The sequence below is a fragment of the Sphingomonas sp. IC4-52 genome, from assembly GCF_020707225.1.
In the GTDB taxonomy this organism is placed as follows: domain Bacteria; phylum Pseudomonadota; class Alphaproteobacteria; order Sphingomonadales; family Sphingomonadaceae; genus Sphingomonas.
Map to the genome: position 1 here is coordinate 227,819 of NZ_JAJFEU010000004.1, position 114,432 is coordinate 342,250.

Genomic DNA, 114,432 nt, shown 5'->3' on the forward strand with positions numbered 1-114,432 from the left:
TGGTGGCTGCGCGGCGCGGGCACCCAAGCATCGACGGCGCGATCGACCTTGCCACCTATCTTGCCGCCGATCACGTTCAGGCGTCGCCGCGCCGCTCGGGCCCCGGGCTGGAGGACGAGGGGCTGGCGGCGCTGGGCGAGACGCGGCGAGTGGCGATCCGCTGCCAGAACATCTGGTCGGCCTGGCAGGTGGTCGCGCAGTCGGACCTGATCCTGACCCTGCTCGGCACCCATGCGGCTACGTTGCTGCCGGTGGCGGACAACCAGGTCCTGCCGCTCCCGTTCGCGATCACGCCCCGGCCGCTGCAATTGCTGTGGCACCCGGCGGCAGAGCGCGATCCCGGCAATGTCTGGCTGCGGCGACTGGTGCAGGAGCATGTCGCGGGCGCCTGAAGGCATGAACGACGCTCATGGCAGTGATCGCGGATGATCATTACCGCCGATGATCGGGGCAGCAGTAGGATCGTGGCTTTCCAGCACCAGAGTGGGGCCCCATGTCCAATATCTTCACCATTCCCGAACTAGACGACCTGCGCATGTCCGAGGGCGCCCGCCCGCTTTTCGACGCCGTGAAGGCGTTCATCCGCGACCATGTCGATCCGATCTATCCCGAGTTCGAGCGGCTCGGCGAAGAGCGCGAGGATCGCTGGAGCTTCGCACCGGGGCAGCTGGAGCTGCTGCAGGGCGCCAAGGACAAGGCCAAGGCCGCCGGCCTGTGGAATTTCTTCCTTCCCAACGCCGAGACGGGCGAGGGACTGTCGAACCTCGATTATGCCTATATCGCGGCCGAGCTCGGCAAGTCGCCGCTTGCGTCCGAAGCGCTGAACTGCTCGGCGCCCGATACGGGCAACATGGAAGTCCTTGAGCGTGTCGGCACGCCCGAGCAGAAGAAGCAATGGCTCGAGCCGCTGCTCGCCGGCGAGATCCGCTCCGCCTATGCGATGACCGAGCCCGACGTCGCTTCCTCCGACGCGAAGAACGTGCGCTGCGCCGCGCGGCTCGAGGGCGACGAATGGGTCATCAATGGTGAGAAGCACTATATCTCGGGCGCCGGCGATCCGCGCTGCAAGGTGATGATCACGATGGTGCGCACCAACCCCGATGCCCCTTCGTCACAGCAGCAGTCGCAGATCCTGGTGCCGATGGATGCGCCGGGCGTCGAGATCATCGGCGCAATGGAAGTGTTCGGCAAGGATCACGCGCCGCGCGGCCACATGCACCTCAAGTTCAACAACGTGCGCGTGCCGCGCGAGAACATCCTGCTGGGTGAGGGCCGCGGCTTCGAGATCTCGCAGGTTCGCCTCGGCCCGGGCCGTATCCACCATTGCATGCGCACGATCGGCAAGGCGGAAGTCGCGCTGGACCTGATGGTGAAGCGCGGCAATTCGCGCGAGGCGTTCGGCCGCTCGCTGATCATGCTGGGCAAGAACCTGGAGCTCGTCAGCCGCGCGCGGATCGAGATCGAGGCGATGCGCCTCATGGTGCTGAAGGCGGCGAAGGCGATGGACGTGCTGGGCAACCGCGAGGCGCGCGTCTGGGTCAGCATGGTGAAGGCGATGGTGCCGGAGAAGACCTGCCAGATCATCGACCAGGCGATCCAGATCCACGGCGCCTACGGCATGAGCCAGTTCACCCCGCTCGCAGAGCTGTATGCCGACGTCCGCCACCTGCGCTTCGCCGATGGGCCGGACGAGGTGCACCACATGGTGGTGGGTCGCAACGAGCTGGCGCTGCACTGATCGCGCGAACGCCCGATGTAGCAGGGCATCACCAGCGGAGCGCCGGGGAACAGGGCTGTTCCCCGGCGCTCCGCGTGCTGAGAGGATCACAACACGCGCCGGCTCCACAGCCGTGACGCGCGGCCGACACCCCTTTTAAGTCCTTCGGCTAGGCGGGAGCTAACGCCCGCCGTCCCGCCGCAGTGGGCCACACTAGATCCGGCGTAGTTCCGGCGCCACTTGCCGGAATGCGCCGGATGGACAATTTGTCCAATCCTGCCAGCAAATTCGCGCGCTATCTCGTCCAGCGTGGAACACAATCATCCTGTGCCTGCCGAGCACGACACCGACGGCGCCAAGTTTCGCTGGATCATGCGTTGCGGGTGGAAGGGGCTTTGTCCCCGCTGCGGGCAGGGGCGCATGTTTCGGTCGTGGCTGAAGATCGTGGATCGTTGTGGGACGTGCGGTCTCGACTATCGTTTTGCTGCGCCCGATGACGGGCCGGCGTTCTTCTCGCTGTGCGTTTGCGCGCTGCCGCTGATCGCCTTTGTCGTTTGGGTGCAAGTGGCGTTTGATCCGCCGGCATGGGTTCACCTGTTAACCTCCGTGCCGTTCATGGCGATCGGTACCTTGCTCCCATTGCGGCCGATCAAGGGATGGCTGGTCGCGTCGCAATATGTGAACCGGGCGCAGGAGGCGGGGACCCGCAAGCTCTGGGCGCAACTGCACGGCACCGATCCCGAGCGAAGCGACTTCGATCAATAGCGTCTCCTCAGCGGCGCCGTACAATCAACGTCATCAAGCCTCCTCGATGCGTCGCTCCTCCTCGGTGCGCAGGCTTACCTCGGCAAAGTCGAGCTCTTCCTGCAGCACCAGGAAGGCATCCGCGCCAACCCGCTGAGCGTCGCGCAGCGCTTCGAGCCGCTCGCGCTGGTGACGGATGGCGGCGAGGCCAAGCGAGCGCTTCTGTGCGGTCGTCGCCGCGTCGTTGGTCAACTTCAGGCGATAGCCCCAGCGCCAGTGATCGGCTGCGGGCCCCCCGCTGTCCCGTAGCGCGGTGAGCGCCGCCTCGGCCATCTCGCGCCGCGCCCTGGCCAGTTCCTCGCCGAGCCCGTCGTCGCCGTCCAGCCGCAGACGACGGACCAGCGGAGCAAGCGTGAGCCCTTGAACTACCAATGTCGCGAGCACGACCGCAAAGGCCGTGAGGACGATAAGATCGCGCTGCGGAAACTGTGCGGGCAGGGCAAAGGCCGTGGCCAATGTTACCAGGCCGCGCATGCCGCACCATCCGACCAGCACCCCTTCGCCGAAGCGCGCGGGGGAAACGTCGCCGCGCAATCGGGGGAAATGGTGCGCGACCCGGTTGTAGAACAGCACCCACGCCAGACGCACGACGATCAGCGATGCGACCACTGCGCCCGCGAACCAGGCGGCATCCGCCAGCCGCGCCGCGCTCATGGCGCCGATGATGGTACGCGCTTGGAATCCCATCAGTAAAAAAGCGAAGACGTTCAGCAGGAACACCGCGCTGTCCCAGACGGCGAAGTCGTGAATGCGGGCGCGCGGCGGCGTTGCGAGGCCCGCCGAGCGCGCGATCGTCATCGCGAAGGTGACGAGGCAAAGCACCGCCGAAAGGTGCAGCCGTTCGGCAAGCAGCCAGGCGCCGAAGCCAGTGACGAACTGCAGAATGTTTCCGCTGAGCGTGCCCCAAACCAGCGGTTGGACCCGCCGCATGATCCATGCCAGCGCGAAGCCTAGTGCGATGCCGCCGGGGGCGGCCAGGCTGACGGTGAGCACCAGGCTGGCATCCACCCCGCCATGGCTTTGAATCAGGATGGCGGTGCTGAACAGCAGGAGGGCAGCGGCATCGTTGAGCAGGCTTTCGCCTTTCAGCACCGCCACCGTGCGGCGAGGCATGCGGACGCTGCCCGAGATGGCGGTCGCGGCGGCGGCATCGGGCGGGGCGACGATCGCGCCCAGCGCCAGGGCTGCGTAGAACGGCAGGCCCGCCCAGGTCATGCCCAGCCACGCTACCACGCCGGCGCTCAGCAGCACGGCGATCACGGCCAGCGCGAACAACGGCCGCCACAGGCGCTGCGCGGTACCGACCGGGAAGTCATAGGCAGCGTCGATCAATACGGGGGCGATGAACAGCGCCAGCGCGGTATGCGGATCGAGCGCAATCACCGGCGCACCAGGAATCCAGGCGAGCGCCACACCAGCGCCGGCGAGCAGGGCCGGGTAGGGGATCCCGCTTCTTCTCGCGACCTGGAGCAGCACGATCGCGATGCCAAGCAGCGCAAGCAGGCTTTCGAAGAAAGTCATTGCGGCATTGCCTGATGGACGTGCCGAGCGGCGACAATCCCGCTCTGCCACGCGCCATGCGCGGTGGAAAAATCGTGCGGGGAACAGGCCTCGCCGGCCAGGCAAAGCCAATCGTTGATCGGTCGCGCGAGCGTTGCGCGCGCACCTGCGTGGCCCGGCAAGGCATGGCTGTACGAGCCCAGGATCGTCGGCTCCTTCGCCCAGCGTGTTGCCAGCAGTGGCCGCAGTCCCTTCGCGAAATCAGCGCCGAGCAGCGCGCGCAATTCGCCAATCGCGAAATCGACTGCCGCACCCTGCTCCAGCGCGCGGGCATGAGCGCCGCCCAGGAAGCATTCGATTATCGGTCGTCCGAACGGCCGGAGATAATAGCTTCCGGTAGCTTCATCATCGAACCGGCCGAGCAGGTGCGATTCCGCGGGAACGGCTTCGGGATCGGCAAGCGAAAGGAATAGCTTATCGCCCAGCCCCAGGGGTAGCTGCGTGGCTGCGTGAAGATGATCCGCGGCGGCCGAAGGAAAACGGATGGCGCCATGCGTCAGGACCTCGGTGGACACGGTCACGATCACGGAGTGAGATCGGATGGCGCCTCGCCCGGTCTCGACGACGCCCGCTCGAATGGCGCTGACGGGAGTGTCTAGCATTATCGGCACGTCGCGGCCAAGCGCGGCGATGAACGCGCCGTAACCGTCGGGCAAGCGCCAATTATTGTCGCTGGCCGCATCGTCGTAGGCGGTGAAATCGCGAGCGGAGAGGCGGTCGGTTTCGACGCCATTGATGAAGCTGCTAAGCCCGTTGATGAACGGCTGCCACTCGGTCAGTGCGTCGCTCGCGCGGTCGCTTGCGGGCGGTGTCTTAGCGAGCCGATCAGTGAACGCCTCATAAGCCTGCCAGGCTTCCTGCTGCGCCTGTTTCGGGAAGTTGATCGCGCCCAGCTGATCACCCCAGGCCGCCTTGCTGCGATCGACGGCCACGCCGTGCGACTTTGCCAGCGCGCTCAACGGGTTGCGTTCTGCGGAATGTAGCCAGCCGCAGCCGAGATCGACGGGATAACCGCCCAGCATCACGGTGTGCGCCCGCCCGCCCAGCCGCGGCAGCGCCTCGATGATCAGAACCGATCGCCCCGCGTCGGTAAGCCACCGACCGGCCGCGATCCCGGCTGCGCCGCCGCCGACGATCACGACGTCGACTTCATCCTTCATTGCCGATCACCTGCCACGTCGAGCAGCGCAACGTGCGGGAGCAGGGGTGCGATCCGTAGCGCGAGCGGAGCGTATCGGCCGGTCATAGGGCCGCGGCGGCGGCTTTCGGCCGGGTTCCGGCCTGTTAGCGGGTCAGATTGGCCTGTTGCCCCGGCCGGCATCGACCGGGGCAATTTTGGGCGATTGCCGGGATCAGCGCGCCGGCTGCTGCTCGAACAGGCGACGCAGGAACACCGTCTCCACCTCGCGGCGAAGATCGTTGTTGGGCTTCTTCAGGAAGCCATGGCCCTCGTCGGCGAACAGGACATACCACGCCTCGTTGCCGTTCTGGCGCAGCTTCTCAACCACCTGGTCGGATTCGAGCTGCGGCACGCGCGGGTCATTGGCGCCCTGCATCACCAGCATCGGCTTCTTGATGCGATCGACGTTGGTGATCGGCGACACGCGCTCCAGCACCGCGCGCATCTTGGGATCACGCTCGTCGCCATATTCGGCGCGGCGGTTGTCGCGGCGATAGGCCTCGGTATTCTCGAGGAAGGTGATCCAGTTGCTGATGCCGTAGCGCTCGACGCCGCCGACCAGCCGGTCGGAATAATGCGTCATCACGGCAAGGCTCATGTAGCCGCCATAGGATTGGCCATAGACCGCGACGCGATTGGCATCGAGGTTCGGCTGCTCAGCGATCCAGTCGAGCAGCGCGCCGATGTCCTTCACCGAATCCTCGCGCTTCTCGGCATTGTCGAGGTTGAGGTAGCGCTTGCCATAGCCGTCGCTGCCGCGGACGTTGGGCAGGATCACCGTCGCCTTCAGCACGTCGGCGAAATATTGCGCACCGTAATTCCAGATCGGCCGCGTCTGCGCCTCCGGCCCGCCATGGATGTCGATGATCACCGGCGTCCGCGTCCCCGCGGGCACGCCTTTCGGCCGATAGACGAACGCCGGCACCGACAGGCCGTCGAACGACTTGAAGCGAATGAGCTCCGGCTCCGCGAGCTGCGCCGGATCAAGGTCGCCGAGTTCGGACGTGGTCCAGCGCGTCAGCTCCCCGCCATCGACGTCCCAGCTCCATACGTCGCCGGCGGAGGTGGCAGAGGTCAGGCCGATCGCCAGCTGCTTGCCGTCCGGCGAGAATTTCAGCGCGGTGAGCACGCCCTTGGGCAGCGTCGGCTGCGGCAGCGCGCGGCGGGTGATGCGATCCTGCACGACGACGCGCGAGAAGCCGTCCTCGTTCACGGCATAAGCGAGCACCCGGCCGTCATCGGTCAGGTCATAGCTTTCGACGTCCCACTTCAGGCCCGGGATCAGCACCATCTGCGCGCCGGTGGCGAGGTCGATCTCGACCAGCTGGCGGGTGTCGTTGCCGCGATCCGAAATCGCGATCAGCTTCTTGCCGCCGGGGAGGTAGCGCGGCGACTGATAGACGGCGACTTCGGCCTTGGGCGCGATGCGCCGTGCCTTGCCGGTGGCGAGATCGAGTTCGAATAGCTGGTCCTCGCGGTTCGACAGGCTGCGCACGAAGATCAGCCGCGACTTGTCAGGCGCAATGTCCGCCGGGGCCACGGCGCCGTCCGCCTGATACAAGGTGCGCGGCGTGCCGCCGGCCTTCGGATCGACGCCGAGGATCGTGTACGCCGCGCTGCCCTTGGTGGCGCGCGCCCAGGCGAGGAGGCTGCCGTCCTTGCTGAACACGGGCGAGCCGTTGCGCGTCCCCGCCTGCGTCAGCTGCTGCGCGGTGCCGGTCAGGCCCCGGGTGTAGAGCTGGAACCACTCGTCGCCGCCGGTGTCGCGCGTCATCACGAAACGGTCGGTGCCGGGGATCACGGTGGCGCTGGCGATCGGCTCCGCGCCGAAGGTGACCTGCGTGCGCGTCGCGCCGGGCTTTGCCACATGATGCAGCTGCTGCGTCGCGCCGAAGCGCGTGGCGATCAGCATCGACCCATCGGGCAGCCAATCCTCGAACTGCGCCGCGCGACTGTTCTGGTACCGCTGCACCGCCTCGCGCACATCGGCCGGGATTTCCGGCACGCCCGACAGGGTGGCGCTGCCGACCTGGCGCTGGCTGACCGCTGGAGCGCCGGCAGTCTGCGGGCTGGCGGTCTGCTGAGCGATGGTCTGAGCGGAGGCGCCGGCCGCAAGCGCGACGAGGGTGAGCGAGGCTGCGAAGTGTTTGAACATGCCACCCTGATCGGATGACGATGGTTATGCCGTCAAGCAGGAAGCGCGGTCGGCGACGTGCCCAGGCGCGCGGCGGCCGTGATGGCCCGCCGGCTCTGCACGGCGAGATCGCTCAGCGCTGTGCCAGAGAACCATCCCCCTCTTCGTCGTGCTTGCCCAGGACGTGGCGGACTTTGCGCGCCAATGCCTCGCGCGTGTACGGCTTGGACAGCAGCTCCACGCCCGGATCGAGGCGGCCATGATGGACGATGGCGTTTTCGGTATAGCCGGAGGTGAACAGCACGGAGAGCTGCGGCAGCCGCTCCTTTGCCTTGCGCGCCAGCTCCGGGCTGCGGAGCGGCCCCGGCATCACCACGTCGGTGAACAGCAGATCAATGGCAATGCCGCTTTCGATCACGTTCAGCGCGCTCAGCGCATCGCGGGATTTCAGCACGTGATAGCCCAGTTCCGACAGCAGGGCGACGGCGGTTTCGCGCACCTCGTCATCATCCTCGACGACCAGGACTGTTTCCGATCCGCCCCGCACCGGCGCGGCGCTGGTATCGGTAATCAGGTCTTCGTCCTCCACGGCGCGCGGCAGGTACAATTTGATGGTCGTACCTTCGTTCACCTCGCTGTAGATCTTCACATGCCCGCCGCTTTGCTTGACGAGCCCGTGCACCATCGACAGCCCTAGCCCAGTGCCCTTGCCCTCCGGCTTGGTGCTGAAGAACGGTTCGAACACTTGGTCGATGATGTCGCGCGGAATGCCCGATCCGGTGTCGGTCACCGCGATCATCACATATTGGCCGGGCGTTACGTCATCATGCTGGCGGCAATATTCGTCATCGAGGAAGGCGTTGTTCGCCTCAATCGTGAGCCGGCCGCCTTGCTCCATCGCATCGCGCGCGTTGATCGCGAGGTTGAGGATGGCATTCTCGATCTGGCCCGGATCGATCAGCGTGTTCCACAGCCCGCCTGCGATGATCGTCTCGATCTCCACATCCTCACCAATCGAGCGGCGAAGCAGGTCGTCCATGCTGCCGATCAGACGGCCGAGGTTGAGCACCTTGGGCTCGAGCGGCTGACGGCGGCCGAAGGCGAGCAGCTGTGAAGCGAGCTTGGCGCCGCGCGTGACGCCGGCCATGGCATTTTCCACCCGCTTTTCGGCGCGCGGATTGCCCGCCACGTCCCGAGTCAGCAGCTGGAGATTGCCGCTGATCACCTGCAGCAGGTTGTTGAAATCGTGGGCGACCCCGCCGGTCAGCTTGCCCAGGGCCTCCAGCTTCTGCGACTGGCGCAGTGCCTGTTCGACGGCCTCGCGCTCCTTCGCTTCATGGTGAAGCTGCTCCAGCGCCATGCGAAGCTCGTCGGTCCGCTCGGCGACCCGCTGTTCCAGCGTGTCGTTGAGCTGGTGGAGCTGGTCCTCCGCGCGCTTCTGATCGGTGACGTCATAGCCGTCCACGAAGATGCCGGAGACCGCGCCTTCGGAATCGAAGATCGGCTGATAGACCAGATGCACGAAGCGTTCCTCGGGCGTTGACCCGGGGGTGCGCTGAATCGCGACCGGCATGTTGCGGCCGACATACGGTTCCCCGCTGGCGAACACGCTGTCGAGTAGTTCGAAAAAGCCCTGTCCCTTGATTTCCGGAAGTGCTTCGCGGACGGGCAGGCCGATGAGGTCGCGATGGCCGACGAGCCTGAGATAAGCGTCGTTGACCAGTTCGAAGCGATGCTCTCGCCCGGCGAGAATGCACATGAAGCTGGGCGCCTGCCGGAACAATTCGCGGACCCGGTCACGCTCACGCGTGCGGCGCTCCATGAGCTCGGCACTGGCCAGCCGGGAGGCGATCTGGCCGGCGAGAAGCTCCAGAAAGCTCAGATATTCGTCGCTGACCTGGCGATAGGGATTGAGGCCGACGACGATCGCGCCGCGTGGGCGGCCACTGCGCTGACCGGCGAGGGGAACAATGGCCACCTGGCGTGGCGGCTTGTTCCAGGCGCCGCGCGGCAGATCGCCTTCGGGTGCGTCCTCGACGATTACGCCCTTGTCGCGCGAGATCCGCGCCAGATTCCAGTGATCGGGTGCTGCCAGCGCGTGATCCGGTGCCATGCCCGCTGCAGCGACAAGCGAAGGCGCCGCATCCTCGCGGAAGAGATATACCAGGCTGAACGGCAGGTCGTGGCTGTTGTGGGCGAGGCCGGCGCGGATCGCCTCGAACACCTCCTGCTGCTCCTGCGCCGCGGCAAGCCCGGATGCGAGCTCCCGCAGGGACGCAAGCCGCCGTTCGCTGATGACCCTGTCGGTTTCCTCCGACACAGCGCAGAACACGCCTTCGACCTTGCCGGTGTCACCGATCAGCGGGCTGTAGGAGAAGGTGTGGTAGGTTTCCTCGGGATAGCCATTGCGTTCGAGCACCAGCAGGAGCGCGCGATCCCAGGTCGACTCTCCCGTTTGGTAAACGGTTGCCAGCCGGTCCTTGATATCGTCCCAGATCTCGGCCCAGAGGACCTGTGTTGGCACACCCAGCGAGCGGGGATGCTTGATCCCCAAAGTGGGCCGATAGGCATCGTTGTAGAAGAAGTTGATGTCCGGGCCCCAGCCAAGCCACATCTCGAACCGTGAGGTTAGCAGCAGGCGAAGGGCAACCTTCAGGGCATTGGGCCAGCTTTCCGGCGTTCCGAGCGAGGTCGCGGACCAATCGTGCGCCCGCATGAGCCGCGCCATTTCGCCGTCTCCGACGAAGACATCGGCAAGAGTGCCGTGACCGGGAACTTGGATCGTCAATACCTTGGCTCCGGATTCATCGACCTGCGACTAGCGCCGGGCTGTTGATAATTCCAGCCACACGCCCGTCTTGATCGGCCTGCAGATCATGTTCCTTGGCGAGGCCGGCGCGGTGGCCGCGCCGGACGCAGGTCGAGCGATGACGATCAGAGATGGACGCCCGCGATCCCTGCCTGAAAGCCTGGTAATCAGTACAGCGACGGGATCGTTGAACTTGATGAAGACAGAATTTGCCCGTGCATTGCACGACTTCTTCCAACTCCAGTACAGGTATGTCATTCCCCCCGCCGTTCAGGGGTGGGGGCGTCTCGATCGTGTGCGAAGAGGTGTATGATTCACATTTTCAGGTGAAATACCGGACGGCAGCATCAATCCTGGCGCACCCTGAATATTCAAAAGCGCGGGTTGCCTATTTGAATGGTGTTCTCGCGCTTTATGGCGATGACGTGTTTCTCAACCGGTTGTTGCTGGAAGGGGCGCGGACCGTGATTTTCGCGGTGGCCATCTGCCTGGATGCCGGTTTTCGCGAAGAAGATCGCGATACCTGGCCGACGATCAGCAATCTGAAAAAGGCGCTTGCCCCTTTCGGGCTGGCGAGCCCGCGGCGGATCGAGCAGGTCGTCTCCCGTCTGATCCAGACCGGTTATCTGGAAAGCCGCGTGTCGCCGCACGACGCACGGGTGCGGCTGCTGGCGCCGACGCCGAAGATGCTTGCGCACGATCAGGAATGGCTGATCAGTCATTACCGGCCCCTCGCGATCCTGTTCGGGGAGGACCGTTACGCGCGCGCGCTGGGACGCGATCCGGCGTTCCAGCGGGTGCAGCGCGGCGTCGCCTGCGACTTCTTCGTTCAATCCGCGATGGTGTTGCTCCGCAACCCGGACATCATGCTGTTCCTGGCGCGCGATGCCGGCATCCTGGTGCTGCTCCGACTGGTAAGCGCGACGCTGGTGTCGGGGTCAGCTACCGTATCGCTTTCGCTGGCCGACCTCGCCAGAAGCTGCTCGATCTCACGGACCCATGTTCGTCAGTTGCTCAATGATGCGCAGGCTCAGGGTCTCGTTCAGATCAGCCAGGCCGCGCGCCAGATCACCATTCTCCCGCGCGCGCTGCAGAGCCTGGACCAATTCATCGCGGACGGCATGTCCAATCATGACCTGACCGGCGCTGCGGCCATGCGTGTGCTGGAAGCCGCGGCGTAGCGCCGCTCCGACGCCCGCGAGCGGCGGCGCGCCCGACAGGGAGGCGCCGCCGCGGCCCGATCGTGTCAGGCAGCCATGGTCGCGTTGTCGATGACGAAGCGGTACTTCACATCGCTGCGCAGCATCCGTTCATAGGCAGCGTCGATCTCCTGCGCGGAAATCATCTCGATGTCAGCGACGATGCCGTGCTCGGCGCAGAAATCGAGCATTTCCTGCGTCTCCGCGATGCCGCCGATCAGCGAACCGGCAATGGCACGTCGGCGGAAGATCAGCGCCGACACATCCGGCGAGGGGTGTGCATGTTCGGGCACGCCGACCAGCGTCAACGTCCCGTCGCGCTTCAGCAGGGCCGTGAACGCGTCCAGATTATGGCTCGCCGCCACGGTATCGAGGATGAAATCGAAGCTGTCAGCGTGCGCCGCCATCTCCTCGTCGTTGCGCGACACCACGACTTCGTCTGCCCCCAGCGCCTTTGCATCCTCCCGCTTGCTCTCGGAGGTGGTGAAGGCAACCACATGCGCGCCCATCGCGTGCGCTAGCTTCACGCCCATATGGCCCAAACCGCCGATGCCGACGATGCCCACCTTCTTGCCGGGGCCGACGTTCCAGTGACGCAGCGGCGAATAGGTGGTGATGCCGGCGCACAGCAGCGGTGCCACAGCGGCAAGCTGCTCCTCGGCATGGCGTACCTTCAGCACGAACTTGTCGTCGACCACGATCTGCTGCGAATAGCCGCCCAGCGTGTGCCCGGGCGCGTCGGGGGTCGGTGAATTATAGGTGCCGGTGAAGCCGTTCTCGCAATATTGTTCCAGCCCTTCGCCGCAGGAGGCGCAATGCTGGCAGCTGTCGACCATGCAGCCGACGCCGACGATGTCGCCGACCTGAAACCTGGTAACGTCCGCGCCTACCGCGCTGACCCGGCCGACAATCTCATGACCGGGCACGCAGGGGTAGATCGTGCCGCTCCATTCGGCCCGGATCTGGTGGAGATCCGAATGGCAGACGCCGCAATATGCGATGTCGATCTGCACGTCGTGGGCGCTGGGTGCCCGACGTTCGATGCTCATGCGCTCGACCGGCTTGTCCGCGCCATGTGCGCCATAGGCAATGGTAGCCATTGGTGATGCTCCTTCCTTGCTGTGATTTGGGGATGAGCGCTGACCCGGCGGCCAGAGCGGCCGGGATGCGGCCCGTCTTCCCATGTGCCCCCAACATAGCGTCGACGCGTTCCGGCGATTAGAAGCGATGATCTGCATGCAGTTGTGAATGGAGTTCAAGAATGAACCGGCAGCACCTCGCCGAGCTGACGGCATTCTTGGCGGTTGCGCGGGAGCGGAGCTTTACCCGCGCGGCGGCGCAGATGGGGGTCACGCCCTCCGCACTCAGCCACAGCATGCGCGCGCTGGAGGAGCGGCTGGGCATTCGCCTGCTCAACCGCACCACGCGCAGCGTCACTCCGACCGGGGCGGGAGAACGGCTGCTGGGCGCGCTGGCGCCGCGTTTCGAAGAGATCGAAGCGGAAGTCGCGGCGCTGAGCGCCCTGCGTGAACGTCCGGCCGGCACGGTGCGGATCAGCGCGGACGAACATTCGCTGACCACGGTGCTGTGGCCCGCCCTGGAACCGGTGCTTCGCGATTACCCCGACATCCAGGTCGAGATCGACACGGATTACCGACTGACCGACATCGTCGCCGAACGGTTCGATGCCGGCGTTCGCTTCGGCGACATCATCGCCAAGGATATGATCGCGGTGCCGATCGGGCCCGAAGCCCGCATGATTGCGGCCGGCTCTCCGGGATATTTCGCCGCTCACGGCCGGCCAGAGACGCTGGAGGATCTGACCACGCATGTCTGCATCAACCTGCGCCTGCCCACCTACGGCGGCCTTTATGCCTGGGAGTTCGAGCAGGACGGGAACGAGCGACGGGTATGGGTGCAGGGGCAGCTGACCTTTTCATCGGTATTCCCGATCCTTGCTGCGGCGCGGGCGGGGTTCGGCATCTGCTACCTGCCGCAGTCACTGTTACAGCCACATATCGACAGCGGGGCGTTGGAAGCCGTGCTCACCCGATGGTCACCGCCGTTTCCGGGATATCACCTTTACTATCCCAGTCGTCGCCAGCCGACCCCGGCCTTTGCCGTCATCGTGGAAGCGCTGCGCTACCGCGCTGCGTGAACCCGGCGGGCGATCATTGCCCAACCATTCGGGATTACGTCCATATAAGCACCGGATCATGGCGGCACTTGCCCTAGATTGACGCCGTTCACCGCCGCCGATCGTCTTCGGCCCGCCGCGGCGTCGAGGGAGGGAGGAGCAGCCTGTCCGAACAAGTGGCAGTTGCAGCGGTACGCGGCGCGGATCAGTCATCGCCCCGGGCGCCGTCGCCATCCACGCGTGAGCCGCATTGGGATGCGTTGCGCGCGCTGCTGATGCTGCTGGGTATTCCGTTTCACGCAACGCATCCGTTCCGCGTGGGCGGCGGCTGGATGATCAGCAGCCCCGATCAATCCGTCCCGCTGACCTATGTCATGCACTTCCTGCATCTGTTCAGGATGCACGGTTTCTTCGTCATCGCTGGCTATTTCGCGGCCATGCTGCTGGCGCGTCGCGATCCGGCCGAATGGCTGCGCGGCCGCATGACGAGGCTAGGTATTCCGCTGGTCTTCGGGCTGATCGTCCTGGTGCCGATCATGCACCTGGGCGTTGCGTTGCAAAGCGCGCCGCCCGGCGGCGTTCTTGCCAGCTGGGCTGACCAGACGCTGCCGCCCAGCCGATCGACAACTGAGCATCTCTGGTTCCTGATCGTGCTGATCTACTACAGCGCGCTTGCGGCCGGGCTGGTCATGCTGATGCCGGGGCGCCGGCTGGTGGCGATTGCCCCGTCGCTGGATCGCCGGATTGCCGGGCACGCGGGCCTGCTGCTCTTCCTTTACGCGGTGGCGACCGGCTGCTTCACCTTCCTTGTCGGCAAGATGGAGGGGCGGGTGATGGCCGAGGATTCCTTCGCCGCCGACGTGCTGACCCTGCATTTTGCCTGGATGTATGCGCCGTATTTCGCCCTTGGCATGATCATCCAGCGCACAGCAGGGCTGCGGAGCGCCGTTACCCGCTGGATGTGGCCGCTCACCGTGATCGGCGCGGGTGCGGCTTTCGTCCTGCTGACGCGGGCGTCGGCGCTGCCCTGGGCGCTCGTTTGTATCCTGCGCGCGGTGGCGGCGATCGGTCTCAGCCAGTTCCTGATCGCTGGCGTGTTTGCCTTGTTCAATCGCGGACATCCCTGGGTGAAGGAGGTGGTGGACGCGTCCTTCGCCATCTACCTGCTCCACTTGCCGGCGCTGGTGTTCCTGTTCTGGGCGGTCGACGGCCTCCCGCTTCCGGTGACCGCGCGCTTCCTGTTGCTCACGATCGGGACGCTCGCGCTGTGCTGGGCCGCGTGGCTGGTTATCAGGCGCCATGCCGTGCTGCAGCTTCTGTTCAGCGGATTGTCGCCCGGCGCGCGCACCGGATCGGCGCCCCGCCCAATACCGGCGCGATGACGGCGGCTCCCGGCGATCGCCGCGTCACCATCGGCGCGTTTGCCAGAAATGCCGGAATCCGGCTAACATGAAGCAATGTCCCCGCACGCCATGATCGAAGGCAGTTCCGTCGCTGCGGTGATCAGCGACCCCCATCTGCCGGACACACCGATCATCGCCTGCAACGAAGCCTTCGTGGCCCTGACCGGCTATGCGCAAGACGAAGTGGTGGGCCGCAACTGCCGCTTCCTGCGCGGGCCTGACACCGAGGCGGATCTGACCGACGAGCTGAGGCGCGCGGTGCAGGAGCGGCGAACCACGCTGGTAGAGATCCTCAATTACCGCAAGGACGGCACGCCCTTTCGCAATGCCGTGATGCTGGCGCCGATATTCGATGCGGACGGCGCCTTGCGGTACATTCTCGGATCGCAATATCCGGTTTCCGCAGACAATCCGGCCTCGCCGTCGCGTGACGCCATTGCGCGACTCTCCACCCGGCAACGCGACGTGCTGGTCAGGATGGCCGCCGGCCGCATGAACAAGCAGATCGCCTATGAACTGCAGATCAGCGAGCGAACGGTGAAGATGCACCGCGCGGCGTTGCTGAAGGCGCTGGGCTGTCGCACCGCGGCCGAGGCGATCCGGGCGGCCGTGGAAGCGGGGCTTTGAGCGAGGGGTGATGGGGAGGCGTTGGGAGGCGCCTCCCCATCCGCTGTCCCTGAGCAGGGGGAGCATCCAGGGACAGGCCCGGGGCAGGGCAGATGAAGCGTCAGGCGCTGGGCAGCAGCACCTTGTTGATGACGTGCACTACGCCGTTTGATTGCGGCACGTCCGCGGTGGTGACCGTCGCGCTGCCGCCCGCAGCGTCGGTGATCATCACATTGCTGCCGGACATGCTGGCCTTCAGCTTCGCGCCCTGAACCGTGGTAAGAGTGGCGATGCCGCCGCCGGCGCGGATCTGGCGGGCAAGATCAGCCGCCGTCACCTTCCCGGCCACGACGTGATAGGTGAGGACAGAGCTCAGTTGCGCCTTGTTGGCAGGCTTCAGCAGCGTGTCCACCGTGCCTGGTGGCAAGGCATCGAAGGCGGCGTTGGTGGGGGCGAATACGGTGAACGGGCCGGGGCCGCTCAACGTGTCCACCAGTCCGGCGGCCTTCACTGCCGCGACCAATTTGCTGAGATCGGGAAGGGCGGCGGCATTCTCAACGATGGTCCGCGATGCCTGCGGTGTGGCGGCGGACTGGGCATTGGCGTGGACGGGGGCGGCGAGAGCCATACCGCTGGCGGCGAGGATCATGAGGTGGCGAAACGCTGGCATATCCGTTCCTTTGAGATCTGATGCTTGTTCTGATCCCGCTGAATGCACGCTCCGCTAAGTTGTTTCGTCCCGCGAGAGCGGCCGCGCGCGGCGAAAAATCTGCTATCCTGCTGCCAAATCTAGGAAATATCGGATTGCGCGCCGGTGACCTGCCCATAGGTACAGGTGCGGCGGACGGGCTGTTGGCCGCGGCTGCGAACGGGCCGCGCGGCTAACGCTTCAAACGTACAAGCGCCTCATCCAGCGCGGAAAGGAAGCGCGAGCGGTCTTCCTTGCTGAACGGGGGCGGGCCGCCCACGCGGTCCCCGCCGGCGCGAAGATCGCTCATGATCGCGCGCACTGCTACGGCATTCCCGATCGAACTGGTCGTGAACGGGCGGCCATTCGCGCCAAGCACCGCACCTGCCCCGCCTTTGAGGCAGCGATCGGCGAGCAGGATGTCGGATGTGATGACCACGGCGGCGCCATCAACATGATCGGCAATCCAGTCATCAGCGGCGTCAAAGCCGCCATCCACTACGATCCGGTTGATCAGCGGATGTTGGGGTACGCGCAGATAAGCGTTGCTGACTAATGTTACCGGTACTTCGCGGCGATACGCGACGCGGTAGATTTCCTCCTTCACGGGGCAGGCATCGGCATCGACGAGAATTCTGGGCAGGTTCATCGCTCTCTCTTGCCACAGAAGGTGTCGTGCTGCGCCCCCGCGGCGTTGCGCTCGACTATGCGCGACCGGTGGCGCGACGCACGATGCCGTCCACGGGCGCGTCGTGCAGCCGTCGATAGCGGGCCTCGACCAAGCCGAAAATGCCAAAGCCGAGCAGCCCCACGGCAATCACAAGGTCCCACGGGTTGGTGAGCCACGCCAGCGCCTTGTCCATGCCGCCGGCTGCGTTGCCCTGTTCCTCCGATCCCGCGCGCAGCAGGAAATAGCCGCTGATCATGAACACGAAGCCGCGTGCGGCATAGCCTATGCGGCCGCTCCATTGCGCCCACGGCTGGCGAGCCACGGCGGGGTCGAGATATTCCAGGAAGGTTGCCTTCACCGCCTTGACCAGTTGCAGGATCCCGACGCCGACGAGCACCACGCCCCCCAGCATCACGATCACGCTCCCCCCCGGCAGTGATAGCGCGGTTTCGGCGCCCTCACGGGTGGAATCGCCCGAGGACGCCGCGCCCTGCATCAGCCGCACCGCCTGCCATGCAAGGAACAGATGGACGATCCCGCTGGCGGCCGCGCCCACGCGCTCGAGCGCACCGTCGCGATCACTGCCGTGGCGTTCGATGTCGAAGGCAGCGTCGGACAGTCTCCAGATTCCATAGCCCAGCAGCCCCGCGGCCATTACGCCCAGCAGCAACTGGCCGCCGCTTTCGCCCAGATATTGAAGGGCACCGGCGGGGTCTTCCGCCCGCCCGGTGCGCAGGATCAACACCGCAATCACGATATAGAGCGCCCCGCGGGTGGCGAACCCCAGCCGGGTTAGTGTCGTCAACCGTGCGCTGGCATTCATCGGCGATGTCCTCTCGATCCCGCAAACCGCTGGGACGCGGAGTTCGTTCCGGGCGCGCAAGATTGGCTGCGTGGCGCCGGACGCCGAGAGACGCATGAGGGGGCGGACGGTGCCTCTCTGGTGTCAGAGGCAAGACGTGCTTGCCATCGCGCACGCGGTGGGGCGATGCAGGTGCGGGCAGAAAATCCCGCATGCCGGCACGATCGAGAGCGGCGGAACAGGAGAGAGGCGAATGGACCTGCAGCTTACCGGAAAGACGATCTTCGTGGCGGGGGGCAGCCGCGGCATCGGCCTTGGCATTGTCGAAGCGTGCCTTGGGGAAGGCGCGCGGGTGGCCATGACGGCGCGGGGTGCCGAGGCTCTGGCCGCGACCCATGCGGCGGTCGCCGACCGCTATGGCGCCGACGCGATCTGGAGCGCGGCCGGCGACATGACCGATCCCAAGCAGGTGGAGCAGGTGATCACCGATGCCGAAGCGGCGATGGGGCCCTTGTGGGGCGCTGTCGCCAATGTCGGCCTGCATCCATGCCCGCCAGGGTTCGAGGTGGATGATGAAACATGGCGCGGCGGCATGGCGCAGAATCTCGATTCCGCCTTTTACCTGGCGCGAGCGGCGCTGCGCCGGATGGCGCCACGCGGCGAAGGTTCGCTGCTGATGATCGGCTCCATCGCTGGGCTCGCCGCACTCGGCACACCGCTGACCTATGGCACCGCCAAGGCTGCGATGGGGCACCTCGCCAAGGAACTGGCGGTGATCGCCGGGCCAAAAGGGGTTCGGGTAAACACCATCGCGCCCGGCAACATCATCTTTCCCGGGGGCGATTGGGAGGAACGCTCCACGGGGCCGCGGGCCGAAAGCTGGTGGCGTTGGATCCGGCGCGAGGTGCCGCTGCAGCGCTTTGGCCGGCCAGAGGAGATCGGCAGCGTAGCGGCGTTTCTGCTCAGCCCGCTCGCGAGCTTCGTCACCGGCGCGATCGTGCCCGTCGATGGCGGGCAGGATCGCTGACCTGCCGGTGAGCCGGTGCCGGCACCGGCGCTGGACAGTGACGGCGGATGTGCGAAGACGCGCCCTGACGCTGGTGAGGTGGCACTGGCGGGTTCAGGGGGGATGGACAGGCAATGGCGAAGCTGGGGCGGCTTGGGCGGCTGATCGGATGTGCGATGCTGGGTAGCGGGTTGCTGGCGATGAGCACGGGCTTGCGGGCCGATCCGGCGCAGCCGGCGCCAACCCGAGCGCGGGAGGCTGGCATTCGCTTCGGCATTCTGACCCCTGGGCCACTCAACGCGATCACGGACGTCACGGGCGTTCGGGTCGGCCACGCGACGCTGGTGGACGGGGAGCGCGTGCATACCGGCGTGACCGCCATCCTTCCGCACGGCGACAACCTGTTCCAGAACAAGGTGCCGGCGGGGTTCAGCGTCGGCAACGGCTTTGGCAAGTTCGCCGGCAGCACTCAGGTAGAGGAACTGGGCGAGCTCGAGACGCCGATCCTGCTCACCAACACGCTCTCCGTGCCCGAAGCCGCGGCCGCCACGATCGAATGGACGCTGGCGCAACCCGGCAACGATCAGGTGCAATCGGTGAATGCGGTGGTCGGCGAGACCAACGACTCTTTCCTCAACGACATTCGCGCACGCACGGTTACGATCGCCACCGCGCGTGAGGCGATCACCGCGGCAAAGCCCGGCTCGGTCGCCGAAGGCGCCGTGGGCGCCGGCGCCGGCACGGTGGCCTTCGGCTACAAGGGCGGGATCGGAACCAGCTCGCGCGTGCTGCCCAAGTCGCTGGGTGGCCATACCGTTGGCGTGCTGGTGCAGAGCAATTACGGCGGGGTGCTCACGATCGCCGGCATGCCAGTGGGTGAGCGGCTGGGCGGTTATCTGTTCGAGGATGCCGTGGACCGCCAGCAGGGCGACGGCTCGGTCATCGTAGTGATCGCCACCGATGCTCCGCTGTCCGATCGCAATCTGAAGCGGCTTGCCGCGCGCGCCTTTCTTGGTATCGCCCGCACCGGATCGCCGATGACCAACGGCTCCGGCGATTATGCCATCGCCTTTTCCACCCATGCGGACGTGCGTCGTACGCAGCAGCGGCGTGGCATCGTCAGCAGCTATCCCGATGTCGGCAACGATCAGATGACGCCGCTTTTCCAGGCAGTGAGCGAAGCGACCGAGGAAGCGGTCATCAACTCGTTGTTCGCTGGCCAAACGGTGAAGGGATATCGCGGCACCGTTGATCGCTTGCCGGTCGAAAAGGTTGTAGCGATGTGGCGCCAGATGCACCGGAGCGACGATCCCGCCGGGCGGGGCGAGGGCAAGCGCCGGCGGTAAGGCGTCGGCGGGGCACCCTCTGGCGCAGCGGCGCGGTGTCCTCGCACAGTCTTGTTGCCGCGGCGCTCCCCCAACCGGCCGTGACGCCGCGCGGATGATGCAGCCAGCACGAGGCTTCGGTCCGGGCTACAGGGTGCGGAACATCACCAGTGCGTCGACAAAGCCGTGGTCCGGGTGATCGAACGCGCCGGGCAGGCGGCCGACGATGTCAAAGCCGAGCCGCTGCCAGAGGCGAACGGCTGCCGCATTGCTGCTGATGACGAAGTTGAATTGCATCGCGCGATAGCCGCGCGCCCGGGCAATCATCATGGATTGTTCGCACATGAACTGGCCGGCACCGCGCCCGCCGGCATCCTGCCGGGTCATGTAGCCGCAGTTGCAGACGTGCCGCCCGCCGCCGGCCTGATTGGCCCGAAGATAAAAGGTGCCGATGATGTCACCGCCATCCTCGAGAACAAACGTCTCCTTGTCCGCGGCCATCCAGTAGGAGATTGCATCGGCTACGCTCATGTCCCGATCGAGCGCATAGGTCGCGCCTTCCGCAATGGTGGGCATGATGATCGCTGCAATGGCAGAGCAGTCCGCTTCTCGTGCTTCCCGGATCAGCATTGCAGCCCCTTTCGTCGTTCGTTTCGTGCGATCCGCACGCCCAGCCCCCTTATGGTTCACGCCGGCAATGGGGGCGGCGAATGCTCATGCCGCGACGAACCTGTTCGGGCGACAGTTTTTCGGCGTGCGGCGTTCGGAAAGAACATCCTTTTGCGGCTGCCGCATGTCGGACGCAATAATTCTCCTGAACGGCCGTAAAAACGCAGCACTTTCGGTCGCACAAAGCTTACGCTGCGCAGCATCATTGCCGATCCCGCGCGGCGGGAGGACGCAAGGTCACAAAGGGGGGTGAAATGGTAGCACTGAACAGTGCTGGCCGGCGTATGCCGGGCATGCGGGCGTTTCTGCTGGGTGGGGCAATGGCATTTGCGCCAAGCCTTGCGGCGGCTCAGGAAGTCCCCAATCAGCCAGCGCCTGTAGAAGCATCGGCGGGCGCGCAGGATGCAGCAGCTGATGGCGAGATCGTCGTCACGGCTCTTCGCCGCAACACGCGCATCCAGGATACACCTATTGCCATCTCGGCAACTTCCGGCGAGGCGCTCGCCGCGTCCGGCACCACCAGCTTCACCGAACTGACCCGCACCGCGCCGTCGCTGCGCATTGTTGACAGCGGACCGGGCAGCCGCCGGGTGCTGATCCGCGGCATCACCTCCGCCGGTGAGCCCACCGTGGGCGTCTATTATGACGAAACGCCGGTGTCCGGCTCGGTCGGCACCACGTCGGATTCGGGCGGCAGCACCCCGGATTTCCGCCTGTTCGACGTGGAGCGCGCCGAAGTGCTGCGCGGGCCGCAGGGAACGCTGTTCGGATCCGGGTCCATGGGCGGCACGCTGCGCATCATCTTTGAAAAGCCGAAGGCCGATCGTCTGGAGGCGGCATTCAGCGGCAACATGACCACCGTGGAAGGCGGCGGGCCCGGGTTCTCGCTGGACGGGATGATCAACCTGCCGATCGTCGAAGACAAGATCGCGCTCAGGATCGTGGGCAATTACAACAAGTTCGCCGGCTACGTCGACAATATCATTCTTACCAACGATCCGAATGCCGGTAACGTCGTCGATACCAGCCCTGATCCGCGCTATCTGCGCAACGTCAAGAACATCAATGACGGCGAAAGCTATGGCGGCCGTGCGCTGCTGCGCATCACGCCGACCGAAGACCTGACCATCGACCTGTCTGCGACCTATGAGCATGTCGATGCGCCGATCCCCTTGTGGCGGCCTGATTTCTCGCGTGCCAACGGATTCGATTTCGCCAGCAACATGCACGCGGACAACATCAACGAAGATGACAACCGCATCTTCAACGGCACGATCCGCTATGATTTCGGCGGGTTCAGCGTGACCGGATCCACCAGCTATTTCGACCGCGACTTCACGCGCACCTATGACGTCAGCGACACGTTCAACGGCCGCGTCGGCACGGTGCAGAATGCTGAAGGGCGCTTCGTTAACGTGCTGAATTCCGCCGGCACGCGTGAGGGGTGCCGCCGCTACCAGCTGGGTATCACCTCCGCCGCGAACACGACGCAATGTACCGCGGATCAGCTGACCGGCTATTTCAACGCCACCGTGCCACTGCAAACGTCGGCGCTGTACCAGCCCCAGAAGCTGAACAACTGGGTGCACGAGCTTCGCCTCAGCTCCAACAACGAAAGCCCGTTCCAGTGGACGGTCGGCGGCTTCTTGGAGAGCCGCGATACGGAAGTGCGATCGCTGCTGCTGGTGGCCAGCCCGGAGACTGGCGCGGTGTACAGCCCGTCAACGCCGGGCGCGATCGCCTATGACCGCACGATCAACGACGAACTGCGCCAGAAGGCGGCTTATGCGGAACTCAGCTACAAGCTGGCCGATCAGCTGACGCTGACCGCGGGCGCGCGCTATTTCAACTTCGAGCGTACGGTGGGCGGGCGGATCGACGTCGGCCAGATCCACTACAGCTCGCGCGTGACGCCCTATACCGAGGCGAGCTACGAAGAAGACGGCCTGATCTACAAGTTCAACGTGTCGTGGCAGCCAACCACGCGGCTGCTGTTCTACGCCCAGGCGGCACAGGGCTTCCGCCCCGGCGGCGTGAACCAGGTGATCGGCCTGCCTGCCGAGCGCGCGGCTTATACGTCCGACAGCCTGTGGAACTACGAGGTGGGCGCCAAGACCACGCTGGCGCGCGGCGTGTACCTGAACCTCGCCGGCTATCGCATCGACTGGGACAATCTGCAGGTCTCGGCACGCACGGCCGGCACCGGTTCGGTATTCGGCCTGATCTCGAACGCGGGTGCGGCGCGTGTCTGGGGTGCGGAGGCCGAGCTGTCGGCCAACCTTTTCCAGGGCCTCTCCTTCAGCGGTGCGTTCGGTTACACCGATGCCAAGCTGTCGGAGGACCAAGTCAGCGACTTCGTGGTGGCGACCGGCCGGCGGGGCGACCGTATCCCCAATGTGCCGCGGATCACCGCCTCCGCCTCGCTCGATTACAAGCGTCCGCTGTCCGCCACGCTGACCGGCACTGCCCGCATCGACGCGAGCCATGTCGGATCATTCTACAGCACGCTTAGCCCGACAGACATATACCGTCGGAAAATCGATGCGTATGACGTGGTCAACTTGCGCTTCGGCATCGAGGGCGTGGACAGTGACTGGGGGGTGTATCTGTTCGCCAACAACCTGTTCGACGACACCGCCATCAATCAGATGAGCGCCAGTGCGAACTCCGGCGGCATCACCAACGCCGTCAGCATCGCGCCGCGCACCTATGGGCTCAACCTGATGCGGCGGTTCTGATCCGCCGCGTCACGCCCCATCCATTCTTTCAAGGATCGACCATGGCATTGTTCCGCCGATTCAACGCTCGCCTGCTGATCACGTCGGCTGTTGCAGGTATTGCCTCGCTCTCCACCCCGTCGCTGGCGCATGAGGAAAAGGCACCACGCGCGGCCGCGGCCGCCGCCCCTGCGGGAAACCAGCCGGGGGCCGCGCCGGCACGTGCCGCCGGCGAGGGCGCGGGGCCGTTCCGTCGCCTCGTCATTCGCGGCGCCACGCTGATCGACGGCACCGGATCGGTGCCGCGCGGCCCGGTCGATATCATCGTCGAAGGCAATCGCATCGCCGACATCCGCCAGGCCGGCTGGCCGGGCATGGCGCTGGCGCAGAACCGCGCGCCGCAGGATTTCGACCAGGAAATTGACGCGACCGGCATGTACGTGCTGCCCGGCTTCGTCGACCTGCACACCCACCTGCCCGCCAAGGACAAGGCGCCCGACGCATCCTATGCCTACAAGCTGTGGCTGGCGCATGGCGTGACGACCGTGCGCGGCGTGTCGCTCGCCTCCCCGTCCTTCACCAGCAATGAAAAGGCGCGGTCGGCACGCAACGAGATCGCGGCGCCGCGCATCTTCAACTATCAGACGCTGGGCGCAGGCTGGTCCGGCGGCCGCATCTCCAGCCCTGAGAAGGCGCGCGAATGGGTGCGCTGGGCAGCCAAGAACGACATCGACGGGATCAAGTTCTTCGGGCGGGAGGATGAAACCCCGGCCGTCATGACCGCAGCGATCGACGAAGCGCACAAGAACAAGATGGGCACCGTCGCCCACCTCAGCCAGACGGGCGTGTCCGATTTCAACGGGATCATCGCCGGTCGCGCCGGGCTGGATACGATCACCCACTTCTATGGGCACATGGAATCGCTGCTGAAGAATCACACGATCCAGAAGTTCACGCCCGACTATAATTTCTACAACGAGCTGCATCGCTTCGCGCAGGTCGCCGACATCAAGGACGAGATCTATGACGTCGGGTCCGAACAATGGTGGGATTATCTAAAGGAGCAGAAGGCAAACGGCGTCACGTTCGACCCGACGTTCAACATCTATGCCGCATCGCGCGACCTGATGCGCGCGCGAAATGCCGACTGGCAGGGTAAATATACGACGCCGCAGCTATGGAACTACTTCCAGTCCACCCGCGACAATCACGGTTCGTATTTCTTCGACTGGACCAGCCAGATCGAGACGAACTGGAAGGGATTCTACAAGAACTTCTTCCAGCTGATCCATGATTATAACCAGATCGGCGGCCGGGTGACGGTGGGGACCGATTCCGGCTTCATCTACAAGGTCTATGGCTTCGCCTATGTCGAGGAACTGGAGCTGTACCAGGAGGCCGGGCTGACGCCGCTGGAGATCTTCCGCGCGGCCACGGTCAATGGCGCCAAGACGCTGATGGAGCCCAAGGGGCAGGAGCCGGAGTTCGGCGCGGTGCGGCGCGGCATGCTGGCCGACCTGGTGATCGTGCCGGAAAACCCGCTCGCCAACCTCAAGACGCTGTACGGCACCGGCTATGTCCGGTTAAATCCGGAGACGAACAAGCAGGAGCGGATTGGCGGCGTTCGCTACACGATCAAAGACGGTATCGTGTATGACGCGCCCCGGCTGCTCGCCGACGTCGCGGCCATGGTGGAACGCGAGAAGCAGGGGGTGCCGACGCCAGTGTCGCCGCCGGTCATCCCGCAGGAGCCGCCTTTCGCCACAACCCCGCAGCCCACCCCTGTGTCCTGAACCATGCGGGTGCCCTCGTCAGCGAGGGCACCCGAAAGACCCGCTTAGATCGGGAGCGCCGTGGTGTACTTCACTTCTTCCAGCACGGCGAAAGTTCGCGTCTCGCGAATGCCGGTCATGTGGAACAGCGAATTGCCGAGAAACGTGCGGTAAGCGGCCATATCTTCCACCCGGGCCTTCAGCAGATAGTCGAAGCCGCCAGCGACCATGTGGCATTCCAGGATCTCGGGCATGTCCTGAACCGCCACCGCGAAATCCTCCAGCACGTTGCTGGTGGTGCGATCCAGCATCACTTCGATGAAGACCAGCAGCGCGCGATCGAGCTTCTGAGGATCGAGCAATGCGACGATGTCGCTGACATATCCTTGTTCACGAAGCTTGCGCAGACGATCGAAGCACGCGGATGGGGAAATCCCGGCCTGGGCCGCGAGGTCCTGATTGGTGATGCGGCCGTTGCGCTGAAGCACCCGAAGAATGTTCCGGTCAATCTGGTCAAGCATAGCAGACCTTCGGCTCCCCCCGTTGTTTGGCCGAAGGTATCGCGCTCGCCGGACCACGCAAGGATCGATCTTCCCCCTACGCCATGGCGGAGGGGAATGGAGGGACGAGGTGCTTGTTGCCGCTATCTTTGCCCATGCTGGCGGCCAGAGCGGGGCGGTGCCGGCGACTTGCTCATCTGCGGGCATGTCGTCGGCACCCACTTTCCTACGCCTCAGCCGCTGATCCCGGCAGCGGCGAGCGCGTCGGGGTCTACGGCGCTGATCCGATAAGGATCGGCCTCCCGCTTTGCCGTGATGGCCGCATCCCGGATGGGATCATCAAGGGCCGCAACGTCTGGTGCCAGCGGCTCGCCGACGTCAGAGCTGCTGCCATCAGCCGCTCCGGCGAAGGCGGTCGGGTCACCCGCCGCGAGACGGGCTTGCCCTGCGGTCAAGGACCCGAAATCGCCACCGCCCTTGACGACGACGATTCCGTGCGGCTCGGCCGGTTCACTGCGGCTGCCGCAGCCGCCCAGTAGTGCCGCAACAGCGGCGGCGCCGAGCAGAAGCGCCGGACGGGCCCGGCCTCCGCCCGAACCAATGGCTCGCGAAGTAACCGCCACCTTACTTGCCCACGAGGATCTTCAGATATTCGCTATCGGGCGCGGAGGCGAAGGTGCCCTTCTTGGGCTCTACCTTATAGTGATAGTCTTCCTTCCACCCGGCGCCGCCGCCCCACCAGCTGACGCCAACATAGGTCTTCGGCAGCGAGCGCATGTAGCGGACCAGATCGGCGCCGATCGCCTTGCACGTCGCATTCACGCCCAGCGCATTCCCGAAGGCGAACTCGCCGATCCACACCTTCATGGTGCGGGCCTGTGCAGCCGCCGTGGTGTTTCCGACCAGCTTCGACGCCGTTGTATTGCTCACGCACGTGGCACTGGTGCCGGAGCCGTCCGAGTCGGGATAGCGGTGACCGGAGATCATCGTCCGGCCGAGCGGATCCTTGAGGCCGCCAGCGCGGTCGAAGGAGCATGCAGGGCTGCTGCAGGGCTTGTCCGCGGTCTCGTTCTTGTTAAAGTTCTGCATGCCGGCCCAGTTGCGCCACTCGATCAGCAGCACATGCTTGAAGCCTGCTTTGCGGAAGGCCGCGATACCCTCGTTCACGTCAGTGGCGTATGACTTCCCGCTCGCGTCCTTTTCATAGGAGCGGCCCTTCTTGGGCTCGTTCATCGTATCAACCAGAACATGGCGATCGTCGGGGAAGTTCTTCATCAGGGCGGCCCACCAGGCGGCGCCCGCGGCATCGAATGTGTTGCCATAATCATGGCGGTCCAGGATCACATAAGCGCCGCGAGCCGCAGCGGCATTGGCAGCAGCCTTGATCTTCGCGATCACGACCGGATTGCTGGCCTGTGCGCCGCGAAAGGGAATGCGGAAGGCGTTGAAACCCTTGTCGATATAGGTGTTGATGGCCGACGGGGTCGGACAAAGTGCGCCGTTGTCCACGAACTCACAGCCGGAAAGATTGACGCCCATCAGCGGGCTGCTGCTGAGGTTGATGTTCTTCGACGCTGTGGATTTGACGGGGCCAGCAATAGCGGGAGTGGCGAGAAGCAAAAGAGCCGTAACGGCCAAGGCGCGCATAATGATTCCTGTGAAAAACGTGTCGGCGCGCAAGGGAAAGGAAATTGAGTCGCTTCAATATCTTAGCGACGAGTCGATTGTTTCTTGAGTCATACGGTTTTCACCGTACGTAGAAATACGTAGTTGCTTGGGTACTTTCGGCCGTCACCCGGCCCTACCGGCAAATTGGATCAAAAGCGTCGGCTGAGCCGCAAGATCAGCTCCCGAGGCGCGACGGGATATCCGATCGAGCCGACGCTTCCGCTATTGTAGCGGCGATCTGCCAGGTTGGTCGCGGCGATCAGAAGTCCCCAGTCGCGCCAATCCGCGCCGGCCTGCATGTTCAGCTGCGCGGCATTCGTCACGCGATGCTGCGGTTCGTTGCACAGCGCAATCGAATAAGGGGAAGATGCGCTGTAATCGCCGCCCAGCCGCACACGCGCGGACCCTAGCTCCTGTGTGAAGCTCGCCCGTACCTGATAGCGCAAGGCAGGCGTGAACCGCAGGTCCAGTTCGCGTTCATCGGGAACAAAGGCGGTGCAGCCGGGGCTGGAGGCAAGCCGGGTGAACCGGTCCGCCAGCGTGGCCACCCAGCCGCCTATCTCCACGCCCGCCAGCGGCTGTGCAGTCCATTCCAGTTCCAGACCCTGGATGCGCGCGTCGCCGACATTCTGGCGAAAGATGTCGGGTGGCCCGGCGGTGGCCCGGGACGCAGAGAAGGCGATATTCCGGTAGTCGTTGATGAAATAGGTCGCGTTGAGGCGCAGCTTGCGGTGCAGCCAGTCGGATTTCACGCCAAGCTCATAGTTCCACACGGTTTCAGGCGCGATCGCAGCCTGTCGGTTCATCACGAAATCGACGTTACGTGCGCGTCCGTCGAAGCTGCCGCTGCGGAAGCCCTTGGCAGCCAAGGCGTAAATCATGGTCTCGCCGGTGCCGGTATCCATTCGATAGTCCAGGCCGAGACGGGGCGACACATCTCTCCAGCGCTCCGCGATGCGGCGGCGGGCGACACGGCCATCCGGCAGTAGCAGGATGGTGTCGGGCCCGGAGAGAAACGAAACGTCGTACCGCTTACGCTCATCGGTGTAGCGAAGGCCCGCAGTGATCCGCGCATGATTGCCAAGCAGAACAGTGCTGGATCCGAACAGCGAGTAGCTGCGCGTATCCAGCTGTGGCTGATAGGGTGACCAATTGCCCGTGAGCCCGACCCCACGCGATGGCGCGTTGAAGAAGTCCCGGTTGCGGAACCGCGCACCTGTGCCAGCGGGCGTCGCGAAGCTTATCGCGGTAAGCTGATCGTTACGCTCGTGGAAGTAATAGGCCCCGGCGAGCCATTCCAGGCGCTGTGCAAACGCTTCCCCCGCAAGCTGCACTTCCTGGGTGAAATTATGCTGATCCTGATCCTGAAGAAGGATCACATTTGCCCCGGCACCCGGCGGATTGGCCGTCTGGTCGAACCCGATCCGTGAGCGGAGTGCGCGATAGCCGGTGATGGTCGTCAGTGTTGCGCCGCTGAAGCGATATTCTGCTCGCACCGACGCTCCGCCGGTGTCGGTCCGGTTGAGCGGATCGGTGTCAGCCGAGGCGAAGGCGTCGATATCGCCGTCAGGGGCAATGAACATGCTGGTATAGCGCCCGGCGTGCTGCGGATCGGGCTTGAACCGCTGCGGAAATCGCGGGCTGGAACGGTCGCGTGTCAGATCGAGGGTCGCGTAAATGGTTGCAGCTGGGGATGGCTTCCACAGGATCGACGCGCGCGCGCCCAGCAGATCCTGGGTGTTCACGCGTTCTCGGTTGGTCAGGTTGTGCCCCCAGCCTTCCTGGTTGCGCGAGATAGCGGAGAAGCGCGTCGCGAGATTGCTGGTCAGCGGCAGATTGGCCGTCGTCCTCGCATCAATCCGCCCATAGCTTCCGACGGTTACATCCGCTTGGGCGCTCACTTTGTCGAAGGAGGGCTGCTTCATTACCAGCTTGATGGCCCCGCCGCTGGTGTTTCGGCCGTAAAGCGTGCCTTGTGGCCCGCGCAGCACCTCCACTCGCTCCACGTCAATAAGGTCGAGCAGGGCGCCGGTGGACCGTGGCATTATCACGTCGTCGACATAGATTCCGACCGGCGGATCATTGGTGAAGATCGAGTCTCCCTCGCCCACGCCGCGCAAGAACACGAGAGCGCCAGAGCTCGTCCCGAAGTTTCGCGCCAGATAAAGGTTGGGCACGGCCGCGCCGATCCGGTCCAGGTTCGCGATTGCCTCCTCCTCAAGTCGGGAGGAGGGCAGGACGGAAAGCGCGAGAGGCACGGTCTGCGCGCGCTCCTCGCGGCGCTCCGCCGTGACCAGAATATCGGCCACGGCTTCCTTCTGTTCGGACAATGGCTGGGCCGCGGCGGGCGCACCAGCAACGCAAGCCACGATCATCAAGGCTCGCACGTCATTCATTCCCGACAAGGCCCATGTGCAAAGCGGCAGCCCGCTATGGAGATCTTGATCTGCGGTCAAGCAGCCCCGCAGCACTCTGGGTCCCCCGCCCGGCTAAGAGATCATGATACTGATCCAGATTAGTTAATAGTTGTTGGACAATTTATTGGAGGAGATAAAGAATATGCAGGGGGCGGTAAGAGCCGCAAGAAAACGGGGGAGATTTTCATGTCGCTTAGTAAGGTAAGCATTGTCTTATGCGTTGATACTGCCGCCAGACAGGTTTGTGCATCGTGAAAAAGGGGATGGAGATCCTCATCGTTGGACCAAACTACGCCCCCGAGCCGGTCGGTGTCGGACCTTGTACAACAGGCATGGCAGAAATGCTTGCCAACGCAGGTCATAAAGTCCGCGTCGTATGCGGAACACCTTCCTACCCGCACTGGAAAATCATCCCCGCTTATCGACGACTTAGGATCTGGCGGGCTGTCGAAAACGGCGTCAGTATAATCCGCCTCCCCCACTATGTGCCGTCGGTGCCGAATGGCCTGCGTCGATTGTTGCACTTGGGCAGCTTTGCTGTGCTCGCCTTTCTCGTCGTGAGTGCACTGATGTTGCGACGACGTCCTAACGCCGTCGTTGCGATCATCCCGTCAACCATGGCGGCAATCGCCGCCCGTTTCTGCGCCAAGCTGTTCCGATTGCCGTTCTGGGTGCATGTGCAGGACCTCGAGGCGGAGATGGCGATTGCCACCGGGCAGATCGGCGGATCATCCTGGGTCACCCGGCTCGCCCGCGCAGTCCAGCGGCTCGCCCTCCGTGGCGACAGGGTAAGCAGCATTTCGCCGGCCATGTGTCGCCATCTGGCGAACAAGCGCGTGTCCCGCCACGAGATCGTTGAGTTTCCGAACTGGGCGCGCCCGGACGTCGCGCCAATTGACCGGCCATCGCCGTACCGGGCCGAGTGGAAGGTCGATCGTCCGTTTGTCGCGCTGTACTCCGGCAACATCGCCGCGAAACAGGGCGTCGAGATCATCGCCCAGACCGCAAGCTTGCTGGCGCACCGCCGTGACTTGTTGTTCATCGTTTGCGGTGACGGGCCGCGGAAGCGGGAGTTGGCCGAGAGCGTCGCCGAATGCGACAACATCCGGTTCTATGACCTGCAGCCGGCCGATCGCCTTGCGGACCTGCTGGGCCTCGCGACGATCCACTTGCTGCCGCAGATCGCCGGGGCAGCCGATCTGGTTCTGCCTTCGAAGCTGCCGAACATGCTGGCGTCGGGTCGCCCCGTCGTGGCCACGGTCTCGCCGCAGACGGACCTTGGGCGTGAGTTGAGCGGATGCGGACTGATCGTGCCGCCGGACGATGCGCATGCTTTTGCCGAGGCGATCAGTCGCCTCCTGGATGATGAACCGCTACGCGCCACGCTGGGGCGGGCTGCTCACGGCAAGGCTGTCGAGCGTTGGAGCAAGCAAGCTATTCTGGAGGGGTTCGAGCGCGAGTTGTGCGCGGTTGTGGCCCAACGGAGTTGGTCAACGGTGCTGCCGCAGGGCTAATGAACGCGGCATAGGAAGCAGGACGGCAGCGCGTAGAGTGGCAAAGCCGATCACCGGGCCGCTCCGACCTGCCGGGTGCGACCGGGTAATCCGCTGCTACTCCACATGGGAAAAGTCAGCTGCGGCGCCGCCCGTTGCCACGCCCGCCCAGGCGTGAGCGCGGCGGAGGCCGTGTTCACGCCTGGACTGATGGCCTACTTCTTGGCGGCCGCTTTCTTGGCGGGCTTCTTGTCCGCGGATTTGGCCGCAGGCTTTTTGGCGGCCGGCTTCTTCTTGGCCGTCTTGCCCTTGCTAGGCATGGCAGCCCGGGCATCGATCAATTCCGCTGCCTCTTCCAACGTCAGCTGGTCGGGGGCGATCGTCTTGGGCAGCGTGGCGTTGGTTTCGCCATCGGTGACGTACGGGCCATAGCGGCCCTCCATCAACTTGATCTCGGCCTCCGAGCGCGGATGCTTTCCAAGCACCTTTAGCGGCTCGCGCGTTCCGCGTTGCGGACGCCCCGCCCCACTCGCTGCCTCCGCTAGCTTCACCACCGCGGCGTTCATGCCGGTTTCAAACACGTCCATCGTGCCGGCGAGCCGGGCATATTTGCCGTCATGCTGCAGATAGGGGCCATAGCGGCCGATCGACGCCACGATGTCCTTGCCCGTTTCAGGATGCTGGCCGATGGTGCGCGGCAGGCTCAGGAGCTTGAGCGCCATTTCCAGATCGAGTTCGCCGATGTCCTTCGGAATGGAAGCTCGCTTGGCGTCCTTGCCTTCGCCAAGCTGAATATACGGACCAAAGCGTCCGGACTTCCGCTCGACCGGCAGCCCTGTCTCAGGATCCTGGCCGAGCTGCTCTGGTCCCGTGCTCTCTGCGGCGTCTCCACCTGCTTGCGCGAAGCGGCGGGTATATTTGCATTCCGGGTAGTTCGAGCAGGCGATGAAGGCGCCAAAGCGACCGCCCCGCAGAGCAAGCTTGCCCGTCGCGCAGCTCGGGCACAGCCGCGGGTCAGTGCCATCCGCCTTGTCGGGGAAAAGGTAGGGCGCGAGGAACGCGTCGAGCTGTTCCGTCACCTCGCTCGGCTTGAAGTCCATGACCTCAGCGGTGCGCGGCTTGAAGTCGCGCCAGAATGCCTCAAGCACGGCCTGCCATTGCGCGCGTCCGCCCGACACGTCGTCAAGCTCCTCCTCGAGCTCGGCGGTGTAGTCATAGGCGACATAGCGTTCGAAAAAGCGTTCCAGGAACGCCGTCACCAACCGCCCGCTCTCCTCGGCGAAGAAGCGGTTCTTTTCCACCCGCACATAGGCGCGGTCCTTCAGCGTCTTGATGATCGAGGCATAGGTGGAGGGACGGCCGATCCCGAGTTCCTCCATCCGCTTGACCAGCGAGGCCTCTGAGAAGCGTGGCGGCGGCTGAGTGAAATGCTGCTCGGCCTCGACCGACTGTTTTGCCGGAGCGTCGCCTTCCCGAAGCTTGGGCAAACGCCGCGCGTCCTCGTCGGCGGTGTCGTCCTGACCCTCCTCGTAAAGCGCAAGATAGCCGGGGAAGAGCACCACCTGTCCAGTCGCGCGCAGCAGGTTGCGGCCCGTGCCGTCCGCCAGATCAACGGTCGTTCGCTCCATGCGGGCGGAGGCCATCTGGCTCGCCAACGCGCGCTTCCAGACCAGTTCGTACAGCCTGGCGTGATCGCCGGACCCCACACGATCGCGCGAGAAGTCGGTCGGCCGGATGGCCTCGTGCGCCTCCTGGGCGTTCTTGGCCTTGGTTTGATATTGCCGCGGCTTGTCGGGCACATAGCTCGCGTCATAGCGATTAGCGATCGCGCCCCGCGCGGCGTCGATGGCGCTGCCGTCCATCTGCACGCCGTCGGTACGCATATAGGTGATCGCGCCGTCTTCGTAGAGCTGCTGGGCAATCCGCATCGTGTGGTCGGCCGAGAAACCAAGCTTGCGTGCCGCTTCCTGCTGCAGCGTGGAGGTAGTGAAGGGCGGCGGGGGATTGCGCGTGGCGGGCTTGGTCTCCACGCGTTCAACCGAGAAACGCCCGGCTTCGACCGCCGCCTTGGCCTTGAGCGCATCGCCCTCGTTGCCGATCGACAACCGGTCGAGCTTCTTGCCCTCCCATTGCACCAGCCGGGCGGTGAAGGACGTGCCGTCCTGTTCCAGACCAGCCGTGACGGACCAATATTCCTGCGCGCGGAACGCTTCGATCTCGCGCTCTCGGTCAACAATCAGCCGAAGCGCCACGGATTGCACGCGGCCAGCCGACTTCGCGCCCGGCAGCTTGCGCCACAGCACCGGCGAGAGCGTGAAGCCGACGAGATAATCGAGCGCGCGGCGCGCGCGATAAGCGTCGATCAGATCGGTATCGAGCTCGCGGGGGTTGGCCATCGCCTGGGTCACCGCCGGCTTCGTGATGGCGTTGAACGTTACGCGATCAACCTTCTTCGGCAACGCCTTGCGCTTCGCCAACACTTCCTGGACGTGCCAGCTGATCGCTTCGCCTTCCCGATCAGGGTCGGTTGCCAGGATCAGGCGGTCAGCCCCCTTTGCCGCGTCGGCGATCGCCTTCAGTTGCTTGGCCTTGTCGGCGTAATTTTCCCATTCCATCGTGAAGCCGGCATCGGGATCCACCGACCCGTCCTTGGCCGGCAGATCGCGAACGTGGCCGTAGCTTGCAAGGACGCGAAAATCCGAGCCCAGGTACTTTTCGATGGTCTTCGCCTTGGCGGGCGATTCGACGATGACGAGTTGCATTGGCGCCTAACTAGGAAGTCTCACACGTACGCGCGAGGGTGGGGATCATCGCGAGGCGCCGTCAAGCCACGGCGCATCGTCGATTGAGCGAACAGTGTCGTTCAGTGGTGGCGTAAGGACAAGAGCGTCGTGCGCGTCCAGCAAAGCCGATACGGCTGTATCGATTGTCGCACCCGCAGCGGGCGTTCACCTGTGATCGCAGCCGCGTTATCTCGCGGCGGCTGCTTTCCCGCTGGCGAGCGTTCGGGAGCAGATTGAGCTGTGGTCCTGTCGTATGTCTCGGCCGCTGCGCTCCTCCGCCGCGGAACGACGCTAAACCGTCGCCATCGTCGATGCTGGCGACGTTGCACGCCATGCGAGCAGGAAGCCCAAACCAAGGATCAGATCGATACATCCGAACAGCAGAACCGGCGGGGGCACCTTGCCGGCCAGGAACAGGGCCACCGCGGGAACACCAAAGGCCAGCTTTTCCGCCACGGAGGGCAGCATCAGGGTGCGATAACGGGACGGATCCGCACCGATGACCCAGAAGACGAGCTGAAACGCCGCCGCCGTGCCGATGAATCCGTAACCGACCAACTCTGCGCCGGTCGGTTGCGGAAGCAGATACTGCGGCAGCAGCGCGATGAGGCCGAACACGGCCGCGCCACGGAACCACCACGACACCCAGCGCGGCGCGGCCATGCCGGTGGCCCTCATGCTGCCTTGGCCGCCCGTTCCGGCGTGAACTCCACCTCGAGCCGGCGGACGGCATGCACGAAATTGTTCGGGGCAATGTCCATGTCGCCCGTCCAGCGAATGTCCGGGAAGCGCGCGAAGATCTGACGATAGGCTTCCTCAAGCTGCAACTGCGCTGTCATGCGACCGATGCAGATATGCGGACCATGGCCAAAGGCGATGTTTCGTTCCGCATTGGCCCGAGCGATGTCGAACCGGTCGGGATCGGCGAACATGCGGGGATCGCGGTTGGCGGCTCCATAATACATGATCACCTTCTCGCCTTCCGCAATGCGCTGCCCCTCCAGCTCGGTATCGACCGTAGCGGTGCGGCGCATGTAGATGACGGGAGAAACCATGCGCGTGATTTCATGCACCGCGTTGGTGAGCAAGCTGCCGTCGGCTTGCAGCTTCTGCTTCTCCCCGGGGTTCTCGGTGAAAAGCTTCATTGCGCCCGAGATCGAATTGCGGGTGGTGTCGTTCCCCGCGAACACGATCAGCAGCCATGCGCCGTCGAGATAGGGATCGGGCAGTGGATCGCCCTCCACCACGGCATTGGCAATGGCGCTCATCAGGTCCGGCTGCGGTTCAGCGCGGCGCTTCGCCAGCATGTACCGGCCATATTCGAACATCTCTCCGACGTTCTTGTTGAACAGCTCGATAAAGGCCGAAATCTGCGGATTAAGTTGACCGCCGCCGGCCATCTGTTCGGCCTGCTCGGTGGCGATTTGCTGGGCCATTTCAAGGAAGTGGATCCAGCCGATGAACTTCTCGCGATCGGCCTCCGGCACACCCAGCATTTCACACAGCGTGAAGATCGGCAGCCGCTGCGAAAACTTTTCAACAAGGTCGCATTTGCCGAGCGGCGCCATGGTGTCGAGCAGCCGCGTCACCTCCGCTGACACACGATCGCGCAGCCCCTTGATATAGGTGGCGGTGAAATAGGGCATGTGTTCGCGCCTGAGCTCACGATGCGGGCGAGCGTCGAGGTTGATCATCGAATTGGTGGAGGCCGAGAACAGGATCGGATGCCGCGTTTCCTGCGGCCCAAGCGCCATCAGGATGCCGCCCTTTTCGCTGCTGAAGGTCTGCGGGTCACCGTTAACGCGCTTTACGCCTTCGAAGCTGGTCACGGCCCAAAAGCCGACGCCATCGCGAGGCATCGGGTGCCACATCACCGGCGCTTCGGAACGCATCCGCGCGTAATCGGCCCACGGCTGCCCGGAAGTGAAGCGACGAATGTCGGTCAGGTCCACGCCCGCAAGGGTGGGATACGCCTGTTCGAACGTCGGCCCCGGACGGCCTTCAATGATGTGATCGCTGACGAGATGCATGTGCTGCTCCGATTTCAGGCAAGATCTGGCGTGAAGCGGATGTTGCCGCGCGCCATGCCCTGCGAGACGACTTCCAATCCGCCGGACTTCACCATCCATTCCAGGCGGTGATCGCGGTATTCCCGCTTGAAAAGCCCTTGTTCCAAAAGCTTGGCGACATCGCCCATCCCGCCGGAAGAGGCAGTCGTGGCAGCTTCGGCAACGGTTTCGCGCACCGAAGGGCGTTCATTCGCACGTGCCAGCCACGCAGCGAGGCGGGAACCGGGCTCAGGTGCGATGCCATGGCCCACAGATCCATTCACATAGGGCACCACCGACAAGTCCCCCCAGCCGAACGTATCGCCGTTAAACCACTCCCGGTCGCCGAGTTCGCGTTCCAGCCAGCCGAAATATCCCCGCACTTGCTGGCTCGCACGAGTGGTCAACGTGTCGGCCAGCGGGCCTTCGGCGCGGCGGAACCAGCGCAATTCAGACAGGCCCCAGTTCACCGCTTCGAGATGGGTGTCCACCACTTCCTCGATCATCCGCACGCGGGCGCGATTAGCAGGGGCGGTGGGCAGCAGCGCCGGCTGCGGCCACGCATCCTCGATATATTCGAGGATGATGGTGGAATCGAAGATGCCGACGCCGTCGTGGATCAGCGCGGGGACTTCAGCGCGGGGGTTGGCGGCCACGAAATCGCCGGCCGCGCCGCCGACACCGATCCCGCCGGGCACGGCCGTGTCGAACCCGACGCCCTTTTCACGCAGCGCGATCTTCACCTTCTGCGCATAAGGCGACAGCGGGTGATCCCATAACGTGACGGCCATGCGGCTGCCCTCTCCATAACTTTTGTTCTGGGTGTGACGCTATGCGTAGGCGCGGGCAAATTCCAGTGCGAATTGGTGGTGTGTCGGCCTTCCAATCTGCAAGCTCGGCCCATCGTGGGACTGACATGGCGAAAGTCGGCCTGATACCCGCCGCCGCGTCCGCATTAACCGTCGCTAAGCGGATGGCGCCCCGTCCAGGTAAGGACGGGCTGGGAAGTTGCGGAACTGGGCTGCGTGGGGACGGATCGCTACCGAGGCGGCAAAGCACGTCGAGGCGGATGGACTCCAAACGCTCGAGCTACCGTCGCTTTTGTCAGGCTATTCGCGGGCAATCCGCGCTCGGGGCAGTGCTGCGCGAGCCGCGGTTTGTTGAGAAGGCCCAGCCGATGCGGCCATGCCTCGTGCTTGGGCGGGCGTGCCCCGCGGTCGAGATGCGGCTGAAGCGGCCAGCAGGGAGATTTATGCGGCGAGGCTATGAGCGGGGCGGCCGGCGGCGGCGGAAGCTGGCGCTGGCGATCCAGATGCCAAGCCCCAGGAGCGCCAGCGGGGTGAGCCAGAGCGGGATGGTGACGGCGCTCATCGGTGGATCATAAGTGACGTAATCGCCGTAGCGCGCGATCAGCCAGTCGCGAACCTCGTCCGCACTTTCGCCAGCGGCGATCCGCTGCCGCACCAAACTGCGCATGTCGCCGGCCATGTCAGCATCGCTGTCGACGATCGCCTGCCCCTGACACACCAGACAGCGCAGCGTCGCCATCAATGCGGTGGCCTTCGCTTCCTTGGCGGGATCGGGGAGTTGGACATTGGCATAGGGCGCGGGCGCACGGCTCTGCGCAACAGCCGGTGTGGCCAGGGCCAGCACGAGCACGGCTGCGACGAATGCTCCGACGATCCGTCGTAGGAGCAGCGCGGCGCGGCCACGGGAACGGAGAAGGATGCCGCGCGCCGTCTTCACCGCGCGTTCCGCCATGCTTCTGCCAGCGCCGCGACATCCTCGTCACGGATATCGCCGACATGTTGCTTCACGATGATCCCGCGGCCATCGATCACGAAGGTCTCAGGCACGCCGGATGAGCCTAGCGAGAGCTGAACGCGGCTGTCGCGATCGTCACCGATGCGCGCGTACGGATCGCCATAGCGCTTCAGAAATTGAGCGATCGCCGGCTCGCTGTCGCGGATTGCGACCGCGTCGATCGGGATGCCCATCGCCTTCAGCTTCATCAGCTGCGGCGCCTCTGCGATACAGGGGACGCACCAGCTGGCGAATATGTTGAGCAGGCGGGGCTGGCCAACCTGCAGATCGGCCGCGGAAAGGCCTGGTCGGCCAGACAGGATCGGCGGCAGTGTGAAGTCCGGAACGGCTTTCCCGACCATCGCGGAATATACCGTCCGATCGCTCGGCTTTCGCAACTCGCGCACGGCAAACACCACCACCAGCGCGAACAGGACGAGGGGAAGCCAAAGCAGCCAGCGCCTCATGCGCCCAACGCCTCCCGATAAGCCGCTGCTTCCGCCGCATCGTGCGCCCGGCGTTTCTGCCGACGATCCCGCAACCAGTGGCCGAGGATCGAAAGCGCGCCGCCCACGGCGATCAGCAGCCCGCCAAACCAGATGAGGGTCACCCAAGGCTTCCACCACAAGCGGATCTGCCAGCGGCCTTGGCCATCAGGCTGGCCCAGCACGGTATAAAGCTGTCCATCCAGTGCGGTGAGGATGGCGCTTTCACTGGTCGTGGTCGGCGGGTTGGAAAAGAACCGCGACTGCGGCGTCAGCAGCGCGCTCGCTGCCTCGCCGCGCTGCACCTCGAGGCGGGCCTCAAGAGCCGACCAATTATCCCCGATGACCGGACGGATGCCGCGGAGCGTGACGCGGTACGGGCCAACGCTGGCTGCCTCGCCAATGCCCTTCGCTACCAGCGTTTCCTTGGTGAAGGCGGTCGAGGCAGCCATGCCGGCAAGGCTGATGGCGATGCCCAGATGCGCAAGCACCATGCCGTAAACAAACATCGGCGTGCGCAGGAGATTGCGCCCGAACAGCGGCACGATGCTGGCGACGGCCAAGCCCGCAGCGAGCGCCAGCCCGAACATCGGCAGCAGCCCGAACCAGCCGGCGAGCACGACGAGGGAAACGGCGCTGACACCGGTGACCGCGATCGGCCAGGTCATCCGCTTCACCAGCGCCGCGGCACTATCGCGTCGCCAGCGGAGCAAGGGCCCGGCGGCCATGATGACGACGAGAACCAGCGCGATCGGGCCCGCGGCCTTTTCGAAAAAGGGCGGTCCAACCGACAATTGCGTACCCATGGCGGCGGCGACGATCGGGTAGAAGGTACCGATCAGGACGATGCCCAGGATCACGGAGAGCAGCAGATTGTTGGCGACCAGGCTGCCCTCGCGGCTGACCAGTTCGAACGTATTTCCTGCCCGCACCAGGCCGATCCGCGTGGCGAAGAGCGTCAGCGCGCCGCCGATGTAAATGGCCAGCAGGATCAGGATGAAGGTGCCCCGCTCCGGATCGACGGCGAAGGCGTGAACGCTCGTCAGGATGCCCGAGCGAACCAGGAAAGTCCCCAGCATCGACATGGAGAATGCGACCACCGCCAGCATCACCGTCCAGGCCCGCAGGCCGTCGCGGGTCGCGAGCACGCTGACTGAGTGGAGCAGGGCGGTTGCCGCGAGCCACGGCATGAGCGACGCATTCTCGACCGGATCCCAGAACCACCAGCCGCCCCAGCCAAGCTCATAATAGGCCCAGTAGCTGCCGGCGGTGATGCCGATCGTCAGGAACACCCAAGCGGCGAGCACCCAAGGGCGCATGGCACGCGCGAAGGCTGGCCCGACGTCACGTGTGAGAAGCGCGCCGACCGCGAAGGAGAAGGCGACCGACAGGCCGACATAGCCGGCGTAGAGGGTCGGCGGGTGGAAGGCGAGGCCGGGATCCTGAAGGAGCGGATTGAGCCCCTGACCGTCCAGCGGCGGGTTCGCGAGCCGCGCAAAGGGGTTCGAGGCGAAGAGCAGGAAAGCGTAGAAACCCAGCGCAATGGCGGCCTGCGCGCCGAGGGTGGCGGTGAGGGTGCGTTCGGCGACGCGACGCTCCAGCCAGGCGACGGCGGCGCCCGCGACGCCGAGGATCGTCACCCACAGCAGCATGGATCCTTCGTGATTGCCCCATGCGCCAGCGAATTTGTAAAGCCAGGGCTTCGCAGAATGGCTGTTCGCGACGACCAACGCGACCGACATGTCCGACAGCAGAAACACTCGGATCAGCATGGCCATCGCCAGTACGGTCAGCAGGCCCTGCACGATGGCGACCGGCCGGACGGCGGCGCTCAACAGGTCGTCGCGGCGCCGCACCGCGAGTGCCGCCAGCGCCAGCTGCATCGCGGCCAGCGCCGCGGCCAGCCAGAGCGCGACGAGGCCTGCTTCGGCGGTCATGCGTGTGCTCCGCAGGGCCGTAGGCCATGGTCCGCTACGCTGGCCGCGCCACGGGCGGCGTGCCGGTTGCCAGCCGGCATGGCCAGTTCCTCAGTCACAGATACTCAGCGCTCATAAGCCTTCGGCAGCGCCCCCTCAGTCGGGACCAGATAACGATCGCGCAGTTGCGACTGACGCGAACGCATTGGCTGGGCGACGCCATCAACCCACACCGCGGTGGGCGCCGAGGAGATTTCGAGCGGATCGCCATCCCAGAGCACGACATCGGCACGGCGGCCGGCGCGCAGCGAGCCGAGCTCACCGTCCATGCCGAGCGCGGCGGCCGGGCCGGACGTGATCGCGGCCAGCGCCTCGCCCCAGTTGAGGCCGGTGTGGCCGGGTACGCGAGTGATCGCGACGAGGTTGCCGGCGTACTGACGCAGATTATGCTCGCCGCCATTGTTGCCGGTCGAGGCAAGCGCAACCTGGACGCCCGCGGCGCGCATGCGGCCGACGTTCGATTCGGTTGCGCCGAGCGACTCGAATTGCGCCGGCAGATCCGCGAGCGCGGCGGCGATCACCGGGACGCGAGCGGCAGCGATCTCGCGTGCCACCATCCAGCCTTCGCTCACGCCGGTCAGTACCAGCTTCAGCTTGGGATAGTCACGCGGCAGCGCGAGCACCGTCAGGATATCGCTTGCGCGCTCCACATGGACGACGAGCGGGGTCTCGCCGTCGAGCACGCGCAGTAGCGCTTCGGCATCACCGCGCTTCACCAACGAGTCCTTTTCCCGACCGCCGAAAGCGGAAGGGTTGCGGCGGAAGTCCTGCGCCTGCGCCAGGGCATCGCGCAGCATGGCATAAGCCGCCGGGCGGCTGCCACCGGCGAGACGCCCGCCGGTCTCCCCCAGCTCAACGAACTGGAAGGCGCGCGCGCGGGTAACCGGCTGTGGATCGTTGCCGAGATCGATGACGGCGCCCTGGCCGGCGAAGATCGATCCGGCAGCCTCCGGTGCGACAAACGCGCGGGTGACGCCGCCGAGACGCTCATTGGCGACCTTCACCTCCGCCGGATTGATGGCGACGGACACGTCGATCGCGGCGTTGAAGGGCGCGGAGCGCGCGCCGGCGTCATTGCTCTCGGACACGCCGCCAGCGTCGGCGATCCCCAGATCGCTGAAGCCCGCGACGAAGCCGGGTGCCACCCACTTGCCGCTGCCGTCGATCACCTCGGCGCCAGCAGGGACGGCGACGCTCTTGCCCGCGGAGACGATGCGGCCGTTCTGGAAGACGACCGTGCCGTTCTCAATGGGACCGGAGCCGTCGCCGATTGCGATCGTCGCATTGGTGATGGCGACAGTCTGGGCCGCAACCGGGCTCGCCAGCATCGTGGCGAGGAGGAGGAAAGCGCGCTTCACTTGACGTCTCCCGAGCCGGGCTGGCCAAGTTCGAAGTCGCTCACCGGACGGCGCTTGGGATCATTGGCATCATAAAGGAGCGCCCCGTCGATCCAGACCTTATCGGGGCGGGTGTAGACGCTGAAGGGATTGCCGTTCCAAAGCACGACGTCAGCCATCTTGCCTGGGACGAGGCTGCCGGTCTTGTCGGCAATGCCCATCGCCTTCGCAGGGTTGAGCGACAGCCACTTCCACGCAACTTCCGGTGCGATATCGATGCCGACGCGGCGACCGGAGGCGAGCACCTTGGCGACTTCCTGGTTCAACCGCTGGATGCCGTTCTCGTCATCCGAGTGGATCATCGCGCAGGTGCCGGCCTTTTCGAGGATGGCGAGGTTTTCGCCGATGCCGTCGTAGCTTTCCATCTTGAAGCCGTACCAGTCGGCCCAGACGGCGGCGCAGGTGCCGTTCGCCTTCAGTACGTCAGCGATCTTGTACGCTTCGACGGCGTGGTGGAAGGCGGTGACCTTGTAGCCGAATTCCTTCGCCATATCCTCGACGATCGCCATTTCGTCGGCGCGGTAGCAGTGGTTCTGGATCAGGATCTCGCCCGCCAGCACACCGCGCAGCGTATCCATGGCGATGTCGCGATCGGGCATGTCGCCGCCGTCGGCGTCATATTTGTCCCACTTGCGGCGATAGCTCTGTGCCTTCGCCCAGGTGGCGCGGTCGACCGCGATATTGCCCATGCGCGTGGAGGGCTGGCGCCCCTTGGAGCCATAGACGCGCTTCGGATTCTCGCCGCACGCCATCTTCAGGCCATAAGGCGCGCCGGGGAACTTCATCCCCTGCATGGTCCGTGAATAGACGTTCTTCAGCGTGACCGAGCGGCCGCCCATGAGGTTCGCCGAGCCGGGCAGGATCTGCAGCGTGGTGACGCCGCCGTTCGCGAGCGCGCGGCTGAAGCCGGGATCCTGCGGCCAGACACTGTGTTCGGCCCAGACATCCGCGGTGATCGGGCCGGTCGCTTCATTGCCGTCGCTGTGCGCCTGAACGCTGGGCGTCGGGTAATCGCCGAGGTGGCTGTGGATATCGATGACGCCCGGCGTGACCCACTTGCCGGTGCCGTCGATCACCTGCGCGTCCGCCGGGGCATCCACGCTCGCGCCCACGGCGACGATCTTGCCGTCCGCGAACAGCACTTGGCCATTGTCGATCCGGCCGCCTTCGCCATCGAAGATCGTGACGTTGCGCACCACCGTCGGGACGCCCGGATAAGCGCGGTACGTCGACGGGTACGGATCGCGCGAATAAGGCTTGGGCGGCGCCTTGGACGATGCCGTCTTGGGGCGGGCATCGCCCTGCGAGCAGGCGACCAGCGACAGCGCGGCGAGGCCGGCTGCCAGCACGCGCCCGGCGGTGGAGGTGCGGAGGATCATGGGCGCCGTGATTGGACGGACGCGCGGCGGAAGACAAGCGCTTAGCCGCTGCTCCAGCGCAATCCGTCGCAATCACGCGCGCTGATTCATGCCGCGCTGTCGAGCGTCTCCACGACGAGGCGATCATTGGTGTAGACGCAGACTTCCGCCGCGATCGCCATCGCCTTGCGGCAGATCGTCTCGGCGTCCTTTTCATAGTCGACCAGCGCGCGTGCGGCGGCGAGCGCGTAATTGCCGCCCGAGCCGATCGCTGCGATGCCGGCCTCCGGCTCCAGCACGTCGCCGTTGCCGGTGAGGATGAGCGTTACGTCCCTGTCGGCGACGATCATCATCGCCTCCAGGTTGCGGAGGTATTTGTCGGTCCGCCAGTCCTTGGCGAGTTCCACAGCGGCGCGCATCAGATGGCCCTGGTGGCGTTCGAGCTTCGCCTCGAGCCGCTCGAACAGGGTGAAAGCGTCGGCGGTCGCGCCCGCGAAGCCGCCGATCACCTTGCCCTCCGGGCCGAGCGTGCGGACCTTGCGCGCGTTCGGCTTCATCACCGTCTGACCCATCGATACCTGGCCGTCGCCCGCGACGACCACTTTTCCGCCACGCCGCACCGACAGAATGGTGGTGCCGTGCCAGACGGGCATGCTGCTTTGTTCACTCATGGCGCGCGATGTAGGGTGGATGACCATCGCGGAACAGACCCCCGGAAAGCGCCGGTGCGACGATCCCCGGGGGCAAACTTCTCGAACCTTGCGCACAGACGCAATGCTGCACGGGTATGAAGTTCAGCGGCCTTTCGCCTTTCCCCATTCGCGCGCCACGGTGTAGCCGAGGTAGCCGGTGGCGAAGAGGGCGTAGAGTGGCTCCGGGATCCCGGCGAGATAGGCGTTCATGCCGCCGGCAATCACCCGCGCGGTCGCCGGGCTGACCGCGGCGATGATCCCCATCGGGATCGATCAGAGCAGCAGTACGTACATGACGTAGAGGAAGCTTGGCCGCGCCCGGCTGGTCCAGGGATCGGGCGATTCCGCCTCGGCCAGCACGGCGGCCATTTGCGTCCTGATCCGGTCGAGCTCCTGCGATCCTTCGAGCCGCAGCAGTTCGAGCTTTGCCGCCTCGCGCGCCTTGGGATCGGGAATGATCTTGTCGATCAGCCCGGCGACCGGGCCGATGACGGTATCGAGCAATGCCATGTTGCCTTTCTCCTTCAGGCGAGGCGGTTGGCGAGCCAGCCGTAGAGGAATGCTTCGTTCGCGGGACGACGCTCGGCGAGGGTGAGATAGCGTTCGCCCTGCAGCGCCTCGAGCGCCTTGAGCAGCACGGTTTCCCCGGCTGCCCCGCGGGTGGCGAGGAAGCCGTCGAGCGCGCCCAGCGTCTGCGGGCCGATGCGGCCGTCGAGCAGCACGTCGGGATAGTCGCGCGCGCCGCGGTTGAGCGCGTTCAGCGCGCGCTGGAGGAAGCCGATCGCGACCGCCGGCCCCATGTTGACGCCTGTGTCGAACAGTTCGGCGGCAATCAGCGGCGCGCGCTCTGCGACATCGTCAAGCCGCGGGCGCTGCCAGTAGATGCGGCGATAGATGGCGGCGGCAGCCTCACGCGCGAAATGCCGCATGTCGCCGGCATAGCCGTTCGCCCGCGCCACCGCCTCCGTAATCCCCCAACGAGTCGCGCCGCCGCGATCCGCCGGGTGATGGATGTAGCCGCCCTCGCGGTCGATGACGGCGTGGATGAGATCGTTGATCATGGCCCTCTCCTGTATGTGAACAGAAAGGGAACATACATCGGGTGCCGGCGTGTAGGACAGCGACGATGGCTGCGACAGCCGCAGCGCCGCTCCGGCCGATCGAGGGGATACAGGAAGGCGGCAGCTGACGGGTCGCGACCCGCCAGAAACTGGATTCAGGATGACGTGCCGAGTCGGATGCAGTCCTGCTCAGCTCAGGCGGTGGTAGTCCTTGAACCAATCCACAAAGCGCGGGATGCCGACCTCGATCGGGGTGGTAGGAGCGAAGCCGTGGTCGCGGCTGATTGCGGTGATGTCCGCATAGGTGGCGGGGACGTCGCCGGGCTGCATCGGCTCCAGGCTGCGCACCGCCTTGATGCCGATGGCGTCCTCGAGCACGTCAATCATGCGCAGCAGCTGTTCGGGCTTGTTGTTGCCGATGTTGTAGACGCGGTGCGGCGGGTTGCTGCCGTCATCGGCGGATGGGCTGTCGGTGACGGCGACCACGCCCGAGACGATGTCGTCGATGAAGGTGAAGTCGCGGCTCATGTCGCCATTGTTGAACACGCGGATCGGCTTGCCCTTCAGGATTGCGTCGGTGAACAGCCACAGCGCCATGTCGGGTCGGCCCCACGGGCCATAGACGGTGAAGAACCTGAGGCCGGTCAACGGGAGGCGGTAGAGATGGGCATACACATTGCCCATCAGCTCGTCGGCCTTCTTCGTCGCCGCGTAGAGCGAGATCGGCCCATCCACCCGATCCTCCTCGGCGAACGGCAGCTTCGTATTGCCGCCATAGACGGAGCTCGACGAGGCGTAGCTCATCGACACCAGGCCATCGAGCGCGCGCGCATATTCAAGCATGTTGACCTGGCCGACCAGGTTCGACTGCACATAGGCATGCGGGTTCGTCAGCGAGTAACGGACCCCCGCCTGCGCGGCGAGATGGATGATGTGCGTGATGCGGTGCGGCGCGAGTGCGGCCGTCAGCGCTGCGTTGTCGGCGATATCGACCTCGGCAAAGGTGAAGCCGGGGCGTTCCGCCAGAAGCGCGAGGCGATCACGCTTCAGCTGGACAGGGTAATAATCGTTGCAATTGTCGATGCCGACGACTTGCTCGCCACGGTCGAGCAGCCGGTGCGCAACTGCCGCGCCGATGAAGCCGGCCGCGCCGGTGACGAGATAGGCCAATGGTGTCGCTCCCCTTCTGCCGCCCCGCTTATGGCAGGAGCATTACGGCGACGTCGTGACAAGGGAGGATTGGCGAGCGGAGCATCGGAAGTACCAACGGCGCGGATTGCCGCGAAAAGTTGGTCTGGCCTCGCGCGTACCGAGGAATGGGCCCGATGCCGGTGAAAGCATCGGGCCAGTTGGTTCAGGCGGCCTCGGCCAGCTCGGCCGGCAGGCGGATGAGGTAATCAAACGCCGACAAGGATGCCTTCGACCCTTCGCCCATGGCGATCACGATCTGCTTGTAGGGCACGGTCGTGCAATCGCCGGCCGCGAAGATGCCGGGGCGCGAGGTTTCGCCGCGGTGATCGATCTCGATCTCGCCGCGGTTGGACAGCGCCACCGCGTCCTTCAGCCATTCGGTGTTGGGGACGAGGCCGATCTGGACGAAGATACCCTCCAGCTCGATCTCGTGCAGCGTGTCGTGATTGCGATCCTTGTAGGTGAGCGAGGTCACCTTGCTGCCGTCGCCCTTCACTTCCGTGGTCAGTGCCGAGGTGATGACCTTGACGTTGGGCAGGCTGGCGAGCTTGCGCTGCAGCACCGCGTCGGCGCGCAATTCGCGGTCGAACTCGATCAGCGTGACATGCGCGACGATGCCGGCAAGGTCGATCGCCGCCTCAACACCCGAATTGCCGCCGCCGATCACCGCGACGCGCTTGCCCTTGAACAGCGGGCCGTCGCAGTGCGGGCAGTAGGTCACGCCCTTGTTGCGATACTGGTCCTCGCCCGGCACGTTCATCTGGCGCCAGCGCGCGCCGGTCGACAGGATCACCGTGCGCGCCTTCAGCGTCGCGCCGCTTTCCAGCGTCACTTCGTGAAGGCCGCCTTCCTGCGTCGCGGGGACGAGCTTCGCCGCTTTCTGCAGGTTCATCACATCGACGTCATAGTCGCCGACATGCTGCTCGAGCTGCGCGACGAGCTTCGGCCCCTCGGTGTGGCTGACCGATATGAAATTCTCGATCGACATGGTGTCGAGCACCTGACCGCCGAACCGCTCGGTGGCGATGCCGGTGCGGATGCCCTTGCGCGCGGCATAGATCGCCGCCGACGCGCCGGCCGGGCCACCGCCGACGACGAGCACTTCGAACGGCTCCTTGGCCGAGATCTTCTCCGCGGTGCGGGCGACCGCGCCGGTATCGAGCTTGGCGAGGATCTGCTCCACGTCCATGCGGCCCTGCGCGAACGGCTGGCCGTTGAGGAAGATCGCCGGGACCGACATGATCTGCCGCGCCTCGACCTCGTCCTGGAACGCGCCGCCCTCGATCGCGACGTGGCGGATGCGCGGGTTGAGCACGCTCATCAGGTTCAGCGCCTGCACGACGTCCGGGCAGTTCTGGCAGGTGAGCGAGAAATAGCTTTCGAACTGATAATCGCCGTCGAGCGCCTGGACCTGCGCGATCACTTCCTGCGACAGCTTCGACGGGTGGCCGCCGACCTGGAGCAGGGCGAGGACGAGCGAGGTGAATTCATGCCCCATCGGGACGCCGGCGAAGCGCACGGCGACGTCGGTGCCCACACGGCGGATCAGGAACGAGGGGCGACGCTGATCGTCGTCGGCACGCACGACGCTGACCTCATCGGAGAGCGCCGCGATTTCGTCCAGCAGCTCCAGCATCTCGCGTGACTTGGCGCGATCGTCGGCGGAGGCGACCAGCTCGATCGGCTGGCGGATATTGGCGAGATAGCCCTTGAGCTGGGTCTTCAGATTATTGTCGAGCATCTAGCCCTCCTGGGAATTGCTGGCTGCCTTCACGTCAGCGGTGCGGCCCCGCGCAAGGGGGGAGGGGACGCGGGGGGAGTGGCGCCGCACCGCTGGCGTGAGGGCAGGTAGATTGTTGATGTAGCGGGATTATCGTTCCCTCACCTCGTCACCCCGAGGCTCGCCCGGGGTCCACGGTGCCGCTTACCGAGCGCCTGAAACGCCTGCAGCTTCGTGAATGCCGGGGCCAGCCCGGCATGACGGTGTGGGATGGACGGGGCTTGGTACGCGGCCCCGTCCCTGGTCCGAGCGGTAAGGCTCAGATCTTGCCGACGAGGTCGAGCGACGGGGCGAGCGTGGTTTCACCCTCTTCCCACTTCGCCGGGCAAACCTCGCCCGGGTGCGCCGCAATGTACTGAGCCGCCTTGATCTTGCGCAGCAGCTCAACCGCATTGCGGCCGACGCCCTCGCTGGTGACTTCCATCAGCTGGATCACGCCATCGGGATCAACGACGAAGGTGCCGCGATCGGCCAGGCCCTGGCCCGCGCGCAGGATGTCGAAGTTGTTCGAGATGGTGTGGTTCTGGTCGCCCAGCATGTAGAAGTTGATCTTGCCGATCGCGGGCGAGGTGTCGTGCCACGCCTTGTGGCTGAAATGCGTGTCGGTCGACACCGAGTAGATCTCAACGCCCATCTTCTGGAACGTTTCGTAATGATCGGCGAGGTCCTCAAGCTCGGTCGGGCACACGAAGGTGAAGTCGGCCGGATAGAAGAAGAACACCGCCCACTTGCCGCGCGTGTCCGCGTCGGTGACGGTGACGAACTTGCCTTCCTTATAGGCCTGGGTCTCGAACGGCTTGATGGTCGTGCCGATAAGCGACATGCGTAACTCCTTGCGTAAGTGCGAGGCGTAGATAGTGCGCCGCAGCAAACGATTGAACCGTTTATAATCGCTCGCGGTGATCGAATTTATCGATCATATCGCCGGCGGGCGGTCGGGCTTCATTCGACAGAGCAGCGCAGGCTGAAGCGGAAAACGCACGCACTCGATCTTGGTTGCCCGGGCGACGCCCCTGCTTTGCTGCGCTGCGACGGATCTATATAGGTCCGAAACGGGTGTAATCCCTGCGGTGCTTGCCGCGACGCTCAGCAGTCAAATGCGGGATTGTCTCACGTCATCTGGACGTCAGTTTGCATGACGAGGCGAGCGGCCACGCGCACTTCGGAAGGTGGCGGCGCACTCCTGATCTTGCCTGAGCAGCCGCCCGCGAGCGGCGCTCAGTACATGTGTTGGCCGCCGTTGATGGAAAGCGTCGAGCCGGTCACGAAGCCACCCTCCTCGGAGCAGAGGAACGCCACGCCGCGGGCAATTTCGTGGGCCTGGCCCAAGCGGCCAACCGGGATGCGCGCGACTATCTTGTCGAGCACGTCTTCAGGCACCGCCGCCACCATGTCTGTATCGATATAGCCGGGCGCGATCGCGTTCACGGTCACGCCGGACCGCGCGCCTTCCTGCGCCAGCGCCTTGGTGAAGCCATGGATCCCGCTCTTCGCGGCGGCATAGTTCACCTGGCCATATTGCCCGGCCTGGCCGTTGATCGAGCCGATGTTGACGATGCGGCCCCAGCCGCGCTCGCGCATGCCGGGAAATACCGCCTTGGCCATGTTGAAGCAGCCGCCAAGGTTCGTGTCGATGACCTCCTTCCACATTTCATAGGTCATCTTCAGGATCGTGCCGTCGCGGGTAATGCCGGCGTTGTTGACGAGAACGTCGATCGGCCCGAGCTCCTCGGCCACGCGGGCAGCGCCGGCCTGGCACGCGTCATGGTCGCTGACGTCCCATTTGTAGGTCCGGATACCGGTTCGCTCCGTAAAGGCTGCCGCGCGATCGTCATTGCCGGCGTAATTGGCCGCGACCGTCAGGCCCATGTCCTCCAGGGCGAGGCTGATCGCTTCACCGATGCCGCGCGTGCCGCCGGTGACGACCGCTACCCGTTTCATGCTCCGTTCTCCCTCGCTCAGGCGAGAAGAGGCTATTGAAGCGATACCCAGCCTTCAAGCTCCCGGGCGATCAGGCCACGTAACAAATCAATGCCGACCGTGCTGTCATTCAGGCACGGCAGATAGGCAAAGTGAGTGCCGCCAGCCTCCATGAAGCTCTCGCGCCCACGGATCGCCAGTTCCTCCAGCGTCTCGAGACAGTCGGCAGAAAAGCCGGGTGCAACGATCGCGACCTTGCGGATGCCCTTGGCCGGCAATTCCTCCAGCACCACGTCGGTCGCCGGCTCCAGCCATTTGGCGCGGCCAAATCGCGACTGGAACGTCAGGATTACCTCACGGCCAAGCGCTTCCTGCACAAGCCGGGCCGTCTTGTGGCATTGGCAATAATAGGGATCGCCAAGCCGCAGCGTGCGCTCTGGCATGCCGTGGAAGCTGGTCAGCAGCGCATCGGGCGTGAAGTCGAGCGCGGCCATGCTTTCCTCGATCGAGCGCTTGAGCGCGCCGATATAGGCGGGATCGTCGTGATACGGCGGCAAGGTTCGCACGGCCGGTTGCCAGCGCATGGCGGCGAGCTGGGCAAACGCCTTGTCATTCGCCGTGGCGGTCGTGGCGCCGGAATATTGCGGATAGAGCGGCGCCAGCAGGATCCGTTCGCAACCCGCATCCTTCAGCGCCTGCACCCGATCGCCAATCGCGGGACGGCCATAGCGCATGGCGTAATCGACGACGACGTCCGGCCCGAATGCCCCTTCAAGCGCCCTGGCTTGCGCGCGCGTGATGGCGGCAAGTGGGGAACCGTCCTCGCGCCAGACCTGCTGATAAGCGTGGGCCGATTTCTTCGGCCGTGTCGTCAGCACTGCACCACGCAGGATCGGCTGCCACAGCAATCTGGGCAGTTCCACCACGCGGGGATCGGAGAGGAACTCCGCGAGATAGCGACGTACCGCGGGCGCATCCGGCGCATCGGGTGTGCCGAGATTGATCAGCAGCACGCCGACGCGGAGGGGAGGGATCGGCGGGTGATCGGCTGGCTTGTTCATGGAAGTCCAAACGGAAGGTGGCGCGGCCGGTTGCCGGTGGCGGAGGCAAGCGCGTTGGCGATGGCGGGTGCCACGGCGGGAACGCCCAGATCACTGACGCCGCCAGGGTCCGCCGCGCTGGGGATCAGTTCAACGGTGATTTCAGGTGTGTCGGAAAGGCGCGGCAGCTGCAAGTCGCCCAAGGTGCGGGCGTCGGCAATACCGGCCGTAAAGGCTGGCGCTCGCCCGGCGACAAGCGCGATGGCGAAGACGATGCCGCCCTCCACCTGCTGACGGACGATGTCGGGGTTAATCGCCCGGCCGCAATCGACGGCGGCGACGATACGGCTGACGCTGGGACGCCCCGCCGCGTCATATTGCGCCTCCGCCAGAACGGCGATCATGCTGCCAGCCATAGCGTGACAGGCAAGCCCTTGTCCGCTGCCCGCGCGCCCGCCGTCCCAGCCACCCAGCGAGGCGGCGGTGGTAAGGCAGCGCGCCAGACGCGGGTCATGCCCGAGCATGCCGATGCGGAACGACATGGGCTCGGCACCGGCGCGATGGGCCAGTTCATCGATGAAACATTCGGTGAAAAAGGCGTTTGCCCGGTCCGCGCCGCCGCGCAGGTGCCCTACGGGAAGTTCAATATCGGCGCGAAAATGGTCAATGGCCATGGCGGGCAGGCGATAGGGCGGCAAGGCGCCCGACATGGCGTAAGCGTCTGCGCGGCGCGGCAATGCCGTGGCCACCCGGGCGAGCGGATCAGCGCTCAGCAGCCGCTGCGCCAGTGCTGCACCGGTAGCGGGAGTCGCGATCTGGGCCTGCCAGCCCAGAATGCGACCATCGGCCGAAAGGCGCGCGACCATGCGTGCCTTGGCCGGCGCGCCGAAGCGATCATGGAGGATCGCCTCCCGCCGCGACCAGGTGAGCTGGACCGGCCGCCGCACGGTGAGCGCGATGACAGCGGCCTGCGCCACGGCATCATGGTCCAGCGCCTGACCGAACGAGCCGCCGATCAGCATCGGATGAACGGTGACGGCGCTTTCCGGCAAACCGGCGGCCCTCGCCGCAGCGGCGCGGGCCAGGCCGGGCGCCTGCGTAGGGATCCACAGCTCCAGCCGGTCGGCATGCCACCAGGCAGTGGCGGTGGGCGTTTCCAGCGCGGCATGGGCGCCGATGCCGATCGAATATTCGGCGCGGGTAACGTCGCCCCGCAGCACCTCTGCGATGTCGCCGACGGCGGCAAGCCGATCGCCCTCGGCGGCGAAGGCATTGTCGAGAGCCCGGGTAACGGCAGCGCTGTCGGCAAGTCGCCCGCGGGTTTCGAAGCGCGGGCGCAGCGCCGCCACGCCCTGGATCGCAGCCCAACTGTTATTGGCGATGGCGGCGACCCAGCGGTCGTTCTCGATGACCGCCATGACGCCGCTCACGCGATCCGCTGCCGCCTTGTCGACCTGAACCAACCGGCTTTCCCCGCCGGCAGGCCCTTGCGCAATGCTGGCAAAGACCATGTCGGGCAGCCGCACGTCAGCGGTGAAGTTCGCCGATCCGTCAACCTTCGCCGGCGCATCGAGGCGCGGCACGGACTGGCCAGTCAGTCGCCCCTCGTCGCCGATGCGCAGCGGCAATTCCGCCGGAAGATCGAACCCGGCCGCCTCTGCCGCCAGTTCGCCGAAGCGCAGGCGGCGACCCGCGTTGACCACCATTCCCTCGCTGGTCTCGCACTGTTCCCAGTCGACGTCCCAGCGCGCGGCTGCCGCCTTCGCCAACAGCACGCGGGCTGCGGCGCCGGCGTCACGTAGCGCCGCCTCGAACATGCGGACGGACGTGGAGCCGCCGGTCAGCAGCAGCGCCGAGCGGACCCAATGTTCGCGCTGGATGGGCTCCGGAACATGGGTGAGACCGCCGCCGAACAACATGGTTGCCGCGAGCGGATTGGCGTAGATCGGGTTCGGCAGCGCGGCCTCGACGCCGATGGTCCGCCAGTCTGCGCCGAGTTCGTCAGCGAGGATCTGCGGCAGGGTGGTGTACACGCCCTGGCCATGTTCGGCTTGCGGCACGGCAATGGTGATCCGGCCGCTTTCCGCAATCTTCAGCCAGGCGCCGAGCGCGGTTTCACCCTTTTGCGGGGCGAGATCGACGGCATAGCGGCGCGGCCACGCAGCCCAGGCCACAGCCAGGCCGATACCGGCCCCGCCGGTGACCAGCAGAGAGCGTCGCGAAATCATCGGCACCGCTTAGCGCCGACCGATCGCCGCGTCATGAGGGACCGCGCGAAGTGTCGTTAACTGCGTGATTATGCTTGAATAATGGCGACAACCCTGATTGCTGCCGGAACGGATGTGATGTTCAAGCGTACGAATAGACGCGAACGGCGGAAACACGCCGGCAGTGGGGAGGTTCGGGAAATGATCATGCGATCCGACGAGAATCCTATTCTTGAGCGAATCGAAAAGGTGCTGGCAGAACTCTCGCGGACGATCGCGTCACCCAATCCGGCGGTCGGCGAAGGAGCCGGCACGAATGCGGCGGGTTCGCCCGCGCAAGAGGGGGTTGCGTCGTCCATCGCGGCCGAGCGGCTGAACACGGCCATTGCCTGGATCCGGGCACGTGCGCGGCGCGACCAGGCTTTCGGCGAAGATCTGTTCTTTGATCCCGCATGGAGCATCCTGCTCGAACTCTACGTCCATCACCGTCAGCGCACCGCCACGTCGATCACGTCGCTGTGCCTTGCGGCCAAGGTGCCGCCCAGCACGGGGCTTCGCTGGGTCGCGCTGCTCGAAAAGCGCGGATTGGTGGTGCGTGAGGCGGATCCGTTCGACAAGCGCAAGAGCTATGCCCGCCTGACGATGGAAGCGGTGGAGCGCGTGGAGCGCGCCCTTGACGATACGATGGAGAGCAATCGCCAGCTAGGAATCGAGCGCGTTCGGGTGATGAATTAGATCAATCGCTTGCTGCACATGCAGGGCAGCAAGCGATAACGCCTGTGCGTCCGGCCCGTTCTTTTCCGGTGCGGTCCGGTCCAGGCAATCAAGGATCAGGCGCAACATCGCGGTGCACTCTGCGGCCGTGACGTCTTTCCACTCGGTGCCCATGGGTGGCAGAGCGGACTTCCCGTGATTTTGTTCCGTGCTTGCCAGCCGATCGAACTCAGCCTGACGTAACGGGCAGCGTGTAATCTGCCATGCGCTGACGGATCAGCTTCTTGTCGATCTTGCCCGTCGCGCCGAGTGGGATTTCCTCCACGAACACGACATCGTCGGGCATCCACCATTTGGCGACCTTGCCTTCGAGGAAGGTGAGCAGATCGTCGCCCGTCGCCGCCTCGCCCGGCTTCAGCTGGCACAGCAAGATGGGGCGCTCGTCCCACTTGGGGTGGGCGACGCCGATGACGGCGGCAAGCGCGATCGAGGGGTGGCCGATGGCGATGTTCTCGATCTCGATCGAGCTGATCCACTCGCCGCCGGACTTCACCACGTCCTTCGCGCGATCGGTGATCTGCATATAGCCGCGCTGGTCGAGCGTCGCGACGTCGCCGGTATCAAAATAGCCTTCCTCGTCGAGGATCTCGCCGCCTTCGCCGCCGAAATAGGAGGAGACGATCGTCGGCCCCTTGATCTTGAGATGGCCGAACGTCTCGCCGTCGTGCGGCAGGGGATTGCCGTCATCATCGGTCAGCTTGAACTTCAGCCCGCACATCAGGCGGCCCTGCTTGATGGTGTGCGCGACGCGGGCATCCTCATCCATCGCGGCGACTTCCGCGGACGGGGTGGAGAGCGTGGCGAGCGGCGAGGTTTCGGTCATCCCCCAGCCTTGCGTGACTTCGACGCCATATTCGTCGCGGAAGGCGCGGACGAGCATCTCGGGCACCGCGGAGCCGCCGATCGTCACGCGCTGCAGTGAATCGATCCGTCGGCCGGAGCTGCGCAGATATTGCAGCAGGCCCTGCCACACGGTGGGCACCGCGGCGGAATAGGTGACGCCTTCCGCTTCGATCAGATCGCAGATCGATTCGCCGTCCATCCGCGGCCCCGGCAGCACCAGCTTCGCGCCGACGGCGGGGGCGGAATAGACCACGCCCCAAGCGTTGGCATGGTACATCGGGACGACCAGCAGCACCGTGTCCCGTGCCGACAGCGCCAGCGCATCGGCCTGGAGCGTCAGCATGGTGTGAAGGTAATTGGAACGGTGCGAATAGAGCACGCCCTTGGGATTGCCGGTCGTGCCGCTGGTATAGCAGAGGCCGCAGGCGAGATTCTCGTCGAACCCGCCCCAGGCATATTCCGCCGGCTCGCCTGCGATCCAATCGTCGAAGGGGGTGGCGGCATAATCGGTCGCTGGCATCGAGGCCGCGTCGCACAGGAAGATCACCCGCTCGATCGAGGGCACTTGCGGCAGCAATTGTGCGACGGTGTCTGCGCAGTTCGGATCGGCGAACAGGATGCGATCGCCGGCGTGGTTGGCGATATAGGCGATCTGTTCGAGGAACAGCCGCGGGTTCAGCGTGTGCAGCACCGCGCCCATGTTGGTGGCGCCATACCAGGCGGCGACATGGCGGTGCGTGTTCCAGCCCATGGTGGCGACCCGGTCACCCTGGCGGATGCCGGCGCGGGCGAGCGCGGCGGAGACCTGCTTCGCCATGTCGCGGATGCTGGCGTAATTGCTGCGCGTGACATTACCGGCGGCGTCGCGCGACACGATTTCGCGCGTCGGCTGCCACGTGGCGGCATGATCGAGGAAGGTATCGACGGTCAGTTGCCCCGACTGCATCAGGCCCAGCATTACTCTCTCCTACTTGTCGTCACCCCGGAATTGATCCGGACCTGCCAGTTCTGCCCGAGAGAAGAAGAAGCGGGACCCCGGGTCAAGCCCGGGGTGACGGAAGCGTTGTTCAGCCCTGCGCGGCCTTCCAGTCGCGCTTCACCTTCTTTGCGAGGCTCCATTTGTGAACTTCGGTGGGGCCGTCATAGATGCGGAACGCGCGGACTTCGCGGAACACCTGCTCCACGATCGTATCGCCGCTGACGCCCGTCGCGCCCATCACCTGGACGCAGCGATCGGCGATCCGCATCAGCGCCTCCGACACCGCGACCTTGGCCATCGAGCTTTCCACCGTGCCCAGCACGCCGGTGTCGAGCACGTCGGCGCACCAGTCGATCATCAGCTCGGCCTGCTTCAGGTCGATGAGGTTCTCGGCCAGCATGAAACCGACGCCCTCATGGTCAACCAGCGGCTTGCCAAAGGCGTGGCGGCGGTTGGCGTAATCGGTGGCGATCTCGTGCGCGCGGGCGCAGGCGCCATGCCAGCGCATGCAGTGCGTCAGCCGCGCGGGCGCCAGGCGAACCTGCGCCAGCTTGAAGCCGTCGCCGGGGTCGCCCAGCATCTGGTCGGCCGGCACGCGCAGATTGTCGATCGTCACCACCGAGTGGCCGCCGGGCATCGAGCTGTCGATCGTGTCGAGCACCCGCTCGATGCGGATCGCAGGATCGGGCAGGTCGACGAGGAACATCGACGCGCCTTCATCCGCCTTGGCCATGACGATGCCGACCTTGGCGCCGTCCGCGCCGGTGATGAAGGTCTTTCGGCCGTTGATGACCCAGTGATTGCCGTCACGCACCGCGGTGGTCAGCATCATCGACGGGTCGGACCCCGCGCCGCCATCCGTCGCAGGCTCGGTCATGAAGAAGGCCGACCGCGCCTCGCCGCTGACCAGCGGCTTCAGGAAGCGCTCCTTCAGCTCCGGGCTCGCCTTCTGGCCAAGGAGGTACATGTTGCCCTCGTCCGGCGCCATGACGTTGACCGCCAGCGGGCCGAGCGGTGACAGCCCCGACGCGCGCAGCACGTCCGCCGTCTCGCGATGCGTCAGGTGGCCGCCGTCGGGCAGGATGTGCGGCGTCAGCACGCCGGCCTGTCGCGCCAGCCCGCGCATTTCCTGCACCAGCTCGTCGGACGGCCCGTGCGTGCCGCAGCGCGGATCACGCTCGTACGGCACGATCGTCTCGCGCACGAACGCCTCGACCCTGGCGGCGATCTCCTGGCCTCTCGTCATCCCCATTCCCGCATGATTGTTGTCAGATGGGGGCGCTAATGTCGTGTTTCGTTTCGTGTCGCCAGCCCTATCGGCGCCCGGGGTACCGCGCGTTCCGCAGGATCATGCGGCGTGATAGGCTTGCCGCAGGGAAGATTCGGCGCATGATCATGATCATCATTGCGATGGTGTACGGCGCGGCGATGCTCGTCGTGGCGTGGCGGGCAAATGCGCGGTTCCGACGTGAAGAGCGGCTGCCGATGCAATGGCTGCTGAACGGGGACGTGACGTGGTCCGCGCCGCGGCGGATGGCGCTGGCGTTCATGCCTGCGCTGTCGATCCCGATGCTCGCCGCGTTGATCTGGTTGTTCCTCAACGTGGCGCCGCGACCGGGCCAGGAGCATCTGGTGTTCCCGGTGTTTGTCGGGATCGGCGCATTGTTCGTGGCTATCCAGCTGCTGCACGTCTGGCTGATCGACAGGACGCTCCGCCGCGCGGGCAGGTAGCGCGAGGGCGCTGCTCCTTACTCCACCAGCGCCAACAGCCGCCGCGCGCTTTTCAGGTGCGGGGCGTCGATCATCTTGCCGTCGAGCTGCAGCGCGCCGGCGCCAGGGTTGGCCTCGAACGCGGCGATGACGGCGCGGGCGTGGGCGAGTTCGGCCTCGCTGGGGGTGAAGGCCTGATTGATCACCGCGACCTGCGTCGGGTGGATCGCGAGCATGCCGGTGAAGCCGTCACGCCGGCCGCGCGCGGCATAGGCGGCGAGGCCGTCGAGGTTGCGGAAATCGGGGAACACGGTTTCAATCGCGGGCACCCCGGCGGCGTGCGCACCGAACAGGGTGAGCGCGCGCACGACGCGATAGGGATCGGTGTAGCTGCCGTCCTCCTCGCGCGCGCTGGTCGCGCCGATCGCGGCGGGGAGATCCTCCGCACCCCAGGTGACGCCGGCGAGCCGGCCGGCGACGCTGCCGAAGGTGCCGAGCTGGAACACCGCCGCCGCGGTCTCGCTGGCGACCGGAAGGATCGCATAGTCACCGGGCAGGCGATTCGTGAGCGTGGCGACCGACGATGCGCCTTCTGCCTTGGGCAGGACGATGCCGTCGAGCGACAGGCCGGCGAGCGCCTCCAGGTCGGCGGCGACCTCATCGCTGTCGATCGGGTTGATGCGCACGAAGATGGCCGGGGCGCCATTTTCGCGCGGCGCCTCGATCCAGGCGCGGACGGCGGCGCGCGCCTCGGGCTTGCGATCCGGGGCGACGGCATCTTCGAGGTCGAGGATCAGCGCGTCGGCGCCGGTCGCGGCCGCCTTGGGAAAGCGTTCCGGCCGGTCACCGGGGACGAACAGGAGCGATCGCAGCTTCACTTGCCCATCTCCGCCAGCTTGCGTTCCCAGGCGAGCGCATCGCGCACGATGCCGTCGAGATCGGCGCGCTTCGGCTGCCAGTCGAGCGCGGCGAGGATCGCGCTATTGTCCGCCACCAGTTCCGCCGGGTCGCCCGCGCGTCGGCCCTCGATGCGGCGCTCGATCGTGATGTTGGTGACGCGGTCGACCGCGTCGAGCACCTCGAGGACCGAGAAGCCGCGGCCATAGCCGCAGTTGAAGGTGAAGCTTTCGGTCGGAGCGGCGATCAGCTGCTTCAAGGCGGCGACATGCGCGTCGGCGAGATCGGAGACATGGATGTAATCACGCACGCCAGTGCCGTCGCGGGTCGGGAAATCGGTGCCGAATACGCCGACCGCGGCGCGCTTGCCGGTCGCCGCCTCGACCGCGATCTTGATGAGGTGGGTGGCGCCGACCGTCGACTGGCCAGTGCGCCCCTCGGGGTCAGCGCCGGCGACGTTGAAATAGCGCAATGCGCCATAGTTCATCGGGTGCGCCGCCGCGACATCGCGCAGCATCGCCTCGGTCATCAGCTTCGACGTGCCGTAGGGATTGATCGGCAGCTGCGGGTCGGCCTCCGTGATCGGCACCTTGGTCGGGTTGCCGTAGGTCGCGGCGGTCGAGGAGAAGATGAAGTGCGGCACGCCCTCCACCACCGCGCTTTCGATCAGGCTGCGCGTCGCGGCGGTGTTGTTGCGGTAATATTTGAGCGGGTTCTCGACCGATTCCGGCACCACCACCGAACCGGCGAAATGCATGATCGCGCGCACGTTGTGCTGGCGGATCACGTCGCGCACGCCCGGATCCTCGACCGCGATGTTGACGAAGGCCGCGCGCTGATCGATCGCCCAGTCGAAGCCGGTGACGAGATTGTCGATCACCACGACGTCATGGCCGGCGTCGAGCAGCGCCAGCACGGCGTGGCTGCCGATATAGCCGGCCCCGCCCGTCACCATCACCTTGCCGCCCAATGCCATGCCGATCTCCCTCTTTGCGCGCGCCCTAGCGGCTTCCTACATTGGCCGCAAAGGAGACCTTCCCCATGACCGAATATGCGACGCTGGCCGGTGGCTGTTTCTGGTGCACCGAGGCCGTGTTCAAGGACGTGATCGGCGTCGAGAGCGTGGAAAGCATCTATATCGGCGGCACCGTGCCCAACCCGACGTACAAGCAGGTGTGCGGCGGCGATACAGGCCATGCCGAGGCGATCCGCGTCGGCTTCGATCCCGCGCAAATCAGCTATGGCGACCTGCTCGACATCTTCTTTGCGACGCATGATCCGACGCAGCTGAACCGCCAGGGCAATGACGTCGGCACGCAATATCGCTCCGCCATCTTCCCCGAGACGGTGATGCAGGAGGAGCAGGCGAACCAGGCGATCAAGCGGGCGCAGGCCGATCATGACAAGCCGATCGTCACAACGATCGAGCAGGCCGACGAATACTATCCGGCTGAGGATTACCACCAGGATTATTGGGACGGCGAGGGGCAGCGGAACCCCTATTGCCTGGCGGTGATCCCGCCCAAGCTGCAGAAGCTGCGCAAGAGCTTCGCGGCGCGGTCCAAGGCGGCGACCGTTACCGCCTGACGACCATGGCCTTCGACCTCCGCGCAGCGCTGCTGAAGAAAGCGGAGGTCGAAACCGCGTGGCTGGTGGACTTCGAGTTCCGGCTGCGCGCCCGCACCATGCGGCTGCTCGCGGCGCGGATCGGGGAAGATGCCGATGCGCTGGTCGCCCGCATCGTGCGCGGGGATGATGCCGCGATCGTGGCGGAACTGGAAACGGCGCGCGGGCTGCCGCCCGGAGCGCTGGCGGCGGATTATCGGCGCAGCCTTGCCGAGGCGCGGGCGCAACTGATCGATGAGGTGGGCGATCCTTCGCCCTATCGGCTTGCCTGAAACTTACCGGTGCGCGGCGCGGCGCAGGCGGTCGTTGATTGCCGTGCCGATGCCCTCGTTCGGCACGGGCGCGACGGCGATCTTCCTGGCCGGGGCGGCGTCGGCGCGGTGGAGCGCGTCGAACAGGCGGGCGGCGGCCTCGACCGGGTCGCCGGTGGCGGACAGGGTGTCGTCGCCTGTGATCTCACCATAGCCGATCAGCCATTCGTCACCGTCACGCTCGGTCGCGTCGAGGCGCAGCAGCTTTGTTGGGGCGTAATGCGTGGCGAGCTGGCCGGGGGCGGTGACCTTGGCGCCGGGAGCGGCGGCTGACAGGCCGAGCTGCTCGGCGGTGATCGGGCCGGGGCGCAGGATCGCGCCCTTGCCGACAATAGTGGATTCAAGGCCCGCCGTGGTCGGCCCGTCGTCGAGGATCAGCGGGACGCGGTTGCCGAGGCTGGCGGCGACGTGTTCGGCGCGGGTCGGGCTGATCGCGTTGCTGGCGTTGGCAGACGGGGCGGCGAGCGGGCGGCCCGAGGCTTGCAGCAGCGCCTGCATCGCGCGGTGGGCGGGAACGCGCAGCGCGATCGTTTCGAGCCCGGCAGTGACGAGGCCGGCGATGCCGGCATCGGTGCGCAGCGGCAGGACGAGGGTGAGCGGGCCGGGCCACCAGCGATCCGCCAATGCCAGCGCCTCATCGTCGAACACAGCGATCCGCTCCGCCGCCGCGCGATCCGGCAGGTGGACAATCAGCGGGTTGAAGCTCGGCCGGCCCTTGGCGGCATAGATGCGCGCGACGGCATCGGCATTGGTTGCGTCGGCGGCGAGCCCATATACCGTTTCCGTCGGCACGGCGACGATCCCGCCCGAGTGGATCAGCGCCGCCGCCTCGGTGATCGCAGCATCACCAAAGGGCAAAATTCGAGGGATTTGAGCCGTCATCGCCGGACGGTATAGCGGCGCGACACTGGAGAAGAACATGCCTTACACCGCCCCGGTCGCCGAGCAGCGTTTCGTGCTCGAGCATATCGTGCGCATCGCCGAGCTTGCCGCTACGGAACGCTACCATGCCGCCAGTCCCGACGTGATCGAGGCGGTGCTGGAGGGAATCGGGCAGCTCGCCGAGGGCGAATGGGCGCCGCTGGCACGTGCCGGCGACACGGTGGGCGCGAAGTGGACGCCCGACGGCGTGGTGATGCCGGACGGCTACAAGGCGGCGTACAAGGCCTATGTCGAGGGCGGCTGGGGCACGATCGGCGTGCCGGAGGAATTCGGCGGGCAGGGCCTGCCGTTCGCGGTGCAGTGCGCCGTGCTGGAGACTTTGGGCAGCGCCAACATGGGCTTCGCGCTGGCGCCGATCCTGTCGGTGGGTGCGATCGAGGCGTTGCAGCATCACGGCACGCCCGAGCAGCAGGCGACGTGGCTGCCCAAGCTCGCCACCGGCGAGTGGACCGGCACGATGAACCTGACCGAGCCGCAGGCGGGCAGCGACGTCGGCGCGCTGCGCGCCACTGCCACACCGCGCGGCGATGGCACCTATTCGATCAAGGGCACCAAGATCTTCATCTCGTTCGGCGACCATGACCTCGCCGACAATATCGTTCACCTGGTGCTCGCGCGCACGCCCGATGCCCCGAAGGGGACGAAGGGCATTTCGCTGTTCCTGGTGCCCAAGGTGCGCAGCGACGGGACGCCCAACGACGTTCGCGTCGTTTCGATCGAGCACAAGATGGGGCTCCATGCCTCGCCGACGTGCGTCTTGTCGTTCGGCGACCATGACGATTGCATCGGCGAGCTGATCGGGTCCGAGTTCGGCGGCATGCGCGCGATGTTCACGATGATGAACAACGCCCGCCTCAACGTCGGCCTCCAGGGCGTGCAGGTGGCGGAGGCCGCGACGCAGAAGGCGGTGGAATATGCCCGCGAGCGCATCCAGGGCGCGCGCGAGGGGCAGCCGGCGGCGATCATCGAGCATCCCGACGTGCGGCGCATGCTGATGCGGATGAAGGCGCAGACGCAGGCGGCGCGTGCGCTGGTCTATTATGCCGCGGGGCAGGTGGACCGTGCGAACCTAGGCGATGCGGCGGCGCGCGACCGGCTGGAGATCGCGACGCCGCTGGCCAAGGCGCATGGCACCGACATCGGCAACGAAGTCGCGAGCGTCGGCGTGCAGGTGCATGGCGGGATGGGCTATATCGAGGAGACGGGCGCGGCGCAGTTCTTCCGCGATGCGCGCATCACCCCGATCTACGAGGGGACGAACGGGATCCAGGCCGCCGACCTCGTGGGCCGCAAGCTGTCGCTTTCCAACGGGGCAGCGTTCGCGACGCTGATCGAGGATTTGCGCGGGGCATCGCACCCGGCGCTGGGCGAGCTGGTCGCGGCGTGCGACGCGGTCGGCCGGCGGTTGCAGACGGCGGACGCCGACGACCGGCTGGCGGCGAGCTACCCGTTCCTGACGATGCTGTCGGTCGCGACGTGCGGCTGGCTGCTGGAGCGCGAGGCGGCCGAGGCGGGCGACGATTCGTTCGGCAAGGCGAAGAAGGCAGTCGTTGCCTTCTACCTCGACCAGATCGTGCCCGAGGCGCTGGGCCTGCGCGCGGCGGCAGAGGCGCCGGCCGCGCCGCTCTACGCGCTCGAGGCGGAGGCGTTTGCCGCATGAGCCTGCCCTTCAACCTGCCCGCCTATCTGGAACGTATCCGCCTGCCGGCACGTGCGACGGTCGATCACCATGGCCTGGCCGCGGTGCAGCGTGCGCATCGGCTGGCGATCCCGTTCGAGAATCTCGACGTGCCGCTGGGGCGCGGGATCGACATTTCGTCAGACGCCGTGTTCGGCAAGCTCGTCGTCGCCGGGCGCGGCGGCTATTGCTTCGAGCATAACCGGCTGTTCCTCGATGCGCTGGCGGCGCTGGGGTTCGAGGCGCGGCCGCTGCTGGCGCGCGTCTGGCTCAACGGCGGCGGGGTGCCGCCCAAGACGCACACGTTGAGCCTCGTCACCTGCGGGGATGAGCAGTGGATCGCCGATCCGGGCTTCGGCGGCAGCTACACCCCACCGATGCCGCTGGTCGACGGCGCCGAGGCAGAGGCGCCTGATGGCGCGACGTTCCGGCTGACGCGCGACGACGAGCATGGCTGGATGCTGCTGCGCGATGGTCATAGCGCGAGCACCGATGGCCGCGGCGGGGGCGAGGGATTCCAGCCGCAATACAGCTTCACCACCGACACGGTGTGGCCGGCGGACCTGGAGATGGCAAACCGCTGGACGTCCACCGCGCCGGACACGCGGTTCACCACGCTGAAGGTGGTGAGCATCGTCCTGCCGCACGGCTTCGCGACGCTCACCGACCGGCAGTATCGCCGGCGGGCGGGCGAGGAGGAGACGGCGGCGGTGATCGAGGATCCGCGCGTCTATCGCATGCGGCTGAGCATGATGTTCGGCATCGATTTGTCGAAGGAGGATGTCGCGGCGCTCGGGCTGTTCTGAGCGCGCGCGTCGCGAATAGCCGATACATGAACGCCGCGGTCCTGATGGAGCCGCGGCGTTGAAGGATAGGATTCCCGCCTTCGCGGGAATGATGGGTCGGTCGGGCGTTACGCGTCGACCTCGATCACGCCGTCGCTCAGTTCCTCGGTGAACAGCGCCTTCACCACATCGTCGCGCGCGGTGAGGGTGGCGCGCTGGTTGACGTAGCCCTTGTCGGTGATCTCGCCGGCGTCAATCGACGGCGGCGTGCGCAGGATGGCGAAGCGGCGGACGCGGCGAGACGAGCCGCCGGCGGTTTCGTTGAACGCCTCCAGCTTCTCCTTCACCAGGCCCTCCAGCGTCGGGATCGGATCGGAGCCGGGCGACGCCTCCGCCAGCGTCTGCAGCGCAGCCGGCGAGGGCCAGGCGAGGATGGCGATATAGGGTTCGTCCTGGCCGGCGATCACCACGTCCTGAAGATACGGCGAGCAGGCGGCGCAGATGTCCGGGCGAAGCGTGCCAACCGAGACCCAGGTGCCGGTCGACAGTTTGAAATCCTCGGTCACGCGGCCGTCGAACACAAGGCCGAGCTCTGGCCGCTCGGGATCGATGAATTTGGCCGCATCGCCGAGCATGTAATAGCCTTCCTCGTCGAAGGCTGCGGCGGTCTTTTCCGGATCATTATGATAGCCGGTGGTGACGGTTGGCCCCTTGACGCGCACCTCCAGCTTGGCGCCATTGGGCACGAGTTTCAGCGTCGAGCCCGGCAGCGGCAGGCCAATGAGGCCGACGCGTTCCGATGCCCAGTGAACGACGGTGACGCCCAGCGTCTCGGTCGCGCCATACATCGTGGTGAAGGGCATGCGCTCGCCGGTTTCCGCGATCGCCAGCGCCTGCATGCGATCATAAAGGTCGTCCGACAGCGTCGCGCCGCCGTAGCCCATGCCGCGGAGGTTCTTGAAGAACGCCTTTCGCAGCGTTGGATCGCGCTCCATCGCATCGGCCAGCATGGCGAAGGCGACCGGAGCCGAGCCGAAGCTCATCGGGGAGATCTCGCGCAGGTTCTTGATCGTCGTTTCGAACAGGCCCGGCACCGGCTTGCCCTCGTCGAGATAGAGCGTGCCGCCGCCGGCGATGTTCGCGTTGAAATGGATCGTGCCGGCGGAAATGTGATTCCACGGCATCCAGTCGAGCGAAATCGGGTGATCAACGGGATCGGGATCGTCGCGCAGCCCTTCGGAGGCGGCGATGAGGTTCACGAACATGCCCTGATGCTGCGGCACGCCCTTGGGCATGCCGGTGGAGCCGGAGGTGAAGAGATATTTGCCGACGGTGTCGTGGGTCAGCGCCTCACGTGCTTCGTCCACCGCTTCGGTTGCGACGGTGTCCGTCAGTTCGGCAAACGGAATCGTGCCAGCGCCACCATCCATGGTGACGAAGGTGAGCGTCGGGTCCAGGCTGCGCAGTGTCTCGAACGCGCGCGCGAACAACTCCGAATTCTCGGCAAAGACGATGCGCGGGCGCACGGTGTTGAAGCAGTGCTTCAGCTTGGCATGATCGCTGGATACCAAGCTGTAGGCGGGGCTGAGCGGCGCAATCGGCACCCCGGCCGTGAAGCAGCCCAGCATCAGGATGCCATGCGCAACCGAATTCGCGCTGAGGCACATCACCGCGTCATTGGCGCCAAGCCCCCGATCGATCAGCCATTGCGCCACGCTGTCGGCCGCCTTCTTGCCCTCGCCATAGGTGACGCCCTGCCACGGCCCATGGCCGGGCGCGCGTTGCATAAGCCACGGACGATCGGGGTGAAGCGCGGCCCGCTCCGCCATGAGGTGCGGGATCGAGCGGGCAGGCGTGCCCATGGCGTGATTCGAGCTGATCAGGATCGTGCCGTCGGAGCGACGCTCAACGGTGATGTCCGGCCCCTTCTGAGGGAGGCGCTTGAACGGCGGCTGCGTGGGCATGGCGGGCGCGGTTGCCATCGGGTCTCTCCTAGTTTTGACCCGATATAAGCCAGGCGTATTATTTTCTCCTAGTGCTGATTATGCGCCTTGCCGCCCTCTCGCACCGCCACGCGGACAAGAACCGCCGTGGAAAGAAGGATGGAGGAAACCAGCCCGCCAATGGCGAGCAGTCCGCCGCTGGTTACCTCAACCCGCGCATCGAATCGGCGGCGCTTGCCGAGCCGGATCGTCGCACGCGCGCGGTGATGCGTCGGCGGCGCGGGCGGCAAGGGGTAGCGGGGATGCATCAAGTCACCGGCCATGAAAGGGATAACGCCGCGCCACTAACGGGGTTCAACATCGCCCGCCTGGGCCGCTGAGGAGGCATGCTCCTGTCACTGTCGCGAGGGTGACGGGGCCGCCCGTGGTCGTTACGGCTCGCCGGAACGTCGCTGGAGAAAGAGGAATGCAGCAATTCGAGGGCTGGTCGCCGGTCGCGACCGAGCAGCAGGACGATCTCGTCGCCGCTCCGCTGCGTCGCCTTGCTGCCTTGTTCGATCATGATGGCGCGCACTGGCCGGCGGGCGAGCTGCCGCCGCTCGCGCATTGGCTGTTCTTCCTTCCCGAGGCGCCGCAGTCGACGATCAGCGCGGATGGCCATCCGGCGCGCGGCGCTGCCCTGCCGCCGGTGGAGGCGCCGCGGCGCATGTGGGCCGGCGGGCGGCTTACCTTTCACGCGCCGCTGCCGATTGGTGCGCCTGCCACCCGGCGAAGCATCGTTACCGACGTGAAGGTGAAGGACGGGCGCTCGGGCCGGCTGACCTTTGTGACGGTGCGACATGACATTCTGGTGGATGGCGCCATCGCGGTGGTGGAGGAGCAGGATCTGGTGTTCCGCGGCGCCGGCAATGGCGCGCCGGCGCCCGCGCCCGCGGATCCACGAATTGCGGAGGTGCGCCGCGAGGTGACCTTCGACGCAACCGCGCTGTTCCGCTTTTCCGCGCTGACCTTCAACGCGCACCGCATCCATTATGATCGTGCCTATGCGACGACCGAGGAGCTGTATCCCGATCTGGTGGTGCATGGGCCTTACCAGGCGATGCTGCTCGCCGATCACCTGCTCCGCCACCGGCCCGGCGCGCGGCTGACGCACTTTTCGTTCCGTGGCGCGCGGCCGCTGTTCGTCGATCGCCCGGCCTTGCTCAATCTGGCCGGTGACCGCCAGTTGTCGTTGTGGACGACCGACCAGGATGGCTGCGCCTGCATGGAAGCGGAGGCGCGGCTGGCCTGATCAATCCGGCGCAGAGCCCGCCATGGGGCCGGCGATCAGCAACGGATCGATCCGCGCGTCGCGCCACTTCATCGCCCAATGCAGATGCGGCCCGGACACGCGCCCGGTCGCGCCGATCGCGCCGACCACCTGGCCCTGGCGGACGCGCGCGCCCACGGACACGTCGATGCGCGACAGGTGAAGGAACGCGCTGTTCAGGCCCATGCCATGGTCGATGATCAGCAGATTGCCCTCCAGCGTGAACGGCGAGTCCGCGGCAAGGACGATCACGCCATCGGCGGGGGCGACAACGGGCGTGCCGGTGGGCCGGGCGACATCGACCCCGGAATGGTACGAGCCTGGCTCGCCCCGGTAGATGCGCTGGGCGCCGAACAGCCCGGAAATTCGGCCCGTGACTGGCCATATGATGCGCTGACGCCAGCCGTCTGCGGCCTCGTTCCGGCTACGCGCGGCCTCGATCTGCGCGAGTTCGGCCGGACGACGGCGCTGGAAGTCTGCGCTGGGCACCGGCACCTTGGCCACCCGGTCAAGGCGTTCGATCCGCCATGCGCGCGGGGCGACCGACAGTTGGTGAGTCGCGGTGCGGCCATCGCTCAGCGTCGCGGTCAGGACCGAGGTCAGCCCTGCGTCGCGATCGAAGGCAATGACGAACCGGCCGTCCGCGGCGAGCGCAATGGGCGCGCCGTCCTTCAGTAACCGGACCGTGCCGGTCGGCGCGGTGCCGAGCATCAGGCCGCCCTGACTGGCCATGCCGCTGACGGCGAACCGGGGCGGAGGCAGCGGCGTGGAGGGCGCCACCGGACGAGGCGCCGCAGCAGGCGCAGGTGCAGGTGCAGGGGGCGGAGCGTCGGCAGCCGGCACCACGCAGCCAGCCAGGGGGAGCAGAACTGCCAGCGCGGCACGCTTCATCGCGGCGCCATTGCCTCCGCCGCCAGCGCTGCACTGGCAAAGGCACGTTGGGTGGCGACATCCCAATAGCGCAGATCCTCGATCGGGATATGCGCGCCACTGACGCCGCAAACGACGTGATCGCCGGGAGTCAGCACGCGAAAGCCATTGGCCATGTAGTGTATCCGCGCCGGGCGGTCCGTCTTCGACATCAACATATGCAACCTTCCTAGAACAGCGTCGGCTGTTCGGGCTTTGCTGGGGGATAGGAGCGCGAACGGGCGCCCTCAACCTTCGTGTCCACCGCGCCGTCGGCGAAATTGAGCGTCAGGCCACCAGCGGCGCGTGCCGCCGCCGCGCTGGTCAGCGTCGCACCGGCGCGATCCGTGACACGGGCATAGCCGCGGGCAAGCGGCGCATCGGGATCGACCGAGGCCAATAGCCGGCCCAGATCCTCCAGACGTTGCCGGGCGCCTTCCAGCCGCCGCTGGAGTAGCGCCGGGCGCAACACCGCGCCGGTCCGATCGAGTTCGCCGCGTGCGCGCACCACCCGCCGCTCAAGCCCGCGGTCGAGCCGAGCGCCGAGATCATCCACGCGTTGCCGTTGCGGCCCCAGCAAGCGATCGCGGGTGGGGAGCAGGCGCGCCATTGCATCAAGCCGCTCGCGCCCGCGCTCGACATAGCGGCGCGCGCAACGTTCGATTCGCTGGCCATGGGCGCCAACGGTGAAGCGCAGGTCGGCGAGAACGGGCACGGCCAGTTCGGCTGCTGCCGTCGGTGTCGGCGCGCGCAGATCGGCGGCGTGGTCGCACAGGGTGGTATCGGTTTCGTGGCCCACCGCCGAGATGACCGGGATGGTGCAGGCGGCAACGGCGCGGACCACGGCTTCCTCGTTGAACGCCCACAGATCCTCGATCGAGCCGCCGCCGCGGGCCACGATGACGAGATCGGGGCGAAGGTGATCGGGGAGCGCGTCGAAGCCGCGCACGGCTGCAGCCACTTCGTTCGCCGCGCCATCGCCCTGCACCTTTACTGGCCAGACGAGGACGTGGCTGGGGCAGCGATCCTCCAGCCGGTGGATGATGTCGCGGATCACCGCGCCGGTTGGGGAGGTGACGACCCCGATGCGGCGCGGCAGGAACGGCAGCGGACGGCGGGCCTTCGACTTGGCAAAGAGCCCCTCGGCATCGAAGCGCGCCTTGTTGCGCTCCAGCAGGGCCATGAGCGCGCCGGCGCCGGCCAACTCCATCCGCTCAATGATGATCTGATATTTCGAACGGCCGGGATAGGTCGTCAGCCGGCCAGTGGCGACCACCTCGATGCCGTCCTCGGGCCGGAAGGCGAGCGCGGCGGCCTGGCCTTTCCAGATCACGCCGTCGATCACCGCCGCATCATCCTTCAGGCACAAATAGCAATGACCCGACGCCACGCGCTTGTAGCCCGAAATCTCGCCGCGCAGGCGGACATGGCCGAATTCGCCCTCCACGACCCGTTTCAGCCGGGACGAAAGCTCGCCCACCGACATGGCGGCGGCGTTGTCCCCCGGGACAGGGTCCGCTACCAGCCGCGCGGGAACGTCGAAAAAGGGGTCGGGCATGAACGTCCTGCTGATCGGATCGGGCGGGCGCGAGCACGCTCTGGCATGGAAACTCGCGCAATCTGAACGCATAGATACGCTCTATGCCGCGCCCGGCAACCCCGGCATCGCGCAACATGCGACGGTTGCCGATCTGAACGTGTCGGATCACCGCGCCGTGATCGATTTCATCCGGCGGCAGCAGATTGGGCTGGTGGTGGTCGGCCCGGAGCAGCCGCTGGTCGAAGGGCTGGCGGACAACATCCGCACCATCGGCGTGCCGGTGTTCGGGCCGGGGCGCGAGGCCGCCAAGCTGGAAGGCTCCAAGGGCTTCACCAAGGATCTGTGCGCGCGGGTCGGTATCCCGACGGCACGCTATTTCCGCGTGACGTCAAAGGATGGCGCGCTCGCCTGCCTGGAGGATTTTGCGGAAGGTGAACAGCTGCGTTGCGTCATCAAGGCGGATGGCCTCGCGGCGGGCAAGGGCGTGGTCGTGGCGATGACCCGGGCCGAGGCGGAGGACGCGATTGCCGCGCTGTTCAGCGGCGGACCGGCAGAGGCAGTGATCGAGGAGTTCCTGGAAGGCGAGGAGGCGAGCCTCTTCGTACTGTCGGACGGCACCAGCACCGCGAGCTTTGGCAGCGCGCAGGACCACAAACGTGTCGGCGACGGCGACACCGGCCCCAATACCGGCGGCATGGGGGCATATTCTCCCGCAGCCGTGCTCACCGCGGAACTGGAGGAGCGCGCCCTTGGCGAGATCGTCCGTCCGACCATCGACGCGCTGGCAGCCGCGGGCACGCCTTACGTTGGCGTGCTCTACGCCGGGCTGATGCTGACGACCGAGGGACCGAAGCTGATCGAATATAACGTCCGCTTCGGCGATCCCGAATGCCAGGTCCTGATGGCCCGGTTCGACGGGGATCTTCTGGAAACCCTGCTGGCGGTAGCGGAAGGCCGGCTGGCGGATGCACCGGCGCCGGCCTTTGCGGATGCGGTGGCGCTGACGGTGGTGATGGCCGCCAACGGATATCCGGGCACGCCGGAGACGGGCGGGGTGATCGGCGGCGTCGATGCGGCGGAGGCCACGGGCGCGGTGGTGTTCCAGGCGGGCACGCGTGAAGTGGACGGCAAGCTGGTGGCGGCAGGCGGCCGTGTGCTGGCGGTGACCGCGACGGGCAGCGATGTCGCGGAGGCGCAGCGCCGCGCCTATGCCGGCGTCGACGCGCTCGATTTCCCGTCCGGCTTCTGCCGCCGGGATATCGGGTGGCGCGCGATCAAGTGACGTGCCGCGCTGCGGGCAGCCCTTGCCCGCGGCGCCCGGCCAGAATACGCAACTTCCCGCCCGTTGCGGGAACCATGCACCGCGCCTAAGGCTTGGCGCCAGGCGTAGCGGAGTGTTTCATGCAGCCCACCACGGTGGACAACACAATGACCAGCATCGTGCTGGCGATCATCGCGATTGTCGCGGTGCTGACGATCGTCGCCATCATGGTCGGCGTTCGCAAGCGGCGCGCGCGTACGCAGGCCGATCAGGCAGAGCAGGAGCGGCTGGCGCAGAGCCCGGTCAGCAATCGCCCGCTTCGCGATGACGACGCCACTGATGTCCCGACTGCGTCAGCGCAGCCGCGCGCCGCAGCCCGGCCTGAAGCGCAGCCGGAGCAACGCCGTGCCGCGCCGGTGGCCGCCCCGGCCGCTCCTGTCACGCCTGTCCCGGTAGCGCCGCCGCCACCGCCGCTGACCGATATGCCCGAGGTGGTGCCGGCCGAGCCAGCCACCAGCGAGCCTGCACCTCTGGCCGACGAGCCGATTGCGGCAGCCGCGCCGCAGCAGGCATCTCCGGCGGTCGAGGCTCAGCCCGAGCCCGCGACCCCTGTCGAAACGCCGGTGGAGCCCGCTGCTGCGCCGGCCCCGGTCGCTCCTGCGGGTCCGCCTCCGGGTGAGGGCCCGGTGACTCAGATCAAGGGCCTTGGCCCGAAGGTCGCCGCAATGCTGGCGGAGCTGGGTATCACCAACGTCGGTCAGCTGGCCGCGCTGGACCAGCGCGCCGCCGAGGACCTGGACGCGCGGCTTGGGCCGTTCACCGGACGCATGGGCCGGGATCGCTGGCTGGAGCAGGCGAAACTGCTGGCCGCCGGCGACATCAAGGGCTTCGAAGCGCGCTTCGGCAAGCTCTGATCATCACGGTTTGAACACGTTGCGCTGCGCACGGTTTGTTCCGGGCGCAGCGATCCGCTAAGCGGCGCAACATGCCGCACCTTTACCTCGTCGATGGCTCGAGCTTCATCTTCCGCGCATACCACGTGCTGCCGAAGCTCACGAACAAGCACGGCGAGCCGGCCGGCGCCGTTTATGGCTACACCACCATGTTGTGGAAGCTGGCCAACGATCTGCACAAGGCCGATGGCCCCAGCCACCTGGCGGTGATCCTCGACAAATCCGAGCATACGTTCCGCAACGAGATGTTCGACCAGTACAAGGCGCACCGTCCACCGGCGCCCGAGGATCTCAAGCCGCAATTCCCGATGATCCGCGACGCGACCCGCGCCTTCTCGCTGCCGTGCATCGAGGAAGCCGGCTGGGAAGCCGACGACCTGATCGCGTCGTACAGCAAGGCGGCGCTGGCGCAGGGCTGGCAAGTGACGATCGTCAGTTCCGACAAGGACCTGATGCAGCTGCTGACCGAGCCGGGCATCGACATGCTCGACACGATGAAGGACAAGCGCTTCGGCCCCGAGGACGTGGTGGAGAAGTTCGGCGTCGGGCCGGACAAATTGGGCGAAGTGCTGGCGCTGATGGGCGACAGCGTCGACAATGTGCCGGGCGTGCCGGGTGTGGGCCCCAAGACGGCGGCGAAGCTGATCCTGGAGCATGGCAGCGTCGAGGCGGTGCTGGCCGCCGCGCCCGAGATGAAGAAGGGCAAGCTGCGGGACAATCTGATCGAGCATGCCGAGATGGCGCGGCTGAGCCGCAAGCTGGTCGAGCTCGCCTGCGACGTGCCGCTGCCGCATCCGCTGGAGGAGATGGCGCTCGACGGCATCCCGGAGGCGCCGCTGCGCGCGTTCCTAGAGCATCATGGCTTCAAATCGCTGCTGACGAAGCTGGCGGCGGAGCAGAACGAGGGCGTGGACCCGACGCCGCCCGAGCCTGCCGGCGTGCCGCACGAGGAAGATCCGCCGTGCGACCATGACGGATACGAGACCGTCATCGACGAAGCGGCGCTCGACCGCTGGATCGAGGCGGCGCGGCACCAGGGCTGGGTGGCGATCGACACCGAGACGACCGCCAAGGACCCGATGCTGGCGGAACTGGTGGGCGTGTCGCTGGCGCTGGCGCCGAACCGCGCTTGCTACGTGCCGCTGGGCCATGTCGGCGAGGGCGGGGCGAGCGACATGTTTGCGCAAAAGCCGGCGCAGCTCGACCGCGACGTGGCGCTGGCCAAGCTGAAGCCGCTCCTGGAGGACGCGTCTGTCCTGAAGATCGGGCACAATCTGAAATATGATCTGATCGTGCTGGGGCGGCTTGGGCTGGGGCTTGCGCCCTATGACGACACGATCGTGATGAGCTTCGACCTCGATGCGGGGCTTCACGGGCACGGCATGGACGAGCTGGCCGCAACCCACCTGTCGCACAGCTGCATCGCCTACAAGGACGTGACGGGCACGGGGAAGAAGGCGATCGGCTTCCACGAAGTCGATCTGAAGGCCGCGACCCGCTACGCCGCGGAGGATGCGGACGTGACGCTGCGACTGTGGCGCCGCTTCCGCCCGAGGCTGCCGATCGAAAGCGTGACGCGGGTGTACGAGATGGTCGACCGGCCGCTCGTCGCGGTGATTTCGCGGATGGAGCGCCACGGGATCAAGGTGGATCGCGAGCGGCTGGCCGGGCTGTCGCAGGAATTCGCCACGCAGATGGCGGAGCTGGAAGGGGTGATCCACGGCATCGCCGGCGCACCCTTCACGATCGGCAGCCCGAAGCAGCTGGGCGATGTGCTGTTCGAGAAGATGGGCATCAAGGGTGGCCGCAAGGGCAAGAGCGGCGTCTATTCGACCGACGTCAACGAGCTGGAGCGGATTGCCGCGGACAAGGACTCGCCCGGCAAGGAGATCGCCGCGCGGGTGCTCGACTGGCGCCAGCTGTCGAAGCTGAAATCCACCTATACCGATGCGCTGCAGGAGCAGATCAACCCGGCGACGGGCCGCGTCCACACCAGCTATTCGCTGACCGGCGCGCAGACCGGGCGCCTGTCATCCACCGACCCTAATTTGCAGAACATCCCGATCCGCACCGAGATCGGCCGGCAGATCCGCGACGCCTTCGTCGCCGAGCCCGGCAACGTCATCCTGGCGGCGGACTATTCGCAGATCGAGCTTCGGCTGGCGGCGCACATGGCGGACGTGCCGGCGCTGAAGGAAGCGTTCGCGCGCGGCGACGACATTCACTCGCTGACCGCGCAGGAGCTGTTCGGCACGGTCGATCGCGACACCCGCGGTCGCGCCAAGACGATCAACTTCGCGATCCTCTACGGCATCAGCCGCTGGGGCTTGGCCGGCCGCCTCGACGTGACGGCGGACGAGGCACAGGCGATGATCGACCGCTATTTCGAGCGTTTCCCGGGCATCAACCGCTATATCGCCGAGACGCTGCAGGCGGTGCGCGAGCAGGGCTTCACCACCACATTGTTCGGCCGCAAGACGCATTTCCCGCGGATCAGGAGCAAGGTGCAGCACGAGCGGCAGGGCGCTGAGCGTGCGGCGATCAATGCGCCGATCCAGGGCACGAGCGCGGACATCATCAAGCGCGCGATGGCGCGGATGGAGCCGGCGCTGGCCGAGGCCGGGCTGACCGGCACGCGCATGCTGCTGCAGGTGCACGACGAACTGGTGTTCGAAGTGCCCGAAGGCGAAGTCGACGCGGCGAAGCCGGTGATCGAGCGCGTGATGGCGACCGCAGCCGAGCCGTCGGTGAAGCTGGACGTGCCGCTGGCGGTGGAGATCGGCACCGGCGCGAGCTGGGGGGCAGCGCACTAGGAGCGTACTATGGCCTATCGCGACAACTTACAGCTCTGGGTCCGAGAGGCACTTGGCGAGCTTGGCGGCGAGGGATCAATCCTGGCCGTTTCGAAACTTTTGTGGCGGGATCACGAGAACGATTTTCGACAGGCTGGAGACGCCTTCTACAAGTGGCAGTATGACATGCGCTGGGCTGCTCAGGAGCTGCGCGACAACGGCAAGCTGACCGTCCGTAAGGAAGGCAGCTCAAGCATCTGGGTGCTCAAAGGCCAGTGACCGAAACGTCGAAGGATATTGCGCAGCTTGCCAAGGGCGGGCGCACCAATGTCGCTGGGTTTATCCTGCGGCTGGCGGCGCGCATCCCGTTCCTGTTCATTGCCGGGCGCCTTTATGGCCCGGAGCTGGTCGGGCGGTTCGCCATTGCGGTGGTGGTGGTGGAACTGGCGGCGCTGCTGGCGACGCTTGGCCTGAAGCGCGGGCTGGCGCAGGCGCTGAGCCGCACCGATCGGCCGCACGTGCATGTCGTCGCCGACGGGCTGGTGGTCGCGGCGCTGTTGTCGCTGCTGGCGAGCGCGGTTCTGTGGACCTTCCCCGAGGTCATGTACCCCAATACGCCCATCGTGGGGCTCGACCGCTGGCTACCGCTGATCGTGCTGGCGATCGCCTGGTCCGACGTGAGCCTCGCGGCGCTGGCCTATCGCCACGATGTGAAGGCGGCGGTGACGGCGCGGGCAGTGGTGGAGCCGTGGACGATCTCGATCGCGGCCTGGGTATTCTCCTTCTTCACCACGCGCGATGGCCTGGTGCTGAGCTATGTCGCGTCGATGATCGCGGCGCTGATCGCCTCGATCGTGCCGCTGGTGCGCAGCTACGGCCTGCCGCGTGGCTGGTCCCCGCATGTGCGCGGGCTGCTGGCGATGATCCGCGACAACGTGCCGCTGGCCGGGGCGGATGCGTTCGAATGGGGCACGCGCAACGTCGACCGCTTCATCCTGGGCGTGATGTTCGAGCCCAAGATCGTCGGCATCTATTACATGGCGCAGCAGGTCGCGAGCCTGCCGCAGAAACTGAAGACGTCGTTCGACCCGATCCTCGGCCCGGTGATCACGCAGAGCCTGGCGGTGAACGACCGGGCGGCGATCGCGCGGCAGGTGCGGCAGGTGGCGTTCTGGATCATCGCGGCGCAGGGCTGCCTCACCCTCATGGGATCGATCCCTGGCGAGGCGGTGATGGGGATCGTGGGGCCGCAGTTCGTCGCAGGCACGGCAGCGCTGGTGTTCCTGCTGACGGCCGAGGTGCTGGCCTCCACCGGGGCGGTTTGCGAAACCGCGCTGGTGTACACGGCGCGACACCGCAATCTCCTCATTTCGGCGGTGATGCTGGCGTTCCAGATCGGGCTGAGCTTCGCGCTGATCTTCTGGATGCGCGGGCTTGGGCTGCCTGCGGCCTACCAGGCAGCGGCACCGGCGATTGCCCTGATGATCAGCCTTGCGCTGACGTCGGTGATCAAGGCGTGGCTGCTGGGGCGGATCCTTGCCGCACCAGTGTCACCGTTGCGCTGGCCATTGGTGTGGGCAACGCTGGCGGCGATCCTGGTTGGCGCCGCCTTCACATCGCTTCCGCACCGGCTGGAGTGGGTGGAGGTCGTGGTCGGCATTCCGGCGATTGCCGGCGTTTATCTCTTCATCCTGTGGCGCTGGGCGTTCGGTCCGGCTGATCGCGCGCTGTTCGGCAAGATGCCGAGTGCGGAGGAGGCGACGTTGCCGAACGTGGGCGCGCCCGCCCGCTGAACTCCGCGGCCCCACATCGGCAGGCTTGACCCCGCCGGCCGCTTTCCTCTTCTGCGCGCAGCGACAACACCGGCGCGGGCCGGGGGCAGCAGAGGAGGATGATCCTGGATACCACCACAGCAACCGCCGGCGTGAAGCTGACGCCAGTGACGGACGGGGAGTGGCAAGGCTGGCTGCGCTGGCCAGGCACCGATCCGTTCGAGGATCACACGGGACCATTTTTCGCGCGTTATGATGCGGACGGCACCATTGAGTGCGGCTTTCGCCCGCAGGCGAAGAACCGCAACGGCGGCGGCAATGTCCATGGCGGCGCGCTGCTGACCTTTGCAGACTTTTCGCTGTTCATGATCGCCTCGGCCGTGCTGCCGGAGTTTCATGGCGTGACTGCGACGCTGAACGCCGAGTTCGTTGGTGGCGCGCGGCCTGATCGCCTGCTGACCGCGCGGGGCGAGGTGGTGAAGGCAGGCCGCAGCCTGATCTTCGTGCGCGGCACGATCGACGACGAAGGCGATGCGGTGATGAGCTTTTCCGGCGTGATCAAGAAGATCAACAGGAACCGGGAAAGCGGCCAGCCCGGCTGACGGGAAGAAAAATGGTGCTGCCGGTGAGGATTGAACTCACGACCTCAGCCTTACCAAGGATGCGCTCTACCACTGAGCTACGGCAGCACTCGACCCGCTGTTCACAGGCGAGGGCGCCCTAGAGACGAGCGGGAACGGATTGTCAAGGCGTTATCACGAAGCGATAGCGGCGTTCATGGAAAGCAAGGACGAACGGGACGCCCGCCGGGCCGCCGCGCTGCGGGCCAACCTGCGGCGGCGCAAGGCGCAGGCGCGGGGCACGGCAGGCGCCCCGGCCAGCGATGGCGAGGCACATCCACCCGAGTCGAGCGGGACGCCTGCCGAATAGCGACTCGGTTTGCGGGAGGCGGCGGCCGGCTGAACACTGCCCACCACCGCCCGGCCGCATTCAGGCCGCAACGATCGGCGCGCACCGTTCGATGAGCCAGACGCGATCGTCACCCTCCAGCACGGGGGCAAGCGTTTCGGCGACGCGGGCGTGATAATCGTTCAGCCAGCCGAGTTCCGCCGGCGTCATCAAGGCAGGATCGATGAGGTCGCGGTCGATCGGCGCAAGGGTGAGCGTTTCGAACGCAAGCATCGTGGATTCACCACCCGCGATGTCGCGCTCCTCGACCAGCAGCAGGTTCTCGATGCGGATGCCGTACTCGCCCGCCTTGTAATAGCCCGGCTCGTTGGAGAGGATCATGCCGGGCAGCAACGGCTCCGACGGTCCACTACCGGGATAGCTTGGCTTGGCGATGCGCGCCGGCCCTTCATGCACCGACAGATAGCTGCCGACGCCGTGGCCTGTGCCGTGCGCGAAATCGAGCCCCGCCTGCCACAAGGGAAGCCGCGCGAGCGCGTCGAGCTGCGCGCCGGTGGTGCCATGCGGGAAGACGGCGGTGGCCAGCGCGATATGCCCCTTCAACACGCGGGTGAAGCGATCGCGCATTTCCGCCGTGGGCGTGCCGATCGGCACTACGCGGGTCACATCGGTGGTGCCGTCCACATATTGGCCGCCCGAATCGATCAGGTAGAGCTGGCCCGGCTCGATCGGCAGGCTCGACTCCTCGGTAACGTGATAGTGCGGGATCGCGCCGTGCGGGCCAGTGGCCGAGATTGCGTCGAACGACAGATCCTTCAGCACGCCGGTGTCGCGGCGGAACTCCTCTAGCTTCGCCGCTGCCGACAGCTCAGTCTGACCGCCCTTGGGTGCTTCGATCGAGATCCAGCGCAGGAAGCGGGACAGCGCCGCGCCGTCGCGAATACTGGCGGCGCGGTGGCCGGCGCGCTCAACCGCGTTCTTCGTGGCGCGCGGAATGACGGTGGGATCGCGCATCGCCACCACCTCACCGCCACCGGCCTCAATGGCGAGCGGGATGGCGGCAACGGAGAGCGCGGGATCGACCGCCACGCGCTTGCCGGCGAAACGGCCGAGGGCAGCGCCGAACGCATGCCGGTCATGAACCCGGACGGCGTTCCCGAGATGCTGGGCCACGGCGTCCGTCATTTTTTCGGGCGCGACGTAGAGATCGGCGGTGCCGTCGGCGTTCACCACCGCATAGGCGAGCGCGACGGGCGTGCGGGACACGTCGCCGCCGCGCACGTTCAGGAGCCAGGCAATCGATTCCAACGACGCGAGCACCACGGCATCTGCCTGTTGCTCGGCAAGCCAGTCGGCGACGGCGGCACGCTTTTCCGCGGAGGAGCGGCCGGCGTTGGCGTCGTCGTGGACGCTGAGCTGCGCGTCCGAGCGCGCGGGCTGGTCGGGCCACACGGCATCGACCGGGTTGGTGTCCACCGCGACAAGGGTGGCGTTGATGGCAGCAAGCGCCTTTCCGGCCTCATCCACCCAGGCACGGGTATGCAGCCAGGGATCATAGCCGATGCGCGCGCCCTGCTTGGCGTGGCCCGCCAGCCAGGTGGAAACGCTGGTCTCCGGCACGCCCACGAACTGCCAATCGTCGCCCGACACCTGTTCGCGCACTTGCAGCGTGTAGCGGCCATCGGTGAAGATCGCGGCCTCGGCAGGCAGCACCACGGCGGTGCCTGCCGATCCCTGGAAACCGGTGAGCCAGGCGAGCCGCTGGGCATAGGCGCCGACATATTCGCTCATGTGCTCATCGGTTAGCGGCACGACGAAGCCGTCGAGCTGCTGGCGCGAAAGCTGGTCGCGGAGCGCGGCAAGGCGGGCGGAATGGGTGGACATCGTCTTCCTTCGGGCCTGTCGTTGCGTTCATGCCCGAGCCTGCCGCAGCGGCGCCCGTTGACGGGGGAGGGCGGGCGCAATCGCCGGCGGCTGGTTCGGAACGAACGGTTTGGTTGCGCGCCCGATATGGCAGGTTCGCGCGCTTCGTGCCATGCAGGTCCGATGCTCCGCTTCTTCTCGCCAGACGCATGACCAGCAGCGACGTCCTGATCGTCGGATCCGGCGCCGCCGGGCTTACCGCAGCGCTCAACCTCGCCGATCGCTTTCAGGTGACGGTGCTTGCCAAAGGGGCGCTCAACGAAGGCTCCACGGCATGGGCGCAGGGCGGTATCGCCGCAGTGCTGGAGCCGGGCGACACGTTCGAAAATCATGTCGAGGACACGATGGTCGCGGGCGCCGGGCTCAACGACCGCGAGATCGTGGAGTTCGTGGTCGAAAATGCGCCCGCCGCGATCGCGCGCCTGCAGAAGCTGGGTGTGCCGTTCGCGCAGGATGGGGACGCGCTCCACCTGACGCGCGAAGGTGGGCATTCGCACCGCCGCATCGTGCATGTCGACGACGCCACTGGCTGGGCGGTGCAGGAAGCGTTGCAGAAGGCGGCGGAGGCACATCCCAATATCACTCTGGTGCCCGATCAGGTCGCGATCGACCTTGCCACCAGCCGGCATGAGGAGCGCTATTCCGGCGCTGGGAATGTCTGGGGTGTCTATGCGGTGGATCGCAGGACCGGGCGCGTGAACCTGTACACCGCGCGGGCGACGATCCTCGCCACCGGGGGGGCGGGGCGCACGTATCTGTTCTCCACGGCGCCGCGCGGCGCAACCGGGGACGGCATCGCGATGGCATGGCGGGCGGGCTGCCGCGTCTCCAACATGGAGATGATGCAGTTTCACCCTACCTGCCTCTACAATCTCGACGTCAAGAACTTCTTGATCACCGAGGCGGTACGCGGCGAGGGCGGGCGGCTGATCAATCCGCTGAACGGCCACCGCTTCATGGTGGATTATGATGCCGAGCGGCTGGAACTGGCGCCCCGCGACGTGGTGGCGCGGGCGATCGACGCCGAGATCAAGCGCTACGGCCTTGATTACGTCCATCTCGACATCAGCCATCAGCCTGCCGATTTCGTGCGCGGGCACTTCCCCAATATCCACGACAAGCTGATGGGGCTGGGCATCGACATGACGATGCAGCCCATTCCCGTCGTGCCGGCGCAGCATTACACCTGCGGCGGGATCATCGTGGATCGCGACGGGCGCACTGACCTGCCCAATCTCTATGCGGCCGGCGAGTGCACCGAAAGCGGGCTGCATGGCGCCAACCGGCTCGCGTCCAACTCGCTGCTGGAATGTTTCGTGTTCGGCGAGGCTGCAGCCAATCACATCGCCGCCTGCTGGGACGATCTGCGCCCGGTGCCGCCGATCCGGCCGTGGGATGAAAGCCGCGTCACCGATTCGGACGAAGAAGTCGTGATCAAGCAGAACTGGACCGAGATCCGGCGCTTCATGTGGAATTACGTCGGCATCGTGCGCACCACCAAGCGGCTTCAGCGGGCGCAGCACCGCATCAAGATGCTGACGGGCGAAGTGGAGGATTATTACGGCCACTTCCGCGTGACCCCGGACCTGATTGAACTGCGCAACCTGTTGCAGACTGCGGAGCTGATCGTGCGTTCGGCGCTGCACCGGCAGGAAAGCCGGGGGCTCCACTACACCCTCGATTATCCGCAAACACTTGATGTGCCCGTAGATACCGTTCTGGTTCCGTAGTCGCCGACTCCTCTGGTCGCGCGTCAGGCGCGGTTCACCGCAGAGCCGGTAAGTGCCGGTTTTCAATGGTGACTTTTGGGATAGCCTGTTTGCTCACGACTGCTCGGGGGCACAGCGGACGATGATCGGACGATTGATCGCTGGAGTGGCGCTGCTTTCACTGAGCAGTTGCGGTGTCGACGAGCGTCCCTCGCATGCCGCCGGGCCGGTGGCCCCGGCGCCCGCCTATGTCGTTGCGATCCCCGTGCCCAAGCCGACGCCGCTGCCGGTGAACCGGGCGCCGCGGGCGCTGGAAGCATCGATCAGCCAGCTGGTGCGCGAATTCCCCGGGATTGCGGGCGTGGCGGTGCGTGCGGTGGACGAAGGGTGGACCGTGGAGGCGGGGGGGCGGCGGCCCCTGCCGCAACAAAGCGTAAGCAAGCTGTGGGTCGCGATGACGGTGCTCGATCAGCGCGACGCCGGCCGGTTGCGGCTTGACGATGCGGTGACGCTGACGCCGTCCGACCTGACGGTTTTCCACCAGCCGATCGCTTATCTGGTGAAGAACGGCGTCTGGAACACCACGGTCGGCGACCTGTTGCACCGCGCGCTGACGCAGAGCGACAATACGGCGAACGATCGGCTGCTGACGCTGGTGGGCGGGCCGTCCGCGGTGCGCGCCTTCATTGAGCGCAAGCAGCTGGGCGAGATCCGCTTCGGACCGGGCGAGCGGATGTTGCAGGCGAAAACGGCCGGGTTGACGTGGGACCAGTCGATGAGCGTCGGCAACACGTTCTCGATCATGCGCGCCCGCCTTGATCCTGCCGTGCGTCAGGCGGCCTTGCAGGCGTATATCGACAATCCCCCCGATGGCGCCGCCCCGCTGGCCATTGCCGACGCGCTGGCGAGGCTGGCCCGTGGCGAGCTGCTTTCCGAAACCTCGACGCGCCTCTTGATCTCCACCATGGAATCCAGCCGCACCGGGCGGGCGCGGCTGCGGGCGGGTGCGGCGCCCGGCTGGACGCTGGCGCACAAGACGGGAACCGGGCAGGAACTGGGCCGACGCAACGCAGGGTTCAACGATGTCGGCCTGCTGACCTCGCCCGAGGGTCGCCGCTACGCCGTGGCAGTGATGATTGGCGATACCCAGCGGCCGATGCGCGATCGTCAGCAGCTGATCCAGGCGGTGGCGGCCACCGTTACCGGCTATCGCGGGCCGGCGATCGCATTGCGCGAGGCGGACGAGCCGGAAAGCTGATCTGTATCGATTGACGAGGCGGAGTGGCCGCAGCAAGGCGCCGGGCATGCGCTTCTTTTCCGACAACGCCGCCCCCGTCCATCCCGCCGTTCTCACCGCCGTTGCCCAGGCGGATGTGCTCGACACGGCATACGATGGTGATCGCTGGTCCGGCATGCTGGACGCGCGATTGTCGGCGCTGTTCGAGACGGAGGTGGAGGTGCTGTGGGTACCGACGGGTACGGCGGCGAACTGCCTCGCGCTCGCCGCGCTCTGCCCGCCGCATGGTGCGGTGCTGTGCCACCATGACGCGCATATCCAGAATGACGAATGCGGCGCGCCGGAATTCTACACCCATGGTGCAAAGCTGCTGCTGGCGGACGGCGAGGGCGCGAAGCTGACGCCTGAAAGCCTCACGGCGCTGCTGGCGACGATCCGCACCGATGTTCACCAGGTGCAGCCGCATGCGATCTCCATCACCAATGCGACGGAATATGGCCTCGTCTATCAGCCGGCAGAGGTGGCAGCGATCGGCGCGCTGGCGGCCGAGCGTGGCCTCGCGCTGCACATGGACGGCGCGCGCTTCGCCAATGCAATGGTTCACGCGGATTGCTCGCCCGCTGACATGACGTGGCGCGCGGGCGTCACGGCGCTCAGCTTCGGCTTCGTCAAGAACGGCGGTATGGGCGCCGAGGCCCTGGTGTTCTTCAAGCGCGGGCTGGTCGAGGCGAGCCGATATCGCCGCAAGCGGGCGGGCCTGCTGTTTTCCAAGGGCCGCTATCTCGCCGCGCAGATCCTCGCGCTGCTGGAGGAGGACCGCTGGCTGGCGAATGCGCGCAACGCGAACGAGGGCGCGGCGCTGATCGCAGCCGCCGCCGGCACGCGGCTGGTGCATCCGGTGGAGGCGAACGAAGTGTTCCTTCGCGTCACCGCGGAGGAAGCGGCATCGCTGCGCAGCAAGGGCTTCGACTTTTACGATTGGGGTCCCGGCGAGGCGCGGCTGGTGGTGTCGTGGAACCAGCGGGCCGAGGATATCCGGCCGCTGGCGGAGGCGATCGCGGCGCTGGGGTGACCCATTCGCCGGGGCTGTCGGCGCCATCCGGCGGCCTTGTCCCGGCGTTCACGGCATGCGGAATGGCCGGGCGATGGAGCAACGGGTCCGCGGATGCAGGATCACCCCTGTGCTGAGTAGCGCCAACTGACCGACTTGGCGTTGTTTTTCTGATGGCGGCGGCATAGCGCACGATCATGACCGCCCAACCTCCCCCGCAATCGACACGCGCCCGCGTGCTGATCCCCTTCGGGATCGTGACGTTGATCTGGGGATCGACCTGGCTGGTCATTCGCGATCAGCTTGGCGTGGTGCCGCCGTCGTGGTCGGTCAGCTACCGCTTTCTGGTGGCCGGGCTGGCGTTGTTCATCTGGGCGGCGATCCGGCGGGAGCCGGGTATGATCGACGCGCGCGGGTTTGCCTTCGCCGCCGCACTGGGCCTTGCGCAGTTCGTCCTTAACTTCAACTTCGTCTATCGCGCCGAGCAGTTCATCACCTCGGGCCTCGTGGCGGTGGTGTTTGCGCTGCTGCTGATTCCCAACTCGCTGTTCGGCCGGATCTTCCTGGGGCAGCGGTTGGGACGGCAGCTCGTCATTGGCTCCGCGATTGCGATGGCGGGCGTCGCGCTGCTGTTCATCCACGAGATCCGCAGCGATCCCAACGGGCCGACCGCCTCGCTGGTGGGGATCGGCCTGACCTTATGTGCCATCCTGTCCGCTTCGAGCGCGAATGTGATGCAGGGTACGGAGACGGCGCGGGCCTATCCGATGCTGCGTACCACGGCCATTGCCATGCTCTTGGGCGGCACATTCGATGCGGTGTGGGCGTGGTTCACGGTGGGTCCGCCGGTGATGGAGTGGCGGCTCGGCTATGTCACCGGGATCCTGTACCTCGGGATCTTCGCCTCAGCCTTGGCCTTTCCGCTTTATTTCGGGGTGATCCGCATCATCGGGCCGGCCAAGGCGGCTTATTCCAGCGTCATCGTGCCAGTGATCGCCATGGCGCTGTCGACGATGTTCGAGGGCTATCGCTGGTCGCTTTTGGCGGCGGCCGGCGCGGCGCTGGCCGCAGCTGGGCTCATTGTCGCGCTCACGGCGCGCAGGCCCAATCGGTAATCGGGATAAAGCGGGCGCCAGCCGAGCACCCGCTTTGCCTTTCCATTCGCGACACGCCGGTTCTCCGCATAAAAGGCGCGGGCGGCGGGCGACAGGCTCGCCAGTTCGACAACTGCCGGTGGCGGTACGCCCAACATGGCGGCGGCTTGCTCGATCACGCAATCCTGGCTGGTCGGCAAGTCATCAGCGAGGTTGTAGGCGCCCGGCGGCGCAGTGAAGCCGGCGACGACGCCACTGGCGATGTCGGCCACGTGAATCCGGCTGAACACCTGATCGGCAAGACCGGTGCGGTGGGCGGTGCCGGCAGCAACCCGGTCCAGTGGCGAGCGACCCGGTCCATAAATGCCGGGCAGGCGGAAGACGCGCGCGCCGTGCGCGAGCCAGGCGGCGTCCGCCGCATTGCGCGCCGGCCGGCGACCACGGATAGGCGCGCTTTCGTCGACCCATGCGCCGCCAGCGTCGCCATAGACGCCGGTGGAGGAGAGATAGCCGAGCCAGCGTCCGTCCAGCGCATCGCCATAACGGGCGAGGACGGGGTCATTCTCCCCCGGCGGCACGGAGGAGAGAACGTGCGTTGCAGCGGCAAGGCCGGCGCGGACCGCGGCATCATCGTCGAACCGGATCGTGCCGGCGCGACCATCGCGCGTGGTGGCGAGGATCGGCCAGCCGCTCGCATCGGCGATCGCGCTGGCGGCATAACCGAGGCCGAAGATGAACAGGCGCATGGGGCCTGTTATCGCAGCGATGAGCGTTGCGTCACCCCATCATGGTGTTCGCCGTGACGTGTCGGATTTCGCGTGCGGCTCGGCGTGGGCGAAAGGATTGAGCTTCGCCGCATGGCCGGGGTGACAGCCAGAATGCGCGGTTCGCGCCCCGCGCCATCGGAGCGTTTCTGCGACCGGCGTTCGGGGTCCGGGGCGTTATGCCGGGATGCGCCCGGCATAACGCATGAGGTGGAGTGGGAATTACTGCCCCATCGGCCCCTTGAAGAGCGTGCCGAAGTAATCGCCCTTGTTCCACACCGGCCGCGACGGAGCATCGGCGATGTCGCGCGCGATGCGATAGTTCACGTCCACGAAGCGTACGCCTTCCTCCCATTGGATCGGCTGCGACAGGTCGTCGGAGGGCTTGTGGTAATTGGTGGAAAGGAAATGCTCCACCGCTGCCTTGCCCGGCCCCTTCTGACCCGGCCACAAGAACACCGAAGGCACACCCTTCTGCACGAAGCGGAAGTGATCGGAGCGCACGAAAATGCCTTCGTCCGGGATCGGATCGGGCGAGAGCGCCACGCCGGCGCCTTCTACGGCACGACGGATGATCGGGCCGAGGGTGGAGCGGTCGCCGCCGAATGCCACCATGTCCTCGAACTTGTAGGTGAGGATCGGCATGTCGAGGTTCACGTTGGCGATGATCGAATCTGCCGGCACCGTCGGATGGTTGGCAAAATAATCGCTGCCGATCAGGCCCTTCTCCTCCGCCGTGACGGCCAGGAACAGGATGGTGCGCTTCGTCGCGCCTTCCTTCTGGAAGCGTTTCGCTTCCTCGATCAGGCTGGCGATGCCGATCGCATTGTCCAAGGCGCCATTGTGGATCTTGTCATCCGCCTTGCCGCTGACGCCGACGTGATCGAGGTGCGCGGACAGGACCACCACCTCGCGCGCGAGAGCGGGATCGCTGCCGGGCAGCACGCTGACCACGTTGGACGACTGTGCCTTGTCGAACTGGGTCTTGGTCGTGACGGCGAGGGCGGTCGGAAGCGCCTCTGCCTTGAAGCTGGCGTCCGCCTTGTCGGCTTCACGCGCGACCTTGGCCCAGGGAGTGCGAGCGCCCGCGAACAGCTTCTGAGCGCCGGAGAGGCTCAGCGTCGCAAGGGTGGGGATGCCGCCTTCCTCGACATGGCCGGTGCCATCAGCATTGGCCCAGGTCATGCGGGTGTGGCCATTCGCCTCGACCAGCCGTGCGAACGGGCGCTGCTTGTCGGAACGGGGCGTGACGAGGGTGATCGTGCCGACGGCGCCACGCTCGGCGGCGAAGCGCGCCTTGGTGGTCGGCGAGCCGAGCCACGCGCGCTCCTCACCCGTCATCTTGGAGGGCGAGCCGCTGACAAAGGCGACGATCTTCCCCTTCACATCGACGCCGCGGTAATCGTCCCGCCCATATTGGGGCGCAACGATGCCGTAGCCGACGAACACGACCGGCGCCGACACGTTGGTCTCCGTGGCTCGCGGGTTTGCCGAGGGGATGTAGTCGGTGCCGAAGGCAAGCGCCGTCTGACCAGCCGGTCCCGTGATGCTGAGCGTGCCCTGGCCATCGGGCTTGTAGGCGACGAGCGGCACCTGCTGCGCGTAGGTGCCCTTCTCGCCGCCCGGCTTCAGCCCGGCGGCGAAGAATTGCGCGGCGACATATTGGGCGGCGATGTCATATTCCGGGCTGCCCGCCTCACGCCCGCGCATCGCGTCGGAGGCGAGGAACATCACGTGTGACTTGATCGCGGCTGCCTCGGCGGACAGCGCTGCTTCGGCAGATGGGGCCGCGGCATTCTGGGCGATGGCGGAAACGGGAAGGGACGTGAGGCAAAGGGCCAGGATCAAACGGCGCATTCGTGCTTCCAAAAAGCCTTGTTCATCGGGAAACGCTCGATCGCATACCGCACAGGATGACGGCAGCCATCGTTCGAAGAAGTGCTGCATGCCAAAGCCTGCGACACGTCTCCACCGCACTCGACATGAACGAAGGGGAGTGGACCTGATCGCCAGACGTAGCAGCCAAGACTTTCACCGCAAGCTTTAGCGATGGAACCACAAGCCGCCCCGTCTATATCTCCTATCATGCTCGACGTTCTCACCGCCCCAGCCGCTCCTGCGATCAAGCGCCGCCAGGACTATCGCCCGCCTGCGTGGCTGGTGCCGACTGTGGATCTGGACTTTGCGCTGGACCCGAGCGCGACGCGGGTGCGCGCACGACTGGAAGTGAGGCGAAATGGCGACGGTGACGAGCCGCTGCGGCTGGATGGCGATGGCCTCACCCCGCTGGCGGTGATCGTTGATGGCGTAGCGGTGAACGACTGGCGCATCGAGGACGATCAACTCGTCGTCCCGCTGAGCGGGGCAGCGCATGTGATCGAAACCGAGGTGGAGATCGCGCCCGACCAGAATACGCAGCTGATGGGGCTTTATTCCTCAGGCGGCAATCTGTGCACCCAATGTGAGGCGGAGGGCTTCCGGCGCATCACCTTTTTCCCGGATCGGCCTGACGTGCTGGCGACGTACCGGGTGCGGATGACAGCGGACAAGGCGCGTTACCCCGTGCTGCTGGCCAATGGCGATCCGATCGCCAGCGGCGACAACGGTGACGGAACGCACTGGGCCGAGTGGCACGACCCGTTTCCCAAGCCATCCTATCTGTTCGCGCTGGTGGCAGGCGATCTCGCCTGCAATGCGGGCACCTTCACGACGCGGTCGGGACGTGAGGTGCAGCTTGGCATCTGGGTACGGGCGGCCGATCTGCCCAAGACCGATCATGCGCTCCATGCGCTCAAGACGTCGATGGCCTGGGACGAGCGTGTCTATGGCCGCGAATATGACCTGGACGTGTTCAACATCGTCGCGGTGGACGATTTCAACTTCGGCGCGATGGAGAACAAGGGGCTGAACATCTTCAACAGCCGCTACATCCTGGCCGATCCCGACACTGCGACCGATTACGATTACGATGCCATCGCCGCGGTGGTAGCCCATGAATATTTCCACAATTGGTCCGGCAACCGGATCACTTGCCGCGATTGGTTCCAGCTATCGCTGAAGGAAGGTTTCACCGTCTTTCGCGACCAGGGCTTTTCGGCCGATCAGGGGTCGGCCGCGGTGAAGCGAATCGAGGATGTGCGGGGCCTGCGCGCCAGCCAGTTTCCGGAGGATGCCGGGCCGCTCGCGCATCCCGTTCGCCCGGAGAGCTATATCGAGATCTCCAATTTCTACACCTCGACGATCTACAACAAGGGCGCCGAGCTGATCCGGATGATGGCCACCATCCTCGGCCCCGAGCGGTTCCGGACGGCGTGCGACCTGTATTTCGATCGTTTCGACGGCACCGCCGCGACGTGCGAGGATTTCGTCCGCTGCATGGAAGAGGGCGGCGGGGTCGATCTGTCGCGCTTCCGCTTGTGGTACAGCCAGGCGGGCACGCCGCGGGTTTCGGCCAGCCTGGAGCATGAGGGTGGTCGCGCGACGCTTCGGCTGGCGCAGCATGTGCCGCCGACCCCGGGCCAATCGAGCAAGGAGCCGATGGTGCTGCCGTTGCGCATCCGCCTGTTCGGTGCGGAGACAGGCCAGCCGCTGGGGCCGGAGCAGCTGGTGCTGCTGGACCAGGCGAATGAGTCCATCGTCTTCGAAGGGGTGGCCGAACGGCCTGTTCTGTCGATCAACCGCGGCTTCTCCGCACCGGTCACCATCGAAAGCGACCGGACGGCCAGCGACCTCGCCTTCCTTGCCCGGCATGATGATGATCCGTTCGCGCGGTACGAGGCGATGCAGCAGCTGATGCTGGACACGCTGGTGGCGGGTGCGGTGGAAGGCGGCGCCGACCACCGCGGTGTCATCGATGCCGTCGCCGACACGCTGGATGACCCGGCGCTTGACCCGGCCTTCATCGCCGAAGCGGTTCTGCTGCCGTCCGAAAGCTTCGTCGGCGATCAGCTCAACGTCGTCGATCCCGAGGCAATCTATCGGGCGCGCGAGGCATTGCGCGCTGATCTCGGCAGAATGCTGGGCGACCGCTGGCGCGACATTTACGAGGCGAACACCACCGGTGCGGCCTACGCCTATACGCCGGCGGCCAAGGGCGCGCGCCGGATCCGGAACGTGGCCCTCGGCTATATTGCCGCATCGGGAGCAAGCGACGCAGCAGCGCTGGCGTTCCGCCAGTTCGAGCGCGCCGATAACATGACCGATCGGCAGGGTGCGCTCAGCACGCTGGTGAACGGGCGTAGCGACCTGCGCGAGGCGGCGCTGGATATCTTCTACAACCGCTATTCCGATAACGCGCTGGTGCTGGACAAGTGGTTCCAGACCCAGGCGCTGTCCACGCGCGACGATACGCTTGCGGCGGTCAAGGCGCTGGCCGAACATCCAAGCTTCACGCTTGCCAATCCGAACCGGGCGCGCAGCCTGATCGGCGCCTTCGCGGTCAACCAGCGGGCGTTCAATCAGGCCGATGGCGCCGGCTATCGCTTCCTGGCCGATCAACTGATCGCGCTCGACCGGCTGAACCCGCAAACGGCGGCGAAGCTGCTGCCGCCGCTGGGACGCTGGCGCCGTTTCGATGCGGCCCGCGCGGCCTTGATGCGCGCCGAGCTGCAGCGGATCGTGAGTACGCCAGGCCTGTCCAAGGATCTGTTCGAACAGGCTTCCAAGAGCCTCGAGGGCTGACCGCGCCAACGCTGTGCGCCCTGCCGTTAGCAACGGCAGGGCGGCAAAATCAGAATGCGCCCGGCGTTTCCCGCTGGATCGTGCTCGGGCGCATCGGGGTGAGCAGCGCCTGCTTCACCGCGACATTCCGCACCCTTGCCGCCGAAGCCGTGGCCGCGGCGCCGCCAATCCGGGTGCAGCTGCGGCCATTCAGGAACGCCAGCGCCTGCTGCACGGACGCCTCGCGCGGGTCGCCCAGCTGGTACGACAGGTCGTCCACCGCCTCGCAGGTCGCCGGCATGAACGGCGCGAGGCCGTTGTAGTAATCCCCCTGGCGATCGGCGTTCTGGGTGGTGAGCGCCACCACTCGAAGGCGATCGTCACATGCCGGCTTGTCGCGCGCCGTCTGCCCAACCGGCTTTCCATAGGTATTGGTGCCGATCAGCGCGACATTGCCGCGCAGGTACGGGATCATTGCGTTGATCACCACTTCGCTTGCCGACGCGGTTCCTTGCGTGCCGATAAAGGCGATCTTGGTCGGCGACACCGATTGCGGCTGCGGCAGGAAATAGTCCGTGCTGTTCTCGGACGATTTTTCGCGCCGGAACGTGGTGTAGCCAAGCACGTCGCTGGTCTGGCGATTGCCGCCCAGCAGGTTGTTCATCAGCCGCGCGGTGGAAAGCAGCCCGCCGCCATTGTAGCGCAGGTCGACAATCAGTTCGGTGATCCCCGCGGCGCGCAACTGACCAAAGCCGTCGCGCAGCGGCTGATCTGCGGTCGAGATGAACGTGCGCAGATTAATATAGCCGACGCGGCGGCCACCATCCTCCAGAATCTTGATGCCGTAGCGGGACGATACCGGGCTGAGTTCAAAGTCGCGCGGCGTCAGTGTCACCTCGCGTTCGCTGCCGCTGAGCGCGCGCACCCGCAGGACACGCGCGACACCGGCGGTCGAGCCACCCAGCGCATTGCTGACCGCCTGCGCCCCGCCGTCCGCGAAAAGCGCGCTGACGGTCCGCAACGTACCGCCGGGTTGCCCGATCGCGACAATCTCGGTGCCGCGGTCAAGGCCGGCTTCGAGCGCGGGGGTGCCTTCGAACGCCTCGATCACGAACATTCGTCCGACGCTTGCATTGATGCCGAGCCGGAAGCCGTAACCCGCGCTCGATCCCGAGTCGTAATAGGCATTCTCCTCGGCAATCGACGTCAGGTAGGTGAAATAGCGGTCCTTGTTCTGGGCGCGCGCCGTCGCCGTCATGGCATCGATATAGTCATCGACGCTGGCGAAGGGCGCCGGGTCGAGGCTGGTGGGCAGCGTGTCCGGGAACAGATACCATTCGCGCAGCTCGGCTGCGGCCCATGCCTTTCGATCCTGAAGCGAACAGCCGGCAACGCTGGTGGGCGTCGACGTGGGCGAGGGGGAATTGGCTATCGGCGTGCCGCTGCTGCTGCCGCCGCCGTCACCTCCGCATCCTGCCAGCAAGCTCATGGCGCAAACGGCTGCGGCAAGTCGACGTGTCACTAACTTGGCTCCCCCCGTGTTGCGCAGGGAGTAGCACGTCTGATTGTCGGCGCCAGCGCAACAAGCCGGGGTGGATCAGCCAAGCAAATCGATCGTGAGCGGATCGCGTTCGCCGTTGAAAAAGCGGGAAAGAACGCGCTCGAAGGCGGACGGATCGTCAGCCGCCGCGGCGAACAGGGTCATCGACGAGCGCAGCTTCATCGCGTCGACGCTGCCGAGGATCGCTTCTGCCTCACCCTCGGCGCCGAGCAGCGCCTCACAGGCCTCGATCAGCCGAGCGCCGAGCAGCGGGTGCTCGAGATAGGCGCGTGCTTCCGCGATCGATCGAATGCCGAAATGGCGGGCGGTAGTGCTTCGGCCGAGATCGCGCAGCTGCGGAAAGACAAACCACATCCAGTGGGTCGTCTTCCGGCCGCGGCGCAGCTCCGCCAGAGCGGCGGGGTAGGTGGGCTCCTGCGCTTCCAGGAAGCGGGCGAGATCGAACGGGTCGGCCATGACCGCTGAACGCATGGTGCGCATCGCAGATGCGACTGGTGCGTTGATCCGGCTGAAGGAGTGGCCATGCTTGAACATATTCCCGCCTGGTTGGGGCGCAGCCTTGGCAATGTGCGTGCCGGCGCCAGCAAGCTCGCGATCGTTCAACCTGAACTCGGCGGACGTTTCGCGGCGATTGATCTGTCCAGCCCGGCCTTTGCGCAGGACGCACGCCTGCCGCCGCGCTTCACTGCTGATGGGGAGGGCGTGTCGCCGCCGCTGGTCTGGGGTGCGCTGCCCGCGGGCACCGCGTCGCTTGCCCTGCTGGTCGAGGATGCAGATGCGCCTGCGCCGCAGCCGCTGGTCCATGCGATCGTCTGGGGTATGGCACCGGATACCGGGCGATTACCCGAAGGGGCGATCGTCGCAGACGGCGCCGGGATGTCTGACACCGGAGATGTCGGGCGCAATTCGTTTCTTGGCGAAGGCTGGCTCCCGCCGGACCCGCCGACGGGCCATGGAGAACATCGTTATGTGTTCCAGCTGTTCGCGCTGGACGAAGGGGTCGAAGATCCCGGCCAGTCGCCCGGCCGTTCGGCCCTCGTACGGGCCATGGCCGGGCATGTGCTGGCTGCCGGACTGCTGATCGGCACCTACTCCCGTGGTGAGGAAGCCCTGGTCGGGCACGCTCAAACAACAGTGGCCGCGACATCCACATAGGCAAGTAGTGCGCAGGCGCCCACGACGGCGCCCAGAGCGGCGAAGGCAGAGCGGATCATGATGCTGTCACCCTGGCTGAAAGTGAAGAAGCGTCCGTTCAGGCGACCGGAACAACGGGAACGGCCGCGCCGACCATCAGTGCGGCGAAAGCGATCGCGCCAACGAAGCTGGCAACATGCAGGTGAAGCTGGTTCAGACGGTAAGCCATTGTCGATCTCCTTGTTGGTGGCGCCGGGTGATCCGCCGCCGATGCCCAATGCATTGCAGGCGGCGTGCCAGTTTTGCGCGCTCAAGGAATTTGAATGACTTAGCTGTGTCTGTCGCCTCAGGCGGCGGGATGCGCCAAATCCGGTTGGTAGATCACGCCATCATGCGGCGGAAAATGCGCGATTCCGGCCCGCTGCCTTGGCGCGGTACAAGGCGGCGTCAGCGCGCGCATAAAGCACCTCGCGCGGTTCATCGCTCATGCCAGCGGCGACGCCGCCCGATATCGTGATCACCCCGATCGGTGCGTCCGTCTTGCGCGAGCGGAAGCGGCGGGCCGCGACCGCGCTGCGGGCGCGATCGACGAGGGCGACGGCCGCATCGAGGTCCACGCCGATGAACAATATGGCGAATTCTTCACCGCCATAGCGGGCGACCACCGCGCCAGCACTTTCGCTGGCGATGGTCAGGCCAACCGCGCGCAGCACGCGATCACCGACCGCGTGTCCGAAATCGTCGTTCACGCGTTTGAAGTGATCGATATCGCACAGCGCCAGCGCAATGGGGGTGCCGGGCGGCACCGCATCATAGGCTTCGTCAAAGGCGCGACGATTGGCCAGTTCGGTCAGCGGATCGAGCCGCGCCGTGCCCCGCGCTTCATCCAGCGCGCTGCGCAGCGCTTCCGCTTCCTGCTCGGCGGCCGCCATGCGGCGTTCGGCGACATTGGCGCGGTCGATCATCGTTGCCGTCAGTCGAAATACTTCATCGGTGCCGGTGACCGGATCAGCCTGGCGCATGGCGGCCGCACTGGCGGCGAGATCGCGGCCGAACCCGCTTGTTTCCGCGTGAATGGAGCGGACGGCCTGCGAGAAGTCGGCGACCTGCATTTCCGCGCGCGCGATCATCGCGTCCGCCTGGACGATCAGTTCGGAGGAGGGGCGCGAGGAAGCGGCGTCGCCATTCCCGGCGGGCGCCGCGTTGGTCGGGGCTGGGCCGCCAAGCTGCGCAATGTCCTGCGCCGTCAGTCGAACACCGCCATCCGTCAGATCGGCAACGGAACGGGCCAGCGGGCCGGCGGGATCAACCAACACCCGATAGGCGAAGGCGTAATTGGCCGGCTCGATACTCAGCTTGTGGTCGGCCAGGAACTGGCCAACCGCTTCGTACAGCTCGGCATCTTTCTGCCTGGGGAACTCAACCATCTATCTCGCGCCCCGCCTCGCCCCGGTATCAACCGGCGCCGCACGTTCCGATCCCTCACTTTGTGCCGGAGAAGCTAAAATTGCGTTGCTGTTGCTGACCTAAAATCAGCTACGGGGAAGGCGCCGGACTGCTTCCAGGGTCAGGGCGACGTGACGATCGGCTGACAGATCGTCATGAACATAAGCAATCCGTCCGCCGCGATCGATGACATAGCTGGTCCGGCGGGTCGCATCGCGTCCCTTGATTTGCCGGCCGAGCGCGACATCATAGCCGGCAACGACACGAGGCCCCGCGCTCGCCACTGGGAACTTGCCCGCGCATTCGGCGGCGGAGAATTTCGTCAGATCCTCAACCGTGTCCGCGGACATGCCGATCACCGTCGCGCCGGCAGCGCGAAAGGCCGGGATGTTTTCCGCAAAGGCGCGTGCTTCCGCGTTGCAGCCGGCAGTGAATGCCGCCGGGAAGAAGTAAAGCACGACCGGGCCCTTCTTCAGCTGGCGGGCGAGATTGACGTTCACCACCTTGCCGGCCACCGCCCCGCGGGTGGTGAAATCGGGTGCCTTTGCCCCGACGGGGAGAACGGCGCCGACCGGAGTCGCAACGGCGAACGAGACGATGGCGGCGGCAGCGGCAAGGATGTGGCGCATGGGGCTCTCCCGAATGAAGCCTGCATTCTAGCGCTGCGCGTTCCGGGGCGATAGGGCATGCGGAATGCCGATCCGCCAAGCCGACCTCGACCTCGCCAGCCGCCTCGCCGATGCCGCGGGGGAGGCGATCCGCCCCTATTTCCGCGGCGAACTCGGCATCGAGACAAAGGCCGATCATTCGCCGGTCACGCTGGCCGATCGCGCGGCGGAGGCGGCGATGCGCCGGATCCTCGACGCCGAGGCACCGGGCGACGCGGTGCATGGCGAGGAATATGGCATCAAGGAGGGCGTGACCGGACGCACCTGGGTGCTCGATCCGATCGACGGCACGCGCAGCTTCACCGTGGGGCGGGCGATTTTCGGCACGCTGGTCGCGCTGGTGGAGGATGGCTGGCCGATGATGGGCGTGATCGACCAGCCGATCCAGCGTGAACGGTGGATCGGCGCGGCGGGGCGGCCGACGCTGTTCAACGGATCGCCGGTGCGCACGCGCGCCTGCCGCGAGGTGGTGGGCGCGATCCTGGCGACGACCAGCCCGCACGCCTTCAACGACGATGAAGTGCCCTATTTCATGGCGCTGGTCGCAGCGGTTTCAGGCGGGCACGCGCGGCAGGGGCCGGTCTATGGCGGAGACTGCTACAATTACGGGCTGCTGGCGAGCGGGCATCTCGACATCGTGTGCGAGGCCGGGCTGGCGCTGTACGATTTCGCCGCACTGGCGCCGATCGTCGAAGGCGCGGGCGGACGAATGTGCGACTGGAACGGGGACCCGCTGACTCAGGCGAGCACTGGGCAGGTGCTGGCGATCGGCGATCCGGCGCGGATGGACGAGGTGCTGGAGGCGCTGCACGCGGCGCCCGGCGCGCACGACCATGATCACGGGCATGGGCACGGCCACGATCATTGAGGGCGGGATGAACCGTCAGGGGGAGGGCGCATCTGCTCCCTCCCCCTGACGATGCCTAGGCGACCGACAGGGCGAGCTTCCCGTCGCCTTCGTCGACCTTGATCGTGCTGCCGTCCTTCACTTCGCCGCGCAGGATGAGATCGGCGAGCGGATCCTGCAGGTAGCGCTGCACTGCGCGCTTGAGCGGGCGGGCGCCGTAGATTGGATCGTAGCCGACGCGGCCGAGCCACGCGCGCGCCGCATCGGTGAGGTCGAGCGTCACCTTACGATCGGCGAGCAGCTTGCCGACGCGCGCCACCTGGATGTCGACGATCGGCCCCATGTGCGCCTGACCCAGACGGTGGAACAGGATGATCTCGTCCAGCCGGTTGAGGAATTCCGGGCGGAAGTGCGCGCGCACGATCTCCATCACCTGCGGCTCGACCGTCTCGACATCGTCACCCTCGCCGAGATTGGCGAGATACTGGCTGCCGAGGTTCGACGTCAGAATGATGAGCGTGTTCGAGAAGTCGACCGTGCGGCCCTGGCCATCGGTCAAGCGGCCATCGTCGAGCACCTGGAGGAGGACGTTGAACACGTCGCCATGCGCCTTCTCCACCTCGTCGAACAGCACGACCTGATAGGGCCGGCGCCGCACCGCCTCGGTCAGCACGCCGCCTTCCTCATAGCCGACATAGCCCGGCGGGGCGCCGATCAGCCGGGCGACCGCGTGCTTCTCCATGAACTCGCTCATGTCGATGCGCACCATCGCGTTGGGATCGTCGAACAGGAATTCGGCGAGCGCCTTGGTCAGCTCGGTCTTGCCGACGCCCGTCGGGCCGAGGAACAGGAACGAGCCCAGCGGACGGTTCGGATCCTGTAGCCCCGCACGCGCGCGGCGGACGGCGGTGGAGACGGCGCGCACGGCATCGGACTGGCCGATCACGCGCTTGCCGATCACTTCCTCCATCTTGAGCAGCTTGTCGCGCTCGCCCTCCATCATCCGCTCGACCGGAATGCCGGTCCAGCGGGCGACGACGCCGGCGATATCCTCCGACGTCACTTCCTCGCGCAGCATCGCGTTCGCCGCGGCGCCTTCCGCCTCGGCGAGCTGCTTTTCGAGCGCGGGGATGCGGCCGTAGGAAAGCTCGCCTGCCTTGGCGAGATCGCCCTGGCGCTGCGCCTGCTCCAGCTCCAGCCGGGCGGCGTCGAGCTGTTCCTTCAGCTTCGCCTCGCCCGCCAGCTTGTCCTTCTCGGACTGCCAGCGCTGCGTCAGCTCGGCGGACTGCTGCTCGAGGTTGGCGAGTTCGTCCTCGATCTTGTCGAGCCGATCCTGTGAAGCCTCATCGGTCTCACGGCGCAGCCCCTCGCGCTCGATCTTGAGGCGCAGGATGCGGCGGTCGAGCGTCTCGATCTCCTCGGGCTTCGATTCCACCTCCATGCGGATGCGGCTTGCAGCCTCGTCCATCAGGTCGATCGCCTTGTCGGGCAGGAATCGATCGGTGATGTAGCGGTTCGACAGCGTCGCGGCGGAAACGAGCGCGCCGTCGGTGATGCGCACGCCGTGGTGAAGCTCATACTTCTCCTTCAGCCCGCGCAGGATCGAGATCGTGTCCTCGACCGTCGGCTCGCCGACGAACACGGGCTGGAAGCGCCGCTGAAGCGCCGGGTCCTTCTCGACGTACTTGCGATATTCATCGAGCGTGGTGGCGCCGACGCAGTGCAGCTCGCCGCGCGCGAGTGCGGGCTTGAGCAGGTTGCCCGCGTCCATTGCGCCTTCCGATTTTCCCGCGCCGATCAGCTGGTGCATTTCGTCGATGAAGAGGATGATGTCGCCTTCGGCGGCCTTCACCTCGTCGATCACGCCCTTCAGCCGCTCCTCGAACTCACCGCGATATTTCGCGCCCGCGATCAGCGCGCCCATGTCGAGCGCCATCAGCGTCTTGTTCTTGAGCGTATCGGGCACGTCGCCATTGGCGATGCGAAGGGCCAGCCCTTCCGCGATGGCGGTCTTGCCCACGCCGGGTTCGCCGATGAGGACGGGGTTGTTCTTGGTGCGGCGGGCGAGCACCTGGATGGTGCGGCGGATTTCCTCGTCGCGGCCGATGACCGGATCGAGCTTGCCGTCACGCGCCGCTTCGGTGAGGTCGCGGGCGAACTTCTTCAGCGCGTCATAGCGATCCTCGGCGGTCGCGGTGTCGGCGGTGCGGCCGCCGCGCAGGTCGTTGATCGCGCTGTTGAGCGCGTCGGCGCGCACGCCCGCGGCCTGCAGCGCCTTGCCCGCAGGGGTGTTGAGCGACAGCGCGAGCGCGACCAGCAGGCGTTCGACGGTGACGTAGCTGTCGCCGGCCTTCTGGGCGATCTGCTCGGCCTGGTCGAGCACGCGGACGGCGTCATTGTTGAGCCCCGGCGTCGACTGCGCGCCGGAACCGCTGACCGCGGGGATGCGGGCGAGCGCGGCATCGGTCTCCGTCACCGCGCGGCGGGCATCGCCACCGGCGGACTGGATGAGGCCGGCGGCCATGCCCTGCTCGTCTTCCAGTAGCGCCTTCAACAGATGCTCGGGGCCGATCTGCTGATGGCTCATGCGGATCGCGACGGTCTGCGCCGACTGGAGGAAGCCTTTGGCGCGGTCGGTAAATTTCTCGAGGTTCATGGGTGTCCCTGTTTCCTTCGAGCATCAGATGGTGTTGCCGTTATGCAACACAAGGGTGGGTCTTTCAGAAAGATGGAGAGACAGGGCGCGCGCGTCCAGAGGTTGACGCGCGAAGAGCGATCGGCTCCGTTCGGCGCAAAGAAGACGGGAGCGGATCATGAAGGCTTTGCGGTATTTCGGCGCGCGCGACATCCAGTACGGGTCGACCGAGGATGCAGCGTTGCAGGACGACCGCGACGTGCTGGTCCGCGTGAAGCATTGCGCGATCTGCGGTAGTGACCTTCATATCTACCACGGCCATGGCTTCTCCGAGGACAAGGGCTTTTGCGTCGGGCATGAGGCGGTGGGCGAAGTGGTCGAGACCGGCCGGGCAGTGCGCAACCTGAAGACGGGCGACCGGGTGATGATCTCTGCCGCGGTCGGCTGCGGCGCCTGCCCCGGCTGCCTGATGGGCCGGGTGCATGAATGCGAGAACAATGGCTCGGGCTGCTACGGGCTGTCCGCCGCGCTGCAGGGGAGCCAGGCGGAAGCGGTGCGGGTGCCGGCGGGCGACGTCAACGCGCGGCGCATCCCGGAAGGGATCACCGACGAGCAGGCGCTGATGCTTACCGATGCGTTGCCGACGAGCTGGATGGCGGTGCGCAATGCCGACATCAAGCCGGGCGGGAGCGTCGCGGTGGTGGGGCTCGGCCCGATCGGGCTGATGGCGGTGGAGGGCTGTTTCGCGATGGGGGCGGGGCGGGTCTATGCCATCGATCTCGTCCCCGAGCGCCGCGCGATTGCGGAAGGGCTGGGCGCGGTCGGCGTCGATCCGGCGGAGGCGGTGCCGTTCATCCGCGAAGACACCAAGGGCCGGATGTGCAGCAGCGTCGTCGAGGCGGTGGGCGCCGACGCGACGATCGACCTGTCGCTTCGGCTGGTCGGCAAATGGGGCACCGTCTCCTGCCTTGGCGTCAACCAGACGCGGCGCTTCCCCTTCCCGATGGAGCGCGCCTTCGCCAGCGGGCTGACGTTCCGCACCGGCACCTGCTCCGTGCCGCACTGGTGGCAGGAACTGATCCCGATGGTGCAGAAGGGGCAGCTGAAGCCGGAACGCTACATCTCGCACCGGCTGCCGCTGTCGCAGGGCGCCGAGGCGTACGCCATCCTCGACCGGCGCGAGGCGCTGAAGGTGGTGATGACGCCGGAGTGATCCGCCGGCGTCTGTCCTACATGGAACGGATCATGTTCTAAGCGGCGATGATGATGCGCCTAACGCCTGCCCTGTTGCCGATCGCCGCCAATGTTGAGGGTGTTGGAAGAAAACGCGCTATCGCCTCAACTTCCTCAACATTCGTTTTTTGCAATCGTTCGCGAACGGTCGCGCTATCGCCGGGATCGCGCCCCGATCCGGGTTCGATTGCCCCTGTCCCGGCGCGCCGTTATGATCCCGCGCAAATCGCAATCAGGAGAGCACGCCATGGCCACGCTGGCACCGGTCGACAACACCGCCCAATATGCCCCCGGTGAATGGGAGGCGCGGGTTGATCTTGCTGCGGCGTACCGCCTCGTCGCGCTGTACGGCTGGGACGATCTGATCTTCACGCACCTGTCGGCGCGCGTGCCGGGGCCCGAGCATCACTTCCTGATCAACCCCTATGACATGATGTTCGAGGAGATCACCGCCTCGAGCCTGGTCAAGATCGACGTCGAGGGCAATCCGGTCGGCCATACCGATCATCCGGTGAACCCGGCGGGCTTCACCATCCACTCGGCGATCCACATGGCGCGCGAGGATGCCGCCGCGGTGATGCACCTCCACACCCCGCACGGCCAGGCAGTCTCGGCGATGGAGTTCGGCCTGCTGCCGCACACCCAGACGGCGATGATCGCGCAGCACAATGTCGCCTATCACGACTATGAGGGCATCGCGACCGACCTCGACGAGCGCGAGCGGCTGGTGGCGGACATTGGCGACAAGCACGCGATGATCCTGCGCAATCACGGCACGCTGGCGGTGGGCGACAGTGTCGCGTCCTGCTTCCTGCGGCTCTACTTCCTCGAGCGCGCCTGCGAGGCGCAAGTGCTGATGCTGTCGGCGGGGCGCGAGAACCTCAACAATCCGCCGCAGGGCGTGGAGGAGAAGGTCGCCGGGCAAAGCGCGCCGGCGGGCATGGGCAAGCTGGCCGAAAAGCTCGCCTGGCCGGCACTGCTGCGCAAGCTCGACCGGATCGATCCCAGCTTCCGCAACTAAGCGGAGCGGCGCTGACGTTCGTCTTCGGTCTGAGGGCGAACGTCCTGCCCGCTGGATGCCTGTGGCATCATGAGGCAGGCGCGGGTCTCAGGCCCGCCGGTAATCACGTAGCGCCCTCCCGTTTGCCGGGCGAGCATGGTGGCAATGGAAAGGCCGAGGCTGTTCGTCGCCTCCGCGGAAAAGGCAGAGGGCAGCTTTCCGCCATTGTCGACGACGGTGATGCTGAGCTGTCGACCGGCCGTAACCACTTCGATCGCAATAGCGGGCGCGCAATGTTCGCCGAGACCATGTTCAATGGCATTGGCGATCGACTCCGCGACGACGAGCGCGACGGGCAGTGCCTGTTCGGTGGAAAGGCGCAGATCGGGCGGGCAATCAACCCGGCGGGCGATGTCGCTGCGGCCGTTTGCCTCCACCACTTCGTCTAGCAATGCCGTTAGAAAGGCGGCGAGTCCTTTGCCGTTCTCATCGGCATCGTACAGGCGGCGGCTGATGCGGCCGATCAACGCAACCCGCTGCGAGGCTTCTGCCAGAGCCTCGGCGGCCTGGGGATCGGCAAGGCGCCGCCGCTGAAGTGCGAGCAAGCCGGCAACCGCCTGAAGATTGTTCGACACACGATGCTGCAACTCGTCGAACAGCAGGGCGCGAGTCCGCGCAAGTGCAGTGCTTCGTTCGCGCTCCTCTGCCAGATGGCCGTTGGCGCGCTGCAGCCAGTGAATGATCAGGACCTCTGTGGCGACGATCAGGGCGTAGAATCCCATGGCCGCCAGCGATCCCACATCTAGGTTGAACGCCCTCTTGGGCGGAATGAAGAAATACCAAGCGAGCACGCCGCCCAGCATCGCAGCCGCCGCGCCGTAGCGTGCGCCGAACAGCACGGAGATCAGGATCACCGCGGGAAAGAAGCTGACGAACGGAAATCCTGGCGGAAGCGTGCTGTCCGCCGCGTAACGGATCCAGAAGGCAACAGCGACGGCCGCGAAGGTCGCTGCCCAAGCCAATAACGGACGGACGGCGAGCGGGAAGCGATCGAGCGGCAGAAAAGACCCTTGTTGCGAAGGTGGCACCATCCACCTCCGCCGGACGTTAGAGAGCAAAGCCCGTCAGGTCGAGGGCCCGCGAATGCCCGATGACCCGTGCGCGTCCGCTGAGCGGCGAGCCGCGATCAACGGCCCCACCAGGGATAGCCCGGCGGCATGTCGTGGGGAATGCGGCCGGGAAATGCCGGCGCACGCTTTTCCAGGAACGCAGCCACTCCTTCTCGCACGTCTGGCCCGGCACCCAGCGCCATGGCGAAGCCGCCGTCCACCTTGAGCGCGCCAGCGGGCGAGGCCTCGCCAGCGAAGCGCCACAGCATCTGCCGGGTAAGCGCGACCGACACGGGAGCAGTATTCTCCGCGATCTCCAGCGCGATTTCCTGCGCGCGCTCGAGCAACTTATCGGCCGGTACCACGTCGCTGACCAGGCTGCCCCTAAGGGCCTCCGCCGCATCGAACAGCTTGCCCGAAAGGCACCAGCGCAATGCCTGGGGAAGTCCGACGATCTGCGGCAGGAACCAGGCGCTCCCGGCTTCGGGTACCAGGCCGCGGCGGGCGAAAACGAAGCCGAAGCGTGCCGTGTCCGCCGCGATGCGGATGTCGCAGGGCAAGGTGAGCGTGGCACCCACCCCGACCGCAGCGCCGTTGATGGCGGCGATCACCGGCTTGGGACTGTCGAAGAGGGCGCCAACGAAACCGCCGCCGTCCTGACGAGGCTTGCCTTCCGCAGCGAAATTGGGGCCGCCGCTGCCAAAGCTGTCGGCCCCGCCCGAAATGTCCGCACCGGCGCAGAATCCGCGTCCTTCGCCGGTCAGGATGATGGCGCGCACCTTTTCCTCGGCACCCGCCTTGCGCACGGCCTCCGCAAGTTCGGCACCCATGACGGCGGTATAAGCGTTCAGCTTGTCAGGACGGGCGAGCATGATCGTCGCGATCGGACCGTCGATCGTGTAACGGATCTGTTCAAAGGTCATCGGCCTCTCCTTGCCTGCGGATCATGTGCGCCCGCTTCTTCAATCGCATAACCTGTCCCGTTGCCTTGCGCCATGCGGTGCGCTGAGATCGCCAAAGCGGCTTTCCCGTATCGTCCGCCCGGCTTAACGAGGGGGTATGTGGCAGCTCTACCAATTTCCCTTGTGCCCCTTCACTCGCAAGGTCCGCATCCTTCTGGGCGAGAAGGACGTCGGCTATGAGCTGGTGCGGGAGATCCCGTGGACGCGCCGCGACGAATTTCTCGACATGAACCCGGCCGGCCAGACCCCGGTGATGGTGGATGGCGAGCGCGGCACCGTGCTGATCGATTCGATGGCGATCTGCGAATATTTTGAGGAGACGGTGGACCGCGCGGCGATGATCAACGGATCGGCGGCCAATCGGGCCGAAATCCGGCGGCTGGTCGCCTGGTTCGATTCGCAATTCTATCGCGACGTCAGCCAACCGCTGATTGAGGAGCGGATGGTGAAGCGGCTCGTGTTGCGCCAGTCGCCGAACGCGGCGCGGCTGCGCGAGGCCATGAAGTCCGCCATCGGCCACCTGGACTATATCGATTACCTGCTCGATCACCGAAAATGGATGGGCGGCGCAACGATCAGTCTCGCCGATCTTGCGGCAGCGGCTCATATTTCGGTCGCAGACTATCTGGGTGGAATCGACTGGTCCGGGCATACCCATGCGAAAGCCTGGTATTCGGCGTTCAAGAGCCGCCGCAGCTTCCGCCCGTTGCTAGCGGAGCGGATGAGCGGGATCGAACCGCCGAACTATTACGAGAATCCGGATTTTTGATGCACGCCAACCATGATGCGGCAGCGCCTGCGGCCGAGACGATCAGCTTCGACGACTTCCTGAAGGTCGACATTCGAGTGGGCACGATCGTGTTGGCAGAGCCGTTTCCGGAGGCGCGCAAGCCGGCGTTGAAGCTGGTGATCGATTTCGGTCCCGTGATCGGACGCAAGAAGTCTTCCGCGCAGATCACCGAGAATCATGATTCGGCCGATCTGGTAGGCAAGCAGGTGATGGCGGTGGTGAACTTCCCGCCCCGCCAGATCGGCCCGGTTATGAGCGAGGTGCTCACGCTGGGCTTCCCGGACGCGGACGGAAAGGTCGTCTTGGCAGCGCCGACCTTGAGCGTACCAGACGGCGGGCGGCTGTTCTAATCGAGGTTCTTTCAGCTTCTGACGAGTGTTGCTGCAGGGCAACACGAAGACTTTACCTGGCCGCCTTGGCAACCGGCCTGAGCACCGCGGGTTTGAACGTGCGGACCGCGCATCAGACCAGCGGCCTGGTAAAAGGTATTGTTATGAAGAAGTTGCTTTCGGCGGCTGTAGCTGCCGCTTTCGTGATCCCCTCGGTCGCCGCGGCGCAGGAGACCACAACCGACGGTTCGCGCGCGTTCGGGATTGATCCCTATGTCGGCGTCCTCGGCGGCTATGAAGGGTTCGAAAGCGCGCCGGGCGGCGGCATCCCCGTGTCGCAGCCGGGCAACCGCCTGAAGGGCGGCCTGGTCGAAGGCGTGGTGGGCGTAAACGTGCCGCTCAACAGCTTCTTCATCGGTGTCGAGGGTAATGCCGCCAAGGGTTTCACTGGCGACATCGACTGGGAATATGGCGTGCATGGCCGGGTTGGCGCGCGGGCTGGTGAGACCGGCCTCATCTACGTCAAGGCTGGCTATCGCTGGGTCAACTTCGACCGGTACGGCAACGACAGCCGCGACTTCGGCCGTGTTTCCTACGGCATCGGCGGCGAATTTGGCCCGTCGGCGATCGGCCTGGACGGGCTGGTGAAGAAGGAAGGCGTACGCATCCGTGCGGAGATCGCCACCACCGGCGACTTCGAAACCGTGCGGCCGATGGTGGGTGTCATCGGGCACTTCTGATCCTTGCCGCAAGGATAAGAAAGGGGGCTCCGGCTGTGGTCGGAGCCCCTTTCTGTGTCGGTGCGGTAGGGCCGCGTTAGAGGCCGAGCACCTGCTTCGCGATGATGTTGCGCTGGATCTCGTTCGAGCCGGCGTAGATCGGGCCGGCCCGCTCGTTCATGTAGCGCAGCGGCGCCAAGGCGTGCCACTCGTCCCCGCTGACATAACCGTCCTCCGGCGGTGTGTGGCCCGGCACGGCGCCGCCGGGCATAGTGGCATGTGGTTGATAAACGAGGCCGCGATCTCCGGCCGCCTCCATCGCCAGTTCGGTGAGCGTGCCGGCAAGTTCGGTGCCCATGATCTTCATCATCGAAGAGAGCGCGCCAACGCTGCCGTCATCATTGGCAGCGGAGAGCAAGCGAAGCTCCATGATCTCGAGCACGTCGGCGCGCACGCGGGCTCGGGCAAGCTTCGTAGCGAACACCGGATCGTCGATCAGCGGCGCGCCGTCGCTGCCGGTCGTCTCCGCAGCATGGCGCGCAATCGCGTCCGCCCGCGCCTTCAATGCCGGCGCATAAGCGTTGCCGCCACGTTCGAACTCGAGGAGGTATTTCGCGACGCTCCACCCGCGGTCGATCTCCCCCATCACGTTCGCCTTGGGGACGCGGACGTCGGTGAAGAATACGGCGTTCTGCACCTGCTCGCCCGACGTCATGGTGAAGGGGCGGACTTCCACGCCGGGCGTCGTCATGTCGATGAGGAGGAAGGTGATGCCCTGCTGCGGCCGGCCTTCCTTTGAGGTGCGCACCAGCGCGAAAATCCAGTTCGCCTCGTTGGCATGCGTGGTCCACACCTTCTGGCCGTTGACGATGAGGTCGTCGCCATCCTCGACCGCGCTGGTCTGCAGGGAGGCAAGGTCGCTGCCCGAATTGGGCTCCGAATAGCCCTGGCAGAAGAAGATCTCGCCCGACAGGATGCGGGGGAGGAAGAAGCGCTGCTGCTCGGGCGAGCCGTATTTCATGATGACATAGGCCACCATCGAAATGCCCATCGGCGAGAGGCCCGGGGCGCCAGCGGCGATCCGCTCGCGGTTCCAGATGTAGTGTTGCGCCACCGTCCAGTCGGTGCCGCCGTGCTCGGGCGCCCAGTGCGGCGCGGCCCAGCCCTTGGCAACGAGGATCTCCTGCCATTTCATGCTGGCTTCGTGATCGGCATAGACGCTGGTGGAGAGGCGGCCGGCGCGCTGCAGGTCGGGGGTAAGCGCGGTGGCGAGAAAATCGCGCACCTCGGCCTCGAACGCCTGCTCCTCAGGGCTCCACTTCAGGTCCATCCGGCCTCTCCTATGTCCTCGCGGGGTTGCACCCCCGTCATGAGGGTCTATGTCGCAGCCGGTTTCCCTAATCCAGAGGCGAGTGCACCCGATGGCTGACGAATTCGATTATGACGTTCTCGTGATCGGTGCCGGTCCGGGTGGCTACGTCGCAGCGATCCGCGCGGCGCAGTTGGGCCTGAAGACCGCCTGCGCCGAAAGCCGGGAGACGCTGGGCGGCACCTGCCTCAACGTGGGCTGCATCCCGTCCAAGGCGATGCTGCATGCGAGCGAGTATTTCGACGCGGCCGCGAATGGCGCGATGGCGAAGATGGGCGTGAAGGTGACGCCGGAGCTGGACCTCGACGCGATGCACGGCCAGCGCCGCGAGTCGGTGAAGAGCCTGACCGGCGGCATCGAATATCTGTTCAAGAAGAACAAGGTGACGTGGCTGAAGGGCCGCGCCAGCTTCGAGGACGCGCACAGTGTCACCGTCGCCGGGCAGAAGGTCACGGCGAAGAACATCGTCATCGCGACCGGCTCGTCGGTCACCCCGCTGCCGGGCGTGACGATCGATCAGAAGGTGGTGGTCGATTCGACCGGCGCGCTCGAGCTGCCCAAGGTGCCCGAGCACATGGTCGTCATCGGTGGCGGCGTGATCGGGCTGGAGCTCGGTTCGGTCTGGCGGCGCCTGGGCGCCAAGGTGACGTGCGTCGAATTCCTCGACCAGATCCTGCCGGGCTTCGACGGCGACGTGCGCAAGGAAGCCAACAAGATCTTCAAGAAGCAGGGGATCGAGTTCAAGCTGGGCACCAAGGTGACCAATGTTGCTGTGAACGGCGACAAGGCGACGCTGACGGTCGAGCCGGCCGCTGGCGGCGAGGCATCGACGATCGAGGCGGATTGCGTGCTGGTGTCGATCGGCCGCAAGCCGAACACCGACGGCCTGGGGCTGGAGAAGATCGGCCTCACTCCGAACAACCGCGGCCAGATCGAGACCGATCACGATTTCCGCACCTCGGTTTCGGGTGTCTGGGCGATCGGTGACGTCATTCCGGGCCCGATGCTGGCGCACAAGGCCGAGGACGAGGGCATTGCGGTTGCGGAGAATATCGCCGGCCAGCACGGCATCGTGAACCACGACGTGATCCCGTCGGTCGTCTACACCTGGCCGGAGATCGCCGGCGTCGGGCTGACCGAGGAAGCCGCGAAGGAGAAGGGCGAGATCAAGGTCGGCAAGTTCCCGATGATGGCGAACAGCCGCGCAAAGACCAATCACGAGCCCGACGGCTTCGTGAAGGTGATCGCCGACGCCAAGAGCGATCGCGTGCTGGGCGTGTGGTGCATCGCGAGCGTTGCGGGCACGATGATCGCGCAGGCGGCGCAGGCGATGGAGTTCGGCGCGACCAGCGAGGACATCGCCTACACCTGCCACGCGCACCCGACGCATTCGGAAGCGATCAAGGAAGCCGCGATGGCGGTGCAGGGCAAGCCGATCCACATCTGATCGGCTGACCCGAACGAACCCGAAAGGGGGCGCTGGCGGATGAGCCGGCGCCCCCTTTTTCGTTGGCGGCGGTCAGGCGGTGAGTTCCTTCAACGGCGTGCCGGCATCGGCGAGCCGCGCGGGATCGGGGGTGGCGGCGGTTTCGACCAGTTTGCGGCCCTGGACGTAATCCTTGACCGCATTGACGCAATCGAGCGCGATGACGCGGCCGGCCTTGAGGTAGATGATCGAGAAGCTGCGGGTGGCCGGGTCACCGCGCAGGACGGTGGCGTCATGGCCGATCGAGAGGCCGACGGTCTGCAGCTTCAGATCATATTGGTTGGACCAGAACCACGGCACCGCGTGATAGGCGGCGTCCTGCCCTGCGATCGTCTTCGCCACGACATTGGCCTGGTCATTGGCGTTCTGTACCGATTCGAGCCGGATTTCCGTGCCGTCGGCAAAGCCGTTGGCGTGGAGCGCGCAATCGCCGATCGCGAAGACGTCGGGCAGGCTGGTGCGGCATTGCGCATCGACCGCGACGCCATTGCCGCCGACCGCGCCCGCGGCAAGCAGCGGCTCGACCGCGGGGATGATGCCGATGCCGACGATGACGAGTTGCGCGGGGATGACGCTGCCGTCGGAAAGGCGCACGCCAGTGGCGCGACCGTCCTCGCCGACGATGCAGTCGACCACAGCGCCGAGCCGCACGTCGACGCCATGCGCGCGATGCTCCGCCTCGTAGAAGCGCGAGAGGTCGGGGCCGGCAACCCGCGCGAGGACGCGATCGAGCGCCTCGAGCAGCACCACCTTCTTGCCGAACTTGGCGAGGACGGCGGCGGCCTCCAGCCCGATATAGCCGCCACCGATGACGACCGCGTCGGTCACGCCGGGAAGCTCGGCCATCATGCGATCGGCGTCGGCGCGGGTGCGCACGGTGTGGACGCCGGCGAGATCATGGCCGGCGCAGGCGAGGCGGCGCGGGCTGCCGCCGGTCGCCCAGACGAGGTGGCGGTAGCCGATCGCCCGGCCATCGGCGGTGGTGACGGTATGCGCGGCGGGATCGACGGCGGTGACCTCGCGGCCGAGCAGCATCTCCACGCCGCGTTCCTGCCAGAAGGCCGCCGGACGGATCAGGATGCGGTCGAACGTCTTGTCGCCGGCGAGATATTCCTTGGACAAGGGCGGGCGCTCATAGGGCAGTTCCGGTTCCGCACCGATCACCGCGATCGTCCCGTCGAACTTTGCCTGGCGCAGCGCGATGGCGGCCTGCGCCCCGCCATGGCCGGCGCCGACGATCACCACGTCGTAGCTGCTCATTCATCCTCCCCTCGCACGAATGTTAAACCTATGCTTGTTAGGTTAACGCTACGCAGCGCAAGCTCTGGCCGTCAAGCAGTAAGCCGGTTAGCTTAGTGGCATGAACATCATGACACCGGCAGTCGCGAAGAGGACGAAGACGACCGTTGACGGCAAGCGTCGCGTGCCGCGTGCAGGGCGCCCGTCGTCTCCGCTGATCACGCGTGAGGCAGCGGCTGCGGCGGCGTTACGGCTCATCGATGCGAAGGGTCTGGACGCCCTGAGCCTGCAGGCTGTGGCCAAGGAGCTGGGGGTCAGTGCGCCATCGCTCTACCACCACTTCCGTGACAAGGAGGAACTTCTCGCGGAGGTCGCGCGCAGTTTGCTTTCGGAAGTCGGCCACGAGCAGGAGGAATGGTCGACCGATTGGGAGACGCGGATGGTGGAACTGAGCTGTGCCACGCGCCGCGTTGCCCTGCGCCATCCCAATGCCGCCCCGCTGTCGTTGCGCTTCTTCCCGCGGCGATTGATGCTCCCCGCCTACGAGGCCGGTTTGCGCGATTGCCCGTATCCGCTCGCCACGCACATGATCGTGCACGAAGTGATCGAGAAGTTCACTTATGGTTCGTCGCTATTCGCGGCAGCGGCGGAAACGCATCACATCCCGGCCATGCCCGAGGTGGATCCGGCCCATTTCCCCCGCCTTGCCGAGGCGCTTGAACTCGCACCCTCGGACGAGGAGATCTTCAAGGAAGGATTGCAGGTGCTGCTTGCCGGCCTCCGCGCGCGGTACGGCAGCAGGTGACAAGAAAAAGGGGCGGTGAACCCACCGCCCCTGTGAGCTTTCCCGGGAGGAAACAGATCAGAACTTGAACGCCAGTTCCACGAACACTTCGCGCGGATTGTCGACAAAGGCAGACATGTCGGCGGTGACGCCTGGGCCGGCCGTCCCGCCGCCGGTTCCGCCCGTGAACGGAATGTCGTTCGCGGCCGTGACCACCAGCTTGTTGGTGAGGTTGCGGCCGATCACCGACAGCGTCCAGCGTTCGTCCGGACCGTTGAGCGCCAGTGCCGCGTCGAGCTTCGCATATCCCTTCTGAATGGCATCGGGGCGGAGCGCATCGGTAAAATTATACTTCGACGTATAGCTCACATCACTGGAGGCACGCACCGACCATCCCGAGTCGGTCACCGGCACTTCGAACGTGAAGCCGGCGCGTCCGGCGAACTTGGGCGCCTTCGGAGGCGTGCGACCGTCATAATCCTGCGCGTTGAAGACACCGCCGGCGGGCTGGAGATTGCAGCCCAGCGCGATTGTCTGCCCAGGATAGCATTGGCCGATATAGTCCTGGTACTTGACGTCGTTATAAGCTGCCGCACCACGCAGGCTGAAGCCGTCGATCCCCGGCACGCGGAAGTTGAAGTCTGCTTCCACGCCCTGCGTGCGCAGCTTGCCGGCATTGCCCGCGGTGAGCGACACGGTGGTTGGGTCAAAGAACTGGACCTGCAGATCCTTATATTCATAGCGATACGCCGTCAGGCTGAAGGTCAGCCGGCGACCGAAGGCCAGCGTGCGATAGCCGATCTCGCCACCCTCTGCCGTCTCCGCGCCGAAACGGCCCTGATCCTGTAACACGGCGGTCGGGGCCGGCGTCAGCGCCTGCGAGATGTTGAAGCCGCCCGCCTTGAAGCCCTGCTTGTACGAGGCGTACAGCGTGGTGTCGGTATCCGGCTTGAACCGGATCGTCGCCTGCGGCGAAATGTTGTCGTCCCGGTAGCGGTCGGTCACGACGATCCCACCGGGGAAGGCCGCAGCAAAGGCTGCGTTCGCCGGCAGTGAGCGCTGGTAGCTGTCGCGTGCTTCCAGGCTATAGCGCGCCCCGGCCGACAGTTCGAACTGCTCCGACAGATTGAGCGTTCCTTCGGCGAACACCGACATGGAGTCAGTCTTGAAGCCATTGTCGCGCTTGAAGCTGACGTACGTGCCCGTGCCTGGGTCGAACGGCAGCGGCGCGATATAGGCGTCGGTGTTGAAGACGAAATCGCCATGCGCATAAAAGCCGCCGAACAGAATGTTAAACGGCCCGTCGAACTTGGACTGGAACCGTAATTCCTGCGAAAACTGATCAAAATCGGCGAGCTGGCTGAACCCGGCCGGATAAGCTTCGCCCGACACGTTGTTCAGATCATATTGGCGGAAGTGATAATAGCCGGTGATGGACGTGACATCGAACGGATCGCTCGTCACGTTGGCGGTCACGATGCCGTATTGCGACGCGAAATCGCCGTACATGTTGCCGTCGCGGGCATAGCGATAATTGGCCTCAGCCACCTGAATGGGGATGGCGGACTGGTCCGATCGCCCGTTGATGCGGCAATCCGCATTGGGGCTGGGCGGTATCCCGTTCGCCGCAAGCGGGGTGGTGCGTCCGCCCCCGCACAACCGTTCCACGATGTCGGTGGGGCCGCCATCCTTCACCTTGGTGAAGCCGCCCTTCACCTGCAGGTTGAATGCGCTGCTCGGCTCCCATTCGATCGTGCCACGAGCGCCATAGGCTTCCGAAAAGCCGCGCCGGTCGCGATCGCGGGTGCGGAACTGGCCGGGTATGTAGTTGGTGTACTCATCCGCCGCCGTGTTGGTGAAGGCACCCTTCGCCTTGGAATAACGGCCGGCGACACGCGCTCGCAGCGTGTCGGATACCGGGCCGGACAGATACCCTTCGACATAATGTTCGTCGGCATTGAACCCGTACCCGCCCTTGATCCCGCCCTCGAACGTATTGGTGGGGTTGTTGCTCGATACGCTGATCAGGCCGCCGGTGGTGTTCTTGCCGAAGAACAAGGCCTGCGGGCCCTTCAGAACCTCGACGCGCTGGATGTCGAACTGCGGGAGGCTGATCTCGCGCCCGCGGCTCATCGGCAGGCCGTCGATGACGAACGACACCGACTGGTCGAAGCCGGCGCTCAGCGCGGTCGAGCCGACGCCGCGCAGGAAGATGCTGGCGGAAGAGCCTGATGCTGCCTTGCCAGCAATCAGCGAGGGCACCAGCGTCGCGATATCGCTGACGCGGGTTGCCTGATATTGGGTCAGCGTCTCGCCGCCGACTGCGGTGACCGCGACCGGCGCGTCGAGCAGACGCTCGTCACGGCGCCGGGCGGTGATGATGATCTCGCCATCGCCGGCTGCAGAAGGCGTCGTGTTCGCGGGGCGGGTTTCGCCGGTCGCGGATGCCTCGACCCCGCCGGTCGCGGGCTCCTGCGCCGTCGTGGGGCCACCATCCGGTGCCGTCTGCGCCTGCACGGTCAGGGGCACAATGGCTGTGGTGGAGGTCAGCGCCACCAAGGCGAGCCGCAAGGAACGCTTCATCCTTCAACATCCTCTCTGGAAACACGTGGTGCGATCTTCTGTCGCGCGGCCGAGAATTCGGCCGTAACAAACCTAATGTCAATAGATATTGATCATTCCTGCAGGGCGACCCGATCGCGAAGGATCAGGTCCGCAGCGCGCCATGCCATTGCCATGGTGGGGCCCTGCGTATTGCCAGCCGGGATTGTGGGCATGATCGATGTGTCCATGACGCGCAGCCCGTCGACCCCGCGCACGCGCAGTTGGGGGTCCACCACCGACGCCGCGTCACTCCCCATCCGGCAGCTGCCGACCGCATGATAGCCGCAGGTGCCATAGCGATCGTATGCTTCCAGAATTTGCTCGTCGGTCTCGTATTGCGCGCCAGGCATGGTCTCCTCGCCGACCAGCTCGCCGAGCGGCGGTTGGCGGACGTAATCGCGCACTACCCGGATTGCGCCGATCATGGCGGCACGGTCTTCCTCGTTGGCGCGGTAATTCGGCCGGAACGACGCCGCCGCATCCGGATCACGGGTAGTGATATGGATGCTGCCGCGCGAGGACGGACGCAGCGGATAGACAACAACGTGCATACCGGGAAAGCGCTCGACATCCTGCCGCTGCTTGGCGAAATCGAACGAGAATGGCGCAACCAGCATCTGCGCATCGGGCCGGTTCAGCCCCGGTCGCGTGCGGAACCAGCCACCGATCTCATATGCAGCGGCTGCCATCGGACCGGAGCGAGTCAGGTAATATCGCGCAGCGGACCGCAGAAGCCGCCAGCCATGGAACTGCTTGTTCTGCGAAATGTCGCGTTTGACCTTCCACTGCACAATCAGCCCGCGATGTTCGATGAGCCCTTCGCCGACTTCCGGATTGTGGTGGATCAAGGGAATGCCGAGCGCGGCCAGTCGGTCGCGGTCGCCGATGCCCGAGCGCTCGAGCACGCCGGGACTCGCCATTGCGCCGCCGCAGACGATCACCTCACCCTTCGCCGCCAGCGCCTCGCGCTTGCCAGCGCGCACCACCTCAACTCCGGTGGCCCTCTTGCCGTTAAAGGTAACGCGATCGACCGTGCAGTCGGTCATCACTGTCAGATTGGCGCGCTTCTCCGCCGGGCGCAGGAAAGCGGTTGCGGCGCTCTGCCGCTTGCCGCCGGAGATGGTGCGCGGCGTGAAGCCAATGCCGTCACCATTGTCGGGCGCGTTGACATCTTCCTTGCGCGGCCACCCCATCGCCTCGCCTGCGGCGATCTGCGCCTCCGACAATTTGTCGCGTAGCGTCGGCATGGTCACCTTGAGCGGGCCGGCGGCGCCACGGGTTTCCGCCGCGCCCAGCTCATGCCCTTCCAGCGCCGCATAGGCGGCGCCGATATGCTGCCAGCTCCAGTCGTCGCTCGACACTTCCGCGATCGCGTCGAAATCGGCTGGCTGCCCGCGCACGTACATCATGCCGTTGGTAGAGGTAGATCCGCCCAGCACGCGCCCGCGCACCCACATTTCGGATTGTTCGCCGGTGCAGGCGTCGGGCTGACTGGCATAAGCCCATAGGTGCTTGGGATCGGCCATCACCTTGGCGAGCCCTTTGGGCATGGCAATAAAAGGGTGCGTGTCGCGCGGCCCAGCCTCGATCAGGCACACCGCGACGTGGGGATCTTCAGACAGGCGATAGGCCAGCACGCATCCTGCTGCTCCCGCCCCCACGATCACATAATCGTAGCCCATTCGCGCGCCCTCTCCCGGGTCGGCGGCATCGCGTGCCGCTCAACCTACGGTGAATAGGTAACGTCATCGGACGCACGACGACAAGTCCCCGACAAAGAAAAAACTATTGCTATTAGGTTGACGCCTTTTTAGCTTCAGTAACAACAAGGAGAACGTACGCCGGCCAAGCTGGCGTCGGAGAGGGACGTATGCCGCAGACGTTGCCGAATGCCATCGCATGGTGGGCCAGGATGCGTGGCGATCAGCCGGCCGTGGTCCTCGACGGCGATGTGCTCACGTATCGCGACTATCACGAATGGTCCGGCCGGGTTGCTGCGATGCTGATCACCGACGGGCTCCAGCCGGGTGACCGCGTTGCTATCTGTGCCACCAATAGCCTCGCCTATGTCGCCCTGATCATGGGCACGATCCGCGCCGGCGGGATCGTGAACCCGGTCAACTTCCGCTACACCCCGCGCGAAATCGCTGAACTGGTCGAAACCACCGAACCAGCCATCTCATTCGCTGATCCGGCTTATAGCAGGAATATGGCGGATGCCGGTCTTTCGCCCCGCGCGATGACGGAAATCGACGCATTGCGCCACGGCGCGCCGATCACCCCGTCGCACGATCCGCAGCCTGATGCGCCAGTGGTCATCATCGCGACCTCGGGCTCCACCGCCAAACCGAAGGGCGTCGTCTTCACGAACCGCTCGATGACGGCCTATGCCGCCAGCTGGGCAGTGGAGGAGACGAGTTCGGCGCCTGGATCGCGGGTCATCAGCCTTGCGCCGCTCAACACCTCGGCCGGCTTCGTTCAGCTGATGCATTATACGACCCAGGGCTGCACCATCTACATGGTGCCGCAGTTCATTCCCGCGGATGCGCTTCGGCTGATTGAGCAAGAGCGGATCACCTGCTTCGGCGCGGTGCCGGCCTTTTTCGAGTTCATCGCGGCCCTGCCCGAGTTCGCCGACGCCGACCTGTCGTCGATCAAGCTCGCCACGGCGGGCGGCGCGCGCGTCAGCCGCCAGTTGCTGGAGACCTACAAGGCCAAGGGCATCACCATTCGCCAAATCTATGGCCAGACCGAGGTTGGCGGCAACGCGACGATGATGCCCGAGCATCTCGCCATGGACTCGCCCGAGAAATGCGGCTGGGGCAACATCTTCATGGACCTGCGGGTCGTGCGCCCCGACGGTACGGACTGCGATCCGGGTGAGCCCGGCGAGATCGTGATGCGCTCGCCCGGCATGATGCAGGGCTATTGGCGTAACCCGGCGGAAACGGCGAAGACGATCCGCAACGGCTGGCTCTATTCCGGCGACATCGGCACGCTGGACGAGAACGGCCTGCTCACCTTCGTCGACCGGCTGAAGGACCTCATCATCTCGGGCGGGCTCAACATCTCCGCTGCCGAGGTGGAACGTGTGGTGTGCGAGTTCCCCGGCATCACCGAGGCGCTGGCG

Annotated in this window: 95 protein-coding genes, 1 tRNA gene and 1 pseudogene (2 of these 97 only partly in view); 41 read left to right on the forward strand and 56 right to left on the reverse strand. The window is 65.9% G+C overall.

Annotation, left to right across the window (positions count from 1 at the left end; genetic code table 11):
* From LK535_RS11945 to LK535_RS11955, 3 genes are all read left to right on the forward strand, one after another.
* Positions 1-392, forward strand: partial view of a LysR family transcriptional regulator gene (locus tag LK535_RS11945; RefSeq protein WP_227772281.1) — the final stretch only. The gene continues 487 nt to the left of window position 1, outside the view; the window shows 392 of its 879 coding nt (coding positions 488-879); the start codon falls outside the window, past its left edge; it ends in the stop codon at positions 390-392.
* A 101-nt stretch (positions 393-493) separates the two neighbouring features.
* Positions 494-1,738 (forward strand): acyl-CoA dehydrogenase family protein, encoded by a 1,245-nt coding sequence (locus tag LK535_RS11950; RefSeq protein ID WP_227772131.1) that lies wholly within the window; start codon positions 494-496, stop codon positions 1,736-1,738.
* Positions 1,739-2,089: 351 nt separating this feature from the next.
* On the forward strand, positions 2,090-2,482 hold the full coding sequence (locus LK535_RS11955) for a DUF983 domain-containing protein (protein WP_227772282.1): 393 nt from the start codon (positions 2,090-2,092) through the stop codon (positions 2,480-2,482).
* Between the two features lie 33 nt (positions 2,483-2,515).
* On the opposite strand, the gene LK535_RS11960 is transcribed toward LK535_RS11955, so the two are convergent.
* From LK535_RS11960 to LK535_RS11975, 4 genes are all read right to left on the reverse strand, one after another.
* Positions 2,516-4,042 carry a cation:proton antiporter gene (locus LK535_RS11960; RefSeq protein WP_227772132.1) on the reverse strand — a complete coding sequence of 509 codons (1,527 nt, stop codon included), beginning with the start codon at positions 4,040-4,042 and terminating at the stop codon, positions 2,516-2,518.
* Positions 4,039-5,241: a flavin monoamine oxidase family protein gene (locus tag LK535_RS11965; protein ID WP_227772133.1), complete on the reverse strand. Its 1,203-nt coding sequence runs from the start codon at positions 5,239-5,241 to the stop codon at positions 4,039-4,041. The genes LK535_RS11960 and LK535_RS11965 overlap by 4 nt, the downstream gene beginning before the upstream one ends.
* A gap of 192 nt (positions 5,242-5,433) precedes the next feature.
* Positions 5,434-7,416, reverse strand: a complete 1,983-nt coding sequence (locus tag LK535_RS11970; RefSeq protein WP_227772134.1) for a S9 family peptidase — start codon at positions 7,414-7,416, stop codon at positions 5,434-5,436.
* Between the two features lie 112 nt (positions 7,417-7,528).
* The gene (locus LK535_RS11975) at positions 7,529-10,183 is read right to left on the reverse strand and encodes an ATP-binding protein (protein ID WP_415837132.1); all 2,655 of its coding nucleotides are present in this window, start codon (positions 10,181-10,183) and stop codon (positions 7,529-7,531) included.
* A gap of 314 nt (positions 10,184-10,497) precedes the next feature.
* Here LK535_RS11975 and LK535_RS11980 point away from each other — a divergent pair, with 314 nt between their 5' ends.
* A complete protein-coding gene (locus LK535_RS11980) occupies positions 10,498-11,385 on the forward strand; it encodes a hypothetical protein (protein ID WP_227772135.1) in 888 nt (295 codons plus the stop codon).
* A gap of 65 nt (positions 11,386-11,450) precedes the next feature.
* On the opposite strand, the gene LK535_RS11985 is transcribed toward LK535_RS11980, so the two are convergent.
* A complete protein-coding gene (locus LK535_RS11985; protein ID WP_227772136.1) occupies positions 11,451-12,503 on the reverse strand; it encodes an NAD(P)-dependent alcohol dehydrogenase in 1,053 nt (350 codons plus the stop codon).
* Positions 12,504-12,664: 161 nt separating this feature from the next.
* Here LK535_RS11985 and LK535_RS11990 point away from each other — a divergent pair, with 161 nt between their 5' ends.
* The 3 genes from LK535_RS11990 to LK535_RS12000 all read left to right on the forward strand — a co-directional run bounded on the left by LK535_RS11990 (position 12,665) and on the right by LK535_RS12000 (position 15,570).
* Positions 12,665-13,561: a LysR family transcriptional regulator gene (locus LK535_RS11990; protein ID WP_227772137.1), complete on the forward strand. Its 897-nt coding sequence runs from the start codon at positions 12,665-12,667 to the stop codon at positions 13,559-13,561.
* Between the two features lie 155 nt (positions 13,562-13,716).
* Positions 13,717-14,922, forward strand: a complete 1,206-nt coding sequence (locus LK535_RS11995) for an acyltransferase family protein (RefSeq protein ID WP_227772138.1) — start codon at positions 13,717-13,719, stop codon at positions 14,920-14,922.
* Between the two features lie 75 nt (positions 14,923-14,997).
* Positions 14,998-15,570, forward strand: coding sequence for a LuxR C-terminal-related transcriptional regulator (locus LK535_RS12000; RefSeq protein WP_227772139.1), 573 nt, complete (start codon positions 14,998-15,000; stop codon positions 15,568-15,570).
* A 100-nt stretch (positions 15,571-15,670) separates the two neighbouring features.
* Here LK535_RS12000 and LK535_RS12005 read toward each other — a convergent pair whose 3' ends face one another.
* The 3 genes from LK535_RS12005 to LK535_RS12015 all read right to left on the reverse strand — a co-directional run bounded on the left by LK535_RS12005 (position 15,671) and on the right by LK535_RS12015 (position 17,730).
* On the reverse strand, positions 15,671-16,219 hold the full coding sequence (locus LK535_RS12005) for a fasciclin domain-containing protein (RefSeq protein ID WP_415837133.1): 549 nt from the start codon (positions 16,217-16,219) through the stop codon (positions 15,671-15,673).
* 211 nt (positions 16,220-16,430) lie between these two features.
* The gene (locus LK535_RS12010; RefSeq protein ID WP_227772140.1) at positions 16,431-16,886 is read right to left on the reverse strand and encodes a YaiI/YqxD family protein; all 456 of its coding nucleotides are present in this window, start codon (positions 16,884-16,886) and stop codon (positions 16,431-16,433) included.
* A gap of 55 nt (positions 16,887-16,941) precedes the next feature.
* Positions 16,942-17,730, reverse strand: coding sequence for a DUF1206 domain-containing protein (locus LK535_RS12015; protein WP_227772141.1), 789 nt, complete (start codon positions 17,728-17,730; stop codon positions 16,942-16,944).
* A gap of 232 nt (positions 17,731-17,962) precedes the next feature.
* Here LK535_RS12015 and LK535_RS12020 point away from each other — a divergent pair, with 232 nt between their 5' ends.
* Both LK535_RS12020 and LK535_RS12025 read left to right on the forward strand, forming a co-directional pair.
* On the forward strand, positions 17,963-18,736 hold the full coding sequence (locus LK535_RS12020) for an SDR family NAD(P)-dependent oxidoreductase (protein WP_227772142.1): 774 nt from the start codon (positions 17,963-17,965) through the stop codon (positions 18,734-18,736).
* A gap of 155 nt (positions 18,737-18,891) precedes the next feature.
* On the forward strand, positions 18,892-20,061 hold the full coding sequence (locus LK535_RS12025) for a P1 family peptidase (protein ID WP_227772285.1): 1,170 nt from the start codon (positions 18,892-18,894) through the stop codon (positions 20,059-20,061).
* 126 nt (positions 20,062-20,187) lie between these two features.
* Here the strand turns inward: LK535_RS12025 and LK535_RS12030 are convergent, their stop codons facing one another.
* Positions 20,188-20,670 carry a GNAT family N-acetyltransferase gene (locus LK535_RS12030; RefSeq protein ID WP_227772143.1) on the reverse strand — a complete coding sequence of 161 codons (483 nt, stop codon included), beginning with the start codon at positions 20,668-20,670 and terminating at the stop codon, positions 20,188-20,190.
* Positions 20,671-20,963: 293 nt separating this feature from the next.
* Here LK535_RS12030 and LK535_RS12035 point away from each other — a divergent pair, with 293 nt between their 5' ends.
* Together LK535_RS12035 and LK535_RS12040 are read left to right on the forward strand one after the other, a co-directional pair.
* Positions 20,964-23,447 (forward strand): TonB-dependent receptor, encoded by a 2,484-nt coding sequence (locus LK535_RS12035; RefSeq protein ID WP_227772144.1) that lies wholly within the window; start codon positions 20,964-20,966, stop codon positions 23,445-23,447.
* A 41-nt stretch (positions 23,448-23,488) separates the two neighbouring features.
* Complete coding sequence (locus LK535_RS12040; RefSeq protein WP_227772145.1) at positions 23,489-25,219, forward strand: amidohydrolase family protein; 1,731 nt, start codon at positions 23,489-23,491, stop codon at positions 25,217-25,219.
* A gap of 44 nt (positions 25,220-25,263) precedes the next feature.
* Here LK535_RS12040 and LK535_RS12045 read toward each other — a convergent pair whose 3' ends face one another.
* From LK535_RS12045 to LK535_RS12060, 4 genes are all read right to left on the reverse strand, one after another.
* Positions 25,264-25,719: an Lrp/AsnC ligand binding domain-containing protein gene (locus LK535_RS12045; RefSeq protein ID WP_227772146.1), complete on the reverse strand. Its 456-nt coding sequence runs from the start codon at positions 25,717-25,719 to the stop codon at positions 25,264-25,266.
* A gap of 212 nt (positions 25,720-25,931) precedes the next feature.
* Entirely contained in the window at positions 25,932-26,321 is a 390-nt protein-coding gene (locus tag LK535_RS12050) for a hypothetical protein (protein WP_227772147.1), read from the reverse strand.
* A 1-nt stretch (position 26,322) separates the two neighbouring features.
* Positions 26,323-27,345, reverse strand: coding sequence for a cellulase family glycosylhydrolase (locus tag LK535_RS12055; RefSeq protein ID WP_227772148.1), 1,023 nt, complete (start codon positions 27,343-27,345; stop codon positions 26,323-26,325).
* A gap of 170 nt (positions 27,346-27,515) precedes the next feature.
* Positions 27,516-29,675: a TonB-dependent receptor gene (locus tag LK535_RS12060; RefSeq protein ID WP_227772149.1), complete on the reverse strand. Its 2,160-nt coding sequence runs from the start codon at positions 29,673-29,675 to the stop codon at positions 27,516-27,518.
* A gap of 371 nt (positions 29,676-30,046) precedes the next feature.
* Here LK535_RS12060 and LK535_RS12065 point away from each other — a divergent pair, with 371 nt between their 5' ends.
* Positions 30,047-31,297 carry a WcaI family glycosyltransferase gene (locus LK535_RS12065; RefSeq protein ID WP_227772150.1) on the forward strand — a complete coding sequence of 417 codons (1,251 nt, stop codon included), beginning with the start codon at positions 30,047-30,049 and terminating at the stop codon, positions 31,295-31,297.
* A 194-nt stretch (positions 31,298-31,491) separates the two neighbouring features.
* Here the strand turns inward: LK535_RS12065 and topA are convergent, their stop codons facing one another.
* The 18 genes and pseudogenes from topA to LK535_RS12155 all read right to left on the reverse strand — a co-directional run bounded on the left by topA (position 31,492) and on the right by LK535_RS12155 (position 53,038).
* Positions 31,492-34,038: a type I DNA topoisomerase gene (gene topA / locus LK535_RS12070; protein ID WP_227772151.1), complete on the reverse strand. Its 2,547-nt coding sequence runs from the start codon at positions 34,036-34,038 to the stop codon at positions 31,492-31,494.
* 312 nt (positions 34,039-34,350) lie between these two features.
* Positions 34,351-34,722 (reverse strand): hypothetical protein, encoded by a 372-nt coding sequence (locus LK535_RS12075; protein WP_227772152.1) that lies wholly within the window; start codon positions 34,720-34,722, stop codon positions 34,351-34,353.
* Between the two features lie 11 nt (positions 34,723-34,733).
* Positions 34,734-36,089: a cytochrome P450 gene (locus LK535_RS12080; protein WP_227772153.1), complete on the reverse strand. Its 1,356-nt coding sequence runs from the start codon at positions 36,087-36,089 to the stop codon at positions 34,734-34,736.
* A 14-nt stretch (positions 36,090-36,103) separates the two neighbouring features.
* Complete coding sequence (locus LK535_RS12085; RefSeq protein WP_227772154.1) at positions 36,104-36,898, reverse strand: glutathione S-transferase family protein; 795 nt, start codon at positions 36,896-36,898, stop codon at positions 36,104-36,106.
* A 472-nt stretch (positions 36,899-37,370) separates the two neighbouring features.
* A complete protein-coding gene (locus LK535_RS12090) occupies positions 37,371-37,868 on the reverse strand; it encodes a cytochrome c-type biogenesis protein (protein WP_321576559.1) in 498 nt (165 codons plus the stop codon).
* Positions 37,850-38,377: a DsbE family thiol:disulfide interchange protein gene (locus tag LK535_RS12095; RefSeq protein WP_227772155.1), complete on the reverse strand. Its 528-nt coding sequence runs from the start codon at positions 38,375-38,377 to the stop codon at positions 37,850-37,852. The genes LK535_RS12090 and LK535_RS12095 overlap by 19 nt, the downstream gene beginning before the upstream one ends.
* Positions 38,374-40,332 carry a heme lyase CcmF/NrfE family subunit gene (locus LK535_RS12100; protein WP_227772156.1) on the reverse strand — a complete coding sequence of 653 codons (1,959 nt, stop codon included), beginning with the start codon at positions 40,330-40,332 and terminating at the stop codon, positions 38,374-38,376. The genes LK535_RS12095 and LK535_RS12100 overlap by 4 nt, the downstream gene beginning before the upstream one ends.
* A gap of 104 nt (positions 40,333-40,436) precedes the next feature.
* Entirely contained in the window at positions 40,437-41,729 is a 1,293-nt protein-coding gene (locus LK535_RS12105; RefSeq protein WP_227772157.1) for an amidohydrolase family protein, read from the reverse strand.
* A complete protein-coding gene (locus LK535_RS12110; protein ID WP_227772158.1) occupies positions 41,726-43,147 on the reverse strand; it encodes an amidohydrolase in 1,422 nt (473 codons plus the stop codon). The genes LK535_RS12105 and LK535_RS12110 overlap by 4 nt, the downstream gene beginning before the upstream one ends.
* 86 nt (positions 43,148-43,233) lie before the next feature.
* A complete protein-coding gene (hslV, locus tag LK535_RS12115) occupies positions 43,234-43,779 on the reverse strand; it encodes an ATP-dependent protease subunit HslV (protein ID WP_227772159.1) in 546 nt (181 codons plus the stop codon).
* Between the two features lie 141 nt (positions 43,780-43,920).
* Positions 43,921-44,328, reverse strand: a pseudogene (locus LK535_RS12120) (holin family protein).
* 14 nt (positions 44,329-44,342) lie between these two features.
* A complete protein-coding gene (locus LK535_RS12125) occupies positions 44,343-44,879 on the reverse strand; it encodes a glycoside hydrolase family 108 protein (RefSeq protein WP_227772160.1) in 537 nt (178 codons plus the stop codon).
* A 189-nt stretch (positions 44,880-45,068) separates the two neighbouring features.
* The gene (locus tag LK535_RS12130) at positions 45,069-46,049 is read right to left on the reverse strand and encodes an NAD-dependent epimerase/dehydratase family protein (RefSeq protein ID WP_227772161.1); all 981 of its coding nucleotides are present in this window, start codon (positions 46,047-46,049) and stop codon (positions 45,069-45,071) included.
* 184 nt (positions 46,050-46,233) lie between these two features.
* The gene (ahpF, locus tag LK535_RS12135; RefSeq protein ID WP_227772162.1) at positions 46,234-47,811 is read right to left on the reverse strand and encodes an alkyl hydroperoxide reductase subunit F; all 1,578 of its coding nucleotides are present in this window, start codon (positions 47,809-47,811) and stop codon (positions 46,234-46,236) included.
* Positions 47,812-48,109: 298 nt separating this feature from the next.
* Positions 48,110-48,673: an alkyl hydroperoxide reductase subunit C gene (ahpC, locus tag LK535_RS12140; RefSeq protein WP_227772163.1), complete on the reverse strand. Its 564-nt coding sequence runs from the start codon at positions 48,671-48,673 to the stop codon at positions 48,110-48,112.
* Between the two features lie 395 nt (positions 48,674-49,068).
* A complete protein-coding gene (gene phbB / locus LK535_RS12145) occupies positions 49,069-49,791 on the reverse strand; it encodes an acetoacetyl-CoA reductase (protein WP_227772164.1) in 723 nt (240 codons plus the stop codon).
* Between the two features lie 32 nt (positions 49,792-49,823).
* Positions 49,824-50,831, reverse strand: a complete 1,008-nt coding sequence (gene hemH / locus LK535_RS12150) for a ferrochelatase (RefSeq protein WP_227772165.1) — start codon at positions 50,829-50,831, stop codon at positions 49,824-49,826.
* Complete coding sequence (locus LK535_RS12155) at positions 50,828-53,038, reverse strand: xanthine dehydrogenase family protein molybdopterin-binding subunit (protein WP_227772166.1); 2,211 nt, start codon at positions 53,036-53,038, stop codon at positions 50,828-50,830. The genes hemH and LK535_RS12155 overlap by 4 nt, the downstream gene beginning before the upstream one ends.
* 180 nt (positions 53,039-53,218) lie before the next feature.
* On the opposite strand from LK535_RS12155, the gene LK535_RS12160 reads away from it, so the two are divergent.
* Complete coding sequence (locus LK535_RS12160) at positions 53,219-53,752, forward strand: winged helix DNA-binding protein (protein WP_227772167.1); 534 nt, start codon at positions 53,219-53,221, stop codon at positions 53,750-53,752.
* A 208-nt stretch (positions 53,753-53,960) separates the two neighbouring features.
* Here the strand turns inward: LK535_RS12160 and LK535_RS12165 are convergent, their stop codons facing one another.
* Positions 53,961-55,592: a long-chain-fatty-acid--CoA ligase gene (locus tag LK535_RS12165; protein ID WP_227772168.1), complete on the reverse strand. Its 1,632-nt coding sequence runs from the start codon at positions 55,590-55,592 to the stop codon at positions 53,961-53,963.
* Positions 55,593-55,701: 109 nt separating this feature from the next.
* Positions 55,702-56,859, reverse strand: a complete 1,158-nt coding sequence (locus LK535_RS12170) for an acyl-CoA dehydrogenase family protein (protein ID WP_227772169.1) — start codon at positions 56,857-56,859, stop codon at positions 55,702-55,704.
* A gap of 143 nt (positions 56,860-57,002) precedes the next feature.
* Here LK535_RS12170 and LK535_RS12175 point away from each other — a divergent pair, with 143 nt between their 5' ends.
* Complete coding sequence (locus LK535_RS12175) at positions 57,003-57,344, forward strand: hypothetical protein (protein WP_227772170.1); 342 nt, start codon at positions 57,003-57,005, stop codon at positions 57,342-57,344.
* Between the two features lie 17 nt (positions 57,345-57,361).
* On the opposite strand, the gene LK535_RS12180 is transcribed toward LK535_RS12175, so the two are convergent.
* Together LK535_RS12180 and galE are read right to left on the reverse strand one after the other, a co-directional pair.
* On the reverse strand, positions 57,362-58,201 hold the full coding sequence (locus LK535_RS12180) for an HpcH/HpaI aldolase/citrate lyase family protein (protein ID WP_227772171.1): 840 nt from the start codon (positions 58,199-58,201) through the stop codon (positions 57,362-57,364).
* A complete protein-coding gene (galE, locus tag LK535_RS12185) occupies positions 58,198-59,196 on the reverse strand; it encodes a UDP-glucose 4-epimerase GalE (protein WP_227772172.1) in 999 nt (332 codons plus the stop codon). The genes LK535_RS12180 and galE overlap by 4 nt, the downstream gene beginning before the upstream one ends.
* 65 nt (positions 59,197-59,261) lie before the next feature.
* On the opposite strand from galE, the gene msrA reads away from it, so the two are divergent.
* Both msrA and LK535_RS12195 read left to right on the forward strand, forming a co-directional pair.
* Entirely contained in the window at positions 59,262-59,807 is a 546-nt protein-coding gene (gene msrA / locus LK535_RS12190; RefSeq protein WP_227772173.1) for a peptide-methionine (S)-S-oxide reductase MsrA, read from the forward strand.
* A 5-nt stretch (positions 59,808-59,812) separates the two neighbouring features.
* On the forward strand, positions 59,813-60,118 hold the full coding sequence (locus LK535_RS12195) for a hypothetical protein (RefSeq protein WP_227772174.1): 306 nt from the start codon (positions 59,813-59,815) through the stop codon (positions 60,116-60,118).
* Between the two features lie 3 nt (positions 60,119-60,121).
* Here LK535_RS12195 and LK535_RS12200 read toward each other — a convergent pair whose 3' ends face one another.
* Entirely contained in the window at positions 60,122-61,039 is a 918-nt protein-coding gene (locus LK535_RS12200) for an L-threonylcarbamoyladenylate synthase (protein WP_227772287.1), read from the reverse strand.
* Between the two features lie 37 nt (positions 61,040-61,076).
* Between LK535_RS12200 and LK535_RS12205 the strand changes: the two genes are divergently transcribed.
* Both LK535_RS12205 and LK535_RS12210 read left to right on the forward strand, forming a co-directional pair.
* Positions 61,077-62,759, forward strand: coding sequence for an acyl-CoA dehydrogenase (locus tag LK535_RS12205; protein WP_227772175.1), 1,683 nt, complete (start codon positions 61,077-61,079; stop codon positions 62,757-62,759).
* Entirely contained in the window at positions 62,756-63,583 is an 828-nt protein-coding gene (locus tag LK535_RS12210; protein ID WP_227772176.1) for an arylamine N-acetyltransferase family protein, read from the forward strand. Before LK535_RS12205 ends, LK535_RS12210 begins: the two co-directional genes overlap by 4 nt.
* A 107-nt stretch (positions 63,584-63,690) precedes the next feature.
* On the opposite strand, the gene LK535_RS12215 is transcribed toward LK535_RS12210, so the two are convergent.
* Positions 63,691-65,544 carry an AMP-binding protein gene (locus LK535_RS12215; RefSeq protein WP_227772177.1) on the reverse strand — a complete coding sequence of 618 codons (1,854 nt, stop codon included), beginning with the start codon at positions 65,542-65,544 and terminating at the stop codon, positions 63,691-63,693.
* A gap of 50 nt (positions 65,545-65,594) precedes the next feature.
* Complete coding sequence (locus LK535_RS12220) at positions 65,595-65,828, reverse strand: hypothetical protein (RefSeq protein ID WP_227772178.1); 234 nt, start codon at positions 65,826-65,828, stop codon at positions 65,595-65,597.
* Positions 65,829-65,971: 143 nt separating this feature from the next.
* Between LK535_RS12220 and LK535_RS12225 the strand changes: the two genes are divergently transcribed.
* Positions 65,972-66,796: an FAS1-like dehydratase domain-containing protein gene (locus LK535_RS12225; RefSeq protein WP_227772179.1), complete on the forward strand. Its 825-nt coding sequence runs from the start codon at positions 65,972-65,974 to the stop codon at positions 66,794-66,796.
* Here the strand turns inward: LK535_RS12225 and LK535_RS12230 are convergent, their stop codons facing one another.
* Genes LK535_RS12230 through xseA form a run of 3 tightly spaced genes read right to left on the reverse strand, consistent with a single transcriptional unit; the run spans position 66,797 to position 69,281 of the window.
* Positions 66,797-67,705, reverse strand: a complete 909-nt coding sequence (locus LK535_RS12230) for a M23 family metallopeptidase (RefSeq protein ID WP_227772180.1) — start codon at positions 67,703-67,705, stop codon at positions 66,797-66,799. It lies immediately after the preceding gene.
* Positions 67,702-67,902, reverse strand: a complete 201-nt coding sequence (locus LK535_RS12235; protein ID WP_227772181.1) for a DUF2093 domain-containing protein — start codon at positions 67,900-67,902, stop codon at positions 67,702-67,704. Before LK535_RS12235 ends, LK535_RS12230 begins: the two co-directional genes overlap by 4 nt.
* 11 nt (positions 67,903-67,913) lie before the next feature.
* Positions 67,914-69,281 carry an exodeoxyribonuclease VII large subunit gene (gene xseA, locus LK535_RS12240; RefSeq protein WP_227772182.1) on the reverse strand — a complete coding sequence of 456 codons (1,368 nt, stop codon included), beginning with the start codon at positions 69,279-69,281 and terminating at the stop codon, positions 67,914-67,916.
* Here xseA and purD point away from each other — a divergent pair.
* The 6 genes from purD to LK535_RS12270 all read left to right on the forward strand — a co-directional run bounded on the left by purD (position 69,280) and on the right by LK535_RS12270 (position 76,643).
* Positions 69,280-70,545, forward strand: coding sequence for a phosphoribosylamine--glycine ligase (gene purD, locus LK535_RS12245; protein ID WP_227772183.1), 1,266 nt, complete (start codon positions 69,280-69,282; stop codon positions 70,543-70,545). The two genes, xseA and purD, sit on opposite strands and share 2 nt — an antisense overlap.
* A gap of 119 nt (positions 70,546-70,664) precedes the next feature.
* A complete protein-coding gene (locus LK535_RS12250; RefSeq protein ID WP_227772184.1) occupies positions 70,665-71,438 on the forward strand; it encodes a hypothetical protein in 774 nt (257 codons plus the stop codon).
* A gap of 71 nt (positions 71,439-71,509) precedes the next feature.
* Positions 71,510-74,290, forward strand: coding sequence for a DNA polymerase I (gene polA / locus LK535_RS12255; RefSeq protein WP_227772185.1), 2,781 nt, complete (start codon positions 71,510-71,512; stop codon positions 74,288-74,290).
* A gap of 9 nt (positions 74,291-74,299) precedes the next feature.
* On the forward strand, positions 74,300-74,548 hold the full coding sequence (locus LK535_RS12260; RefSeq protein ID WP_227772186.1) for a hypothetical protein: 249 nt from the start codon (positions 74,300-74,302) through the stop codon (positions 74,546-74,548).
* A complete protein-coding gene (locus tag LK535_RS12265; protein ID WP_227772187.1) occupies positions 74,545-76,062 on the forward strand; it encodes a lipopolysaccharide biosynthesis protein in 1,518 nt (505 codons plus the stop codon). The genes LK535_RS12260 and LK535_RS12265 overlap by 4 nt, the downstream gene beginning before the upstream one ends.
* Before the next feature lie 98 nt (positions 76,063-76,160).
* Positions 76,161-76,643 carry a PaaI family thioesterase gene (locus LK535_RS12270; protein WP_227772188.1) on the forward strand — a complete coding sequence of 161 codons (483 nt, stop codon included), beginning with the start codon at positions 76,161-76,163 and terminating at the stop codon, positions 76,641-76,643.
* A 12-nt stretch (positions 76,644-76,655) separates the two neighbouring features.
* Here the strand turns inward: LK535_RS12270 and LK535_RS12275 are convergent.
* Positions 76,656-76,730: transfer RNA gene (locus LK535_RS12275), tRNA-Thr, on the reverse strand.
* An 88-nt stretch (positions 76,731-76,818) separates the two neighbouring features.
* Here LK535_RS12275 and LK535_RS12280 point away from each other — a divergent pair.
* Complete coding sequence (locus LK535_RS12280; RefSeq protein WP_227772189.1) at positions 76,819-76,971, forward strand: hypothetical protein; 153 nt, start codon at positions 76,819-76,821, stop codon at positions 76,969-76,971.
* Positions 76,972-77,031: 60 nt separating this feature from the next.
* On the opposite strand, the gene LK535_RS12285 is transcribed toward LK535_RS12280, so the two are convergent.
* Complete coding sequence (locus LK535_RS12285) at positions 77,032-78,834, reverse strand: aminopeptidase P family protein (RefSeq protein WP_227772190.1); 1,803 nt, start codon at positions 78,832-78,834, stop codon at positions 77,032-77,034.
* Between the two features lie 188 nt (positions 78,835-79,022).
* Between LK535_RS12285 and nadB the strand changes: the two genes are divergently transcribed.
* From nadB to LK535_RS12305, 4 genes are all read left to right on the forward strand, one after another.
* Entirely contained in the window at positions 79,023-80,603 is a 1,581-nt protein-coding gene (gene nadB, locus LK535_RS12290) for an L-aspartate oxidase (RefSeq protein WP_227772191.1), read from the forward strand.
* Between the two features lie 121 nt (positions 80,604-80,724).
* Positions 80,725-81,840, forward strand: coding sequence for a serine hydrolase (locus LK535_RS12295; RefSeq protein ID WP_265334218.1), 1,116 nt, complete (start codon positions 80,725-80,727; stop codon positions 81,838-81,840).
* A 46-nt stretch (positions 81,841-81,886) separates the two neighbouring features.
* A complete protein-coding gene (locus LK535_RS12300) occupies positions 81,887-82,891 on the forward strand; it encodes a threonine aldolase family protein (protein WP_227772193.1) in 1,005 nt (334 codons plus the stop codon).
* A gap of 176 nt (positions 82,892-83,067) precedes the next feature.
* Positions 83,068-83,985 (forward strand): DMT family transporter, encoded by a 918-nt coding sequence (locus LK535_RS12305; RefSeq protein ID WP_227772194.1) that lies wholly within the window; start codon positions 83,068-83,070, stop codon positions 83,983-83,985.
* Here LK535_RS12305 and LK535_RS12310 read toward each other — a convergent pair.
* Together LK535_RS12310 and LK535_RS12315 are read right to left on the reverse strand one after the other, a co-directional pair.
* Complete coding sequence (locus LK535_RS12310; protein ID WP_227772195.1) at positions 83,895-84,710, reverse strand: NAD(P)-dependent oxidoreductase; 816 nt, start codon at positions 84,708-84,710, stop codon at positions 83,895-83,897. The two genes, LK535_RS12305 and LK535_RS12310, sit on opposite strands and share 91 nt — an antisense overlap.
* Before the next feature lie 240 nt (positions 84,711-84,950).
* Positions 84,951-86,585, reverse strand: a complete 1,635-nt coding sequence (locus tag LK535_RS12315) for a M28 family metallopeptidase (protein ID WP_227772196.1) — start codon at positions 86,583-86,585, stop codon at positions 84,951-84,953.
* Between the two features lie 228 nt (positions 86,586-86,813).
* Here LK535_RS12315 and pepN point away from each other — a divergent pair, with 228 nt between their 5' ends.
* Entirely contained in the window at positions 86,814-89,408 is a 2,595-nt protein-coding gene (gene pepN, locus LK535_RS12320; RefSeq protein ID WP_227772197.1) for an aminopeptidase N, read from the forward strand.
* A gap of 49 nt (positions 89,409-89,457) precedes the next feature.
* Here pepN and LK535_RS12325 read toward each other — a convergent pair whose 3' ends face one another.
* Positions 89,458-90,876 (reverse strand): S41 family peptidase, encoded by a 1,419-nt coding sequence (locus LK535_RS12325; RefSeq protein WP_227772198.1) that lies wholly within the window; start codon positions 90,874-90,876, stop codon positions 89,458-89,460.
* A 108-nt stretch (positions 90,877-90,984) separates the two neighbouring features.
* Positions 90,985-91,482: a DUF1810 domain-containing protein gene (locus LK535_RS12330; protein ID WP_321576562.1), complete on the reverse strand. Its 498-nt coding sequence runs from the start codon at positions 91,480-91,482 to the stop codon at positions 90,985-90,987.
* On the opposite strand from LK535_RS12330, the gene LK535_RS12335 reads away from it, so the two are divergent.
* A complete protein-coding gene (locus LK535_RS12335; RefSeq protein WP_227772199.1) occupies positions 91,471-92,103 on the forward strand; it encodes a YbhB/YbcL family Raf kinase inhibitor-like protein in 633 nt (210 codons plus the stop codon). The genes LK535_RS12330 and LK535_RS12335 overlap by 12 nt on opposite strands.
* Positions 92,104-92,471: 368 nt before the next feature.
* Here LK535_RS12335 and LK535_RS12340 read toward each other — a convergent pair whose 3' ends face one another.
* A complete protein-coding gene (locus tag LK535_RS12340) occupies positions 92,472-93,509 on the reverse strand; it encodes a sensor domain-containing diguanylate cyclase (RefSeq protein ID WP_227772200.1) in 1,038 nt (345 codons plus the stop codon).
* A 105-nt stretch (positions 93,510-93,614) separates the two neighbouring features.
* Positions 93,615-94,157 carry a peroxiredoxin gene (locus LK535_RS12345; protein WP_227772201.1) on the reverse strand — a complete coding sequence of 181 codons (543 nt, stop codon included), beginning with the start codon at positions 94,155-94,157 and terminating at the stop codon, positions 93,615-93,617.
* 64 nt (positions 94,158-94,221) lie between these two features.
* Here LK535_RS12345 and LK535_RS12350 point away from each other — a divergent pair, with 64 nt between their 5' ends.
* The gene (locus tag LK535_RS12350; RefSeq protein WP_227772202.1) at positions 94,222-95,064 is read left to right on the forward strand and encodes an inositol monophosphatase family protein; all 843 of its coding nucleotides are present in this window, start codon (positions 94,222-94,224) and stop codon (positions 95,062-95,064) included.
* Positions 95,065-95,119: 55 nt separating this feature from the next.
* Here LK535_RS12350 and clpB read toward each other — a convergent pair whose 3' ends face one another.
* On the reverse strand, positions 95,120-97,699 hold the full coding sequence (gene clpB / locus LK535_RS12355) for an ATP-dependent chaperone ClpB (protein WP_227772203.1): 2,580 nt from the start codon (positions 97,697-97,699) through the stop codon (positions 95,120-95,122).
* A gap of 157 nt (positions 97,700-97,856) precedes the next feature.
* Here clpB and LK535_RS12360 point away from each other — a divergent pair, with 157 nt between their 5' ends.
* Entirely contained in the window at positions 97,857-98,891 is a 1,035-nt protein-coding gene (locus tag LK535_RS12360; RefSeq protein WP_227772204.1) for an alcohol dehydrogenase family protein, read from the forward strand.
* Between the two features lie 267 nt (positions 98,892-99,158).
* Positions 99,159-99,932 carry a class II aldolase/adducin family protein gene (locus LK535_RS12365; protein ID WP_227772205.1) on the forward strand — a complete coding sequence of 258 codons (774 nt, stop codon included), beginning with the start codon at positions 99,159-99,161 and terminating at the stop codon, positions 99,930-99,932.
* On the opposite strand, the gene LK535_RS12370 is transcribed toward LK535_RS12365, so the two are convergent.
* Both LK535_RS12370 and LK535_RS12375 read right to left on the reverse strand, forming a co-directional pair.
* The gene (locus tag LK535_RS12370) at positions 99,929-101,002 is read right to left on the reverse strand and encodes a sensor histidine kinase (RefSeq protein ID WP_227772206.1); all 1,074 of its coding nucleotides are present in this window, start codon (positions 101,000-101,002) and stop codon (positions 99,929-99,931) included. The two genes, LK535_RS12365 and LK535_RS12370, sit on opposite strands and share 4 nt — an antisense overlap.
* Before the next feature lie 95 nt (positions 101,003-101,097).
* The gene (locus LK535_RS12375; RefSeq protein WP_227772207.1) at positions 101,098-101,943 is read right to left on the reverse strand and encodes an enoyl-CoA hydratase-related protein; all 846 of its coding nucleotides are present in this window, start codon (positions 101,941-101,943) and stop codon (positions 101,098-101,100) included.
* A gap of 136 nt (positions 101,944-102,079) precedes the next feature.
* Between LK535_RS12375 and LK535_RS12380 the strand changes: the two genes are divergently transcribed.
* The 3 genes from LK535_RS12380 to LK535_RS12390 all read left to right on the forward strand — a co-directional run bounded on the left by LK535_RS12380 (position 102,080) and on the right by LK535_RS12390 (position 103,841).
* Positions 102,080-102,751: a glutathione S-transferase family protein gene (locus tag LK535_RS12380; protein WP_227772208.1), complete on the forward strand. Its 672-nt coding sequence runs from the start codon at positions 102,080-102,082 to the stop codon at positions 102,749-102,751.
* Entirely contained in the window at positions 102,751-103,122 is a 372-nt protein-coding gene (locus LK535_RS12385) for a tRNA-binding protein (protein WP_227772209.1), read from the forward strand. The genes LK535_RS12380 and LK535_RS12385 overlap by 1 nt, the downstream gene beginning before the upstream one ends.
* A 143-nt stretch (positions 103,123-103,265) precedes the next feature.
* Entirely contained in the window at positions 103,266-103,841 is a 576-nt protein-coding gene (locus LK535_RS12390) for an opacity protein (protein WP_227772210.1), read from the forward strand.
* A gap of 76 nt (positions 103,842-103,917) precedes the next feature.
* On the opposite strand, the gene LK535_RS12395 is transcribed toward LK535_RS12390, so the two are convergent.
* Positions 103,918-105,150: an acyl-CoA dehydrogenase family protein gene (locus tag LK535_RS12395; RefSeq protein ID WP_227772211.1), complete on the reverse strand. Its 1,233-nt coding sequence runs from the start codon at positions 105,148-105,150 to the stop codon at positions 103,918-103,920.
* Between the two features lie 91 nt (positions 105,151-105,241).
* On the opposite strand from LK535_RS12395, the gene lpdA reads away from it, so the two are divergent.
* Positions 105,242-106,636 carry a dihydrolipoyl dehydrogenase gene (lpdA, locus tag LK535_RS12400; RefSeq protein ID WP_227772212.1) on the forward strand — a complete coding sequence of 465 codons (1,395 nt, stop codon included), beginning with the start codon at positions 105,242-105,244 and terminating at the stop codon, positions 106,634-106,636.
* Positions 106,637-106,708: 72 nt separating this feature from the next.
* Here lpdA and LK535_RS12405 read toward each other — a convergent pair whose 3' ends face one another.
* Entirely contained in the window at positions 106,709-107,935 is a 1,227-nt protein-coding gene (locus LK535_RS12405) for an NAD(P)/FAD-dependent oxidoreductase (RefSeq protein WP_227772213.1), read from the reverse strand.
* 100 nt (positions 107,936-108,035) lie between these two features.
* On the opposite strand from LK535_RS12405, the gene LK535_RS12410 reads away from it, so the two are divergent.
* Positions 108,036-108,719, forward strand: a complete 684-nt coding sequence (locus tag LK535_RS12410) for a TetR/AcrR family transcriptional regulator (RefSeq protein ID WP_227772214.1) — start codon at positions 108,036-108,038, stop codon at positions 108,717-108,719.
* Positions 108,720-108,776: 57 nt separating this feature from the next.
* On the opposite strand, the gene LK535_RS12415 is transcribed toward LK535_RS12410, so the two are convergent.
* Together LK535_RS12415 and LK535_RS12420 are read right to left on the reverse strand one after the other, a co-directional pair.
* A complete protein-coding gene (locus LK535_RS12415) occupies positions 108,777-111,281 on the reverse strand; it encodes a TonB-dependent receptor (RefSeq protein ID WP_227772215.1) in 2,505 nt (834 codons plus the stop codon).
* Positions 111,282-111,373: 92 nt separating this feature from the next.
* Positions 111,374-112,984, reverse strand: coding sequence for a GMC family oxidoreductase (locus tag LK535_RS12420; protein WP_227772216.1), 1,611 nt, complete (start codon positions 112,982-112,984; stop codon positions 111,374-111,376).
* Between the two features lie 188 nt (positions 112,985-113,172).
* Between LK535_RS12420 and LK535_RS12425 the strand changes: the two genes are divergently transcribed.
* Positions 113,173-114,432 carry the 5' portion of a class I adenylate-forming enzyme family protein gene (locus LK535_RS12425; protein WP_227772217.1) on the forward strand. Its footprint extends 240 nt past the window's final position, so 1,260 of the gene's 1,500 nt are visible here — the first part of the coding sequence; it begins with the start codon at positions 113,173-113,175; its stop codon lies off the right edge, out of view.

What these genes read in the sequence shown, in the direction of transcription:
- LK535_RS11950 (WP_227772131.1), top strand. Translation starts at nt 494, where the DNA reads ATGTCCAATATCTTCACCATTCCCGAACTAGACGACCTGCGCATGTCC.
- LK535_RS11955 (WP_227772282.1), top strand. Translation starts at nt 2,090, where the DNA reads ATGCGTTGCGGGTGGAAGGGGCTTTGTCCCCGCTGCGGGCAGGGGCGC.
- LK535_RS11960 (WP_227772132.1), bottom strand. Translation starts at nt 4,042, where the DNA reads ATGACTTTCTTCGAAAGCCTGCTTGCGCTGCTTGGCATCGCGATCGTG.
- LK535_RS11965 (WP_227772133.1), bottom strand. Translation starts at nt 5,241, where the DNA reads ATGAAGGATGAAGTCGACGTCGTGATCGTCGGCGGCGGCGCAGCCGGG.
- LK535_RS11970 (WP_227772134.1), bottom strand. Translation starts at nt 7,416, where the DNA reads ATGTTCAAACACTTCGCAGCCTCGCTCACCCTCGTCGCGCTTGCGGCC.
- LK535_RS11985 (WP_227772136.1), bottom strand. Translation starts at nt 12,503, where the DNA reads ATGGCTACCATTGCCTATGGCGCACATGGCGCGGACAAGCCGGTCGAG.
- LK535_RS11990 (WP_227772137.1), top strand. Translation starts at nt 12,665, where the DNA reads ATGAACCGGCAGCACCTCGCCGAGCTGACGGCATTCTTGGCGGTTGCG.
- LK535_RS12000 (WP_227772139.1), top strand. Translation starts at nt 14,998, where the DNA reads ATGTCCCCGCACGCCATGATCGAAGGCAGTTCCGTCGCTGCGGTGATC.
- LK535_RS12005 (WP_415837133.1), bottom strand. Translation starts at nt 16,219, where the DNA reads ATGCCAGCGTTTCGCCACCTCATGATCCTCGCCGCCAGCGGTATGGCT.
- LK535_RS12010 (WP_227772140.1), bottom strand. Translation starts at nt 16,886, where the DNA reads ATGAACCTGCCCAGAATTCTCGTCGATGCCGATGCCTGCCCCGTGAAG.
- LK535_RS12015 (WP_227772141.1), bottom strand. Translation starts at nt 17,730, where the DNA reads ATGAATGCCAGCGCACGGTTGACGACACTAACCCGGCTGGGGTTCGCC.
- LK535_RS12020 (WP_227772142.1), top strand. Translation starts at nt 17,963, where the DNA reads ATGGACCTGCAGCTTACCGGAAAGACGATCTTCGTGGCGGGGGGCAGC.
- LK535_RS12025 (WP_227772285.1), top strand. Translation starts at nt 18,892, where the DNA reads ATGCTGGGTAGCGGGTTGCTGGCGATGAGCACGGGCTTGCGGGCCGAT.
- LK535_RS12030 (WP_227772143.1), bottom strand. Translation starts at nt 20,670, where the DNA reads ATGCTGATCCGGGAAGCACGAGAAGCGGACTGCTCTGCCATTGCAGCG.
- LK535_RS12035 (WP_227772144.1), top strand. Translation starts at nt 20,964, where the DNA reads ATGGTAGCACTGAACAGTGCTGGCCGGCGTATGCCGGGCATGCGGGCG.
- LK535_RS12040 (WP_227772145.1), top strand. Translation starts at nt 23,489, where the DNA reads ATGGCATTGTTCCGCCGATTCAACGCTCGCCTGCTGATCACGTCGGCT.
- LK535_RS12045 (WP_227772146.1), bottom strand. Translation starts at nt 25,719, where the DNA reads ATGCTTGACCAGATTGACCGGAACATTCTTCGGGTGCTTCAGCGCAAC.
- LK535_RS12055 (WP_227772148.1), bottom strand. Translation starts at nt 27,345, where the DNA reads ATGCGCGCCTTGGCCGTTACGGCTCTTTTGCTTCTCGCCACTCCCGCT.
- LK535_RS12065 (WP_227772150.1), top strand. Translation starts at nt 30,047, where the DNA reads ATGGAGATCCTCATCGTTGGACCAAACTACGCCCCCGAGCCGGTCGGT.
- topA (WP_227772151.1), bottom strand. Translation starts at nt 34,038, where the DNA reads ATGCAACTCGTCATCGTCGAATCGCCCGCCAAGGCGAAGACCATCGAA.
- LK535_RS12075 (WP_227772152.1), bottom strand. Translation starts at nt 34,722, where the DNA reads ATGGCCGCGCCGCGCTGGGTGTCGTGGTGGTTCCGTGGCGCGGCCGTG.
- LK535_RS12080 (WP_227772153.1), bottom strand. Translation starts at nt 36,089, where the DNA reads ATGCATCTCGTCAGCGATCACATCATTGAAGGCCGTCCGGGGCCGACG.
- LK535_RS12085 (WP_227772154.1), bottom strand. Translation starts at nt 36,898, where the DNA reads ATGGCCGTCACGTTATGGGATCACCCGCTGTCGCCTTATGCGCAGAAG.
- LK535_RS12090 (WP_321576559.1), bottom strand. Translation starts at nt 37,868, where the DNA reads ATGGCGGAACGCGCGGTGAAGACGGCGCGCGGCATCCTTCTCCGTTCC.
- LK535_RS12095 (WP_227772155.1), bottom strand. Translation starts at nt 38,377, where the DNA reads ATGAGGCGCTGGCTGCTTTGGCTTCCCCTCGTCCTGTTCGCGCTGGTG.
- LK535_RS12100 (WP_227772156.1), bottom strand. Translation starts at nt 40,332, where the DNA reads ATGACCGCCGAAGCAGGCCTCGTCGCGCTCTGGCTGGCCGCGGCGCTG.
- LK535_RS12110 (WP_227772158.1), bottom strand. Translation starts at nt 43,147, where the DNA reads ATGATCCTCCGCACCTCCACCGCCGGGCGCGTGCTGGCAGCCGGCCTC.
- hslV (WP_227772159.1), bottom strand. Translation starts at nt 43,779, where the DNA reads ATGCCCGTCTGGCACGGCACCACCATTCTGTCGGTGCGGCGTGGCGGA.
- LK535_RS12125 (WP_227772160.1), bottom strand. Translation starts at nt 44,879, where the DNA reads ATGATCAACGATCTCATCCACGCCGTCATCGACCGCGAGGGCGGCTAC.
- ahpF (WP_227772162.1), bottom strand. Translation starts at nt 47,811, where the DNA reads ATGCTCGACAATAATCTGAAGACCCAGCTCAAGGGCTATCTCGCCAAT.
- ahpC (WP_227772163.1), bottom strand. Translation starts at nt 48,673, where the DNA reads ATGTCGCTTATCGGCACGACCATCAAGCCGTTCGAGACCCAGGCCTAT.
- phbB (WP_227772164.1), bottom strand. Translation starts at nt 49,791, where the DNA reads ATGAAACGGGTAGCGGTCGTCACCGGCGGCACGCGCGGCATCGGTGAA.
- hemH (WP_227772165.1), bottom strand. Translation starts at nt 50,831, where the DNA reads ATGAACAAGCCAGCCGATCACCCGCCGATCCCTCCCCTCCGCGTCGGC.
- LK535_RS12155 (WP_227772166.1), bottom strand. Translation starts at nt 53,038, where the DNA reads ATGATTTCGCGACGCTCTCTGCTGGTCACCGGCGGGGCCGGTATCGGC.
- LK535_RS12160 (WP_227772167.1), top strand. Translation starts at nt 53,219, where the DNA reads ATGATCATGCGATCCGACGAGAATCCTATTCTTGAGCGAATCGAAAAG.
- LK535_RS12165 (WP_227772168.1), bottom strand. Translation starts at nt 55,592, where the DNA reads ATGCTGGGCCTGATGCAGTCGGGGCAACTGACCGTCGATACCTTCCTC.
- LK535_RS12170 (WP_227772169.1), bottom strand. Translation starts at nt 56,859, where the DNA reads ATGACGAGAGGCCAGGAGATCGCCGCCAGGGTCGAGGCGTTCGTGCGC.
- LK535_RS12175 (WP_227772170.1), top strand. Translation starts at nt 57,003, where the DNA reads ATGATCATGATCATCATTGCGATGGTGTACGGCGCGGCGATGCTCGTC.
- galE (WP_227772172.1), bottom strand. Translation starts at nt 59,196, where the DNA reads ATGGCATTGGGCGGCAAGGTGATGGTGACGGGCGGGGCCGGCTATATC.
- msrA (WP_227772173.1), top strand. Translation starts at nt 59,262, where the DNA reads ATGACCGAATATGCGACGCTGGCCGGTGGCTGTTTCTGGTGCACCGAG.
- LK535_RS12195 (WP_227772174.1), top strand. Translation starts at nt 59,813, where the DNA reads ATGGCCTTCGACCTCCGCGCAGCGCTGCTGAAGAAAGCGGAGGTCGAA.
- LK535_RS12200 (WP_227772287.1), bottom strand. Translation starts at nt 61,039, where the DNA reads ATGACGGCTCAAATCCCTCGAATTTTGCCCTTTGGTGATGCTGCGATC.
- LK535_RS12205 (WP_227772175.1), top strand. Translation starts at nt 61,077, where the DNA reads ATGCCTTACACCGCCCCGGTCGCCGAGCAGCGTTTCGTGCTCGAGCAT.
- LK535_RS12210 (WP_227772176.1), top strand. Translation starts at nt 62,756, where the DNA reads ATGAGCCTGCCCTTCAACCTGCCCGCCTATCTGGAACGTATCCGCCTG.
- LK535_RS12215 (WP_227772177.1), bottom strand. Translation starts at nt 65,544, where the DNA reads ATGGCAACCGCGCCCGCCATGCCCACGCAGCCGCCGTTCAAGCGCCTC.
- LK535_RS12220 (WP_227772178.1), bottom strand. Translation starts at nt 65,828, where the DNA reads ATGGCCGGTGACTTGATGCATCCCCGCTACCCCTTGCCGCCCGCGCCG.
- LK535_RS12225 (WP_227772179.1), top strand. Translation starts at nt 65,972, where the DNA reads ATGCAGCAATTCGAGGGCTGGTCGCCGGTCGCGACCGAGCAGCAGGAC.
- LK535_RS12230 (WP_227772180.1), bottom strand. Translation starts at nt 67,705, where the DNA reads ATGAAGCGTGCCGCGCTGGCAGTTCTGCTCCCCCTGGCTGGCTGCGTG.
- LK535_RS12235 (WP_227772181.1), bottom strand. Translation starts at nt 67,902, where the DNA reads ATGTTGATGTCGAAGACGGACCGCCCGGCGCGGATACACTACATGGCC.
- purD (WP_227772183.1), top strand. Translation starts at nt 69,280, where the DNA reads ATGAACGTCCTGCTGATCGGATCGGGCGGGCGCGAGCACGCTCTGGCA.
- xseA (WP_227772182.1), bottom strand. Translation starts at nt 69,281, where the DNA reads ATGCCCGACCCCTTTTTCGACGTTCCCGCGCGGCTGGTAGCGGACCCT.
- LK535_RS12250 (WP_227772184.1), top strand. Translation starts at nt 70,665, where the DNA reads ATGCAGCCCACCACGGTGGACAACACAATGACCAGCATCGTGCTGGCG.
- polA (WP_227772185.1), top strand. Translation starts at nt 71,510, where the DNA reads ATGCCGCACCTTTACCTCGTCGATGGCTCGAGCTTCATCTTCCGCGCA.
- LK535_RS12260 (WP_227772186.1), top strand. Translation starts at nt 74,300, where the DNA reads ATGGCCTATCGCGACAACTTACAGCTCTGGGTCCGAGAGGCACTTGGC.
- LK535_RS12270 (WP_227772188.1), top strand. Translation starts at nt 76,161, where the DNA reads ATGATCCTGGATACCACCACAGCAACCGCCGGCGTGAAGCTGACGCCA.
- LK535_RS12280 (WP_227772189.1), top strand. Translation starts at nt 76,819, where the DNA reads ATGGAAAGCAAGGACGAACGGGACGCCCGCCGGGCCGCCGCGCTGCGG.
- LK535_RS12285 (WP_227772190.1), bottom strand. Translation starts at nt 78,834, where the DNA reads ATGTCCACCCATTCCGCCCGCCTTGCCGCGCTCCGCGACCAGCTTTCG.
- nadB (WP_227772191.1), top strand. Translation starts at nt 79,023, where the DNA reads ATGACCAGCAGCGACGTCCTGATCGTCGGATCCGGCGCCGCCGGGCTT.
- LK535_RS12295 (WP_265334218.1), top strand. Translation starts at nt 80,725, where the DNA reads ATGATCGGACGATTGATCGCTGGAGTGGCGCTGCTTTCACTGAGCAGT.
- LK535_RS12300 (WP_227772193.1), top strand. Translation starts at nt 81,887, where the DNA reads ATGCGCTTCTTTTCCGACAACGCCGCCCCCGTCCATCCCGCCGTTCTC.
- LK535_RS12305 (WP_227772194.1), top strand. Translation starts at nt 83,068, where the DNA reads ATGACCGCCCAACCTCCCCCGCAATCGACACGCGCCCGCGTGCTGATC.
- LK535_RS12310 (WP_227772195.1), bottom strand. Translation starts at nt 84,710, where the DNA reads ATGCGCCTGTTCATCTTCGGCCTCGGTTATGCCGCCAGCGCGATCGCC.
- LK535_RS12315 (WP_227772196.1), bottom strand. Translation starts at nt 86,585, where the DNA reads ATGCGCCGTTTGATCCTGGCCCTTTGCCTCACGTCCCTTCCCGTTTCC.
- pepN (WP_227772197.1), top strand. Translation starts at nt 86,814, where the DNA reads ATGCTCGACGTTCTCACCGCCCCAGCCGCTCCTGCGATCAAGCGCCGC.
- LK535_RS12325 (WP_227772198.1), bottom strand. Translation starts at nt 90,876, where the DNA reads ATGAGCTTGCTGGCAGGATGCGGAGGTGACGGCGGCGGCAGCAGCAGC.
- LK535_RS12335 (WP_227772199.1), top strand. Translation starts at nt 91,471, where the DNA reads ATGCTTGAACATATTCCCGCCTGGTTGGGGCGCAGCCTTGGCAATGTG.
- LK535_RS12330 (WP_321576562.1), bottom strand. Translation starts at nt 91,482, where the DNA reads ATGTTCAAGCATGGCCACTCCTTCAGCCGGATCAACGCACCAGTCGCA.
- LK535_RS12340 (WP_227772200.1), bottom strand. Translation starts at nt 93,509, where the DNA reads ATGGTTGAGTTCCCCAGGCAGAAAGATGCCGAGCTGTACGAAGCGGTT.
- LK535_RS12345 (WP_227772201.1), bottom strand. Translation starts at nt 94,157, where the DNA reads ATGCGCCACATCCTTGCCGCTGCCGCCGCCATCGTCTCGTTCGCCGTT.
- LK535_RS12350 (WP_227772202.1), top strand. Translation starts at nt 94,222, where the DNA reads ATGCCGATCCGCCAAGCCGACCTCGACCTCGCCAGCCGCCTCGCCGAT.
- clpB (WP_227772203.1), bottom strand. Translation starts at nt 97,699, where the DNA reads ATGAACCTCGAGAAATTTACCGACCGCGCCAAAGGCTTCCTCCAGTCG.
- LK535_RS12360 (WP_227772204.1), top strand. Translation starts at nt 97,857, where the DNA reads ATGAAGGCTTTGCGGTATTTCGGCGCGCGCGACATCCAGTACGGGTCG.
- LK535_RS12365 (WP_227772205.1), top strand. Translation starts at nt 99,159, where the DNA reads ATGGCCACGCTGGCACCGGTCGACAACACCGCCCAATATGCCCCCGGT.
- LK535_RS12370 (WP_227772206.1), bottom strand. Translation starts at nt 101,002, where the DNA reads ATGGTGCCACCTTCGCAACAAGGGTCTTTTCTGCCGCTCGATCGCTTC.
- LK535_RS12375 (WP_227772207.1), bottom strand. Translation starts at nt 101,943, where the DNA reads ATGACCTTTGAACAGATCCGTTACACGATCGACGGTCCGATCGCGACG.
- LK535_RS12380 (WP_227772208.1), top strand. Translation starts at nt 102,080, where the DNA reads ATGTGGCAGCTCTACCAATTTCCCTTGTGCCCCTTCACTCGCAAGGTC.
- LK535_RS12385 (WP_227772209.1), top strand. Translation starts at nt 102,751, where the DNA reads ATGCACGCCAACCATGATGCGGCAGCGCCTGCGGCCGAGACGATCAGC.
- LK535_RS12390 (WP_227772210.1), top strand. Translation starts at nt 103,266, where the DNA reads ATGAAGAAGTTGCTTTCGGCGGCTGTAGCTGCCGCTTTCGTGATCCCC.
- LK535_RS12395 (WP_227772211.1), bottom strand. Translation starts at nt 105,150, where the DNA reads ATGGACCTGAAGTGGAGCCCTGAGGAGCAGGCGTTCGAGGCCGAGGTG.
- lpdA (WP_227772212.1), top strand. Translation starts at nt 105,242, where the DNA reads ATGGCTGACGAATTCGATTATGACGTTCTCGTGATCGGTGCCGGTCCG.
- LK535_RS12405 (WP_227772213.1), bottom strand. Translation starts at nt 107,935, where the DNA reads ATGAGCAGCTACGACGTGGTGATCGTCGGCGCCGGCCATGGCGGGGCG.
- LK535_RS12410 (WP_227772214.1), top strand. Translation starts at nt 108,036, where the DNA reads ATGAACATCATGACACCGGCAGTCGCGAAGAGGACGAAGACGACCGTT.
- LK535_RS12415 (WP_227772215.1), bottom strand. Translation starts at nt 111,281, where the DNA reads ATGAAGCGTTCCTTGCGGCTCGCCTTGGTGGCGCTGACCTCCACCACA.
- LK535_RS12420 (WP_227772216.1), bottom strand. Translation starts at nt 112,984, where the DNA reads ATGGGCTACGATTATGTGATCGTGGGGGCGGGAGCAGCAGGATGCGTG.